Origin of the sequence: Vibrio sp. 10N.261.52.C2, from assembly GCF_041471425.1 — a bacterium.
Classification (GTDB): Bacteria; Pseudomonadota; Gammaproteobacteria; order Enterobacterales; family Vibrionaceae; genus Vibrio; species Vibrio crassostreae_C.
Window position 1 is genome coordinate 151,784 of sequence record NZ_JBFROH010000032.1, and the last position, 115,343, is coordinate 267,126.

The 115,343-nt window shown below is 44.3% G+C and carries 90 protein-coding genes, 1 tRNA gene and 2 riboswitches (1 of these 93 cut by a window edge); of the genes, 52 read left to right on the forward strand and 39 right to left on the reverse strand.

Annotation, left to right across the window (positions count from 1 at the left end; genetic code table 11):
• Positions 1 to 73: 73 nt before the first annotated feature.
• On the reverse strand, positions 74 to 1,318 hold the full coding sequence (locus AB4307_RS13175; protein ID WP_136973539.1) for a carbohydrate porin: 1,245 nt from the start codon (positions 1,316 to 1,318) through the stop codon (positions 74 to 76).
• An 831-nt stretch (positions 1,319 to 2,149) separates the two neighbouring features.
• Between AB4307_RS13175 and AB4307_RS13180 the strand changes: the two genes are divergently transcribed.
• The gene (locus AB4307_RS13180; RefSeq protein WP_102321133.1) at positions 2,150 to 4,267 is read left to right on the forward strand and encodes an alpha-galactosidase; all 2,118 of its coding nucleotides are present in this window, start codon (positions 2,150 to 2,152) and stop codon (positions 4,265 to 4,267) included.
• A 475-nt stretch (positions 4,268 to 4,742) separates the two neighbouring features.
• Positions 4,743 to 6,116: a melibiose:sodium transporter MelB gene (melB, locus tag AB4307_RS13185; RefSeq protein ID WP_102394332.1), complete on the forward strand. Its 1,374-nt coding sequence runs from the start codon at positions 4,743 to 4,745 to the stop codon at positions 6,114 to 6,116.
• 170 nt (positions 6,117 to 6,286) lie between these two features.
• Here the strand turns inward: melB and AB4307_RS13190 are convergent.
• Positions 6,287 to 6,362 (reverse strand) — tRNA-Asn (locus tag AB4307_RS13190).
• 508 nt (positions 6,363 to 6,870) lie between these two features.
• Here AB4307_RS13190 and uvrB point away from each other — a divergent pair.
• From uvrB to luxU, 3 genes are all read left to right on the forward strand, one after another.
• A complete protein-coding gene (gene uvrB, locus AB4307_RS13195) occupies positions 6,871 to 8,901 on the forward strand; it encodes an excinuclease ABC subunit UvrB (RefSeq protein ID WP_372126065.1) in 2,031 nt (676 codons plus the stop codon).
• Positions 8,902 to 9,203: 302 nt separating this feature from the next.
• Positions 9,204 to 10,592: a quorum-sensing sigma-54 dependent transcriptional regulator LuxO gene (gene luxO / locus AB4307_RS13200; RefSeq protein WP_004734031.1), complete on the forward strand. Its 1,389-nt coding sequence runs from the start codon at positions 9,204 to 9,206 to the stop codon at positions 10,590 to 10,592.
• A gap of 24 nt (positions 10,593 to 10,616) precedes the next feature.
• Positions 10,617 to 10,961: a quorum-sensing phosphorelay protein LuxU gene (luxU, locus tag AB4307_RS13205; protein ID WP_372126067.1), complete on the forward strand. Its 345-nt coding sequence runs from the start codon at positions 10,617 to 10,619 to the stop codon at positions 10,959 to 10,961.
• Between the two features lie 74 nt (positions 10,962 to 11,035).
• Here the strand turns inward: luxU and AB4307_RS13210 are convergent, their stop codons facing one another.
• The gene (locus AB4307_RS13210; RefSeq protein ID WP_017062178.1) at positions 11,036 to 11,923 is read right to left on the reverse strand and encodes a YvcK family protein; all 888 of its coding nucleotides are present in this window, start codon (positions 11,921 to 11,923) and stop codon (positions 11,036 to 11,038) included.
• A 195-nt stretch (positions 11,924 to 12,118) separates the two neighbouring features.
• Positions 12,119 to 12,271, forward strand: a riboswitch (molybdenum cofactor riboswitch).
• Here AB4307_RS13210 and moaA point away from each other — a divergent pair.
• The 11 genes from moaA (at position 12,260) to AB4307_RS13265 (ending at position 22,384) form a co-directional block, all read left to right on the forward strand.
• On the forward strand, positions 12,260 to 13,249 hold the full coding sequence (gene moaA, locus AB4307_RS13215) for a GTP 3',8-cyclase MoaA (RefSeq protein WP_009848642.1): 990 nt from the start codon (positions 12,260 to 12,262) through the stop codon (positions 13,247 to 13,249). Its footprint overlaps the riboswitch before it by 12 nt.
• 86 nt (positions 13,250 to 13,335) lie before the next feature.
• The gene (moaB, locus tag AB4307_RS13220) at positions 13,336 to 13,848 is read left to right on the forward strand and encodes a molybdenum cofactor biosynthesis protein B (RefSeq protein WP_004734027.1); all 513 of its coding nucleotides are present in this window, start codon (positions 13,336 to 13,338) and stop codon (positions 13,846 to 13,848) included.
• Between the two features lie 12 nt (positions 13,849 to 13,860).
• Positions 13,861 to 14,340 (forward strand): cyclic pyranopterin monophosphate synthase MoaC, encoded by a 480-nt coding sequence (gene moaC / locus AB4307_RS13225; protein WP_004734026.1) that lies wholly within the window; start codon positions 13,861 to 13,863, stop codon positions 14,338 to 14,340.
• Complete coding sequence (moaD, locus tag AB4307_RS13230; protein WP_017063465.1) at positions 14,337 to 14,582, forward strand: molybdopterin synthase sulfur carrier subunit; 246 nt, start codon at positions 14,337 to 14,339, stop codon at positions 14,580 to 14,582. The genes moaC and moaD overlap by 4 nt, the downstream gene beginning before the upstream one ends.
• 2 nt (positions 14,583 to 14,584) lie before the next feature.
• Positions 14,585 to 15,040 carry a molybdopterin synthase catalytic subunit MoaE gene (moaE, locus tag AB4307_RS13235; protein WP_017062176.1) on the forward strand — a complete coding sequence of 152 codons (456 nt, stop codon included), beginning with the start codon at positions 14,585 to 14,587 and terminating at the stop codon, positions 15,038 to 15,040.
• 652 nt (positions 15,041 to 15,692) lie between these two features.
• Positions 15,693 to 17,324 (forward strand): ABC transporter substrate-binding protein, encoded by a 1,632-nt coding sequence (locus AB4307_RS13240; protein WP_016767672.1) that lies wholly within the window; start codon positions 15,693 to 15,695, stop codon positions 17,322 to 17,324.
• A gap of 103 nt (positions 17,325 to 17,427) precedes the next feature.
• Positions 17,428 to 18,348: an oligopeptide ABC transporter permease OppB gene (oppB, locus tag AB4307_RS13245; RefSeq protein WP_017067676.1), complete on the forward strand. Its 921-nt coding sequence runs from the start codon at positions 17,428 to 17,430 to the stop codon at positions 18,346 to 18,348.
• Positions 18,349 to 18,363: 15 nt separating this feature from the next.
• A complete protein-coding gene (oppC, locus tag AB4307_RS13250) occupies positions 18,364 to 19,266 on the forward strand; it encodes an oligopeptide ABC transporter permease OppC (RefSeq protein WP_019823598.1) in 903 nt (300 codons plus the stop codon).
• Positions 19,267 to 19,308: 42 nt separating this feature from the next.
• Positions 19,309 to 20,280: an ABC transporter ATP-binding protein gene (locus AB4307_RS13255; RefSeq protein ID WP_012603544.1), complete on the forward strand. Its 972-nt coding sequence runs from the start codon at positions 19,309 to 19,311 to the stop codon at positions 20,278 to 20,280.
• Positions 20,277 to 21,263 carry a murein tripeptide/oligopeptide ABC transporter ATP binding protein OppF gene (gene oppF / locus AB4307_RS13260; protein WP_372132049.1) on the forward strand — a complete coding sequence of 329 codons (987 nt, stop codon included), beginning with the start codon at positions 20,277 to 20,279 and terminating at the stop codon, positions 21,261 to 21,263. Before AB4307_RS13255 ends, oppF begins: the two co-directional genes overlap by 4 nt.
• Before the next feature lie 182 nt (positions 21,264 to 21,445).
• Positions 21,446 to 22,384, forward strand: coding sequence for a glutathione S-transferase family protein (locus tag AB4307_RS13265; RefSeq protein WP_372132051.1), 939 nt, complete (start codon positions 21,446 to 21,448; stop codon positions 22,382 to 22,384).
• An 82-nt stretch (positions 22,385 to 22,466) separates the two neighbouring features.
• Here the strand turns inward: AB4307_RS13265 and pta are convergent, their stop codons facing one another.
• A complete protein-coding gene (gene pta, locus AB4307_RS13270) occupies positions 22,467 to 24,632 on the reverse strand; it encodes a phosphate acetyltransferase (RefSeq protein WP_017062170.1) in 2,166 nt (721 codons plus the stop codon).
• Positions 24,633 to 24,779: 147 nt separating this feature from the next.
• Positions 24,780 to 25,976, reverse strand: coding sequence for an acetate kinase (locus AB4307_RS13275; protein ID WP_017062169.1), 1,197 nt, complete (start codon positions 25,974 to 25,976; stop codon positions 24,780 to 24,782).
• A gap of 341 nt (positions 25,977 to 26,317) precedes the next feature.
• Between AB4307_RS13275 and yfbV the strand changes: the two genes are divergently transcribed.
• The 3 genes from yfbV (at position 26,318) to AB4307_RS13290 (ending at position 29,756) form a co-directional block, all read left to right on the forward strand.
• Entirely contained in the window at positions 26,318 to 26,770 is a 453-nt protein-coding gene (gene yfbV, locus AB4307_RS13280; protein ID WP_017062168.1) for a terminus macrodomain insulation protein YfbV, read from the forward strand.
• Positions 26,771 to 27,072: 302 nt separating this feature from the next.
• Positions 27,073 to 28,038, forward strand: a complete 966-nt coding sequence (locus tag AB4307_RS13285; RefSeq protein ID WP_372132053.1) for an ABC transporter substrate-binding protein — start codon at positions 27,073 to 27,075, stop codon at positions 28,036 to 28,038.
• A gap of 251 nt (positions 28,039 to 28,289) precedes the next feature.
• Positions 28,290 to 29,756 carry a GGDEF domain-containing protein gene (locus AB4307_RS13290; RefSeq protein WP_372109818.1) on the forward strand — a complete coding sequence of 489 codons (1,467 nt, stop codon included), beginning with the start codon at positions 28,290 to 28,292 and terminating at the stop codon, positions 29,754 to 29,756.
• Between the two features lie 138 nt (positions 29,757 to 29,894).
• Here AB4307_RS13290 and dusC read toward each other — a convergent pair whose 3' ends face one another.
• Complete coding sequence (gene dusC, locus AB4307_RS13295; protein WP_017069187.1) at positions 29,895 to 30,851, reverse strand: tRNA dihydrouridine(16) synthase DusC; 957 nt, start codon at positions 30,849 to 30,851, stop codon at positions 29,895 to 29,897.
• Positions 30,852 to 31,026: 175 nt separating this feature from the next.
• Here dusC and AB4307_RS13300 point away from each other — a divergent pair, with 175 nt between their 5' ends.
• Positions 31,027 to 31,647: a YecA/YgfB family protein gene (locus AB4307_RS13300; RefSeq protein ID WP_017062164.1), complete on the forward strand. Its 621-nt coding sequence runs from the start codon at positions 31,027 to 31,029 to the stop codon at positions 31,645 to 31,647.
• A 121-nt stretch (positions 31,648 to 31,768) separates the two neighbouring features.
• Here the strand turns inward: AB4307_RS13300 and dsbB are convergent, their stop codons facing one another.
• Entirely contained in the window at positions 31,769 to 32,284 is a 516-nt protein-coding gene (gene dsbB / locus AB4307_RS13305; protein WP_029235613.1) for a disulfide bond formation protein DsbB, read from the reverse strand.
• A gap of 427 nt (positions 32,285 to 32,711) precedes the next feature.
• Entirely contained in the window at positions 32,712 to 34,304 is a 1,593-nt protein-coding gene (gene nhaB, locus AB4307_RS13310) for a Na(+)/H(+) antiporter NhaB (RefSeq protein WP_136973544.1), read from the reverse strand.
• Positions 34,305 to 34,944: 640 nt separating this feature from the next.
• Here nhaB and fadR point away from each other — a divergent pair.
• A complete protein-coding gene (fadR, locus tag AB4307_RS13315; RefSeq protein WP_017062161.1) occupies positions 34,945 to 35,784 on the forward strand; it encodes a fatty acid metabolism transcriptional regulator FadR in 840 nt (279 codons plus the stop codon).
• Between the two features lie 194 nt (positions 35,785 to 35,978).
• Here fadR and AB4307_RS13320 read toward each other — a convergent pair whose 3' ends face one another.
• Positions 35,979 to 36,458, reverse strand: coding sequence for a YehS family protein (locus AB4307_RS13320; RefSeq protein ID WP_016783812.1), 480 nt, complete (start codon positions 36,456 to 36,458; stop codon positions 35,979 to 35,981).
• 221 nt (positions 36,459 to 36,679) lie between these two features.
• Complete coding sequence (gene metG / locus AB4307_RS13325) at positions 36,680 to 38,740, reverse strand: methionine--tRNA ligase (RefSeq protein ID WP_017062160.1); 2,061 nt, start codon at positions 38,738 to 38,740, stop codon at positions 36,680 to 36,682.
• Between the two features lie 157 nt (positions 38,741 to 38,897).
• Here metG and apbC point away from each other — a divergent pair, with 157 nt between their 5' ends.
• From apbC to AB4307_RS13340, 3 genes are all read left to right on the forward strand, one after another.
• Complete coding sequence (gene apbC / locus AB4307_RS13330; protein WP_009848619.1) at positions 38,898 to 39,974, forward strand: iron-sulfur cluster carrier protein ApbC; 1,077 nt, start codon at positions 38,898 to 38,900, stop codon at positions 39,972 to 39,974.
• Positions 39,975 to 40,250: 276 nt separating this feature from the next.
• Entirely contained in the window at positions 40,251 to 40,892 is a 642-nt protein-coding gene (udk, locus tag AB4307_RS13335; protein ID WP_004734002.1) for a uridine kinase, read from the forward strand.
• Between the two features lie 106 nt (positions 40,893 to 40,998).
• Entirely contained in the window at positions 40,999 to 43,137 is a 2,139-nt protein-coding gene (locus AB4307_RS13340; RefSeq protein WP_102427874.1) for an AsmA family protein, read from the forward strand.
• A gap of 223 nt (positions 43,138 to 43,360) precedes the next feature.
• Here the strand turns inward: AB4307_RS13340 and cobO are convergent, their stop codons facing one another.
• A complete protein-coding gene (gene cobO, locus AB4307_RS13345) occupies positions 43,361 to 43,966 on the reverse strand; it encodes a cob(I)yrinic acid a,c-diamide adenosyltransferase (RefSeq protein WP_372132055.1) in 606 nt (201 codons plus the stop codon).
• A gap of 84 nt (positions 43,967 to 44,050) precedes the next feature.
• On the opposite strand from cobO, the gene AB4307_RS13350 reads away from it, so the two are divergent.
• On the forward strand, positions 44,051 to 44,500 hold the full coding sequence (locus tag AB4307_RS13350; protein WP_017067202.1) for a low molecular weight protein-tyrosine-phosphatase: 450 nt from the start codon (positions 44,051 to 44,053) through the stop codon (positions 44,498 to 44,500).
• 114 nt (positions 44,501 to 44,614) lie between these two features.
• Here the strand turns inward: AB4307_RS13350 and AB4307_RS13355 are convergent, their stop codons facing one another.
• Positions 44,615 to 46,162 (reverse strand): SulP family inorganic anion transporter, encoded by a 1,548-nt coding sequence (locus AB4307_RS13355; protein ID WP_017062156.1) that lies wholly within the window; start codon positions 46,160 to 46,162, stop codon positions 44,615 to 44,617.
• 258 nt (positions 46,163 to 46,420) lie between these two features.
• The gene (gene rne / locus AB4307_RS13360; protein ID WP_372132057.1) at positions 46,421 to 49,588 is read right to left on the reverse strand and encodes a ribonuclease E; all 3,168 of its coding nucleotides are present in this window, start codon (positions 49,586 to 49,588) and stop codon (positions 46,421 to 46,423) included.
• A 618-nt stretch (positions 49,589 to 50,206) separates the two neighbouring features.
• Here rne and rluC point away from each other — a divergent pair.
• Complete coding sequence (gene rluC / locus AB4307_RS13365; protein ID WP_017054981.1) at positions 50,207 to 51,151, forward strand: 23S rRNA pseudouridine(955/2504/2580) synthase RluC; 945 nt, start codon at positions 50,207 to 50,209, stop codon at positions 51,149 to 51,151.
• Positions 51,152 to 51,444: 293 nt separating this feature from the next.
• On the opposite strand, the gene AB4307_RS13370 is transcribed toward rluC, so the two are convergent.
• Positions 51,445 to 52,026: a Maf family protein gene (locus tag AB4307_RS13370; RefSeq protein ID WP_372132059.1), complete on the reverse strand. Its 582-nt coding sequence runs from the start codon at positions 52,024 to 52,026 to the stop codon at positions 51,445 to 51,447.
• Between the two features lie 149 nt (positions 52,027 to 52,175).
• On the opposite strand from AB4307_RS13370, the gene yceD reads away from it, so the two are divergent.
• From yceD to AB4307_RS13445, 15 genes are all read left to right on the forward strand, one after another.
• Positions 52,176 to 52,703, forward strand: a complete 528-nt coding sequence (yceD, locus tag AB4307_RS13375) for a 23S rRNA accumulation protein YceD (protein ID WP_017062153.1) — start codon at positions 52,176 to 52,178, stop codon at positions 52,701 to 52,703.
• Positions 52,704 to 52,738: 35 nt separating this feature from the next.
• Positions 52,739 to 52,909 (forward strand): 50S ribosomal protein L32, encoded by a 171-nt coding sequence (gene rpmF, locus AB4307_RS13380; protein WP_004737376.1) that lies wholly within the window; start codon positions 52,739 to 52,741, stop codon positions 52,907 to 52,909.
• Positions 52,910 to 52,918: 9 nt separating this feature from the next.
• On the forward strand, positions 52,919 to 53,944 hold the full coding sequence (gene plsX, locus AB4307_RS13385) for a phosphate acyltransferase PlsX (protein WP_017062152.1): 1,026 nt from the start codon (positions 52,919 to 52,921) through the stop codon (positions 53,942 to 53,944).
• A 5-nt stretch (positions 53,945 to 53,949) separates the two neighbouring features.
• Positions 53,950 to 54,900 carry a beta-ketoacyl-ACP synthase III gene (locus AB4307_RS13390; RefSeq protein WP_017054985.1) on the forward strand — a complete coding sequence of 317 codons (951 nt, stop codon included), beginning with the start codon at positions 53,950 to 53,952 and terminating at the stop codon, positions 54,898 to 54,900.
• Positions 54,901 to 54,980: 80 nt separating this feature from the next.
• Positions 54,981 to 55,904 (forward strand): ACP S-malonyltransferase, encoded by a 924-nt coding sequence (gene fabD / locus AB4307_RS13395; protein ID WP_017063479.1) that lies wholly within the window; start codon positions 54,981 to 54,983, stop codon positions 55,902 to 55,904.
• A gap of 25 nt (positions 55,905 to 55,929) precedes the next feature.
• Positions 55,930 to 56,664: a 3-oxoacyl-ACP reductase FabG gene (fabG, locus tag AB4307_RS13400; RefSeq protein ID WP_029235138.1), complete on the forward strand. Its 735-nt coding sequence runs from the start codon at positions 55,930 to 55,932 to the stop codon at positions 56,662 to 56,664.
• Between the two features lie 166 nt (positions 56,665 to 56,830).
• Entirely contained in the window at positions 56,831 to 57,064 is a 234-nt protein-coding gene (gene acpP / locus AB4307_RS13405; protein ID WP_004737381.1) for an acyl carrier protein, read from the forward strand.
• A gap of 93 nt (positions 57,065 to 57,157) precedes the next feature.
• Positions 57,158 to 58,402, forward strand: coding sequence for a beta-ketoacyl-ACP synthase II (gene fabF, locus AB4307_RS13410; protein ID WP_010437291.1), 1,245 nt, complete (start codon positions 57,158 to 57,160; stop codon positions 58,400 to 58,402).
• A gap of 104 nt (positions 58,403 to 58,506) precedes the next feature.
• Positions 58,507 to 59,385, forward strand: a complete 879-nt coding sequence (gene pabC / locus AB4307_RS13415; protein ID WP_065583975.1) for an aminodeoxychorismate lyase — start codon at positions 58,507 to 58,509, stop codon at positions 59,383 to 59,385.
• Positions 59,382 to 60,398: an endolytic transglycosylase MltG gene (mltG, locus tag AB4307_RS13420; protein WP_017062149.1), complete on the forward strand. Its 1,017-nt coding sequence runs from the start codon at positions 59,382 to 59,384 to the stop codon at positions 60,396 to 60,398. The genes pabC and mltG overlap by 4 nt, the downstream gene beginning before the upstream one ends.
• 10 nt (positions 60,399 to 60,408) lie before the next feature.
• On the forward strand, positions 60,409 to 61,041 hold the full coding sequence (gene tmk, locus AB4307_RS13425) for a dTMP kinase (protein ID WP_017062148.1): 633 nt from the start codon (positions 60,409 to 60,411) through the stop codon (positions 61,039 to 61,041).
• Positions 61,042 to 61,047: 6 nt separating this feature from the next.
• On the forward strand, positions 61,048 to 62,013 hold the full coding sequence (locus AB4307_RS13430; protein ID WP_017062147.1) for a DNA polymerase III subunit delta': 966 nt from the start codon (positions 61,048 to 61,050) through the stop codon (positions 62,011 to 62,013).
• The gene (locus AB4307_RS13435) at positions 62,004 to 62,771 is read left to right on the forward strand and encodes a TatD family hydrolase (RefSeq protein WP_017067206.1); all 768 of its coding nucleotides are present in this window, start codon (positions 62,004 to 62,006) and stop codon (positions 62,769 to 62,771) included. The genes AB4307_RS13430 and AB4307_RS13435 overlap by 10 nt, the downstream gene beginning before the upstream one ends.
• 445 nt (positions 62,772 to 63,216) lie before the next feature.
• The gene (gene ptsG / locus AB4307_RS13440) at positions 63,217 to 64,647 is read left to right on the forward strand and encodes a PTS glucose transporter subunit IIBC (protein ID WP_017062145.1); all 1,431 of its coding nucleotides are present in this window, start codon (positions 63,217 to 63,219) and stop codon (positions 64,645 to 64,647) included.
• A 229-nt stretch (positions 64,648 to 64,876) separates the two neighbouring features.
• A complete protein-coding gene (locus tag AB4307_RS13445; protein ID WP_102398088.1) occupies positions 64,877 to 65,281 on the forward strand; it encodes a hypothetical protein in 405 nt (134 codons plus the stop codon).
• A 92-nt stretch (positions 65,282 to 65,373) separates the two neighbouring features.
• Here AB4307_RS13445 and AB4307_RS13450 read toward each other — a convergent pair whose 3' ends face one another.
• Positions 65,374 to 65,967: an outer membrane beta-barrel protein gene (locus AB4307_RS13450; RefSeq protein WP_017067207.1), complete on the reverse strand. Its 594-nt coding sequence runs from the start codon at positions 65,965 to 65,967 to the stop codon at positions 65,374 to 65,376.
• Positions 65,968 to 66,112: 145 nt separating this feature from the next.
• Between AB4307_RS13450 and cydH the strand changes: the two genes are divergently transcribed.
• Together cydH and AB4307_RS13460 are read left to right on the forward strand one after the other, a co-directional pair.
• Positions 66,113 to 66,202, forward strand: a complete 90-nt coding sequence (gene cydH, locus AB4307_RS13455; protein WP_100214626.1) for a cytochrome bd-I oxidase subunit CydH — start codon at positions 66,113 to 66,115, stop codon at positions 66,200 to 66,202.
• 41 nt (positions 66,203 to 66,243) lie between these two features.
• Positions 66,244 to 67,458, forward strand: a complete 1,215-nt coding sequence (locus tag AB4307_RS13460; protein ID WP_136982864.1) for a patatin-like phospholipase family protein — start codon at positions 66,244 to 66,246, stop codon at positions 67,456 to 67,458.
• Positions 67,459 to 67,618: 160 nt separating this feature from the next.
• Here AB4307_RS13460 and pyk read toward each other — a convergent pair whose 3' ends face one another.
• Positions 67,619 to 69,067, reverse strand: coding sequence for a pyruvate kinase (gene pyk / locus AB4307_RS13465; RefSeq protein WP_017062141.1), 1,449 nt, complete (start codon positions 69,065 to 69,067; stop codon positions 67,619 to 67,621).
• 319 nt (positions 69,068 to 69,386) lie between these two features.
• On the opposite strand from pyk, the gene mlc reads away from it, so the two are divergent.
• The gene (mlc, locus tag AB4307_RS13470; protein ID WP_017062140.1) at positions 69,387 to 70,604 is read left to right on the forward strand and encodes a sugar metabolism global transcriptional regulator Mlc; all 1,218 of its coding nucleotides are present in this window, start codon (positions 69,387 to 69,389) and stop codon (positions 70,602 to 70,604) included.
• Between the two features lie 168 nt (positions 70,605 to 70,772).
• Positions 70,773 to 71,714 (forward strand): chemotaxis protein CheV, encoded by a 942-nt coding sequence (locus AB4307_RS13475; protein ID WP_017062139.1) that lies wholly within the window; start codon positions 70,773 to 70,775, stop codon positions 71,712 to 71,714.
• 333 nt (positions 71,715 to 72,047) lie between these two features.
• On the opposite strand, the gene AB4307_RS13480 is transcribed toward AB4307_RS13475, so the two are convergent.
• The 4 genes from AB4307_RS13480 to AB4307_RS13495 form a co-directional block, all read right to left on the reverse strand.
• On the reverse strand, positions 72,048 to 75,140 hold the full coding sequence (locus tag AB4307_RS13480) for an error-prone DNA polymerase (protein WP_372132061.1): 3,093 nt from the start codon (positions 75,138 to 75,140) through the stop codon (positions 72,048 to 72,050).
• Positions 75,141 to 75,253: 113 nt separating this feature from the next.
• Positions 75,254 to 76,723 carry a Y-family DNA polymerase gene (locus tag AB4307_RS13485; RefSeq protein WP_372132063.1) on the reverse strand — a complete coding sequence of 490 codons (1,470 nt, stop codon included), beginning with the start codon at positions 76,721 to 76,723 and terminating at the stop codon, positions 75,254 to 75,256.
• A gap of 3 nt (positions 76,724 to 76,726) precedes the next feature.
• A complete protein-coding gene (gene imuA, locus AB4307_RS13490) occupies positions 76,727 to 77,434 on the reverse strand; it encodes a translesion DNA synthesis-associated protein ImuA (protein ID WP_017063488.1) in 708 nt (235 codons plus the stop codon).
• Positions 77,435 to 77,751: 317 nt separating this feature from the next.
• The gene (locus tag AB4307_RS13495) at positions 77,752 to 78,492 is read right to left on the reverse strand and encodes a YciK family oxidoreductase (RefSeq protein WP_017062135.1); all 741 of its coding nucleotides are present in this window, start codon (positions 78,490 to 78,492) and stop codon (positions 77,752 to 77,754) included.
• Positions 78,493 to 78,635: 143 nt separating this feature from the next.
• Here AB4307_RS13495 and sohB point away from each other — a divergent pair, with 143 nt between their 5' ends.
• The gene (gene sohB / locus AB4307_RS13500) at positions 78,636 to 79,697 is read left to right on the forward strand and encodes a protease SohB (RefSeq protein WP_009849001.1); all 1,062 of its coding nucleotides are present in this window, start codon (positions 78,636 to 78,638) and stop codon (positions 79,695 to 79,697) included.
• Between the two features lie 185 nt (positions 79,698 to 79,882).
• Here the strand turns inward: sohB and AB4307_RS13505 are convergent, their stop codons facing one another.
• The 8 genes from AB4307_RS13505 to AB4307_RS13540 form a co-directional block, all read right to left on the reverse strand.
• Positions 79,883 to 81,445 (reverse strand): SpoVR family protein, encoded by a 1,563-nt coding sequence (locus AB4307_RS13505; protein WP_017062134.1) that lies wholly within the window; start codon positions 81,443 to 81,445, stop codon positions 79,883 to 79,885.
• 11 nt (positions 81,446 to 81,456) lie between these two features.
• Entirely contained in the window at positions 81,457 to 82,728 is a 1,272-nt protein-coding gene (locus AB4307_RS13510; RefSeq protein ID WP_372132065.1) for a YeaH/YhbH family protein, read from the reverse strand.
• A gap of 127 nt (positions 82,729 to 82,855) precedes the next feature.
• A complete protein-coding gene (locus AB4307_RS13515; protein WP_017062132.1) occupies positions 82,856 to 84,790 on the reverse strand; it encodes a PrkA family serine protein kinase in 1,935 nt (644 codons plus the stop codon).
• A gap of 560 nt (positions 84,791 to 85,350) precedes the next feature.
• Entirely contained in the window at positions 85,351 to 85,851 is a 501-nt protein-coding gene (locus tag AB4307_RS13520; protein WP_017066932.1) for a YfbU family protein, read from the reverse strand.
• Positions 85,852 to 86,071: 220 nt separating this feature from the next.
• Complete coding sequence (gene pflA, locus AB4307_RS13525) at positions 86,072 to 86,812, reverse strand: pyruvate formate lyase 1-activating protein (RefSeq protein WP_010437353.1); 741 nt, start codon at positions 86,810 to 86,812, stop codon at positions 86,072 to 86,074.
• A 164-nt stretch (positions 86,813 to 86,976) separates the two neighbouring features.
• Complete coding sequence (locus tag AB4307_RS13530) at positions 86,977 to 87,966, reverse strand: lipid A deacylase LpxR family protein (protein ID WP_372132067.1); 990 nt, start codon at positions 87,964 to 87,966, stop codon at positions 86,977 to 86,979.
• A gap of 200 nt (positions 87,967 to 88,166) precedes the next feature.
• Positions 88,167 to 90,443 (reverse strand): formate C-acetyltransferase, encoded by a 2,277-nt coding sequence (gene pflB, locus AB4307_RS13535; protein ID WP_017066931.1) that lies wholly within the window; start codon positions 90,441 to 90,443, stop codon positions 88,167 to 88,169.
• Positions 90,444 to 90,750: 307 nt separating this feature from the next.
• Positions 90,751 to 92,292, reverse strand: a complete 1,542-nt coding sequence (locus AB4307_RS13540; protein WP_016767646.1) for a DUF3360 family protein — start codon at positions 92,290 to 92,292, stop codon at positions 90,751 to 90,753.
• A 799-nt stretch (positions 92,293 to 93,091) separates the two neighbouring features.
• Between AB4307_RS13540 and AB4307_RS13545 the strand changes: the two genes are divergently transcribed.
• The 4 genes from AB4307_RS13545 to AB4307_RS13560 all read left to right on the forward strand — a co-directional run bounded on the left by AB4307_RS13545 (position 93,092) and on the right by AB4307_RS13560 (position 96,270).
• On the forward strand, positions 93,092 to 93,862 hold the full coding sequence (locus tag AB4307_RS13545) for an ABC transporter ATP-binding protein (RefSeq protein WP_004736532.1): 771 nt from the start codon (positions 93,092 to 93,094) through the stop codon (positions 93,860 to 93,862).
• 137 nt (positions 93,863 to 93,999) lie between these two features.
• Complete coding sequence (gene aotJ / locus AB4307_RS13550; protein ID WP_017062125.1) at positions 94,000 to 94,770, forward strand: L-arginine-binding protein AotJ; 771 nt, start codon at positions 94,000 to 94,002, stop codon at positions 94,768 to 94,770.
• A 79-nt stretch (positions 94,771 to 94,849) separates the two neighbouring features.
• Positions 94,850 to 95,590: an ABC transporter permease gene (locus AB4307_RS13555; protein WP_017062124.1), complete on the forward strand. Its 741-nt coding sequence runs from the start codon at positions 94,850 to 94,852 to the stop codon at positions 95,588 to 95,590.
• Positions 95,591 to 95,592: 2 nt separating this feature from the next.
• Positions 95,593 to 96,270: an ABC transporter permease gene (locus AB4307_RS13560; RefSeq protein ID WP_017062123.1), complete on the forward strand. Its 678-nt coding sequence runs from the start codon at positions 95,593 to 95,595 to the stop codon at positions 96,268 to 96,270.
• A 163-nt stretch (positions 96,271 to 96,433) separates the two neighbouring features.
• Here the strand turns inward: AB4307_RS13560 and AB4307_RS13565 are convergent, their stop codons facing one another.
• From AB4307_RS13565 to emrD, 6 genes are all read right to left on the reverse strand, one after another.
• Positions 96,434 to 99,304 carry a hypothetical protein gene (locus AB4307_RS13565; RefSeq protein ID WP_372132069.1) on the reverse strand — a complete coding sequence of 957 codons (2,871 nt, stop codon included), beginning with the start codon at positions 99,302 to 99,304 and terminating at the stop codon, positions 96,434 to 96,436.
• 30 nt (positions 99,305 to 99,334) lie between these two features.
• Positions 99,335 to 99,417, reverse strand: a riboswitch (cyclic di-GMP riboswitch).
• Positions 99,418 to 99,426: 9 nt separating this feature from the next.
• Entirely contained in the window at positions 99,427 to 100,767 is a 1,341-nt protein-coding gene (locus AB4307_RS13570) for an HlyD family type I secretion periplasmic adaptor subunit (RefSeq protein WP_017070029.1), read from the reverse strand.
• Entirely contained in the window at positions 100,760 to 102,445 is a 1,686-nt protein-coding gene (locus tag AB4307_RS13575; RefSeq protein ID WP_372132071.1) for a type I secretion system permease/ATPase, read from the reverse strand. The genes AB4307_RS13570 and AB4307_RS13575 overlap by 8 nt, the downstream gene beginning before the upstream one ends.
• 156 nt (positions 102,446 to 102,601) lie before the next feature.
• A complete protein-coding gene (xthA, locus tag AB4307_RS13580; protein ID WP_010437369.1) occupies positions 102,602 to 103,408 on the reverse strand; it encodes an exodeoxyribonuclease III in 807 nt (268 codons plus the stop codon).
• Between the two features lie 169 nt (positions 103,409 to 103,577).
• Positions 103,578 to 105,668, reverse strand: coding sequence for a S9 family peptidase (locus AB4307_RS13585; RefSeq protein WP_372132083.1), 2,091 nt, complete (start codon positions 105,666 to 105,668; stop codon positions 103,578 to 103,580).
• A 333-nt stretch (positions 105,669 to 106,001) separates the two neighbouring features.
• The gene (gene emrD, locus AB4307_RS13590; protein ID WP_017065927.1) at positions 106,002 to 107,207 is read right to left on the reverse strand and encodes a multidrug efflux MFS transporter EmrD; all 1,206 of its coding nucleotides are present in this window, start codon (positions 107,205 to 107,207) and stop codon (positions 106,002 to 106,004) included.
• 499 nt (positions 107,208 to 107,706) lie between these two features.
• Here emrD and AB4307_RS13595 point away from each other — a divergent pair, with 499 nt between their 5' ends.
• Complete coding sequence (locus AB4307_RS13595) at positions 107,707 to 109,824, forward strand: methyl-accepting chemotaxis protein (protein ID WP_050643783.1); 2,118 nt, start codon at positions 107,707 to 107,709, stop codon at positions 109,822 to 109,824.
• Between the two features lie 112 nt (positions 109,825 to 109,936).
• Here the strand turns inward: AB4307_RS13595 and AB4307_RS13600 are convergent, their stop codons facing one another.
• From AB4307_RS13600 to dinG, 5 genes are all read right to left on the reverse strand, one after another.
• Positions 109,937 to 111,070 (reverse strand): ribosomal protein uL16 3-hydroxylase, encoded by a 1,134-nt coding sequence (locus AB4307_RS13600; RefSeq protein WP_102319680.1) that lies wholly within the window; start codon positions 111,068 to 111,070, stop codon positions 109,937 to 109,939.
• Positions 111,071 to 111,099: 29 nt separating this feature from the next.
• On the reverse strand, positions 111,100 to 111,270 hold the full coding sequence (gene rsmS / locus AB4307_RS13605) for a pleiotropic regulatory protein RsmS (protein ID WP_017055021.1): 171 nt from the start codon (positions 111,268 to 111,270) through the stop codon (positions 111,100 to 111,102).
• Positions 111,260 to 111,808: a primosomal replication protein gene (priC, locus tag AB4307_RS13610; protein WP_372097852.1), complete on the reverse strand. Its 549-nt coding sequence runs from the start codon at positions 111,806 to 111,808 to the stop codon at positions 111,260 to 111,262. The genes rsmS and priC overlap by 11 nt, the downstream gene beginning before the upstream one ends.
• Before the next feature lie 22 nt (positions 111,809 to 111,830).
• Entirely contained in the window at positions 111,831 to 112,610 is a 780-nt protein-coding gene (locus AB4307_RS13615) for a sulfite exporter TauE/SafE family protein (RefSeq protein WP_017062114.1), read from the reverse strand.
• 128 nt (positions 112,611 to 112,738) lie between these two features.
• Positions 112,739 to 114,814, reverse strand: a complete 2,076-nt coding sequence (gene dinG, locus AB4307_RS13620) for an ATP-dependent DNA helicase DinG (RefSeq protein ID WP_372132073.1) — start codon at positions 114,812 to 114,814, stop codon at positions 112,739 to 112,741.
• A 513-nt stretch (positions 114,815 to 115,327) separates the two neighbouring features.
• Between dinG and AB4307_RS13625 the strand changes: the two genes are divergently transcribed.
• Positions 115,328 to 115,343, forward strand: the 5' end (the start) of a protein-coding gene (locus tag AB4307_RS13625) for a porin (RefSeq protein WP_372082689.1). The gene runs 950 nt beyond the window's last position; 16 of the gene's 966 nt are visible here — the first part of the coding sequence; the start codon lies at positions 115,328 to 115,330; its stop codon lies off the right edge, out of view.

The following is a 115,343-nucleotide window of genomic DNA, read 5'->3' on the forward strand; positions in this document are numbered from 1 at the left end:
CTTTCCCCGTTAAATTGCTATTCCAGTGTTGAGCGTCAATTCGTTGATTGAACAGACGCTCGGGTGTGGTGGTTTACCACCAAGTTTCTACGTTGAAACCAAAGGTAATTTCATCGACGGTCTCTGCATTGATGCTCGTCGCCGTGCCATACACTTCGTTACCACGGTCCCATTCGTTGTTGGATTCAGAGTACGTCGCAAAAATACGAATAGATGGACGAGCCCATACCCCTTTTCCAGCTTGGAACATTTGAGCCACGGTCACTTTATACATATCGTTGGTGCCCGAGCCGTTTTGAGCTTCTACCGTTTCGTAACCCACCTCTAATGCTGTCGACATGTAATCTGTCCAAGCATATTGAGGACGAGCTCCGACACTGAACCACTTCTCACCATCGTTGTTATCTAGGTTTTTGTCTTGATAAGCGATGGAGTACATCACTTGAACATCTTCACTGATATTCAAGTCACCGTGGTTAAATAGGCGCCAGCTAGAACCATCGTGTTCCACACCCGTGCTGTATTTTCTGTTTGATCCACCTTCAGCACTCATTAATCCACCTGCCAACGCATCGGTACCATATTGGAAGGCCAAGGTGTTTGAACCGTAGTTCCAAGCTTGACGGTAAAGAGCAGAGAGCATTGCGCCAGAAGTAGTAATGTCTTTATCGTCGTAGCTTGAGTTCTGCGTGGTTACGTAGTTTAGGCCGAGTGTTAGGTCTGCTGTTTCACTTAGCTCAATGCCACTTAAGCGGGCATCGATGTTATGAAGGCTGCGTCCATCGTCACTTGAAGAGTTTGGTGCCATCCAAGCTAAGTGAGCATCAGCAAAGCCGAGATCCCAATCTTCAATACCAAGACCGGTGCTGGATGTATCCCAGTACTTCACATCTATCATGTGGACTTCGTGGCGACGGTAAAAACGTTCACCGGCCCAAATTTTTGCGTTGGGTTGGCCGTCGATAAGCCCATGGCCTGCTGACCAAAGCTGAATCGTACTCACGTCTCCCCAGCTATCTCCACTGCCTAGATAAATCGTGGTGTCAAAATAGGCGTCATTGTCACGCCATACATCGGCTTTCACTCCCGCTTCCCACCAATTTAGTTCATTACCTAAACGGTAGTTACCGTAACCTTGGCCCGCTCGAATAACGTCGTTGCGTTCTCCTTTGCCGTCGTTATGTTGGTCATTATCGGTGTAGATGTTTCCCCATTTTGCATAACCAAAATACGTTACGTTCTCCACTGCAGCGAAGCTGACTAATGGGGCGAGGGACAGAGTGAATCCTAATGCTTTGACTAGCATTTTTTGTTTCATGAAGTGTCTCCATTATTTTTTATTTATGGATATTTTTATGTTTGAGTCCTAACTCGAGCGAGAGTGTAAATAAACTCTGGAAACGTTTTCATGATGAAGTTGGCATTTTTATGCTATTGATGGGTTTGTGATTATTTTGTGTGATTTTGATCTGATTATTGGGCTTGTATAGGTGTTTTTACGCTAGGTTTTGTGATTTTAAAGTGGAATCGTTTTCTTTACTCAGTGCTATGTGGTGGTTTAGAGGGAGTGATTATGCTGTTGGTTGTCTTGGAATTTGAGGTGAAGCGGGTTTGAGGTACTTTGAGTGTCGGGTTGTTCGAGGGCTTTGAGGAAAAGCAGCCCAGTTAATGATAACTGGGCTCGTGAGACAAGGAAGTAAGTATCAAAGCAAATGCAGCAGCAAGGCTACAAGCATCGTGTTCTGTACCGTCAAGCTGGAATGTAAAAGTTAGGACCCAGAGAGACACTTCATAGATGTACTCGAAGATCTAAGAATACGAGTGTGATGTGATCAGTTCAAGAGGAAATGTATTTTAGCCTATGTGTTAATGGGAACTTTGATTTAATATACTGAATTTAAAAGATTAAATTGCCATTAATTATCGTTTTATATTGCTTTATTTAGAGTGGAAAGTTCAATTCTACCTAGAGGTAGGCAATATGAGATGGAATGGTGGTCAATCTAAATCTTTGAATTAGGAGCTATTTACCAAAGTTATCAGTCTTGAATATTTACTGGAAACGTTTTCATGATTTCGAGTTTGATCACAGAAACTCTGGGCTTAATAATTATGATACGGGGTAATTAAACGCGTTAAGGTTAAAAAAATGACGAATAAATCCCTAATTGATATTACCGGTCAACACTCGCAACTGATTGTAGAACTTGGCGATTTTGCCGAAATTCTTCATTGGGGAGCTCCCGTTCGTGGTGATTTAGCTAGCTTCCGTGTTTCTCTTGAAAGACCGGTTCCATACGGCCGCCTTGATAATGATGTTGCTATGTCTCTGAGCCCAGAGCTCGGGCGCGGTGTTTTCAGCAGTCCGGCATTAGAAGGGCACCGAGACGGATTGGACTGGGCGCCTGTTTTCTCTATTACGGATGTTCAACAAACACCATCTAGCCTAATCATTGAGAGTGAAGATATACGTGCAGGCTTACGTTTAACAACCGAGTTATGCCTCGATAAACATGATGTTGTGAAATCTCGTCACACCTTAACCAACGTTAAAGCCGGCCTTTATCAGGTGAACCGTCTCGCCAATACTTTGCCATTACCAGCAAGAGCTAATGAGTTGATGACGTACTACGGCCGCTGGGTACATGAGTTCCAAACGGTGCGTCAACCCTTACAGCAAGGGGGCTATCAGCAAGAAAATCGTCGCGGAAGAACGTCTCATGAACATTATCCAGCGATGGTTGTCGGTACCGCTAACTTTAATGAAATGGCAGGTGATGTGTGGGGGATTCACTTCGCTTGGAGTGGTAACCACAGACTGCGCGCGGATGTAAAAGCAGACGGTCGTCGCTACGTGCAAGCGGAAGTTATTTATCTACCGGGTGAGATTACATTGGATGAAGGTGAAAGCTTAACGACACCTTGGTTATATGCCAGTTTCAGTTCGGAAGGCTTAAATGGAATGAGCCATCAGTTCCACTCCCATGTGCGTTGTTCCATCTTGCCGGAGTCTTTCGCACAAAAGCCTCGACCTATCCATCTTAATACTTGGGAAGGCATCTATTTTGACCATGATCCTGATTATATTATGTCGATGGCTAGCCAAGCCGCGGATATGGGAGTAGAGCGTTTTATCATTGACGATGGCTGGTTCAAAGGGCGCTGCGGAGACAAGGCTGCGCTAGGGGATTGGTTCTTAGATGAAGAAAAATACCCAAATGGTTTAGATCCGATAGTTGAGCACGTTAATCAGTTGGGTATGGAGTTTGGATTGTGGTTCGAACCTGAGATGATCAATAAGGATTCTGACTTATACCGAGCCCATCCAGACTGGTTGCTTGCGGTTGACGGCTATGACCAACCAACGGGTCGTAATCAATATGTTATCGATCTTCAGAATCAACAAGCATTCGACTTTTTGTTTGAGCGTCTTGACCACTTCTTAAGTCAGTACAACATTGCTTACATTAAGTGGGATATGAACCGAGAAGTTGTACAACCTGCGCATCTAGGCAGGGCTGCGGCTCATCAACAAACCGCTCGTTATTATGAGTTGGTCGATAAAGTCCGAGAGAAGCACCCAATGGTTGATATTGAATCGTGTGCGGCTGGTGGTGGTCGTATCGATTTTGAGGTTCTTAAGCGTACGCAACGTTTTTGGGCGTCTGATAACAATGACGCGCTGGAAAGACAAACGATTCAGCGTGGGATGAGTTACTTCTTCCCCCCTGAGGTAATGGGAAGCCATATTGGTGCGAGCCACTGCCACAGCACTCGTCGTCGTCATAGTATTGAGTTTCGTGGTCTAACAGCACTGTTTGGTCATATGGGGATTGAATTAGATCCTGTGAAAGAAGTGCAAGAAGAGAAGCAGGGCTTTGAACACTACATCAAGCTACATAAGATGCTGCGCCCGTTACTGCATAGCGGGAGAACTTGGCGAGTTCCAACGGACGATAGTGCCCATCAAATCCATGCGGTCGTCTCCGAAGATGTGTCAGAAGCTGTGGTGATGATTGCACAGCTTGCGATGCCAACCAATTCATTGAGTGGTCATTTGCGTATACCTGGGCTAGATCCACAAAGTTTATACAAGGTATCTGTGATTGATAAACCGTCAAATTACGATGATATTGTGAATTATCAACCGCCATGGACAGAGTCTTGCTGTGAATTATCAGGTGCTTGGTGTGCCGAGGTGGGGCTGACGATGCCAATACTTGACGCAGAAACAGCGATGCTGATTAAGTTTGAACGTATCGAGTAAGTTTTAGCATAGGCTTTATATTTGATGAACCGCGTAGGTGAAATTACGCGGTTTTTTATTGCCTTTAATAAGCCGTCATGAACTATCAAATCAATTTGATGTGCCCGTATAGATTGGAGAACTGTAGGTATTCCCAGCGTGATACTGTACTTATGTAATCGTTCTCATGCGTTACTTCACACAATGAACTGTTTTGAGCACTTTAATTAGCGATATTCTCTATCAATTCGAGGGTTTTATTGTTCGATCTCTCACTTTGGATATTTGACTGAAAACGTTTCCATGGAGTGGTTGTTGATCACAGTATCTGTTCGTTGGAATGGTTACATTAGCATCGGACTTGATACTTGAGTGTTTTAAGAAGCGACCACAGAGTGGCTCTAAAACAGAACTTGAGTGGATAAATTATTATAAATAAAAGGTAAGCGTTTCAACGTCTGTTAGGAGATGAAGTTACGCGCCTGAAGGAAATACTATGTCTGATCAAATTACTCTACAAACCAAATTATCGTATGGACTTGGGGCTTTAGGTAAAGACTTTGCCTGTGCTCCAATCTACATCTTCTTAATGTTTTACTTCACCGATGTTGCTGGGCTGTCAGCGGCATTTGTGGGTACTATCTTTTTGGCCGCGCGCATTGTCGACGCGGTGACCGACCCAATGATGGGCGTTATCGTTGATAACACACGCTCTAAGTTTGGTAAATTCCGTCCTTGGATAGTGATTGGAACCCTGTTAAATGCTGTAGTGCTTGTTGGTCTTTTTAGTACGCATATGTTTGAAGGCACTACGTTATACATTTATGCAGCGGCTGCTTATATTCTGTGGGGCCTTACGTACACTATTATGGACATTCCATATTGGTCTTTGATTCCTGCACTATCGAGCTCTCGTCAAGAACGTGAAAAGTTGGTTGTTTGGCCACGATTATTTGCTAGCTTGGCGTGGTTTATTACGGGTACTTACGGGCTACATATTGTCGGTAAACTGGGTGACGGCGACCAAGGACAAGGTTTCTTCAACGTTGCTATGTTGATTGCTGTGCTGTTCGTGATGAGTGCATTCTTGATTGCTCGCAACGTAAAAGAAAAATCGGCACCAGCAAATGCGAAACCAGCTGAGCGTTTCAGCTTTAAAGATGTAATGGTTATCATTGGTAAGAATGACCAACTAAAAGCACTTATTGGTACCGTATTGTCGTTCCAAATAGCAAACTTGTTGGTGGGTGGTTTTGCGATTTACTACTTCTCTTACGCTTTAGGCAACGCTGACTTGTTCCCCGTTTATATGATGGTGGCAGGTATCGCTGAAGTTGCAGGCGTATTCTTGTTCCCTCGTATTGCATCAGTGTTACCACGCAAACACCTATGGGTTATCGCTTGTGGCTTCCCAGTGCTGTCTTGTACCACTCTACTTATCATGGGCTTTATCGCTCCAGGTAACGCGATTCTAATCGGTATCGCAGGTGCTGCTATCAAGTTTGGTGTGGGTATCGCTAACGCACTGCAAACTGTAATGCTTGCCGATGTTGTTGATTACGGTGAACACAAAACGGGTCGTCGCAGTGAGAGTGTTATCTTCTCTGTTCAAACTATGCTTGTTAAGTTTGCAGGCGCGGCTGGTGGTTTTATTGTTGGTATGGGCTTGTCTGTGGTGGGTTATGTACCAAACGTGGAACAGTCTGACAGCACTATCATGGGACTGCAGTTTATGATGGTAGGTTTACCAGCGATTCTAATGACGGTAAGTGCTCTTGTTTATAAGCGCTACTACCACCTGCATGAAGGATTTGATCAAGACCAAGCCGGTAAAGAGACTCAGACAAATGTTGTTACAGCAGAAGCATAACCGCTAAACGACGTCTAATCTAGAATAAAGCTCAGTTTAGTCACTAAGCCCAAACGCCTCCTTGTGAGGCGTTTTTTTATGGATGTGAGTTAATCAAAGCTGTGCCTGTAGGGATTTTGTTTCGACTAAAACGCAAAAAGCCGCATCGAATGATGCGGCTTCTTTAAATTTGGCTCCCCTTGCAAGACTTGAACTTGCGACATACGGATTAACAGTCCGCCGTTCTACCAACTGAACTAAAGGGGAATTGCTTGTTAGCGACGCGAATTCTAATAATTGTCCGGATTTCTGTCAATAAAAAATATCAGAAAAAAGTAAGATAAAAAACTTTACTTTCTTGAACGCCTTATAGGATTTAGCTTTGCTTTAGTTATCCACCAAAATTGTGGATAAGTGTGTGTGTGAAACTTTAACAACAATAATCGGGATAAATCGAAAAATGTAAAAACCTTATCTAACGTAATGTATTTAAAAGATTTATAGCAAAATGTCGCAATTGTATAACTTTTGTAGATTATAAAACGAACAGTAAAACAAGCGGTATTTTTAGGTTTTTTGGGGAAAAGTAGTGGATTAAAATTCGAGTAATTTAGCTGGGGAAACTTTGCAGGGCACGGATAATACCAAGTTCTAAAAATAAAAGCTATAACTGATCTCTGATCTTAAGATGCATTTCTCTAGATAATTGTTGCAACGACACTCCTCCTAGAGTGACAATGACCTGATTAAAAAAACAGTATGGAAATGGCGACCTATGAGTAAACTCTTTGACTTGGTATCGGACTACAGCCCGTCCGGTGATCAGCCGACAGCGATAACCAAATTACTAGACGGATTAGATTCTGGTTTGGCACATCAAACTCTACTAGGGGTAACGGGCTCAGGTAAAACCTTTACCCTTGCCAACGTCATTTCCCAATCTCAAAGACCTGCGATTCTGTTAGCGCCTAACAAGACATTGGCGGCTCAACTTTACGGTGAGATGAAATCTTTCTTTCCAAACAATGCCGTTGAGTATTTCGTTTCTTACTACGATTACTACCAACCTGAAGCCTACGTTCCAACCACGGACACGTTCATCGAGAAAGATGCGTCTGTGAACGCTCATATCGAACAAATGAGGCTTTCGGCAACCAAAGCCTTATTAGAACGAAAAGACGCCATCATTGTGGCTTCTGTGTCGGCTATCTACGGTCTGGGTGATCCTAAGTCTTATTTGAAGATGATGCTTCATTTGAGTCGTGGCGAGGTGATGGATCAGCGAGACATCCTGCGTCGATTGGCTGAGCTGCAATATTCAAGAAACGATGTCGCCTTTGAACGTGGTCAGTTCCGTGTTCGTGGTGAGGTGATTGATATCTTTCCGGCTGAATCTGACCAAGATGCGGTTCGAATTGAGATGTTCGATGACGAAGTGGACTGCATTAGTATTTTTGATCCTCTGACTGGTGCGGTGAAACAAAGAGACTTGCCGCGCTTTACGGTTTATCCAAAAACTCACTATGTAACGCCAAGAGAAAAAATCCTTGAGGCGATTGAGAACATCAAGGACGAACTGCGCGATCGTGCTCAATACTTAAAAGACAACAATAAGCTTTTGGAAGAGCAGCGTATCTCTCAAAGAACTCAGTTTGATATTGAGATGATGACCGAGCTTGGCTTCTGTTCCGGTATCGAAAACTATTCACGATACTTGAGCGGCCGTGCGGAAGGGGAAGCGCCGCCAACGTTATTTGACTACCTGCCTGATGATGGTTTGCTGATCATCGATGAGTCACACGTGACTGTGCCGCAAATTGGTGCGATGTATAAAGGTGACCGTTCTCGTAAAGAAACCTTGGTCGAGTTTGGTTTTAGACTGCCTTCTGCATTGGATAACCGTCCAATGAAGTTTGAAGAATTTGAGTCTATAGCCCCACAAACGATTTTTGTGTCGGCAACACCAGGTAATTACGAGATTGAAAAATCAGATGGCGAGATTGCTGATCAAGTGGTACGTCCTACTGGTCTGTTAGACCCAATCATCGAAGTAAGACCTGTCGCGACGCAGGTGGATGACTTGCTGTCTGAAATCAGAATCCGTTCAGTGAAAGAAGAGCGTGTTTTGGTTACCACGTTGACCAAGAGAATGGCAGAAGACTTAACCGAATACCTAAATGAGCACGGCGTTAAAGTGCGTTACTTGCACTCGGATATCGATACCGTTGAGCGTGTAGAGATCATCCGAGACCTACGTTTGGGCAAGTTCGATGTGTTAGTGGGCATTAACTTACTTCGTGAAGGTTTGGATATGCCTGAAGTGTCGCTGGTGGCGATTCTTGATGCAGATAAAGAGGGCTTCTTGCGTTCTGAGCGTTCTCTGATTCAAACCATTGGTCGTGCTGCTCGTAACTTGGAAGGTCGAGCAATCCTTTATGGTGATTCGATTACTAAGTCGATGAGAAAAGCGATTGATGAAACCGATCGTCGTCGCGAGAAACAGCAAGCCTACAACGAAGAGCAAGGCATCACTCCGCAAGCGTTGAAACGCAATATCAAAGACATTATGGAACTGGGTGATCTAACCAAGTCGAAGCAGCAGCGCCAATCGAAACAAGTTCCACTATCTAAGGTGGCAGAGCCTTCTGAAAGTTATGCAGTACTTACGCCGCAACAGCTTGATAAAGAGATCAGCAAGCTAGAATCTGCGATGTATCAGCATGCTCAGAATCTGGAATTTGAATTGGCCGCACAGAAGCGTGATGAAATTGATCAGTTAAGAAAGCAGTTTATTACCAACAGCTAATCTCACTTTTCGCTCGAGAATTGATCCCCCTCAACACAAGAATTGAGAGTGTTTCAGACAAAAAAACAGCCAGTAGTAAATGTTCTACTGGCTTACGTTTGTGAACAATCGGTCCACTAACAACGTCAGTTGGCTAGGTGACCCGAAGGTCATTTATACCGTTGCATCGTTCGTGCCAGATAGATAAAACATTGATTGTTTGAAGCAAGTAAAAAAACACACTACAAATACTGTGGCTAATTTGCATAATGCAAAGCGGAATGCGACTATAATAAGAAATGCAAATTATAAATGGCTAGGATATGCAATCAAAAACGCTAGATAACAAATCGAAGTATTTGTTGATGGTAGAGGATACCGCTTCGGTAGCAGCTTTATATCGCTCGTATCTTACACCGCTCGAAATTGATATCAACATTGTCGGCACTGGCCGCGATGCAATCGAGAGTTTGAATCATCGAATCCCAGACCTTATTTTATTAGATCTACGTCTGCCTGATATGACGGGTATGGACGTACTATTTGCTGTAAAACAAAAATACCCTGAAGTTCCAGTTATCTTCATGACGGCTCACGGCTCTATCGATACCGCTGTAGAAGCGATGCGTCATGGCTCTCAAGATTTCCTTATCAAACCGTGTGAAGCCGACCGACTCCGTATTACGGTGAATAATGCGATCCGCAAAGCCACCAAACTTAAAAATAGCTCGGAACACCCGGGAAACCAGAACTACCAAGGTTTTATCGGCAGCAGCCAAACCATGCAGCAGGTTTACCGAACTATCGATTCTGCTGCATCGAGTAAGGCGAGCATTTTCATTACTGGTGAAAGTGGTACCGGTAAAGAGGTATGTGCAGAAGCCATTCATGCGGCGAGTAAGCGTGGCGATAAGCCGTTCATCGCGATTAACTGTGCCGCTATCCCTAAAGACCTGATTGAAAGTGAGCTGTTTGGCCACGTTAAAGGTGCCTTTACCGGTGCTGCGACCGATCGCCAAGGTGCTGCTGAGCTTGCTGATGGTGGAACACTGTTCCTTGATGAACTGTGCGAAATGGACTTAGAGCTGCAAACCAAGCTGCTGCGCTTTATCCAAACCGGTACTTTCCAAAAAGTCGGCTCTTCGAAGATGAAGAGTGTCGACGTTCGTTTTGTGTGTGCGACCAACCGTGACCCTTGGAAAGAAGTACAAGAAGGTCGCTTTAGAGAAGATTTATACTATCGTTTATACGTGATTCCATTGCACTTGCCGCCATTGCGTGAGCGTGGTGAAGATGTCATCGAGATCGCGTATTCTCTGCTAGGCTATATGTCGGTCGAGGAGGGGAAGGCGTTTGTACGTTTTGCTCAGGAAGTACTTGATCGCTTTAATCAATATGAGTGGCCGGGTAACGTTCGTCAGCTACAAAACGTGTTGCGGAACGTGGTGGTTTTGAATAACGGCAAAGAGATTACTCTCAACATGCTTCCACCACCGTTGAACCAACCGATTGAAAACAGTCTGCGATTGAAAGAGAAGCAGAATGAAGACATCACGGTAAAAGATATTTTCCCATTGTGGATCACTGAGAAAACGGCTATCGAGCAGGCCATTAAAGCGTGTGATGGCAACATCCCTCGTGCGGCAGGTTTCTTAGATGTCAGTCCATCGACGATATACCGTAAGTTGCAAACGTGGAATGCGAAGCAGTAATCAACAAACAATAAGAAAATAATAATGACGAAAGTATTAAATCAGCAAAAAGTTGATGAGCTTGGCGGCGAAATAGGCCAAGAGAATGTCCCGGTTTTACTGGAAATCTTTTTAGGTGAGTTGAAAGGCTACTACGAACACCTAGAGATAAATAAAGAGTCGGATACCTCTAAGTACTTGGCTGATATCAGTCATGCGCTTAAGAGCAGCGCAGCAAGCTTTGGTGCGGATTCTTTGTGTAGTTTTGCTATTAGCTTAGACGCAAAAGTGAAGCAAGCGTTGCCTGTAACCGAGATTGATTTTCAAGATATGCAAGACCTCCTGTTATCGACGTACACTGAATATCAGCAGTTGATGACGGACCTTTAAAACAGCGAGTTATTACTGAGATTAAAAAAGGAGCAGCATGCTCCTTTTTTGTTGTTTGTCGCTTGAACCTATGGCTACGCCAACTGGGCTTCAATGGCTTGTTGAAGCTTCACACGGTCGTGTCGCCAATCTCGGTTTGCCGATGCAAGATCTGTGGTCACACAATTCCATTGCACTTCTAGTTCCGGGTGAGGTTCATTGCCTAACACGATGTCTATTTTCCTTGCCTTACAGGTACGTTCACACCACTCCAATTGCTCTTGAAGCGTCATTTTCCCTGCGGGACCGTGCTCTGGTGAAAGGTTTTCAACGAAGATAACTTTTGCCTTGGTGTTCTCAGAGATTGCTTTGCCAATCTCTGGAAGGAGAAGAGGGGGCATCACACTGGTTAAAAAGCTTCCAGGGCCAAGGACAATGCAGTCTGCTTGCTCAACGGCAGCAACGGCTTCTTTGGTTGCTGGCACTTCTGGAGACAAGTCCATCATGCGCAGCTTTTCCGTCATGTCATCAACGTTGGTTTCGCCGGTAACCCAGCGGCCGTCCATTGATAGAGCCGTGAGGTCTGAAGGATGCTCAGTCATCGGCACGATATTGACATCGACCTTGAGCATATTTCGAATCAGGTTAATTGCTTCCAATGGGCGAACGGAAAGGTTGTCTAACGCCGTCAGCATTAGGTTACCCAAGTTATGACCGTCTAGCTCACCTTGACCACGAAAGCGGTATTCGAACATCATCGAACTGATTGAAGGCTCTGTGATTAATTGGTTGATACAGTTGCGTGTATCTCCCCATGCGATGCCACCTTGGCAATCTCTAATACGTCCGGTGGAACCGCCGTTATCTGTCGTTGCAACAATGCCAGTTGCGTTGTTACCAAAGTCTTTTAATGCAGCTAACATGCGACCTAAGCCATGGCCACCGCCGATTGCTACGACTTTCTTTGAAGAGTAAATATTCATTTATTGTTCTTGTTAGGTTATTACCAACTATAATTTAGGTTAAATGCTTCTCGCTATATACTCAACAAGAGTTATTTTGAGCGTTTGATACGTTTTTTTTTGCCGATGTGACCCGTTTTTTACCATCAGAGCTAGATTCACGTACAAATATTAAGTATTTTATTACTCAGCTACTGCGCGTGTGAATATAACGCTCAGTTGCCATAACTCCGAGCTCTCGCATGCTAAGTCGCACAGTGGTATTTGCTGTACCGATACGCATTAAGAGCCAGTGACATGTTGTCACAAGGGCTTAATTGGAAATGATTATGCCTCCCGTGTTTGGAAAGGTGTTCCGTGGCGCAACAATTTGAAGATAGATTCCATCGCAAGTTTTATTACTTGCGCTTGTCGGTTACAGACGTCTGTAACTTTAAATGTACTTACTGCTTGCCAGATGGTTACAAACCGTCAGGGCAAAAAAACTCGTCTTTTTTAAGTGTTCCCGAGATCAAACGCGTTGTTAAAGCGTTTGCAGATTGTGGTACCTCAAAGATCCGCATTACAGGCGGAGAGCCGAGTCTGCGTAAAGACTTTCCTGAAATCATACATACCGTTGCTTCTACTCCAGGCATCGAAAAAGTAGCCACCACAACGAATGGCTACCGCATGGAGAAACAAGTAGGGCAATGGCGTGATGCTGGTTTAACCCATATAAACGTGAGCGTGGATAGTTTAGATTCGCGCATGTTCCATCAGATCACTGGTGAGAATAAGTTTACTGAGGTTATGCGAGGCATTGATAAAGCGTTTGAGGTTGGCTTTGAACAAGTCAAAGTCAACGTCGTATTAATGAAAGACCTCAATAGTCAGGAATTACCAGCCTTCCTTAATTGGATCAAAGACAAACCTATTCAATTACGTTTTATCGAGCTGATGAAAACCGGCGAGATGGACGAGTTGTTCGATAAACATCATGTGTCTGGCGTTGCGATTCGCAACCAGCTTATTGCTAATGGTTGGCTGTTAAAAGTCAAAGCCGTTAACGATGGCCCGGCGCAAGTGTTTGTCCACCCAGACTACAAGGGTGAAATCGGTTTGATCATGCCTTACGAGAAAGACTTTTGTGAGAGTTGTAACCGACTGCGCGTTTCTGCGACCGGTAAACTTCACTTATGTCTGTTTGGCGACCATGGTGTTGAACTGAGAGATCTGATTCAAGAAGATCAACAAGAGCAAGAACTCATTGATCGAATTCAGGCTCAGCTTCAAACCAAGTCCGTTAGCCACTTCTTACACGATGGCAACAGCGGCATGACTCCAAACTTGGCGTCAATCGGCGGTTAACCCGCTACACACTCTAAAGCATTTTATCGCTCAGCTTCTTCAGGCTGGGCGAATCAGTCTAATGAAAAATTTATATAGGTGAACAAATGGGTCACGCAGAAAGCAAATTCCAAGCAGCAAACATCGCAGTACTAACGGTTTCAGATACTCGTACAGAAGAAAACGACACTTCAGGCGGTTACCTAGCAGAGCATGCTAAAGAAGCGGGTCACAACGTGGTTGATAAGCAAATCGTTATTGATGACATGTACAAGATCCGTGCGATCGTATCTAAATGGATCGCTGATGAAAGCGTACAAGCTATCATGATCACGGGTGGTACTGGTTTCACTTCTCGTGACAGCACGCCTGAAGCGCTTAAGCCACTGTTCGACAAAGAAGTAGAAGGCTTTGGTGAGCTATTCCGTCAAGTATCTTACGAAGAGATCGGTACTTCGACAATTCAATCTCGTGCGATTGCGGGTTTTGCTAACCACACGGTTATCTTTGCGATGCCAGGTTCTACAGGCGCTTGCCGCACCGGTTGGACTAAGATCATCAAGCAACAGATGGATGCTAGCCACCGTCCTTGTAACTTCATGCCACACCTTTCTGTATAAGGCGGTTTGAGTATGAGCCAATTTACACACATTAACGCGTCTGGCGAAGCAAACATGGTCGATGTATCGGCTAAAGCGGAAACAGTACGTGAAGCGAGAGCGGAAGCCTTCGTTCAAATGTCGGCAGAAACGCTAGAGCTGATTGTCTCTGGTAGCCACCATAAAGGTGATGTTTTCGCAACGGCACGTATTGCGGGTATTCAAGCGGCGAAGAAGACGTGGGATCTGATTCCCCTGTGTCACCCTCTGCTATTAACTAAAGTAGAAGTGCAGCTTGAAGCTATCGAGTCTGAAAACAAGGTTCGCATCGAATCTGTTTGTAAGCTTGCGGGTAAGACGGGCGTAGAGATGGAAGCGCTAACGGCTGCTTCTGTGGCTGCGTTAACGATTTACGATATGTGTAAAGCTGTTCAGAAAGACATTGTTATCGAAAACGTGCGCCTGCTAGAGAAGACAGGTGGTAAATCTGGTCACTTTAAGGTGGAGTCATGATTACAGTACTTTTCTTTGCTCAAACTCGTGAACTTGTTGGTGTGGACAGCGTTGAAGTTGATGCACAATTTAAGACGATTGAAGCGATTCGTAGTCATCTTGTGACACAAGAAGGCAAATGGGATATCGCATTGGAAGAGGGGAAGCTTCTGGCTGCACTTAACCAATCAATCGTACCTCTGACAGCTGAAGTGAAAGACGGCGACGAAGTGGCTTTCTTCCCACCAGTGACTGGAGGCTAAGCATGGATCCAAGAGTATTAGTGACAGCTGAGGACTTCTCGGTAGGCGACGAATACGACTACTTGGCTCAAGGTACAGCTGCCGGAGCGATTGTGACGTTCGTTGGTAAAGTTCGCGACATGAACCTTGGCGACAATGTGATTGGTTTGTCTCTGGAGCACTATCCGGGTATGACAGAAAAATCACTGAGCGAGATCTGTGACCAAGCTGAGGCTCGCTGGCCTATTCAGAAGATGCGTGTTATCCACCGTGTAGGTGACTTAGATATCGGCGACCAGATTGTTTACGTTGGTGTATCCAGTGCACACCGTGGTGCTGCATTTGAAGCCTGTGAATTCGTTATGGACTTCCTGAAAACCAAGGCTCCCTTTTGGAAAAAGGAACGCACGACCGAAACGACGCGTTGGGTTGATTCTCGTGATTCAGACACGAAAGCAGCGGAACGCTGGGAGAAGTAATTTCTCTTAAAGTGATGTTGCTTCAGCATTTACTCATTTGTATATGAGACAGTTAAAAACCGACCACTTAGGTCGGTTTTTTTGTACCTGCTATAAATCTATTTATAGATAATCATTGATTTGATAAATGATAATTCATTGTGGTTGCATATAAATTCAGCGCGTAATTTTGTCTTAATTGGTGCATTGGATAACCCGGTTTGGTGCAGAGCATTATGCTGTCTTGTATAAAGTGATTATCCTCACAAATAGTGTAGACGGTTTAGGTGATATGTGATGTGCAATTAGATTTCATGTGGCATTAATGTTAATTTGCGCTCAGTGTTCTAGCATAAGATGCTAAAAAAAAGTATCAACACAGATACATCAACACTAAAGGCTGTTTTTTAATTAATCCCTCTACGCAAGTCACTACTGATTTGGGGTTTTTTAGATATTTACACTGATACCTTAAGTATTTCGGAGAATTATCCGATTTTTTGCGACTTGTTTGTGGCAAATTACTTCAATGGTTGATAGTGTGTGCCTCAATCTTTGTAAGGTTTTAGATTTTTATGCTTAAAATTTGAGCTAAATAAATCTAAATCACTGCCGTTCAGTGAACCAAGCAAAGAAGTCATGGATGCAATACGGAAAACTTGGAGTTTATTAAATGTACAAGAATAAAATCACTCAGGCCCTTCTTCTAGGTGCTGGTTTGGCAGTGGCTGCCACTTCTACTCTTTCTATCGCTGCTGAAGTTCCAGCAGGCACTGAACTAGCAAAAGTTCAGGAACTGGTTCGCGGTAATGGTACTGAAGTAGCAACACTCGACCCTCACAAATCTCAAGGTGTACCAGAATCTCACGTAATTCGTGACCTTCTAGAAGGTTTAGTGAACCAAGATGGCGACGGCAATACTATCCCAGGAGTAGCTGAAAGCTGGGAAACGACAGACAACAAAACATTCACTTTCCACCTACGTAAAGACGCAAAATGGTCTAACGGCGATCCTGTAACGGCAAATGACTTCGTTTACAGCTTCCAACGTGCGGTTGATCCTTTAACTGCTTCTCCATACGCTTGGTACATGGAATATACCAAGATGGCGAATGCGAAAGACATCGTTGCGGGTAAGAAAGACAAGAGTGAACTAGGCGTTAAAGCTTTAGATGACTACACGTTAGAAGTGACTTTAGATACAGCTGTCCCATATTTCGTAATGATGATGGGTCACACAACAGTGAAGCCAGTACATAAAGCAACTGTTGAAAAATTCGGTGACCAGTGGACTAAGCCTGAAAACTTTGTTGGTAATGGTGCATTTGTTCCAAATCAATGGGTAGTTAACGAGCGTCTTGAACTAGTACGCAACGAAAATTATTGGGATAACGAACATACAGTTCTTAACAAAGTAACATTCTTACCAATCGAAAACCAAGTAGCGGAAATGAACCGCTTCCTCTCTGGCGAACTAGATTTCACATATGAAGTTCCTAACGAGCACTTCCGTCGCTTACAGAAAGAATACCCAGAAGATGTAAACATTAAGGGTAACCTGTGTACTTATTACTACCAATTTAATGCACAGAAAGCACCTTTCGACGACGTACGTGTTCGTAAAGCAATGTCTTATGCGATGGATCGTGACATCGTGACGAAAGCGATTCTTGGTCAAGGTCAAAAACCAGCTTACTTCTTGACTCCTGAAATTACTGCTGGTTTTGACCCGGTAACTCCAGAGTATGGTCAACTTTCTCAAAAAGAGCGTATTGCTGAAGCGAAGCGTCTTCTTGAAGAAGCGGGCTACACGAAGAGCAACCCACTTGAATTTAACCTGCTTTACAACACGTCTGAAAACCACAAGAAGCTTGCTGTAGCAATCGCATCAATGTGGAAGAAAGAGCTTGGTATTAACGCGAAACTCGAAAACCAAGAGTGGAAATCATATCTAGACAGTAAAGATACTGGTAACTTTGACGTTGCTCGTGCAGGTTGGTGTGGTGACTACAATGAAGCATCTTCATTCCTAACATTGATGGTTAGCCAAAATACAACTGCTGGTCAGCACTATAAGAGCGCAGACTATGACAAGATTATCGATAAAGCACTAAGCTCTACTTCAGAAGAAGAGCGTACTAAGCTATACATCGAAGCAGAAAAATTGCTAGCTAAAGACATGCCAATTGCTCCAGTCTACCAGTACGTTACAACACGTCTTGTATCACCTCAGCTAGGTGGTTACCCAGAAGGTAACGCCGAAGATAAGATCTATTCAAAAGATCTTTATATCAAAGCAAAATAACCTCCTATAAAAATAAAATATAACTAACTTAGACCTGTGTGCGAGAAATCGCACGCAGTGTCTATTTAATTTTTAATTGTCACAGACTGAAAAGAGTGAGTTTATGCTTAAATTCATTATGAAAAGGATATTCGAAGCGATTCCAACCATGTTGGTGTTGATCACTATATCTTTCTTTCTCATGCGTTTTGCACCGGGTAACCCGTTTTCGAGCGAACGCCCATTACCGCCAGAAGTTATGGCTAACATCGAAGCTAAATACGGCTTAGATAAACCTGTATTTGAACAGTACACCACGTACTTGACTAACATCGTTCAAGGTGACTTTGGTCCATCATTCAAATATCAAGATTACACCGTAAATGAGCTGATCGCAGTCGCACTTCCAGTATCTGCGAAGGTAGGTTTTATTGCCTTTATCTTTACCCTGATTATGGGAGTATCGGTCGGAACGATTGCCGCCTTGAAGCACAACACCTGGATTGACTACACCATAATGTCGACCGCTATGCTCGGGGTAGTAATGCCATCCTTCGTGTTGGCTCCAGCGCTTATTTACCTGTTCTCTCTGCACTGGAACATATTCCCAGCAGGTGGTTGGCACGGCGGTACTTATATGTACATCGTCCTGCCAGTTATCGCGATGTCTCTTCTTTACGTAGCCACATTTGCTCGTATTACTCGCGGTAGCATGATTGAAACGCTAAACAGTAACTTTATCCGAACTGCTCGTGCAAAAGGCCTAAGTTACCGTTACATCGTTCTAAAACATGCACTGAAGCCAGCACTGCTGCCTGTCGTTTCTTATATGGGACCTGCGTTTGTAGGTATCATTACAGGTTCTGTTGTTGTTGAAACCATCTTCGGCCTACCAGGTATCGGCAAGCTGTTTGTTAACGCCGCGTTTAACCGTGACTACTCGCTAGTAATGGGTGTAACCATCTTGATTGGTTTCCTATTCATCTTGTTCAACGCAATCGTTGATATTTTGCTAGCGCTAATTGACCCGAAAATTCGCTACTAACAGGGACGCATGGTTATGTTGAAGAAAAAAGAAAATTTAGAAGCGATCGAAAAGTTCTCTGAGAGCTTAGAGATTGAAGGTCGCAGTTTGTGGCAGGATGCCCGCATTCGTTTTATGCGAAACAAAGCGGCAATGGTAAGCCTGTTTATTCTTACGCTTATGGTACTGGCGGTTATCTTCTTACCGATGCTTGCTCAGTACACTTATGATGATACTGACTGGTACGCAATGCATGCAGCGCCAAGCGCGGACCACTGGTTTGGTACTGATAGCTTAGGCCGTGATTTGTACGTTCGTACTCTTATCGGTGGTCGTATCTCATTGATGGTTGGTGTGATGGGCGCATTCGTAGCGGTACTGATTGGTACGCTTTACGGTGCAGCTTCAGGTTTCATCGGCGGTCGTACTGACCGAGTGATGATGCGTATCCTAGAGATCTTGTACGCGGTACCATTTATGTTCCTAGTAATCGTCCTGGTAACGTTCTTTGGTCGTAACATCATCCTAATCTTCGTTGCTATTGGTGCGATTGCTTGGCTAGATATGGCGCGTATTGTACGTGGTCAAACGCTGAGCTTGCGTAGTAAAGAGTTCATTGAAGCCGCACACGTATGTGGTGTAAGCAAATGGAAGATCATTACACGTCACATCGTACCGAACGTACTGGGTATCGTAGCGGTTTATTCTACGCTGCTTATTCCAAGCATGATCCTTACAGAATCATTCTTATCTTTCCTTGGTCTTGGTGTTCAAGAGCCTATGACAAGCTGGGGCGCATTGCTTCAAGAAGGCTCGCAAACAATGGAAGTTGCAATCTGGCAATTAACATTCCCTGCGGCATTCATGGTAGTTACGCTGTTCTGCTTTAACTACGTAGGTGATGGTCTGCGCGACGCGCTTGATCCAAAAGACAGATAACGAAATAGCAATTAAAGGCTATAAAAGATTAAGGAAGCAATAATGAGCTTATTAGATGTCAAAGATCTGCGCGTCGAATTTACCACGCAAGATGGTATCGTAACCGCAGTAAACGACTTGAACTTCTCACTTAACCAAGGCGAAACGCTGGGTATTGTTGGTGAGTCGGGTTCAGGTAAATCACAAACGGTATTTGCACTGATGGGGCTGCTGGCTAAAAACGGCATCATCTCAGGCAGTGCAAAGTTTGAAGGCAATGAAATCCTCAACCTGCCTGAAAAAGCGCTGAACAAGGTTCGTGCTGAACAGATCGCAATGATCTTCCAAGATCCAATGACGTCACTGAACCCTTACATGAAAGTAAGTGATCAGTTGATGGAAGTACTTATGCTGCACAAAGGCATGGGTAAAGCAGAGGCGTTTGAAGAATCAGTACGCATGCTTGAAGCGGTTAAAATCCCTGAAGCACGTAAGCGTATCACCATGTACCCACACGAATTTTCTGGCGGTATGCGTCAGCGTGTGATGATCGCAATGGCACTGCTGTGTCGTCCTAAATTACTTATCGCTGATGAACCAACAACGGCACTGGATGTAACCATTCAAGCGCAAATCATGGAATTGCTGAACGAACTTAAAGATGAGTTCAATACGGCAATCATCATGATCACCCATGACTTGGGTGTTGTTGCTGGCTCATGTGACAAAGTACTTGTGATGTACGCGGGTCGTACAATGGAGTACGGCACGGTTGATGAAATCTTCTACGAGCCAAGCCACCCATATGCGGAAGGCCTGCTTAAAGCGATTCCTCGTTTGGATACCGAAGGTGAAATTCTACCGACGATTCCAGGTAACCCACCTAACTTACTTCGCCTACCAACAGGTTGTCCTTACCAAGACCGTTGTCACCGTGTAATGGACCGTTGTAAGCAAGAAGCACCGATTTTGCAGCCATTTGCTAAAGACCGTCAGCGTGCTTGTTTTTCAGATTGGGAGACTTGGACAAAATGAGTAAAGAATTACTATTAGATATTAAAGACCTGAAAGTTCACTTTAGCATTGCAGCTAAGTCTGCTTGGCCTTGGGCAAAACCATCAAACCTTAAAGCGGTTGATGGGGTTGATGTTCACCTTTACGAAGGAGAGACTCTGGGTGTAGTAGGTGAGTCTGGTTGTGGTAAGTCGACTTTTGCCCGTGCGATTATCGGCTTGGTTGAAGCGACTGAAGGTCAAGTGATGTGGTTAGGTCAAGACCTAATTAAGATGCAGGAAGTGAAGCGTCGTGAGACTCGTAAAGAGATTCAGATGATCTTCCAAGACCCGCTAGCATCGCTTAACCCACGTATGTCAGTAGGAGATATTATTGCTGAGCCTCTAGAGACTTTCTTCCCTGAACTTTCTAAACAAGAAGTGAAGGACAGAGTTAAAGAGATGATGGCAAAGGTTGGTCTACTACCCAACGTAATCAACCGTTACCCTCATGAATTCTCTGGTGGTCAGTGTCAGCGTATTGGTATTGCACGTGCGCTTATCTTGAAACCTAAGATGATCATCTGTGATGAACCTGTTTCTGCACTGGATGTATCTATCCAAGCTCAAGTAGTTAACCTTCTGAAGGAGCTACAAAAAGAGCTAGGTTTGTCTTTGGTATTCATCGCGCACGATTTGTCGGTTGTTAAACACATCTCTGATCGCGTATTGGTGATGTACCTAGGGAATGCGGTAGAACTTGGCGAATCAGATGCATTGTTCTCTGATCCTAAGCACCCATACACCAAAGCGTTGATGTCTGCAGTTCCAATTCCTGACCCTCGTCTAGAGCGCAACAAAACGATTCAGATGTTGGAAGGCGATTTACCTTCACCAATCAATCCACCATCAGGTTGTGTGTTCCGTACGCGTTGCCCACAAGCAACAGAGGCGTGTGCGCAAACTAAGCCAACCATTCAAGGCGATGATGTACACGCAGTATCTTGCTTGCACGTACAAGTCTAGAGCCTATTTAAACCGGTTCAGCCTGTGACAGGCTTAAGCGCAACTTGTTTATGAGTTGCGCTTTTTTTGTGTCTGAACAAGCCTCCTTCAAATAATTCGAACAACTAGGCCAACTTCTTCTAGTTTTGAAAAAGTTGGCTTTTTTTATACTAGAGAAAAGCTTGGATGACAGAGGTTTGGATATGGGTAAGTTAGTTGAAGGTGTTTGGCACGATGTGTGGTACGACACCAAAGAAAGCGGTGGTAAATTTGTTCGTGAAGATGCGGGCTTTCGTCACTGGGTAGAGAATAAACCGGGCGCGCAGTTTCAGCCGGAAAGCGGCCGCTATCACTTATACGTATCGTTAGCTTGTCCTTGGGCGCACCGAACCCTTATCTTCCGTGAACTGAAAGACCTGACCGATCACATTGACGTGACAGTAGTTTGCCCAGACATGATGAGTGAAGGTTGGCAAATGGGGTTACCTGAGCCTCTATTCGGTCATACCCGAATGCATCAAATTTACACTCAAGCCAAACCGGATTACTCGGGCAGAGTAACGGTGCCTGTGTTGTGGGATAAGAAAACCAACACAATTGTGAGCAACGAGTCGTCTGAAATCATCCGCATGTTCAATTCAGAATTTAATGAGTTAACAGGCAACACCGATGATTACTACCCGTGGGAGTTGTCCAAGAAGATTGATGAGTGGAATGATTATATCTACCCAAACATCAACAACGGCGTATACCGAACCGGCTTTGCGACAACACAAGAAGCCTACGAAGAGGCGTATGAAGCGTTATTTGAAGCGTTAGATAAAGTGGATGCGCATCTTAGTGAGAAACGTTATTTAGCGGGAGAGCAGATTACTGAAGCGGATTGGCGGTTGTTCACGACCTTGGTTCGATTCGATGCTGTGTATGTGGGTCACTTCAAGTGTAACAAGCAACGAATTGCGGATTACAAACATATCCAAGGTTATCTAAAAGAGCTCTATCAAATAGAGGGTATTAAAGAGACGACGGATTTCTACCACATCAAGCGCCACTACTATTACAGCCATACGGGCATCAACCCGACTCAAGTGGTGCCTAAAGGGCCTGATCTGGATTTAGATTCGCCTCACGGACGTGGTTAGAATCATTAATTAATCCGCTTTTCTTCAGGCGTAAAAAAACCCTAGATAAACATCTAGGGTTTTTGCTTTCTGAAAAAGAAAATTAGTTAACTACTTTTTCTTCAGCTTGCGCAGCTTGGTCTGCTTGGATAGCCGTTAGAGCTACTGTGTAAACGATATCGTCTACTAGAGCGCCACGAGACAAGTCATTTACTGGCTTGCGCATACCTTGAAGCATTGGACCGATAGATACTAGATCTGCTGAACGCTGTACAGCTTTGTAAGTCGTGTTACCCGTGTTTAAGTCTGGGAATACGAATACTGTCGCTTTACCTGCAACTGGAGAGTTAGGCGCTTTAGAAGCGGCTACGTTTTCCATGATTGCTGCATCGTACTGTAGAGGACCGTCGATCACTAGATCAGGACGCTTCTCTTGAGCAAGTTTCGTTGCTTCACGTACTTTATCTACGTCTGCACCCTTACCAGATTCACCAGTAGAGTAAGAGATCATAGCAACGCGTGGGTCGATACCGAATGCCGCAGCAGAATCTGCAGATTGGATAGCGATTTCAGCAAGCTGTTCAGCTGTTGGATCTGGGTTGATCGCACAGTCACCGTATACAAGAACTTGATCAGGCAGAAGCATGAAGAAGATCGAAGATACGATAGAAGCATCAGGAGCAGTCTTGATGATCTGGAACGGAGGAACGATAGTGTTCGCCGTTGTGTGAACAGCACCAGAAACTAGGCCGTCAACTTCGCCAGCTTCAAGCATCATAGTACCTAGGAATACTGAATCTTCTAGCTTCTCACGAGCAACAACTTCAGTCATACCTTTAGCGCCACGAAGTTCTACTAGACGAGCTACGTAGTTTTCGCGAACTGATGCAGAATCGATGATCTCAACGCCAGCGCCAAGCTCAACACCTTGCTGCGCTGCAACGCGACGGATTTCTTCAGGGTTACCTAGAAGTACACACGTTGCGATACCGCGCTCAGCACAGATAGCCGCAGCTTTAACTGTACGTGGCTCATCACCTTCAGGAAGAACGATGCGCTTAGCCGCTTTACGAGCAAATTCAGTTAGCTGGTAACGGAATGCTGGTGGGCTTAGACGACGGATGCCTTGAGTACCTTCAGATAGAGAATCAATCCAAGGGCCATCAATGTGGCTTGCAACGTGATCGTTAACGAACTCGATACGCTCTTTATCGTCTGCAGGAACTTCTAGGTTGAAGCTCTGTAGGTTTAGAGATGTCTGCCAAGTGTTACCTTGAGCCTTGAAGATCGGTAGACCTGAAGCGAATGCTGGTGCACAAAGGTTAGCAATGCTTTCTGGAATGTCGTAACCGCCAGTAAGCAGGATTGCGCCAATCTCAACACCGTTTTTCGCAGCAAGAGCCGCAGCAACGATAACGTCAGGACGGTCTGCAGAAGTTACTAGCAGTGAGCCTGGTTTGAAGTGCTCAATCATGTGCGGTAGAGAACGTGCACAGAAAGTGATGCTCTTAATACGACGAGTTGAGATTTCACCTTCGTTAACGATTTCAGCGTTAAGGTGCTTAGCCATATCAACCGCACGAGTTGCGATTAGATCGATGCTCCATGGCACGCAGCCAAGAACACGGATAGGGCTAGAGTTGAAGATTTGCATTACTTCAAGGTTCGCTTGCTGAGCACTGTCTGCATCATCAAAGATTTCAGATAGGTCAGGGCGAGTACGGCCAGCCTCATCAACAGGAGCGTTAAGCTTGTTGATGATTACGCCTTTGATGTTTTTGTTCTTAGTACCGCCGAAGTTAGAACATGCTACTTCTATACGCTCTTTAAGCTGCGTAGGGTTGTCAGTACCAGGAGTCGCAACGAATACGATCTCCGCGCCAAGTGTTTTTGCGATTTCCGCGTTCACTTGGTTAGCAAATGGGTGCTTACGAGTAGGTACTAGACCTTCGATTAGCGTAACTTCTGCGTCTTTGTTGATCTTGTTGTATTGCTCAACAACAGACTCAAGAAGCTCGTCCATTTTTTCGCTACCGATCAAAGCTTCAGCTTTAGTCATTGCGATTGGCTCACCAATCTTAATGTCGCTGTTTGCGCTGATGATAGTAGACGTTAGATCTGGTTGGTTACCACCGCTGCGAGGCTGAGCGATTGGCTTGTAGAAAGAAACACTTACGCCCTTACGCTCCATAGCGCGAAGAACACCCATGCTAACACTAGTAAGACCAACACCAGCGCTTGTAGGGATAAGCATAATAGTACGTGACATTGACGAACACCTTTGACTATTGGAAATAAAAAAAGCTCAACTGCTATTCCCACCGATATTTAAATTGGGGTAGGAATAGAAGTTGAGCCCCATTTTCTTGATATGAAAAACTGACTAGCTTCGAATGAAGCTAGTCAGGAAAATCAATTAAAGACCTGCTAGTTTCGCAGTGTCTTCAGCAATTACTAGCTCTTCGTTAGTAGAGATAACCATTGCAGGGATACGGCTGTTAGCTGTAGTGATAGTACCTTCGCCGCCGAAACGAGCTTTAAGGTTAGCTTCACCGTCAACTTCGATACCGAAGATGCCTAGGCGGTTAAGAACCATTTCACGGATTGGGCCTGAGTTCTCGCCGATGCCGCCAGTGAAAGTGATTGCGTCTAGACGACCTTCTAGAGTTGCAGTGTAACCAGCTACGTACTTAGCTAGACGGTGACAGAACACGTCCATTGCACGAGTTGCTTCTTCTTTCTCACCGTAGTTGTCTTCAACGAAACGACAGTCAGAAGTCACTTCAGTTAGACCAGCAAGACCAGACTCTTTAGTTAGCATGTTGTTGATTTCTTCAACAGAGTAACCAAGTGCGTCGTGTAGGTGGAAGATGATTGCAGGGTCTAGGTCACCACAACGAGTACCCATTACAAGACCTTCAAGAGGAGTAAGACCCATAGAAGTGTCTACAGATTTACCGTTCTTGATTGCACATACAGAAGCGCCGTTACCTAGGTGACAGTTGATGATGTTAACTTCTTCAACTGGCTTGTTTAGTAGGCCTGCAACTTCACGAGTGATGAATAGGTGAGAAGTACCGTGCATGCCGTAACGACGGATGCCGTGCTCTTTGTACAGGTTGTACGGTAGAGCGTATAGGTAAGACTCAGAAGGCATTGTTTGGTGGAACGCAGTGTCAAAAACAGCAACGTTTTGTAGACCAGGGAAGTTCTGTTGAGCCGCTTCGATACCGATAAGGTGAGCAGGGTTGTGAAGAGGTGCGAAAGTCGCAGCGTCTTGAATACCCTTAAGAACTTCATCAGTGATAAGTGCAGAAGAAGTGAACTGCTCGCCACCGTGTACGATACGGTGACCGATAGCGCCAAGGTTAGCTTTAAGCTCAGGCTTAGAAGCAAGAATAGTTTCTACCATGAAAGATAGTGCTTCTACGTGAGCTGCGCCCGCGCCTAGTTGTGCTTCATGCTTGCCATCAAGTTTCCACTTCATACGAGCTTCTGGAAGACCTAGACACTCAGCAAGACCAGTTAGGTGCTCTGCACCTGTTTCTGCATCAACAACAGCGAATTTAAGAGAAGAACTACCACAGTTTAAAACTAAAACTAGCTTAGACATTAATGACTACCTGTTTATTTTTCTGATCGAAATCAGTTAAGGATGAAAATTAATCTCAAGAATAGTCGAAGCACATAGGCTTGCGTACTAACCTTGGTCAAAAAAACGTTAATTTCCGTATAAAGTGAAAGCGCTCTTTATCAAAAAGAGGCTTGTGCATTCCTTGCAGAAGTCTTCTCAAAGTTGCTTAAATTGTAAATAAGGGCAACAATGAGATTGAGGTCTGCAAATAATAGCGATATTGTGCAAATATAACAAAAAAATTTGAAAGAATATTATTTTTCGTCAAATTTTTGTGTTTTTAGTTGATGATTTCAACTTTTTTTTAATGGGAGACTCATATGAGCAATAGAGTTGGTTTAGCTAGCAGTTTAAAAGATGGCCAAAAGTACATGGATCTCTGGCCTGTTCGAAAAGAGTTAAACGCTATTTTCCCTGAGCAACGCATTATTAAAGCGACCCGTTTTGGCGTGAAAGTGATGCCTGCGATTGCCGCTATCAGTGTTCTTACACAAATGGTCTTTAATAATTACCAAGCGATGCCACAGGCTGTGGTTATGGCTTTGTTTGCGATCAGCTTGCCGCTACAAGGTATGTGGTGGTTGGGCAATCGCTCAAATACACAACTTCCGCCGGCGCTAGTATCGTGGTACCGCGAACTGCATGAAAAGATCACTGAAACGGGTTTTGCGTTAGAGCCTATGAAGCCGCGCCCTCGCTATAAAGAATTGGCAATCATTTTAAATCGTGCCTTTCGTCAGTTAGATAAATCCTCAATGGAGCGTTGGTTCTAAAGAATCCCAGCTCTCCCTCTTGTCTGAGAACAACTATTCATCTTCTATAGCTTGTTCTCAGATTTGCTCCTCTTTTTGTTACCTCGCTTACTTTCCGTTTAGCTTACCTGTCCTTATTCACTTGGTTTCTTACCTTCCTCCGAAGTCAATATAACCTTTCTCACATAACTCGAGCCTTGTTGTATTTTTGTTAAATATCACTTCAAGTTATCAATGGTTACTGGTAATAATGTCAATAGTGATTTTGATGTTGTTCTCTTTGAGCGAGTAATGACGGGTAGAGCTTGATTCAGGGAGCGATAATGAGTTCTGTAAGAAAGGTATTGGCAGCGGTTTTAAGTTGCTTGATGTTGCTATGGACTGGCAATGCAATGGCAAACGTGACAAAAGTGTCGGTTTCACAAGTTGTTGACCATCCAGATCTGAATGCGACACGTTTAGGGCTTCTTGAAGGATTGAGAGCCAATGGTTATGAACCCGGTAAGAACTTAGAATTCTCCTATGAAATGGCGAATGGTAACCCGGCTCAGGCAGCCAAGATTGCCAGAGAGCTCGTCAGTGAAAATCCACATGTACTTGTTGGTATCGCGACACCGACTTCACAAGCCTTAGTGTCGGCGACTCGCTCGATTCCTATCGTGTTTACCGCGGTTACGGATCCTATCGGCGCTAGGCTCGTTAAACAATTAGAAAAGCCGGGGCGTAATGTCACGGGGCTTTCTGACTTATCTCCGATCACTCAGCATGTGTCATTAATCAAAGAACTGCTCCCTGAAGCTAATTCAATCGGTGTAGTTTACAACCCAGCAGAAGCAAATGCCGTTGCGTTAGTTGGGTTATTGAGAAAGGCAACTCGAGATTTCGGTTATACACTTCACACCGAAAAAGCGCTGACTGTTGACGATGTCGAAGCAAAAGCAGAATCCATTGCTAAGAAGTCCGATGTTATCTATGCCTTGACCGATAATACGGTTGCAAGCGGCATGGAGGGTCTTATCAAAGCGGCTAACCATGCAGATACGCCAGTCGTCGCAGGCGCCACATCTTATGTCGGAAAGGGAGCGATTGCTGGTTTAGGTCTAGATTATTATGATGTTGGGGTTCAGACCGCGGATTATGTCGCAGCCATTCTGGAAGGACAGAAGCCCGGGAAGTTGAGTGTCAAAACTGCGCAGAGCTCTCAGCTGGTGGTCAACCTAGATGCTGCTCGTGAGCTTGGCGTGACAGTGCCTCAATCTGTGATTGAGCGTGCGGTCATTAGCCGGTGAATTGAGTTTGGTGTTAGGTGAGCTAATAGGCCATAAGTCATATTATTAACAGCATTGAAATGGGCTCAGATAACAAACTCACCTGCTCTATATGTTGGCGCTTCTCTATTTTATTCATTTGTAAGCGGTTATTTGACCGTTAGGTGTGTCGTTAATATCAATTTACATTATTTTACGTCGAGCGAATTGCCGATTAATGTAATAATATTAATGGGGAAAATGAAAATAGCTGAACGCTAAGAGCACATTATATGAAAGTAAATAGGCACTTTAGCCTAACCTTTGTTTTCGGGTTTCCCGCTGTGATCGCCGCGATGTTACTTGGCCTAATAGGAAAGAATCATTTTGACGCGGTAGAAAAAGATATCAGTAGTGAGTTTCATCGTATTGAAGATGTGTTCAAAAGAACCACAAAAGTGGCGACAGCCCTAGACTACAGCTTCTCCAACTATTATAAATCAGGAAACCCTCTCTTTCTTGATCACAACAAACATGTTGTGGATGGTCTTTGCCAAATTTGGCCTATTGATGTATTGCTACTTGCCGACGGTAAAACCTCAGACATTCCCTCTGTCGATATCGACTATATGCTAATCGGTCAAGAGTCTCTTTGTTCTGAAAGCAGTGATAGTTATAAGAGCGCGTCAGAAAAAATAGCGTTAGCTCCTATTCTTTCATTTTTATCCCAGCTTGATGAATACCATGCCGGCGTGCACTTTATTGATACGAGCGGCTATGTGATCTCTTCACCTGAAGGTTTTGCCAAAGGGCTGAGCAAAGAGTTACTCGCGACCATAAAGAGTCGTCCTTATTGGCAGAAAACTGCCAACAACCCTGACCAACTCACCCTTTCAGGCCCTGGTTATCGTTTTGATTCCCTTGACCGTATAATCAGTATGACGATCCCTGTATTCCATAAAGGCGTTCACCAAGGGATGCTGTCGGTGGATATTAATGCTGACAAGCTGCTCGCAAACTCGAATGAGCATCTTGCAGGTCGGATCGATATCATTGATACCACTTTAGCGACTCCGGTAGATTCTGCTGCTTTTTATCACGAGATCAAACTGGATGGTGTCTCGTCTCACCATGCGATGTATTACAAATTAGACATCGCGAAAGAGGTTGAGCACTTTTTCGTCTACGAGAAAGACAGCCTTATTGTTGCCATCATTGTGTATCTGTTCTCAGTAACCATCTTCTTCTACGTCAATTCCAATATTGAACGTGGTTACTTCAAAGATCTCGCAGCCAAAGACCCTATGACAGGGTTATTGAATCGTCGTGGCTTAGAAGCGTTCTGGCGCAGTGTAGAGCACGATCAACTGTTTGCATTAACCGTCTTCGATATTGATGATTTTAAGTCAATTAACGACACCTACGGCCACGATAAGGGGGATGATGTGATTCGTTATATGTCGCGTCAGATCAGCAACAGTATTCGAAGCAGTGACGTTGCAGCACGGTTTGGCGGTGAAGAGTTTGTCGTTTATATGAAAGGCGAAGATCGTGAAACTTTGATGAGAACATTAGAGCGAGTGAAGAATGCGATTTGTTCCACTTCAGCCGACATTATTCCAAATGGATTTACGGTGTCTGGCGGTGTCTGCATTGTTGAAACTGAGCAAAGTAAACTTAACTTCGATGAGATATTTAAGTACGCCGATGAAAAGCTGTACGTGGCTAAGACGACGGGTAAAGACCGTCTTAAATTTTAACCACGTTATTGAATCGATGCTTTGTATGCAAATGAAAATGAAAATGAAAGAGGGAAGAGCGAACGTGTCTACCAAGCAAAGCTTATTTGCACCGGTAAACACGTTTGTAGCGTTGGGTATTTAACCCTAAACATAATCTTAAACAGGTTGGCGGCGTTCTTCTTGATAACGCTGAAGGCGTTCTACAATCGGTGGCGCCTTTTTGAAAGTACGAATTTCTTTAAACAGTTCGTTCGCTTCAGGGTAGCCTTTACTTAGATAAACAAACCACTGCTTCACTCTATTGGGGTAGTACATGCCTTTGTCCCCTTTAATTTGAAACTCTGAATAGCGCAGCAAAAGTTCAATGACTTTATCCCACGGCATTTTCTGGTGGTTGTGCTTAACGACGTTACCAAGGTTTGGAATATTGAAAGCACCACGGCAGACCATTAATGAATCGACGCCTGTTGCTTCTATGCAATCTTGACCATCTTGATAGTTCCAGATCTCCCCATTAGCAATCAACGGCAGAGATGTTTTTTCTCTTATTTGATTGATGAAGTCCCATTTGATTTCGCTGGCTTTATAGCCGCCAACTTTGGTTCTTGCATGCACGGTGAGTTCGTCAGCTTTGGCTTGTTCGATGGCATCGACGATTTCAAAGCACTCTTCCGGATGCTCCCAACCTAATCGAATCTTTGCGGACACAGGAATGTGTGCCGGTACCGCTTCTCGACAGGCGTTCACCACTTGATAGATGAGCTCTGGCTCTTTTAGCAATGAAGCGCCACCATTACTTTTGTTGACCGCTTTTGCTGGGCAACCAAAATTAAGATCGATCCCTTTCGCGCCTAAGCTAGCAGCTTGAAAAGCATTCTCGGCCATCCAATTTGGGTGTTGCCCTAGAAGTTGGAGATGGATTGGCACACCAGCCATGGTCTGAGAGCCTTGATGTAGCTCAGGGCAAATACGGTGGAACACATGCGGGGGAAGAAGTTGATCTACGACGCGCACAAACTCTGTCACACAGAGATCGTAATCATTAATCTCTGTGAGAATTTCACGCATTAGGTGGTCTAGAACGCCCTCCATAGGGCCAAGTATTACGCGCATGTTGCTTTACCAAAACTGAATGAACCGAAAAATTCGAGGCGTGATTGTACGGTGTGCTTACAGAATTGTCACTATGAGTGTGGTGCATGTCTTAATGATGGTTTCGTCTCTTAATAGCGACATCTTTGGGAGGATGGCGTTATAATATCGAAAATGCCCAATATCCAGAGCTTTCATGACATATCAATTATTAAGCCTACCAGAATCAATCACTGACATTACTCCGCAGTTTATGGAAGGTGCAATCCTTGCCTCTAACTTAGCGACCAAACCACTCGATCCAGAAGAGTGGCTGGTTATCGTTGCGCCTGAAGCGGGTAAAGAGCTGGTAACAACGGTAACAGAACAGATTAATCGCCAGCACAACCTGATTCAGCGTAATGAATACCTATTAACAGACGTACTGGCTGAAGGTGACTTTAACGAACAGTTCGCTGATTTTTCTGAAGGCTTCATGATGGTTTGGCCAACAGTGGAAGAGCAGTGGCAGAGCGTGACAGTCGCGGATGGTACTCTGCGCATGTTGCAAGCGCTCTTAACCACCTTGATGCTTGCGATTGATGAAGAGCAAACTCAACAACAAATGATCGCTGCAGGGCTTACTAACCCACCATCGCTTGCCGATTTAGTGGGTCAAGTCGATCTGATGATCTCAGAAGTGGCAATGGCAGCGGATGAAGCTATGTTGGGCAATAAGTCCCAGAGCGTGAACCCGTTTAAAGACATTGGTCGAAACGACCTTTGCCCTTGTGAAAGCGGCAAGAAGTTTAAACAATGCTGCGGTAAAAGCAGCTAATCACGGCTTGTTGAGCAACTAAGTTTGTGTGAATAACAGACTCTCTTAATATGTTCAAAAGCTTAAGTAATAAAAAAGTCGACCTCGTGGTCGACTTTTTTGTTGTCCAAGTGTCAACGGCTTACTGCAAGTCCTTTTTCGACTTCACAAATTGAGAAATAACCACAATACCGAAAGCAACCAAGTTACCTGCAAAGATAATTACTAGCCACTGAGGCATAGAAAGATCGAAGAACTGCCACACAACCTTGCTGCAATCGCCGTAAGCCTCAAACATCCACGGAGCCCATTGGTTTAAAGGCGCCCAGCTAGGGAAGGTTACGAATAAGTCGCAGGTTGCGAAAGGGGACGGATTGAACTGGTAATCGACGTGCTCTAAAGCAAGCATCAAACCTTTGTATGCGCCAAATCCCCAGCTAGCAAGGCCTAACCAGCGTGATATTGGGTTATTCGGGGCAATCGCACCAATCATGGCGGCAACACCGATAGCGAGCATAGCAACGCGCTCATAGATACACATCACGCAAGGACCAAGCATCATCACGTGTTGGAAGAAGAGAGCGCACGCTTCAAAAAAGACAATAAAAGCCAGCAGTAAAAGCCAAGATAAACGTCCCTTAGAGAAGTCTTTGATCATTGCTAAAAAGTTCACGAATTGAATCCTGTCTATAAAATAAAAAAGCCCTGATTACTCAGAGCTTTTTATCTTGGATAAGTTTCCTAATCAACTAATATTTTTGATTAGCTAGGGCGTGTTGACCTTTCGCGATTAAATTTTGTTCGAGATAAAAGCGTTTTAATCGCGGCGAGGGGGAAGTAGCCTAGTCATTCTAAGCAAATCCCCCTCAACAAAGAGTAAAACGCTTTTTGCGGGGGCGCCCAGCTCGAACCCTTCGGGCAGTGTTTGCTGGTCATTTCTACTACGTTATCGGCTTCTCATGTAGGCTAGCTACACATCAAAGCCTCTGCCTTGTATAAATACCCAGCAACTCGCTGCAAAAATCAGCTCGAAAGGTCAACACGCCCTCGACACACTTATTGTGGTTTGCGACACAATGTTTAGCTTAATGACCACCAGAGATAACTGGAGCAACGACTTCACCAGTGCGTTGAATGATCCAACCTGCATCATAGAACCATGCTGTCATTGGCTCTACGAAGAACACAATGCCTGCTAGGCCAACCAGTGCCAATACGATGGTGTATGGCAACGCCATGATAACCATGCGACCGTAAGACAATCTAATTAACGGAGCAAGTGCTGATGTTAATAGGAATAGGAATGCAGCCTGGCCGTTTGGCGTTGCAACAGAAGGTAGGTTAGTACCAGTGTTGATAGCAACAGCAAGTAGGTCGAACTGATCACGAGTGATGATGCCTTCAACCAGTGCAGTTTTCACTTCGTTAATGTAAACCGTACCGACGAACACGTTATCTGAAACCATCGATAAAATACCGTTGGCAATATAGAAGAGTGCGAGCTGTGCGCCTTTATCTTCAACGTGAAGTACTGCATCGATGACTGGCTTAAATAGAGCTTGGTCGATGATCACAGCAACAACAGCGAAGAAAACGGCAAGAAGTGCAGTAAATGGCAGCGCTTCTTCAAAGGCTTTACCCATAGAGTGTTCTTCAATAACACCCGTAAATGCTGTAGCTAAGATGATCACAGACAGGCCAATCAAACCTACTTCAGCAACGTGAAGTGCAAGGCCGACGATAAGCCAAACTGCGATTGCACTTTGAACCCATAGTTTTGCTACGTCTTGCTTTGTGCGGTTTGCACGTTCTTTGTTGTCAAACTCAACTAAGATTTGGCGAACATTCATTGGTAGTTGAGCACCGTAACCAAACACTTTGAATTTCTCGACAAGTGCACAAGTTAAAATACCGCAGAAGAAAACAGGTAGTGTTACTGGCAGCATACGGATGATAAATTCACCGAACTCCCAACCTGCTTGCTTAGCAATTACCAAGTTTTGTGGTTCTCCTACCATGGTCATTACACCACCCAGTGCTGTACCCACACCAGCGTGCATTAGCAGTGAACGTAGGAAAGCACGGTAGTTTTCTAGGTCATCACGAGTTAGCTCTGAGATCTCTTCATCATGAGTATGATCGTGCGAAGACGTTGTGCCCTTGCCTGATGCAACCTTGTGGTAGATAGAGTAGAAGCCGACCGCAACGCTAATAACTACGGCGATTACTGTTAGTGCATCTAGGAATGCTGATAAGAAAGCGGCAGCAACACAGAAGGCAACGGAGAGTAAAATTTTAGATTGGATGCCAAGCAAGATCTTCGTGAAAATGAACAAAAGCAGTTCTTTCATGAAGTAAATGCCAGCAACCATGAATACGAGCAAGAGTAATACAGGAAGGTTTGCTTGCAGCTCGTGATAAACCATTTCTGGTTTGGTCATGCCAATGGCGACTGCTTGAATAGCTAATAGACCACCCGGTTGAAGTGGGTAGCATTTGAGAGCCATAGCTAGAGTGAAAATAAACTCAACCACCAATAGCCAGCCCGCAACAAATGGGTCAACTAGGAAGAAAACAAACGGGTTGATGATTAAAAAGGAAATGATGGCAAGTTTATACCAATCAGGAGCTTTACCAAGGAAGTTCTTGATAAAAGCGTTTCCGAGAGACATCGGCATGTTAATACTCTTTTATGTTGATTATGAATAGACAAGCAATACAACATTTTGAGAATCGAGCTATAGAAATTGTTAAAAACTATAACTAACAGTGACTTAGAAAAACTACATTCCATGTAATGTTCTGTGGTCTTGCCAAGTCACTCCCTTAGAAACTCAAGCACTGCTTATTTTTGAGCGCAACTTTACTCTTAGATAACATTTAGTCAACAGGAAAAGCCCTGTAGCCCTAAAAATACCTCTTTTTTGTTGAGAAACGCGATCAAAGTAGCGCAAGCATACCACTTAAAATGTGATAAAAACCGACTAGAATCAATATTTCAGCGAAATGATTGAAAATTACAGAATAACGACGGCTTATATATGATTATTACAACTTAATATTGCAAATTAATAGCTTTAAAAATATGACCAATCCCATTGATTTTAAAGAAAAATTGTTGTGTTAACGGTTTGTTTAAATGGTGGTTTAGAGTCGCTTGCTTTACAAACCTGAGGTGCAAACGTGTGCTGAACTTTAGAGTTATAACTCTAACGGTGTTTAGGGTGAGTAAAATTTTTGAGGGTGTTTCCGCTAGGTGTGAACTAGTGGTATGATGAGTAAATTAGAACAGAATAATTAAATTGGATTGAAGTGTAGATGGTCATTAAGGCGAAGAGCCCGGCAGGATTTGCAGAGAAGTATATCATTGAAAGTATTTGGAATGGCCGTTTCCCTCCAGGTTCTATCTTGCCCGCAGAGCGTGAGCTTTCTGAGCTGATTGGTGTTACACGTACTACGCTTCGTGAAGTACTACAACGTCTTGCTCGTGATGGTTGGTTGACAATCCAACATGGCAAACCAACTAAAGTTAACCAGTTTATGGAAACCTCAGGTCTTCATATCCTTGATACGCTAATGACGTTGGACGTTGATAACGCAAGCAAAATGGTAGAAGACCTGCTTGCTGCTCGTACTAATATCAGCCCGATCTTTATGCGTTATGCATTCAAAGCAAACAAAGAAGCTTCAGAGCGTACTATCAGTAACGTGATTGAATCTTGTGAAGCGCTACTTGCGGCACCAACTTGGGATGAGTTCCTAGAATCGTCGCCATACGCTGACAAGATCAAACAAGCGGTAAAAGAAGATTCAGAAAAAGATGAAGCGAAACGTCAGACGATCTTAATCGCGAAGACTTTCAACTTCTATGATTACATGCTTTTCCAACGTTTGGCATTCCACTCAGGCAACCAGATTTACGGCCTGATCTTTAACGGTGTGCGTAAACTTTATGACCGTATCGGTAGCTACTACTTCTCTAACCCAGAAGCACGACGTTTAGCGATGGACTTTTATAAAGAGTTGTTCATTATCTGTGAAAGTGGCGAGCGCGAAACTTTGCCATTAGTGATTCGTAACTACGGTATCGCAAGTGCACAAGTTTGGAATGAAATGAAAACGACATTGCCGACGAACTTCACTGAAGACGACAGCTAAGCCATAGGTTTACTATTGTTGTTCCTGTTTAGTCAGTGACGTAAAGAAAACGAAAAAGCGGCGAGATAATTCAATTATCTCGCCGCTTTTTATTTATCTGTCGTTACTAGAAAATTATCAGTGGGTCAGTTACTTACCTATGACGAGTAATTTATCTATGTGTAGCAACTTAAAATTTATCTAGGAGTAGTAACTTAACCCGTAAACTCTTCTGAGTCTGGACGGTTGGTAAATTGCACACCGTTTAGAAAATCGCAAAGTAGTTGGTCTTCACACACTTTGTAGTTTTTGTTTTCTGGCTTGCGGAAGTAAGCGCCGATTTCGTACTTGCTCAAGCTAATGCCAACCACTTCTAGTACGTCCAAAACATCTTCTGCTTTCATGTTCAATGCGATACGAAGCTTCATGAAGATCATGTTGTTCGTCAGTGCAACTTCAGGTTTAGGTTGCTCGCCTTCTTTTTTGCCACGCTTAAGGTTGATGAAACCATTTAGGAATACCGCTAACTCTTTATCTTTCATCTTAGAGCATGACTTGTCGTTGTCATCTTTTAGCCAGTTAATCACTTGGTCATGAGCAACAGTCACATCAGCTTGTTCGATAGCTTTGATGATTTGTGCATTTTTAAGGTTTAGTGCGTGTTGAATACGACGCAAGATTTCGTTGTTAGTCACTGGGGATTCCTAAAAAGGGTTTTAGAGTAAAGAGGTGTTGGTTTAGCCTATTTTTGTCGACGAACCAATTTCTACTCTACATAGCATAGTTGACGGCGACTCTAACAGAGAACGCTAATTTTCGGTAGATATAAAAAATCCCCAATGCTGATTAACTCTTTCAAGTCAAAAATGCATTAGGGATTTAGTGATGGGTGCTTGTTATCTGACTGGAGTCAGAATTACATTACACGCATACCAGGTTGAGCACCTTCGTGTGGCTCAAGGATCCATAGGTCGCTGCCGCCAGGGCCCGCTGCTAGGATCATGCCTTCAGACATACCAAACTTCATCTTACGAGGTTTTAGGTTTGCTACCATTACAGTTAGCTTGCCTTCTAGCTCTTCAGGTTTGTATGCTGATTTGATACCAGAGAATACTTGGCGAGTCTCACCACCGATGTCTAGTTGGAACTTCAGTAGTTTGTTCGCTTTTGGTACTTCTTCACAAGAGATGATACGAGCGATACGCATGTCTACTGCTGCAAAGGCATCGAACTCAATCTCGTCTGCGATTGGCTCTTTGTCTAGCTCAGTTTGGCTTGCTTGCTCTTTTTCAGCTTCTGCTTTTTCTTTCGCTGCTGCTTCAGCGGCTGCATCTTCTTTAGAAGACTCAACCATTGCTTCCACTTTCTTAGGGTCAATGCGGTTGAATAGCGCTTTGAACTTAGTGATCTCGTGATCAGTTAGCGGAGTAGCAATCGCTTCCCACGTTAGCTCTTCGTTTAGGAAAGCTTCAGTGCGAGCTGCAAGCTCTGGCATCACTGGTTTCAGGTAAGCCATCAGTACGCGGAATAGGTTAATACCTACAGAAGAAACTTGTTGAAGCTCAGCTTCTTTGCCTTCTTCTTTTGCAAGAACCCAAGGTGCTTTTTCGTCGATGTACTGGTTAGCTTTATCCGCTAGTGCAGTGATTTCACGGATAGCACGGCTGAATTCACGAGTTTCGTATAGCTCACCGATACGCTCAGCAGCAGCAACGAATTCGTTGTATAGCTCAGGCTCTGCAAATTCAGCAGCTAGCTTGCCTTCAAAACGCTTAGTAATGAAGCCAGCGTTACGAGAAGCTAGGTTAACAATCTTGTTTACTACGTCAGCGTTTACACGTTGAGTGAAGTCTTCAAGGTTAAGATCTAAGTCATCGATGCGGCTGTTTAGTTTCGCAGCGTAGTAGTAACGTAGACACTCAGGGTCTAGGTGGTTTAGGTACGTGCTTGCTTTGATGAATGTGCCTTTCGACTTAGACATCTTCGCACCGTTCACTGTTACGTAGCCGTGTACGAATACGTTGTTTGGCTTACGGAAACCTGCGCCGTCTAGCATTGCTGGCCAGAATAGGCTGTGGAAGTAAACAATGTCTTTACCGATGAAGTGGTAAAGCTCAGTTGTGCTGTCTTTCTTCCAGTATTCATCGAAGTTTAGATCGTCACGTTTGTCACATAGGTTCTTGAAAGAAGCCATGTAGCCAACAGGTGCGTCTAGCCATACGTAGAAGAACTTGTCTTTTTCGCCTGGGATTTCAAAGCCGAAGTAAGGTGCATCACGTGAGATATCCCACTGTTGCAGACCAGACTCAAACCATTCCTGCATTTTGTTTGCAGTTTCATTCTGTAGAGAGCCAGAACGAGTCCACTCTTTAAGCATGCTTTCGAACTGAGGTAGGTCGAAGAAGAAGTGCTCAGAGTCTTTCATTACTGGAGTTGCGCCAGAAACCGCTGATTTAGGATTAATTAGCTCAGTTGGGCTGTATGTCTCACCACAGTTATCACAGTTATCACCATACTGGTCTTCTGACTTACACTTAGGGCAAGTACCTTTTACGAAGCGGTCTGGTAGGAACATCTCTTTCTCAGGATCGAAAAGCTGAGAAATAGTGCGGCTAGAAATGAAGCCGTTCTTTTTAAGTTCTAAGTAGATGTGAGAAGCCAGTTCACGGTTCTCTTCGCTGTGTGTGCTGTGGTAGTTATCAAAGCTGATATCAAAGCCAGCGAAGTCTTTTTGGTGCTCTTCACTAACAGCAGCGATCATCTCTTCTGGCGTGATACCCATCTGTTGAGCTTTAAGCATAATTGGCGTGCCGTGAGCATCGTCAGCACAGATGAAGTTTACAGTGTTGCCACGTAGACGCTGGTATCGAACCCAGATATCAGCTTGGATATGCTCAAGCATATGGCCAAGGTGAATAGAGCCGTTAGCGTACGGAAGCGCACAAGTTACCAAAAGTTGTCTTGGATCAGTTGCCATACTTAATAATTCGCTTTTTTGATAGGTATAAATTTGAGAGGTAATACTACTTTATAACGTGTGATACGCCAAGGTATCAGACTAAGGATTCCCCTAGTTTTTTAGGGGTTCAGTCTTCATCTCGTGGGTGATAGCATAAATAAAAAAAGGAGTCCCAATGCGTAACTTTACTTCTAAGCAAGATTTCTGTTCATGGTTGAATGAGTTCGAGTCACCAATCCTCATCCCAGAGTGGGCGCTACACCAAAATATTGTATCGGTTGATCCGCGTGGATCATTTGTTATCACCTTACCTTTTGCCGCTAATCAGCTTGCGGTTGAATTGGAACAGTGGATTCACTCTCAGATTGAACAACAGCTTGTTAGCGCTTTTCAGTTTGAAGTGAAGGTGAAGCCGTCTGCGTTAGAAACCACGGTTGCGACACCATTGAAGGGGGTGAAGAACATCATCGCCGTGACATCTGCAAAGGGTGGGGTGGGTAAATCGACCACTTCAGTCAACCTTGCTTTGGCTTTATCTAAGTCTGGTTCAAAAGTGGGTTTGTTGGATGCGGATATCTATGGTCCTTCTGTACCTATGATGCTTGGCCAATTAGATGCGAAACCAGAAGTCCAGAATAACAAGTGGATGATGCCAATCGAAGCGCACGGTATTTTCACTCACTCTATCGGTTATCTTGTGTCGAAAGATGACGCTGCGATTTGGCGCGGTCCAATGGCGGCCAAGGCTTTAGGTCAGCTTGTTAACGAAACCGTATGGCCAGAGTTGGATTATCTAGTTATTGATATGCCACCGGGCACGGGCGATATTCAGCTGACGTTATCGCAACAGATCCCAGTGACCGGGGCTGTAGTGGTGACCACTCCTCAAGATTTGGCGCTAGCGGATGCACGTAAAGGCGTAGCGATGTTTGATAAGGTGAGTGTGCCAGTCGCAGGCTTAGTTGAAAACATGAGCTATCATATTTGTAGTCACTGTGGTGAGAAAGAGCATATCTTTGGTGCTGGTGGTGCCGAAGCTATGTCAGAAGAGTTTTACCTCGATATTTTGGCACAGATCCCTCTTCATATTGATGTGCGAGAAGATATCGATGCAGGTTGCCCGACGGTGATTCGTCGTCCAGATAGTGAACATACACGTCACTACTTAGAGCTTGCAGAGAATGTGGCTGCGAAGATGTTCTGGACCGGCAAGGCGAGACCAGAAGCGATTAACTTCTCTATGGTTGAATAACGAATCTATGGTTGAATAGCGCAAGTTAATCACAAAGTCGTTTAAATATAGTTTGGATTAGATAAACAGCGGTGGATTTAAGTCAATATCCATTGGGCTTGTGCAAATAGTTGTAGGCAAGTTATTTGAAAGCAAACGATTGCATTCATTAAATGCATTGATATCATCAATTTGACTGCAATTAGCTAAAATGGCGACTAGAATCTATGTGCTTTAGCCCCTATAATCAGGCGGTTTATCTCTTCCCACCACCAAACCATATCGGGTGCAAAATTAATGTCTGATAATAATCAATGTGTCATCGTAGGTATCGCTGGCGCTTCAGCTTCAGGAAAAAGTCTGATTGCTAGTACAATTTATAATGAATTGCGCGAAAAAGTAGGCGACCATCAAATTGGTGTTATCACGGAAGATTGCTATTACAGCGACCAAAGCCACTTGAGTATGGAAGAGCGTGTTAAAACTAACTACGATCACCCAAATGCACTAGATCATGATCTTTTATGTGAACATCTACAGCAGCTAATGAGTGGCAACGCCGTAGAAGTTCCTGAATACAGCTACACAGAGCACACACGTACTTCTGAAACGACTACACTTACTCCAAAGAAAGTGATCATTTTAGAGGGTATTCTGCTTCTAACAGACCCGCGTCTTCGTAAACTAATGCACGCAAGTGTGTTTATGGATACACCATTAGACATCTGTCTATTACGCCGTGTTAAGCGTGATGTAGAAGAGCGTGGTCGTACAATGGACACTGTACTTAAGCAATACCAAGAAACAGTACGTCCAATGTTCATGCAGTTTATCGAGCCTTCAAAACAACATGCAGACATCATCGTTCCTCGTGGTGGTAAAAACCGTATTGCGATTGATGTGCTAAAAGCGCACATTGCGAAGTTGTTGAAGTCTTAATCGAATAAAATTTTGCCTAAGTGACTCACTTAGCTTTATTTTTTACCGAATCAGTGGCACTTTTATAGTGCCACTTTCTTTTGGAATCTAAGCAAGGAATATGCGGATGAAGAAACTACTCATTTTCATAGCTGTACCAGTGTTTGTTGTCGTTGCAGCAATTCTGGCACTAGTGCTGTTAGTGAATCCCAACCAATTTAAGCCATTAATTGTCGAACAAGCCCAAAAACACACAGGCCTAGAGCTAGTGATCGAGGGTGATATCAGCTGGCAATTCTTCCCATCCATTGGCTTTGAACTTGGTCAAACTGAATTACGCAACCCTGAAGGTTTTACGCAACCTAACCTATTTAAGGTTGATACCGTTGGCGTTGACGTTTCGGTTACTCCGCTATTTAGCAACCAACTAGAGATCGGCAACATTACTCTAGATGGTGCAGAATTCTATTTAGAAACGCTTAAAGATGGTCGCAAGAACATTGATGCACTAACGCAAGCGTCAGCGCCTCAAGAATCTGAGCCTGCAGCAGGCACAAGTTCTGAATCAGCGCCTGCCCCTCAAGAGCAAACTACCACAGACGCATCGGGTTGGACGATCAACCTTGCAGGCGTAACTGTATCAAACGCATTGTTTGAAATGGACGACAAGCAAGCGGGTTCATTCACTAAGCTATACGATGTGTCTTTGAATCTTTCTGAGTTTGCCGTTGATACATGGACAACCGCGACATTTGCGGCTTCTGGTGAGAACAATCAACAGAAGTTCTCTGCACAAGGCAGTGCAGAATTCAAATTAGCTGAAGGCTTTGCAAGTTACGCACTTCGTAATATCGACTTAAACGCTAAGTTCAATGATCCAGCGACGTCGATTGAGTCAGCAAAAATTGGCTTGAATACGTTTGAGTTCGATAAGGTAAACCAACTGACTTACGCTGTAATCGGTAATGCAGCTGGCCTTGACCTTGATCTTAAAGGTGGCGGTGAACTTACTGTTGATAGCGCGATTTCAAAAGTAACGCTGAACAAGTTAACGTTAGACTCAACATTCAAAGGCGACACGCTTCCTCAGTCTCCAATGAAAGTCGACATGCTGTCTGACTTAAGCTTCGATCTTAACAAGAGCCACCTGAGCTTTGTGTTAGAGAAGCTACAAGCTAACGCTATTGCATTAGACGGTAAAGCAGACGTAATCCTATCTGAAATACCAAAGGTTCGTTTCTCTCTTCATAGCCCGAATATTGATTTAGATGAATTCTTAGGCTTAGGCAATACAACAGAAACAGCGAGCACAGCGCCTTCTGGTTCTGCTGGTGGTTCAACGTCAAGTTCTGGTAGTTCAGATCCAGCTAAAGAAGTGGAACCTGATCTGTCGGCTCTGAAAACGTTAGACGTGAAAGGTGACATCACGATTGATAAGTTCAAGGCGAACAACGCGAAGATGCAGAATGTTAAAACCGCATTTTCGGTTAACCGTGGTATCGCAGAGCTAACCTCATTCACCTCGAATCTTTACCAAGGTTCTATTTCTGCTACTGCAAAGTTAGACGCTCGTAAAACACCAGCGACTTACACGGCTAAGAAGAAAATCAAAGGCGTGAAAGTACAACCGTTACTGGTTGATGTTGCAGATAACGATATGCTGGAAGGTACCGGTAATATTGATGTCAACGTGAAAGGTAAGAGTCTAACTCCGACGGGTATCAAGAAAAACCTAGTCGGTACTATCGCGATTAACTTTGAAGATGGTGCAGTTAACGGCATCAACGTAGCTCAACTGATTCGAGAAAACTACGCTAAGATCAAGGGCGAGAAAGTTGAAAGCACAAATGAAGCTCAAAAAACGGACTTCAGTGCAATGAAAGCGACGCTGAAAGTGGATAAAGGTTGGGTTTCAACTAACGACTTATCAGCACAGTCGCCACTGTTACGTGTGACAGGTCAAGGTAAAGCAAACTTCATCAATGAAACGGTCGACTTCCTTGTGCGTACATCAATTGTGGGTTCACTTGAAGGTCAGGGCGGTAAGAGCATCGACGACCTGAAAGATGTGACTATCCCAATTAAGGTAACAGGTCAGTGGGCAGCCCCGAAATTTGCACTTGTTTTTGATGATGTATTGAAACAGAAAGCACAGAAAGAAATTGATCGTGGTTTAGAAAAGTTAGACGAAAAGTACGGTGACAAGATCAAAGATGAGAAAACAAGAGACGCAGTAAACGGTCTACTAAAAGGTTTGTTTAACTAGTCTTCATCTCATTTAAAAATGAACAAAGCGCCACTCCTGTTGTAGGAATGGCGCTTTTTATTTTTGGCTCGATAATACTCAAGAGAGATTCCCTATGACACTCGTCCCTCGCTCTAGGGAATGACGATAGGCCGTCGTCCTTTGTTCAAGAGCGTAACGGCCTAGTGGTCGTCATCCTCGAGAGGGAAGAATGACCGAGTCGGGGACCTCTGGTTGAAGGTGATTACCAGTCAACGCCTTGTAGCGCTTTAACACCAGATTCAAAAGCGTGTTTCACATTGCGAACTTCAGATACTGTATCTGCTATCTCAGTAAGAGTACGGTGCGCGCCACGACCTGTAATGATGACAGACTGCATCTTCGGGCGGTTATTCAACGCCTCAACCACTTCATCGAGTTCGATGTAACCGTAGCTAACCATGTAAGTCAGTTCATCAAACAGAATCACATCGATCGACTCATCAGCCAGCATGCGTTGGCACTCTTTCCATACACGCTGCGCAGCTTCAATATCTTGCGCTTTGTTCTGAGTTTCCCAAGTAAAGCCTGTGCCCATGACTTGGAACTCGACATCAAGCTTTTGCAGAACGTTTTTTTCGCCGTTATCCCAGGTACCTTTAACAAACTGAGCAACGGCGCATTTCTTACCATGACCAACTGCACGTGTAATCGTACCAAAACCGGATGTTGATTTACCTTTACCGTTACCCGTGATGACCAGCAATAGGCCTTTTACTTCTTGTGCTGCAGCGACACGTGCATCGACTTGTTTTTTTACTTTCTGTTGTCTTGCTTTGTGGCGTTGTTCTTTGTTGTCTTCAGTCGACATAACAAATCCTTTTAAGTTGTGATTGCGTCTATCATAGCCTAACTTAACGATAGCAAAAACCATCGGAAGAACAGGTGATTAGGGATGAAAAAGATACTCGTAGTTTGTATGGGGAATATTTGCCGCTCGCCAACAGGTGAAGCGGTGCTAAGGAAGAAAGCGCAACAGCTGGATATTGATGTTGTGGTCGACTCTGCGGGGACGATTGGTTTTCATCAAGGCAACCCGCCAGACTCGCGATCCAAATCTGCAGGAGAGAAGCGAGGCTACAGCTTTAAGGGGATTACTTCTCGTAAAGTGGTAGATAATGACTTCGAAGAATTTGACCTGATACTCGCGGCCGATAGGGCGAATTTAGACGACTTAATGAGCCAATGCCCAGTTCACCTCCAATACAAGCTCGCATTATTTTTGAGCTTTGGAGAGTCACAATATCAAGAGATCCCCGATCCGTATTATGGTGAGGGAAATGGTTTTGAATTGGTGTTGGATTTAATCGAAGAGTCTAGCGAAGCGATACTGCGTTCGATGTAGTGTAGGAACAATGTACGTCGTTTTGTTATCAGCGTAAGGGCTGACCGATAGGTATAAAAAAGGCCGACATTGAATGTCGGCCTCTCTAAATCTAACTTAAAGCTACAGCTAAGATTACTTAGACATTACTTTGTAGATTGGGTCTTCTGCAACGTTCGCTTCAACTAAGCTACCTGCTTTGTGCAGCATAGCAACACAGTCTTGGCTTAGGTGGCGAAGGTGAAGTGTTTTACCTAGCGCCGCGTAACGGTCAGCAATCGTGTCGATCGCTTCAATTGCAGAGTGGTCAGTCACGCGTGAGTTTGCGAAATCAACGATTACATCTTGTGGATCGTTGTATGCGTCAAACAACTCTAGGAAGTTAGCCGTTGAACCAAAGAAGATTGGGCCGTTAACTTTGTACTCTTTTGAGCCTTCAGCGTTTACTGATGTATCTGCGTAGATGTGTTTAGCATGTTGCCAAGCAAACATTAGCGCAGAAGCGACAACACCAACACCTACTGCCACAGCAAGATCAGTCAGTACTGTTACTACGGTAACAAGAACGATAACGAAGAAGTCTTGTTTAGGAACGCGACGCGCAAGCTTGAAGGTTGCCCATTCAAATGTGCCGATAACAACCATGAACATTACGCCCACAAGTGCTGCTAGAGGAATCATTTCAATCAGTGCAGAACCGAACAGGATGAACATCAGTAGTGCAACTGCGGCGACGATACCTGAAAGACGACCACGACCACCTGAGTTTACGTTGATCATCGATTGACCGATCATCGCACAACCACCCATCGCACCGAATACAGAACACGTTACGTTAGCCATACCTTGACCAACACATTCACGGTTAGATTGACCACGAGTGTTTGTCATTTCGTCTAGTACTGTCAGTGTCAGCAGAGATTCAATCAGGCCGATAGCCGCAAGGATAATTGCGTAAGGCAGGATGATCTGTAGTGTATCTAAAGAAAACGGAACAGCAGGAATTGAGAATGTTGGAAGAGAGCCCGCTAGCGTAGCAGCTTCGTCACCAGACATTGTACGTAGGAAGTCGACAACAGTGCGAGTTTCAAGGTCAAGACCCACAACCAAAGCCGTTACTGTAACAATAGCAACTAATGAAGATGGTACTGCTGTTGTTAGCTTAGGTAGGAAGTGGATGATAGCCATTGTAAGGGCTACTAGACCTAGCATTAGTGTCATTTGACCGCTTGGTAACCAAGTCAACGCACCTGTTACGTCTGGCGCTTTAAATTGACCAAGTTGAGCTAGGAAGATAACAATGGCCAAACCGTTCACGAAACCAATCATTACTGGGTGTGGAACGATACGGATAAATTTACCTAGTTTAAATACACCTGCTGCAATTTGCAGAAGGCCAGCCAGCATAACGGCTGCGAATAGGTATTGAACACCATGGGTTGCCACTAGGCTCACCATTACAACGGCCATTGCGCCGGTTGCGCCAGAAATCATACCTGGACGGCCGCCAAAGACAGAAGTGATTAAACCTACGATGAATGCTGCATAAAGACCAACCATTGGGTCAACGCCAGCAACAAAGGCGAATGCTACAGCTTCAGGTACCAGAGCCAGGGCTACTGTAAGACCTGAAAGCACGTCATTCTTTACAGAGTGCTTTGAAAATTGTGGGAATTCGAACATGTTTGCTCAGCTATGCTTAAGATGGATTTACCGACACGGGTGTATTGCGTAGCCAAACAGTGATGGAAAAGAGCGGCAATAGCGAAGTGTCGAAAAGATAAGTGCGCGAATGCTACCCAAAAATGTGATTAAGTTCAAGGTTGAACCTAACTTTGAGTAATATATCTGTTAATTTTTATTCGATTAGTAGATATGAAAAAGGCTGCTTTAATAAGCAGCCTTTGATTCTATTTACTCGCGATTACCTATCAGTAATCACTAGTAGTTTGGCTTAGTCATCGCCGCGCCAGCTTTGTTCGACGCTGCCTGACTGCCTGCACCTTTCGATACAAAACGTTCAGTGCGGAACGGAGCTGCAATCACTTCAATCTCTTTGATCTCTTGAGGACCAGGAGCTTTAGTCATTGGTGAACCGGCTTGCTTCTTAGCAACAGCTGCCTTTGGTGCCGCTTTAGGAGCTTCTGCTTTAACAACAGGTGCTTCTTCAACTTTTGCACTTTCAGCTTTAGGCGCTTCAGCTTCAACAACTGGTGTTGCTTCTGCTTGCACAGCTTCTGCTACAACAGGCGCTTCAACTTTCGTCGCTTCTGCAATCACTGGAGCTTCAACTTTCGCGGTTTCAACAACCACTGGTGCTTCTTCAACGACTGCAGGAGCTTCAACTATAGCAGGAGTCTCAGCTACTTGAGCTTCAACAGCAGCATCTTCACGACGGATGATAACTTTACCCATTGCAAGCTCTGGACATGCGAAGCCGCCAGTCATTGCTACGTTGCTTTGTGGCGCCGTCTCTAGAGCAACATTCTGCTCTTGAACAGATGTTTGAGCTTCAGCTGCTACTTGAACTTCAGCCACTTCAGGCTTTGCCTGCTTGTGGTGAGGTTTTGGAATGAAGCGAGGCATCACTTTACCCATAGCCATCTCTGGAGAAGCTACACCACCTTTACGTAGGCGGAATGGGTTAGGGCGACGATCACGACCGCGACGACGACGTTGACCACTTGCACGTAGGTGACGTGGAGAACGACGGTTACGACGTTGTTTCGGCTCTTCCTGTTCAGTTTGCTCTGCATTCGCTTGAGTTGCTTCTACTTGTTCCGCAACTTTTTGCTCTTGAGCTACTGACTGTTCTTTTGAAACAGATAGTTCTTTAGCAGCAACCTGCTCTTTTGAAGCGTTATCTTCAGCTTGAGCTTGTTGGTCTTTAACACGAACTTGCTTGTTCAGTTTACGACGCTGACGACGCTCTTTAATCTTAGCTGCTTTCGCTTCAGGTTTAGCCTTAGGCGCTTCCGGTTTACCAGCTTGTGCTTCTGCTGCTAGCTGTAGACCTTCTTCTGCTAATTTAGATGGTGCTTGCTCTTCGCGTTGCTTCTGCTCATCACGTGGCTTGTTGCGACGGTCTTGCTTAGGCTTGCGAGGCTGACGAGTTTGCTGTGGAGCTGCTTCTTTTTGCTCTTCAGGCTTCTCATCACGAGCTGGCTTACGGCGGCGTTTGTTGTCACGGTTTTCGTTACGATTGTCACCACGTTCACCACGGTCGTTACGCTGTTCGCCACGCTCACCACGTTGGTTACGACGACGGTTATCGTTACGATCACGGCGTTGACGGTTGCCGTTGTTACGATTGTTTTTAGGTTTTTCTTCTTCTTTCTTCTCTTCTTCTTTTTTCTCTTCTTGAGTTGAAGAGCCAAATAAGAAGCTACCGATAGCTTTGAAGAAACGACCAATTAGGCCTGGTTCTTGAGTCGCTGCTGGTTCAGCTTTCTTCTCTTCTACAGCTTTAGGTGCTGGAGCAGGAGTTGGTGCTGATTGAGCAGGAGCTGCGAAGCCTTTCAGAGCAGGTTCTTCGATCTTCTTAGGACGAATAGTCTGTTCAGCAGGCTCTTTGCTTTCCGCTTCTTTTAGAGCTTCTAGCTTGTTAGGCAGCAAGTAAGATAGTAGATCGAACTCTTCACCTTCACGAACACGGATAACCTCAAAATGCGGCGTTTCCATGTCTGAGTTAGGAACAACAGTGATCTTAACTTCTTGGTTCTTCTCGATGTGGTTTACTGAGCGACGTTTTTCGTTCAGAAGGTAAGAAGCGATTGGAACAGGCACAACAGCAAGTACTTGTGCTGTGTTGTCTTTTAGAGCTTCTTCTTCAATCAAACGTAGAACAGAAAGTGCTAGAGATTCGTTATCACGAACAACACCAGTACCTGTACAACGAGGACAAATGTGGTGGCTTGCTTCTGCTAGTGATGGGCTCAAACGTTGACGAGACATCTCTAGAAGACCAAAGCGAGAAATACGACCAATCTGAACACGTGCGCGATCTAAACGAACGGCATCACGTAGACGGCTTTCTACTTCGCGTTGGTGGCGAACCGGGGTCATATCGATAAAGTCGATTACAACAAGACCACCTAGGTCACGTAGACGTAATTGACGTGCAATTTCATCGGCAGCTTCTAGGTTAGTGTTAAGTGCTGTTTCTTCAATATCGCCGCCCTTTGTTGCACGAGCAGAGTTGATATCGATAGAAGTCAGTGCTTCTGTTGGGTCGATTACGATAGAACCACCAGATGGAAGACGAACTTCACGTTGGAAAGCCGATTCGATCTGGCTTTCAATCTGGTAATGGCTGAATAGTGGCACTTCACCATCGTATTTCTTAACGCGATTCATGAAATCTGGGCGTATTAATTGAATGTGCGCTTGTGCACGTTCAAAAATAGTATTGCTGTCGATTAGAATCTCGCCAATATCACGACGTAGGTAGTCACGAATTGCGCGAACAATAACGTTACTCTCTTGGTGAATTAGGAAAGGAGCTGCATTTGAATCAGAAGCTTGCTTGATAGCGCCCCAATGGTTCAATAGAACATTCAGGTCCCACTCTAGCTCTTCTGCGCTTTTGCCAACACCCGCTGTACGCACGATTAAGCCCATACCTTGAGGAAGCTCAAGAGTGCTTAATGCTGCTTTCAGTTGAGTGCGTTCATCACCTTCGATACGACGAGAAATACCGCCAGCACGAGGGTTATTAGGCATAAGAACTAAGTAACTACCAGCCAAAGAGATGAAAGTTGTCAGTGCAGCACCTTTGCTACCACGTTCTTCTTTCTCTACTTGTACGATTACTTCTTGGCCTTCTTTTAGCACTTCTTTAATGCTAGGACGGCCTTGGTATGTATAACCTTCAGGGAAGTATTCGCGGGCAATTTCTTTAAGAGGGAGGAAACCGTGACGTTCTGCGCCGTAATCAACGAATGCCGCTTCTAGGCTTGGTTCAATACGGGTAATACGTCCTTTGTAGATATTCGCTTTCTTTGACTCGTGACCTGGACTTTCGATATCTAGATCGAACAGTCGTTGGCCATCAACCAAAGCGACACGCAACTCTTCTTTTTGAGTTGCGTTAATTAACATTCTTTTCATTTAGAAGTTCTCATTGTCTTTTCTTATTTTCATCATTGTTCTTATCGCTTTATTTCGTTTCTCATGGTGCCAGATCCCATGGCTTTATCGGTGCAGCCTCCCGGCTGGAGAGGGATGCTCTGGGGCACGTCAGTCATCATAGGGAGTTAGCCTATGATCCGCGATGTGGCGGTGAATACTCAACATGAGTGTACGTGAGTAGAGCGATAAGGAACTCAGTTGACCGTGTCTTACGCCGATTGCAGCACTGTCTAATCTGAGTTATCTACTCATTTACTTGCTTATGAATGGTTAGCTGTTTAAATAATAGTCAAACCATTGATAGCAGCTGTGAACTATAGCAGCGGTCGGTAAACACAGCAATCTGCTTTGTCGGAATGCTGTAAAAAAAACAGTTTTTGTTTGGGTTTTGATAGCTCTAACTCACTGTCTATAAATAATTTATCAATTGATATTTTAATTTGCAGGAATCTTGATGCTTTTTTGTTCGAAGAATCAAAGAAATATAGAACTTCAATGACCATTTTGGGATAGATCGGTAAGGATTAGGGATAAATAAGTTCGGAATAGGGCTAAGAAAATCTCAATTATCAAAAGTGACAGTGATACAATAGCGCAATGAGCGAAATTAGAACCCAAGTCCAATTCGTCGACATTGACGAAGATATGGCTGGTCAGCGTATTGATAACTTCTTACGCAACCAATTAAAAAACATCCCGAAAAGCATGATTTACCGAATCGTGCGTAAAGGCGAAGTCCGCGTAAATAAAAAACGCATCAAGGCTGAGTACAAACTAAAAGCTGGCGATTTAGTTCGTATCCCTCCGGTTACTATTGAAGAGAAAACAGAAGAGAACGTGCCGAGCACGAAACTCAACAAGGTTTCAGAATTAGAACAGTGCATCATTTATGAAGATGATCACATGCTAATTCTTAACAAACCGTCTGGCACTGCTGTTCATGGTGGTAGCGGATTAAAATTTGGCGCGATTGAAGCATTACGTGCTCTTCGCCCTGATGCTCGTTTTCTTGAATTAGTGCACCGTATCGATAGAGATACGTCTGGCATTTTGCTTGTTGCTAAGAAGCGCTCGGCGCTAAGACACCTTCAAGCACAGTTCCGTGAAAAAACGGTTCAAAAATACTACTTCGCTTTAGTTATGGGCGAATGGAAGAACAGCTGCAAAGTCGTCAACGCACCTTTGTTGAAAAATGAAGTGAACAGCATTGTTCGAGTTAACCCGAATGGTAAAGCTTCTGAAACCCGTTTTAAGGTTTTAGAAAAATTCCAAGAGGCGACGTTGATTCAAGCTAGCCCAATCACAGGCCGTACACACCAAATTCGTGTGCACGCTCAGTATACTGGTCACCCAATTGCTTGGGATGATCGCTACGGTGATCGTCGTTTTGATGCTTACACGGGTAAGGTTGGTCTTGATCGTCTGTTCCTACATGCAGCAAACATCAAGTTCACACACCCAGGTAGTGAAGAGAAGATGGATATCTCGGCGCCAATGGAAAGAAGGCTAGAGAAAGCCCTAACTGGTTTACGTAAGCTTTAAGAAGATACGAGATACGAGATACGAGATACGAGATACGAGATACGAAGGTATAGAGTGCCTCTAAATTTGTTCTTCAGTATCCATAAATGAGAAAGGTTGACGAATATCGTCAACCTTTTTTGTTTTCATCTGTTGTAGAAGATCCCCAAGTCGCTCGTTCCTCGCTCTTGAGGATGACGACTTTTTAAAATCACGCTCTATATCATTAGTTGGTTAGATAAAATTGCGTGTTCCGCCATTCCCTAGACTGACGAAGGAAGGAGTAGGGATCTCTAACAAAGAGAGCGTATCCGTTATAGTACACCCATTCCTTGCGCTTCTAACATATCGACTAGATCGATCAGCGGTAAGCCGATCAAAGTATTTGGGTCTTTCCCTTCCATCTGTTTAAACAACGCGATGCCTAACCCTTCACACATAAAGCTACCTGCGCAGTAATAAGGCTGCTCTTTCTCAACATAACTCATGATCTGTTGCTTAGTTAAATCGCGGAAATGCACTACAAAGGTGTCGAGACGCGTGTCAGCTTCATTGGTTTCGTTGTTCCAAACCGAAAGCCCAGTATAAAAAGTAATGTTCTTGCCGCTTTGACGAGATAACTGCTCGATCGCTTTTTCTCGAGTGTGAGGCTTACCAATGATCTCTCCATCAATTACGCAAACCTGATCAGAACCAATGACTAAGCTAGGTTGCTCCACAACACAAGACTTAGCTTTGGTCTCAGCAAGGCGCATCACCAACTGTTGTGGTGTCTCTTCTGGAAGCGGCGTTTCATCGCAGTCTGGCTTGGCTGTAATGAAGCTTAACTGTAGTTTTTTGAGGATCTCTTGCCTAAATGGTGATGTAGAGGCTAAAACTAGTTGGTAATTTCTCATTTTAATTTACAATTCAAGGAAGCATTTATCTCAGGATAACGTAACTTGTCCTGCTATTCATAATGCTCTGAATAGGAAAGGCAGGAAAGTACATTTTTTTTGCCATTTCCTTTGACTAAACACGATTTGGAAGATAAGATTCGCGCCCTATGCAAAAGGAAAAAATACCGCGTACAGTTGATCCGGCAAGAACGGCTCAAAAACGACTCGATATGGATGGTATCATCCAGGTCAGTCTTTTGAAGCGTTTAACTGAAGCAACTGAAGGCGTAAAACGTGACGCGCAAGTCTCAATGTCATTTGGGCTTGATGAACAACGATTAGTCGTTATCTCTGGTAAAGCTAACGTCGAAGTCGATTTAGAGTGTCAACGTTGTAATGAGGTTTTCGCACATGAGTGCGATGTCCAATTTACTTATACTCCTGTTTACAGTGAGAAAAGTGAAGAGGAAGCACCGGAAGAGTACGATTTGGTAGATCTGAACGAGTACGGTGAGTTAGACCTGATTCAATTAGTTGAAGACGAGTTCATCCTTGGATTGCCACAAATAGCAATGCACGACGATGCGAAATGTAGCGTTAACTCAAATAACTTGGTGTTTGGTGAACTTCCTGAAGAAATTGAGGAAGACAAAAAGCCGAATCCATTTGATGTTTTAAAAAGCTTAAAGAAGTAATTGCTTCTTTAAGAATTTACATAGGAGTAGGGTCAATGGCCGTACAAAAGAGCAAGAAATCACGTTCAATGCGTGGCATGCGTCGTTCACACGATGCGCTAACTACAGCTGCACTTTCTGTAGACGCAACTTCAGGTGAAACTCACCTACGTCACAACGTGACTGCCGAAGGTTTCTACCGCGGCAAAAAGGTTATCAACAAGTAAGGTTGACCTTTGCAAAATCTAACCGTTGCGCTTGATGCAATGGGCGGGGACTTCGGTCCTCGTGTAACAGTGCCTGCCGCCGTGCAGGCACTGTCGTATTTCCCAGAGCTAAAAGTCATTCTAATAGGTGATCGAAACGCGATCACATCTCAATTATCTTCATTAGGTCGAATGCCTGATTCTCGTTTGAGTATCCAGCATTGTGATCGAGTCATTTCCAATTCTGAAAAACCTTCACTAGCCTTACGTAATAGTCAGGGTAGCTCTATGCGTGCCGCTATCGATCTGGTTGCCGAATCACAGGCTGATGCTTGTGTGAGTGGTGGTAACACTGGCGCATTGATGGCTTTATCCCGTTTCAGACTCAAGCTTCTTCCCGGTATTGATAGGCCTGCATTGGTTTCAGCTTTGCCTACTGCATCCGGAAATCGCACATGGATGCTTGATTTAGGGGCGAACGTTTCTAGTGACGCAGATTCACTGTTTCAGTTTGCTGTCATGGGCAGTGCATTAGCAGAACAACATTTAGGTCGCGCACCACGTGTCGCTATCTTGAATATCGGTGCAGAAGAAATTAAAGGCAATGACCTTGTAAAACGATGCGCTGAAATGTTGTCTAATACTCAGTCTGTGAACTTCATAGGCTATATTGAAGGTAATCAATTACTTCAAGATGCTGCTGATGTCGTCGTATGTGATGGTTTTGTGGGCAATGTTTGCTTAAAAACGTGCGAAGGTACGGCTCAGCTCTTTATTGATAAGCTAAAAACGCGCATGATGGCTTCAACAATAAAGGGTTGGATAGCCAGAATGCTGTTTTCTGAGCTATTTACTGAATTAAAAACCTTGAACCCCGACCAGTATAACGGCGCAAGTTTGTTAGGATTGCGCGGCATTGTCATTAAAAGTCATGGAAGTGCTGATGTGTCTGCAGTCGTCAACGCGATTGGTGAAGCAGTACACGAGGTCAAACGACAAGTCCCCAGCCGCATTAGCGATCGTTTGGAAGCGGTTTTACTCGAGAGGCATTATTAGTCTTCATGTATAGCAAAATTTTAGGTACTGGCAGCTACTTGCCATCTCAGGTGCGTACTAACGCAGACTTAGAGAAAATGGTAGAGACTAGCGATGAGTGGATCGTTGCTAGAACTGGTATTAAAGAGCGTCGTATTTCAGCGGAAAACGAAACCGTTGCTGATATGGCGTTTTACGCTGCTGAAAATGCCATTGAAATGGCAGGTATCGACAAAGAAGAGATTGATTTAATCATCGTTGCGACAACCAGCAGTAGCCACACATTCCCGTCTTCGGCATGTCAGGTACAAGGCAAGCTTGGTATCAAAGGCTGCCCTGCGTTTGATTTGGCTGCAGCGTGTTCTGGTTTTGTCTACGCACTGTCTGTTGCTGATCAACACATCAAGACTGGCATGTGTAAGAACGTTTTGGTAATTGGTGCTGATGCACTGTCAAAAACCTGTGATCCGACTGACCGCTCTACTATCATCCTATTTGGTGATGCAGCAGGCGCGGTGGTTGTAGGCGCAAGCGAAGAGCCAGGTATTTTGTCTACTCATATTTACTCTGATGGTAAATACGGTGAGCTTCTAAGCCTAGAAGTACCAGAGCGCGGCGGTGATGCAGACAAATGGCTGCACATGGCGGGCAACGAAGTATTTAAAGTGGCGGTAACTCAGCTTTCTAAGCTAGTTAAAGACACCTTAGCGGCGAACAATATGGATAAGTCAGAGCTTGATTGGTTAGTTCCACACCAAGCGAACTACCGTATTATCTCGGCAACCGCTAAAAAGCTGACGATGTCGCTTGATCAAGTAGTGATTACTCTTGATAAGCACGGCAACACGTCAGCAGCTACCGTACCAACGGCCCTAGATGAGGCTGTTCGCGACGGGCGAATTAAACGTGGTCAAACGCTTCTACTTGAAGCATTTGGCGGCGGCTTCACTTGGGGTTCTGCGTTAGTTAAATTCTAACCCTAAGCGATAATCAACAAACAAGGCACATAACTTATGTGCCTTATTCAATTTTTTGCTTTGCTTAAAGGAAAATTACAATGAGCAAATTTGCTATCGTATTCCCAGGCCAAGGCTCTCAAGCTATCGGTATGCTTGCTGACCTAGGCGAACAGTATGATGTTGTTAAAAAGACATTTGCTGAAGCTTCAGAAGCACTTGGTTACGATCTATGGGCATTGGTTCAAGATGGTCCTGTAGAAAATCTAAATGAAACTTTTCGCACTCAACCGGCTCTATTAACAGCGTCTGTTGCAATTTGGCGTGTATGGCAAGAGCTTGGCCTAGAGCAACCTGTAAATCTAGCAGGTCACAGCCTAGGTGAATATTCTGCTCTTGTATGTGCCGGCGTTATCGACTTTAAAGAAGCGATCAAGCTGGTTGAACTACGTGGTCAACTGATGCAAGAAGCGGTTCCTGCAGGTGTTGGTGCAATGTACGCAATCATCGGTCTAGACGATGAAGCGATTGCTAAAGCGTGTGAAGAAGCTGCGCAAGACGAAGTTGTGTCTCCAGTTAACTTTAACTCTCCTGGCCAAGTTGTTATCGCGGGTAACAAAGCTGCAGTAGAGCGTGCTGGTGCACTTTGTAAAGAAGCGGGCGCTAAGCGTGCACTTCCGTTACCTGTTTCTGTGCCGTCTCACTGTGCACTGATGAAGCCAGCAGCAGATAAGCTAGCAGTGGCTCTAGAAGCTCTAGAGTTCAACACGCCAGCATTGCCTGTTATCAATAACGTTGATGTTATTGCTGAAACAGACCCTGCAAAAATTAAAGACGCACTTGTTCGTCAGCTATACAGCCCAGTTCGTTGGACTGAAGGTGTACAAGCGATGAATGAGCAAGGCGTTGAGAAGCTACTTGAATTAGGCCCTGGTAAAGTTCTTACTGGTCTAACAAAACGAATCGTAAAAACTATGACAGCTGCTGCAGTTAATGATACTGCATCACTAGAAGCTGCTAAGTAAATAACCACTTAATAGAGAAGTTATGATGAATTTAGAAGGCAAAGTTGCACTAGTTACAGGCGCAAGCCGTGGCATCGGTCGTGCAATCGCTGAACTTTTAGTTGAGCGTGGTGCTAAAGTTATCGGTACTGCGACATCTGAAGGCGGCGCAGCTGCAATCAGCGAGTACCTTGGTGAGAACGGTAAAGGTCTTGCTCTTAATGTAACGGATACTGACTCAATTGCTGCTACACTGAAAACCATCAACGATGAATTCGGTGCGATTGACATTCTAGTTAACAACGCAGGTATCACTCGTGATAACCTACTGATGCGTATGAAAGACGACGAATGGAATGACATCATCGATACTAACCTAACTCCTATCTTCCGCATGTCTAAAGCTGTATTGCGTGGCATGATGAAGAAGCGTCAAGGTCGTATAGTAAACGTTGGTTCTGTAGTAGGTACAATGGGTAACGCTGGTCAAGCTAACTACGCAGCTGCAAAAGCAGGCGTAATTGGTTTTACTAAATCAATGGCTCGTGAAGTTGCGTCTCGTGGCGTTACAGTGAACACTGTAGCTCCTGGTTTCATCGAAACTGACATGACTAAAGCGCTAAATGATGACCAACGTGCAGCAACTTTGGCGAATGTACCAGCAGGTCGACTAGGTGACCCTCGCGAAATCGCTGAAGCTGTGGTATTTTTGGCGTCACCTGCGGCAGCTTATATCACAGGTGAAACACTTCACGTCAATGGCGGTATGTACATGGTGTAAATTATGTGCAACATTTGTGCATGATTTAAGTCAAGATCATACGTAATTTCGGTTAAAATCGTGAAAATTGTGGTTTGACCAGAAAAGTTGACCTTGCAACTTTCAATAGATTGAATAAACTACGGAAAACATCGCATAAAGCGAACTCTGTAAAGGAAAAGAAAAAATGAGCAACCTCGAAGAACGCGTAAAGAAAATCATTGTTGAACAGCTAGGTGTAGACGAAGCTGAAGTTAAAAACGAAGCTTCTTTCGTTGATGACCTAGGTGCAGATTCTCTAGACACAGTAGAGCTAGTAATGGCTCTAGAAGAAGAATTCGACACTGAAATCCCAGATGAAGAAGCTGAGAAAATTACTACTGTTCAAGCAGCTATCGATTACGTAACTAGCGCTCAGTAATAATCTCTCCCAGGCGGTCACCTCGACCGCCTGTGTTTTATCTAACTCATCTATCCTCATCTTAAATCACCTCAATCCCCGGAGTGTAAAATCGTGTCCAAGCGTCGTGTAGTTGTCACTGGCATGGGTATGTTGTCACCGGTAGGCAACACTGTAGAATCTTCTTGGAAAGCCCTGCTAGCTGGTCAAAGTGGTATCGTTAATATCGATCATTTTGATGCAACCAATTTCTCAACTCGTTTTGCAGGTCTAGTTAAAGACTTTAACTGCGAAGAGTATATGACTAAAAAAGATGCTCGTAAGATGGACTTGTTCATCCAGTACGGCGTCGCAGCAGGTATTCAAGCTTTAGATGATTCAGCCCTAACTATTACTGAAGAAAACGCTCCACGTGTGGGTGTTGCTATCGGTTCTGGTATTGGTGGTCTTGGTTTGATCGAAGCCGGTCACCAAGCTCTAACTGAAAAAGGCCCTCGTAAGATCAGCCCGTTCTTCGTACCGTCGACGATCGTGAATATGATTGCTGGTCACATGTCTATCATGCGTGGCCTACGCGGTCCAAACATCGCGATTTCTACTGCATGTACGACTGGCCTACATAACATCGGTCACGCGGCTCGTATGATTGCATACGGCGATGCAGACGCAATGCTAGCGGGTGGTGCTGAAAAAGCATCAACTCCACTAGGTATGGGCGGTTTTGGTGCGGCTAAAGCACTTTCTACTCGTAACGATGAGCCTCAAAAAGCTTCTCGTCCATGGGACAAAGGCCGTGATGGCTTCGTTCTTGGCGACGGTGCAGGCATGATGGTTCTTGAAGAGTACGAACATGCGAAAGCTCGTGGCGCTAAGATTTACTGTGAGCTAGTTGGCTTCGGTATGTCGGGTGACGCTTACCACATGACATCTCCAAGTGAAGATGGCTCTGGTGGCGCACTAGCAATGGAAGCGGCTATGCGTGATGCTGGCATTACTGGTGAACAAATCGGTTATGTAAACGCACACGGTACTTCGACTCCTGCAGGTGACGTAGCGGAAGTTAAGGGCATCAAGCGTGCTCTTGGCGAAGCAGGCAGCAAGCAAGTATTGGTTTCTTCTACGAAATCAATGACAGGCCACCTTCTAGGTGCTGCTGGTTCTGCTGAAGCTATTATCACGGCAATGTCTCTGGTTGACCAAATTGTTCCACCAACAATCAACCTAGATGATCCTGAAGAAGGCTTAGATATTGACTTAGTACCTCACACTGCGCGTGAAGTTAGCAACATGGAATATGCTGCATGTAACTCATTCGGTTTCGGTGGTACAAACGGCTGTTTGATCTTCAAAAAGATTTAATCATCTTATTAAAGACGTAAACACTCGTAGATAGTCACAATTAGACTTGTTTTTAAACGGCTTGATGCTTTAGCATTGAGCCGTTTCTTTTTATGGGGAAAAACATGTTTTGGGTTGATGGAGAAAGCCAGCAAACTATCGATATTTTGGATCGCTCGTTTCAGTACGGAGACGGCTGTTTTACGACAATGCTCGTGAGTGATGGTGAGATACAACATCTTCACGATCATCAGCACCGTGTCGACGAGTGCCTTAAAGCGCTACGCATTTCTGCTCTTGATTGGGATGTTGTTAGTCTTTGGCTCGATACTGCGCTTCAACACATCCAACATAACGCTCTTCATGGCACAAAGAGCCTTGATGGTTCAAAGAAGCTCCATAACGCCAACAAGCCTCATAATCAAAAAGCAGGGATCAAGCTGCACGTTAGTCGTGGAGCGGGTGGGCGTGGCTACAGTACCAAGAATATCGCCAAGCCGACAATCACCATCAGTACCTTTGATTACCCAAGCCATTATTCAGCGTGGCAAGACTCCGGTGTTGAACTCGGTATCTGCCATCAAGCGCTAGGTTTGAGCCCACTACTGGCTGGCCATAAGCACAATAATCGCCTTGAGCAGATTTTGATGAAAGATGAAATGGATCAAGCTAATGAAGTGGATGGTGTGGTTCTTGATATATCGGGCAATGTGATTGAAACCACCATGGCCAATCTGTTCTGGCGCAAAGGTCAGTCGATATACACACCTCAACTCACTCAAAGTGGTGTCGCGGGGGTTATGCGTAAGCAAGTGTTAACCGCGCTGAATCAGGCTGAACTTTCCGTTACAATTAGTGACTACTGCTTATCTCAACTCATGCAAGCTGATGAGGTTTTCATGACAAACTCCATTTTAGGGGTTGCCCCAGTTACCCGTATTAGTGATACCCAATTTAACATTGGAACCGTTACTCGTAGCCTTCAAGGACAACTAAACTCGTGATCAAAAAGTTATTTATTTTTATTATCTTGTGCTTAATTGCAGCCGGTGCTGCTGGTTTTTATGTTTACAACCAAGCGCAAGATAACCTGAAACAAGTTATTCAATTAGAAAAACCACAAGTCGTGACTGTTGCTTCAGGTAGCAGCTTTAACCGCGTTCTAGCCCAGTTGATTAACGAGGGGCTGTTTGAGGCTTCTCCTTACGAGAAATTAATCCGTAAGTTACATCCTGAGCTTGTAGACGTAAAAGCGGGTACTTTCCTGCTTGAACCGGGTTTAACCTTAGAGCAAGCGCTACAGGTGCTTGTAGAAGGGAAAGAACACCAGTTTACTATTACCTTTGTTGAAGGCAGTCGTTTTGACGAATGGCTTGTTCAGCTAAAAGACAACGAATTCATTCAACAGACATTGGATGGCGTTTCTGAAAAAGAGATCGCTGAAAAGTTGGGTATTGAAAACGAAAAGCTAGAAGGTCTCTTCTTAGCAGAAACGTATCACTACACCTACGGCACCACTGATTTAGATTTGTTGAAGCGCGCGCATCGAGACCTAATGAGCGTGGTGAATGAAGAGTGGGAAAATCGAGCGGATAAGCTGCCTCTTAAATCGCCATACGAAGCGTTAATTCTTGCATCTATCATTGAGAAAGAGACCGCTGTTGCGTCAGAACGTGAGCGTGTTTCTTCTGTGTTTGTTAACCGTCTAAACAAGCGTATGCGTTTGCAAACTGACCCAACGGTTATCTATGGCATGGGTGACAGCTACGATGGCAACATCCGTAAGAAAGACTTACGCACGCCAACGCCTTACAACACCTATACAATGAGTGGCTTGCCACCGACACCTATCGCTATGGCAGGCAAAGCGTCTATCAACGCGGCGTTGAATCCAGAGAAGAGCAACTACTTGTATTTCGTTGCGAGTGGAACAGGTGGGCACGTATTTTCAAAGAGTTTGACTGAGCATAACCGTGCAGTGCGAGCTTACTTAAAGCAATTAAGAAAAAACAGATAAAGAAATAATTATGAATCAGTCGAAATTTATCGTGGTTGAAGGCCTTGAAGGCGCTGGCAAAAGCACAGCAATCAATGCCATCGTTGAGACATTAAAAGCATCGGGTGTTGAAGATATTGTTAATACTCGCGAGCCGGGTGGTACTGTCTTAGCTGAAAAGATGCGTTCATTGGTTAAAGAAGAGCACGAAGGCGAGAAGCTTCAAGACATGACTGAATTGCTGTTGATGTATGCAGCACGTGTTCAATTAGTCGAGAACGTCATCAAGCCGGCACTCGCCAATGGTCAATGGGTATTGGGTGATCGTCATGATATGTCTTCACAGGCATACCAAGGTGGTGGTCGCCAGATCGCGCGCACGACTATGGAATCACTGAAAGCAACCACGCTAGGCGGCTTTAAACCCGATCTAACGCTATATTTGGACCTAGACCCTAGAGTAGGGCTAGAGCGTGCTAGAGGCCGTGGTGAGCTTGATAGAATTGAAAAGATGGACATCTCATTTTTCGACCGCACGCGTGAGCGCTATCTAGAAATTGCAGAACAAGATGATTCTGTACTTGTGATTAACGCGCAGCAAGAAATTGAGCAAGTAGCCGCTGATATTAAAGTCGCGCTAACTGCTTGGCTCGACAAACAGTAGGTAGTCATGGCTGAAGTGTATTCTTGGCTCACACCGGTATGGAGTGAGTGGAAAAAAAGTCTCGATGCGGAGCGTTTTCCTAACTCTGTGATTGTTAATGCACCGGAAGGGCTCGGCGTTGATGCTTTGATTAGCCAACTTACCGACGCATTGATGTGCACGAACTATGAAAGCGAGTCGTGCGGGTTTTGCCACAGCTGTGAGTTAATGAAGTCGGGCAGTCATCCTGATTTTCATGTGATCTCACCCGAGAAAGAAGGTAAGTCGATCACGGTTGATCAAGTGCGTGCCAGTAACCGCTGGGCTCAAGAGTCTTCTCAGTTAGGTGGTTTGCGCGTTATTTTGCTTAACCCTGCTGAAGCAATGAACGAATCGGCTTCCAACGCACTATTGAAAACTCTGGAAGAGCCATCAAGCAAGTGCATCTTCATTCTGTCTACTCGTAACAGTAATCGCTTAATGCCGACTATTATTAGCCGTTGTCAGCAATTCAATGTGGTTAGTCCGCAGTTAGAGACAGCATCAGCGTGGTTAGATGGTGAAGTGGGCAAAGCGGTACCGCAGTATATTTTAGCACTCAATGACAACGCGCCTTTAAAAGCAAAAGCGATGTTTGAGCAAGGTGGCGTTGAAGCTTCAACAAAAGCGCTCGATGGCTTTGTGAATGTGATAAAAGGCACTCAACCTGACATGCTAAAGTTCTCTACAGAGCTTAGCAAAGACCCTTTGATTCAACTTGGCTGGCTTTGGCATCTATTGTCAGATGTACAGAAGCTGCATTTTGGTTTGGCGAATCAGGCTTTCACTCCGAGTGCGAAAGCACTGTGTGAGGCGATGTCTTATCAAAGTGCTTATGCAGCATCGAATAAACTGCTGACATTGATTGAGCAGTTAAAGCAACACCCTGGGCTCAATACGGAGCTACTCATAATGAATTGGCTGATAGCCACTTGCGAGGAAACATGTTCGTAGATTCCCACTGTCATTTAGACAAACTGGATTACCAAGATTTACACACCAGCGTAGAAGATGTGGTTAACAAGGCGAAGGCTGCTAACGTAGACCAATTGCTTTCTGTCGGTGTGACACTCGATTCGTTTGAAAATATGCTCGAGATGATCTCGCCGTTTGATAACGTTAAAGCCTCTTGTGGCGTTCACCCTCTCGATGTTGAAAGTGATTTCAGCCTAGAGACAATGCGTGAATACGCGAGCAACCCTAAGGTTGTGGCGATTGGAGAGACAGGTTTAGATTATCACTACCAACCAGAGACGGCGGAGCTGCAACAGCTACGATTTAAGCAGCATGTTGAGTTAGCCGTTGAGCTGAATAAACCTTTGATCATTCACACTCGTAACGCACGTGAAGACACATTAGCTATTTTACGTGATGGCGGAGCTGAGAAGTGTGGTGGTGTGATTCACTGCTTTACCGAAGATCAAGCGTTCGCTGAAGCAGCAATGGAACTAGGTTTCTATATCTCAATTTCAGGCATTGTGACCTTTAAGCAGGCTACAGAACTTAAAGAAGTTGTTAAGAACCTACCGCTAGACAGGTTGCTGATCGAGACAGATTCTCCATATTTGGCGCCCATTCCATATCGTGGGAAGCAGAATCAGCCTGCATATGTCGTCGAAGTGGCGGCCTACATTGGGCAATTAAAAGGTGTGTCGATGAAAGAGGTTGCCGAACAAACGACCAAAAATTACCAAAAACTTTTTTTGCGATAAAAATCTAAGTAAACAAATAAAAGGGAGCGAAAGCTCCCTTTTTGTGTTTTTGATCACTAAAAATACGTTTTTTTTTAATGTTTACGAATTATGTTGAACTTGAGAGCGCTAATTATAACATTTGTAATTTTGTTACTAAAAATAACATTCGCTCCTATTTTATTTACTCAGTAAAATAATAGGACTATTGAAAAATACTTATATATTTCAATTGATTAAATGCTTGTAAAGGATTGCATTTCTAGATTTGACATGTGATCCAAGACGTGTTTTGAAACTAAATTTCGTAAGTGACTAGAAAGTTAGTTCCCCATCAATATATATTTAGCGGCAGAAAATATAATGCAATACATGGTTACATTTTCGCAGGGTGCTAACATATAGGCTACGGGGGTGTGCCGTTAGAACCCAATATAATTATTTTATCTTTATCAGGAGCATAAACATGTTTAAGAACCTTTTTGCTAGCCTGCAGAAAGTTGGTAAGTCTCTGATGCTTCCAGTATCAGTTTTACCAGTTGCGGGTATTTTGCTAGGTGTCGGTGCAGCAGATCTTCCTTTCATTCCAGAAATCGTTTCAAACTTAATGGAACAAGCTGGTGGTTCAGTATTCGGTCAAATGGCACTACTGTTCGCAGTAGGTGTTGCACTTGGCTTTACTAACAACGATGGTGTAGCGGGTCTAGCTGCTATCGTTGGTTACGGCATCATGACTGCTACACTTGGCGTAATGGCTGGTGTAATGGGCGTTGATAAAATCGATACTGGTGTACTAGGTGGTATCCTAGTCGGTGGTGTTGCTGCTTGGGCATTCAACCGTTTCTTCCGTATTCAACTACCAGAGTACCTTGGCTTCTTCGCTGGTAAGCGTGCTGTGCCAATCATCACAGGTTTCTCTGCGATTGGTCTAGCAATCCTACTATCTGTAGTATGGCCACCAGTTGGCGGCGCTATCTCTGCGTTCTCTGATTGGGCTGCTCACCAAAACCCACAAGTGGCGTTTGGTATCTACGGTATCGTTGAGCGTTCTCTAATTCCATTTGGTCTTCACCACGTTTGGAACGTACCTTTCTTCTTTGAAGCTGGTACTTGTGTAAACGCTGCTGGCGAAACTCAAAACGGTGTTCTTACTTGTTACTTAGTTGCTGATGACGCATCTCGTGCAGCGGGCAATGGCTTCGGTCAGCTAGCTGGTGGTTACATGTTCAAGATGTTCGGTCTACCTGCTGCTGCAATCGCGATTGCACACTCAGCTAAGCCTGAAAACCGCGCTAAAGTAATGGGCATCATGGCTTCTGCTGCGTTGACTTCATTCCTAACGGGTATCACTGAACCAATCGAATTCTCTTTCCTATTCGTTGCTCCAGTACTGTACGCAATCCACGCTCTACTAGCTGGTTCTGCATACGTTCTTGCGAACACTCTAGGTTTTGTACACGGTACATCTTTCTCACACGGTCTAATCGACTTCCTAGTTCTATCTGGCAACGCGTCTAAGATGGGCCTAATGGTTGTATGTGGTATTGCTTACGCTGCAATTTACTACATCGTATTCCGCACTGTGATTAAAGCTCTAGACCTTAAAACTCCAGGCCGTGAAGACGAGACTGAAGAAGAGTCAGTTGCGACTGGTTCTGAACTTGCTGGTGAGCTAGTTGCTGCATTCGGTGGTAAAGCGAACATCACTGGTCTTGACGCTTGTATTACTCGTCTACGTGTTGCAGTAGCTGATACAGCTCTTGTTGACCAAGACAAGCTGAAGAAACTAGGCGCTGCAGGTGTTGTAGTAGTAGCGGGTGGCGTACAAGCTATCTTCGGTACTAAGTCTGACAACCTTAAGACAGACATGGATGAGTGGATCCGTAACAACGGTTAATTCTCTGATTCAATAAATTGAAAGGAGGCCGAAAGGCCTCCTTTTTTGTTTTCTGCTCTATGAAAGATCTATTGTGCTTAATCTCCATTAACTCAGATACTTATCATTCAACTCGATCAGTTGATGGTTGCTCTTAAATTTTTCGTGTCTTTTATCTTTTACCCAGCGATGACACCTTTTGCTGAGATTCCAGTAGACTTCCGTTTTTTAAATACAGTCTGAGAATATTATGAAACATCGTTGCTTGATCGGCCTTATGTGCTGCAGCGGAGCCTCGTTTGCTCAAGCTTCTGAAGCTCCAGCTTTGGAAGTTGGACTCGCCATTGACCAAGACCTGAGTGTCGTTGTGGAATTTGATCAGAAATACCGTGCTACGATTGGCAATGACGGCGCTGCCTTTGATTACATTTTGAAGCGTGGTCAGTTCGAGACTGAAGCTCCGTTGAGCTGGTACGTCGGTGCTGGTGCTTGGGCTGAATGGAATGACGACTTTGGCTTACGCTTGCCGTTAGGCGTGAAAGTGAATTTCTACGAAGGTTGGAATGCTTACGCTCAAGTTCACCCTGAACTCGATATGTATAAAGGTGTTGAGTTGCAAGTGGGCGGCGCTTTAGGTGTTACCTATAAGTTCTAACCTGAACTAAAACCGTTTTAATAATGAAAAAACCAGCATTTAGCTGGTTTTTTAGTTTGGGCCGATCTTATATTTTTGCTTCATTGAGCCGCTTAGAAAGTAAAACTCAGTCCGACATTGGCTTGGAATTGGTTCATCCAGTCGGTATCAAAGCGAATGATGCACTCTTGCCCGTTATTTGGGATATTACAAACACCGGAGGTATCGTTGTCGACAACCGTGCCTAACCAACGTACTTGTGTGTTCAACGCTAGTCGGTCACTAAATTTGTACTCTAAGCCACCAAAGATAGAAGTTGAGAATCCATACTTATCTTTTGCCCAGTCTACATCGACGTAAGAAGCACCCAGGCCTAGCCCTAGATAACCCGACAACACAGGCGAAGCAGGGTAGTAGATGCTGCTTTGAAGGTGCAGGTATTGGATGGAGGAGCTTAGGTTAAGCGTTTCTAATTCCGAGCTCTGATTGGAGTAGAAGAAGCCGATGCGTCCTTTTTCAAGTGGCGTTTCAATGGCAAAGGTGTAATTTTCAGAGCCTTTCATGTCATAGGTTTTACCGTCCTGGTCTTCGACACTGCCACCGCCGGTATAACCTACCATAGGTGTAATGATGATCTCCGGCGAAGCATACGCGCTTGAAACGGAGAGAAGCGTAATCAGTGCCATCATATTTGCTTTGTTATTCATGAGTATATCCTTATCCATACACTTACTAATTGTGATGGTTACATCAATATTGTGCGACTAATTTCGACGATTCTTGAAGATACTTCACACACCTGATAGTACTTAAATAGAGACTCGACAAATTAATAATAAACCAGAGGTGTCTATGGACCATAATCTGAAAAATGCCCTACAAATTACCGTGTTTATCTACATGATCATTCTTTCATTTGGCTTTATTGCGATTGGTAGTTAATACCATCTATTGCGAGGCTGAGTTTTGATACTCAGGGAATAATGAATAGTGGGATTATAACCAATATTGATACAGCAATAGACTTGGATTATTACGCTAAGTTTATTGCTGGAAAAACAGCACTGGTCGCTCAAGGTGGCGGACAGAGAAGTATTTTTACTTCTGGAGTGCTGGATGCCTTTCTTCTCTCAAATTTTGACCCCTTCGACGAATTTTTTGGTACCTCAGCAGGTGCTCTCAACTTATGTGCTTATCTGTGCCGTGATAAAGGCCTTGGACGTTCTTTTGTTCTCGACCTCACAACCTCACCAGAGTTCTTCAATCTCTTTTCCTATATACGACACAGAAAGAACCTAGGATTAGAATGGGCGCTAGAACAAATCATGGCTTACCCATATAAGCTCGATCTGGATTTAGGGCGACAAACGCTAGGCGATCGCCACTTCTATGCGGCTGTAACGGATTCCAAAGACTTACGAGACCACTACTTCCCATTATTGGGCGAAGATTGGTACAAGGTGATGATTGCGACCTGTGCTATTCCTCGCTTGTACAATGACGAAGTCTTTATTGGTGACAGTGCTTATGTGGACGGTGGTGTATCGGCGTGTATCCCAGTTCAGGAAGCGTGGCGAAGACAAGCTCGTTCTATTGTGGTGATTCGTACTGAGCCAGTGGTGGAGGAAGGTAATACCCATTTGGTTGAAGCACCAGTTAAGGGATCTTCAGTCAAAGCGCCTAAACCTATATCTGCAGAAGAACTGGAGTGGTTCCGCGAATCTTTCGACAGTGTTCAAGGCCATTGGCAACAGAAAGTGGAACAGTGGAAAACCGACTGGACCTCTTTCTTCCAACAACAAATTATGCGCTCAAAAGAGCAGAAGCGTGACCGTGGGCATTTAGACCTGCTGAACGGTGGTCGCTGGCTATTTGGTGCAGATGATATTTATCGCTTAAGTCATTTAATCGGAGATAAGTTTGATTCAGGGTTGGCTGACATGCTGATGGTGCATTATCAGACCTACTCATTGACTCAGGATTTTTTGAATTCGCCACCAGACGACGCGTTTGTGGTTCAGATAGCACCTAGTCAAACGCTTAAATCGAGCTCATTAATGAGTCATAAAGATGATTTACTGCATGATTACGAATTGGGTTTAGAAGCCGGTTACCGATTTGTGGAGACCTATACCTCAACGGAAAACGCTCGCAATTCTCATATGCCACAGTTAGCCACCATTGCTGCTGGTAAATAATTCTCGAAGTTGATGAGCTAGCATGCTGTTAGCTCGTTATGCTGTTTAAGTAGATCTTCAGTGAATTGTGTTCTGAAATGAAAAAGGGTTATTGAACTTGGTTCGATAACCCTTTTAAGCTTTTGAGATTAGGCAAATCGTTTCGCCTTAAGGTCAAATATTAGGTGACAGGCAAGATTCTCATACAGTTGGTCGACCCTGCTACATCCATAATGTCGCCTTGAGTGACGATCACTAGGTCACCAAACTTAAGGTGTCCTTTCTCTTTCAGGCAAGTGAGTGTAGATAGTGCAATGTCAAAGCTGTCTTCGGCTTCTGTTTCGAAGTAGATAGGTGTTACACCTCGGTATAAGGTACAGCGATTAAGTGTTCCTTCGTTACGAGACAGCGCGTAGATCGGCATGTCGGCACTTAGGCGAGACATCATCAGTGCCGTGCGGCCTGACTCGGTGAGAGTGACAACGCCTTTAATGCCTTCCATATGGTTCGCAGAGTAGATGGTCGCCATCGAAACGGTTTCTTCGGCAGTAACAAAGGTGCGATCAATACGGTAATTGGATTGGTTATTAATGCCTGCCATTTTTTCCGCACCAATACAGACTTCAGCCATCGATTTTACGGTCTCGACAGGGTAGTCACCAGCTGCAGTTTCACCAGACAGCATCACAGCATCGGTGCCATCGAGTACGGCGTTGGCAACGTCCATAACTTCGGCACGGGTTGGCATTGGCGCAGAAATCATTGATTCCATCATCTGAGTTGCAGTGATGACTGTTCGGTTAAGCGCTCTGGCACGGCGTATAAGCTGTTTTTGCACTCCGACTAACTCAGGGTCGCCAATTTCCACTCCGAGGTCACCACGAGCCACCATAACGACATCTGAAGCCATTATGATGTCATCCATGTTCTCAACAGTAGCTACTGTCTCTGCTCGCTCCACTTTTGCGACGAGGTGAGCTTCTAAACCAGCTTCTCGTGCAAGCTGACGAGCATAGTGCATGTCTTCACCATTACGAGGGAAAGACACCGCTAGGTAATCCACTTTGATTTGTGCGGCGGTGACGATGTCGCGCTTGTCTTTTTCTGTTAGCGCTTCTGCGGAAAGGCCACCACCTTTTTTGTTGATGCCTTTGTTATTTGAGAGTGGGCCGCCAATGATGACTTCGGTATGAACGCGACAGCCTTCCACTTTGGTTACTTTGAGTTGAACACGACCATCGTCAAGCAACAGAATATCGCCGGCGGACACATCGTTAGGCAGTTCTTTGTAATCAAGGCCAACGGCTTCTTGATTACCTTCACCTAAACCTAGGCTGCTGTCGAGAGTGAACAGGTCGCCTACGGCAAGTTGGATTTTGCCATCTTTGAATGTCGACACACGAATCTTGGGACCTTGTAAGTCTCCGAGAATGGCGATTTGAGTGCCGTGTCTTTTTGCTATTGCTCTGACTTTTTCTGCGCGTTGTATATGGTCGTCGCTGGTGCCGTGAGAGAAGTTCATACGAACGATATTGGCACCGGCTTTGATGATCTCTTCAAGCACGTTACCTTTATCAGTAGAAGGGCCTAGCGTTGTGACGATTTTCGTTTTTCTTAATTCGGCTGTCATGAATACTCCTAGAGTGAGGCCAAGTAATCTTTTAAAAGACTGAATTAAGTATATGCATTAATTGATAATTTATTGGGAGCTAGGAGGATATTTCTTGATTTGCTTTTAATTATTGAATTTAGGGCTCAAACGCGATGTTTTATTCTGAAAATTAAGTCGCAAATTATCGATGTGGGTGTTAATTTTCCTCGAACTATTTGACTCGATACACAAAGATTCATGTATATACGTGATACTGGTCACGGCGATATACCAAGTGACTTCACAATTACTTCGCAAAGTAAAAAAATTACCTCGTTGATGATTTCTGGAGCGTAAAATGTACATGGCTCAACCGGGCCATATTGATCATATCAAACAGGTCAATGCTGGTCGTGTATATAAACTAATTGACCTTAAAGGTCCTATTTCTCGTATCGATCTGTCCAAGCAAAGTGAGTTGGCTCCGGCGAGTATTACTAAAATTACCCGTGAACTCATTGAAGCTCACCTTATTCACGAAACGACGGTTCAAGAAGCCACGACTCGTGGGCGTCCTGCTGTCGGTCTGCAAACCAATAACGAAGGTTGGCAATTTTTGTCGATGCGTCTTGGTCGCGGATACTTGACGATCGCGCTCCATGAATTGGGCGGCGACGTGCTTATCGATACCAAGATTGATATCCATGAACGTGATCAAGACGATGTGCTTGCGCGTCTTCTCCATGAAATCGATGAGTTCTTCCAAACCTATGCCGAGCAACTCGACAGGGTGACGAGTATCGCTATCACACTGCCAGGTCTGGTGAATTCAGAGCAAGGTATTGTGTTGCAGATGCCGCACTATAACGTTGAAAACTTAGCGTTGGGGCCGGAGATCTACAAAGAAACCGGTTTGCCAGTTTTTATTGCCAATGATACCCGAGCGTGGGCATTAGCAGAAAAGCTGTTTGGTAACTCACAAGACAACGACAACTCTGTTCTTATCTCGATTCACCACGGTTTAGGTGCCGGGATCATTCTTGATGGTCGCGTTCTGCAAGGACGTCACGGTAACATCGGTGAGTTGGGGCATATCCAGATCGATAAAGAAGGCAAGCTTTGCCACTGTGGTAATCGAGGCTGTTTAGAAACGGTGGCGAGTTCTCAGGCAATCCGTGAGCAAGTCAAAGAGCGATTGGTAAATGGTGAAGAATCAACGCTAACGGTGTTTGAAGACGTCACTATTGAACAGATCTGTGCTGCCGCTGCTAATGGGGATCCGCTGGCTGTCGAAGTGATTGAACAGTTAGGCCGTTATCTAGGTTCTGCGATTGCGATTGTGATTAACCTGTTCAACCCAGAGAAAATCTTGGTGGGTGGTGTTATCAATCAGGCGAAGAGCGTGTTATACCCGGCGATTCAAAAGTGTATCGAAGAGCAGAGTCTATCGGTTTACCATAAAGACTTAGAGCTGGTGGAATCTCGTTTTTATAAGCAGGCAACCATGCCAGGTGCTGCGCTCATCAAGCAGGCCTTATACGATGGCCAACTGTTAATGAAAGTTATTGAAGGTTAACCCCTTTTTCTCGTCTTGTAGCCTTACCTTGAACCTTTCCATGTACTTAAGCTTTGTATAACATCATTTGTTGTACTTAGTTTAAGCATTCTGTGCATTGGCGCTTTGCTTTAACCTATTGAAGTAGGCTATTGTAGCCACAGTTATTATTTGTCACTAAGGTGTTGTATGTCTGGCGTTTTAAATTCGGTTGATCAGAGAACCAAACTGGTCGGTGAAAACCGTCTGGAACTCTTGTTATTCAGCTTAAATAGTCGTCAACTATTTGCGATTAACGTATTTAAAGTGAAAGAAGTCCTCAAAGTGCCAGTACTCACTCGCTTACCGGGCTCTCATCATCATATTACGGGTGTTGCGTCTTTACGTGGTGAATCGGTGCCTGTTATCGATTTACGCAGTGCCATTGGCTTTCCGCCATCTCGTGCGGAGTCTCAAGAGAGCAACCTGATTATTACGGAATACAACCGAACCGTACAAGGTTTCTTGGTTGGGCAAGTTCGTAATATCGTGAACACGACATGGACAGAAATCCAGCCGCCGCCAAAGACAACAGGCCGTGCAAACTACCTAACCGCTATTACGCATATTCAAGAAGAAGAGCAGCACAAGATCGTCGAGATCATCGATGTTGAGAAAGTGTTGGCTGAGATCATTGATTACGATGTCTCGATCTCTGAAGGCGTTTTAGATGAACAATTAGCTCAGGAGATGATAGGACGCAATGTGCTTATCGTTGATGACTCTTCAACAGCGCGTAATCAGATCAAAGGCACCTTGTCGCAGTTGGGTTTGAACATTATTGAGTGTTGTGATGGCTTAGAAGCACTGACCTTACTTAAGGGCTGGTGTGATGAAGGCAAAGACATCAATCAAGAAATATTGTTGATGATCACCGATGCTGAAATGCCTGAAATGGACGGCTACAAGCTGACACACGAAGTACGTACTGACCCAAGAATGCATGACCTATTCATCACGCTAAATACTTCATTAAGTGGAAGTTTTAATGAAGCTATGGTTGAGAAAGTAGGGTGTAACCGCTTTATTTCTAAGTTCCAGCCAGACCTCTTGGTTGAAGTGACTCAAGAGCGAATGCGTCAGATTTTATAATTAACGCTGCTGTACGGTTTGTTTTGAGTGACCTTATAGAAAACGTTTGCTAATATTCACACAGCATATTTTTCTTAACGAAATATGCTCAACTGCTAGCGTAACTTTTCACACACAATTTAAGGTAGTTCCTCTTAATGATATGGTTAACGTCTAAAGTCGTCATGACTTTGAGCTTATTACTGTATAGGGAATTTAAGAAAAGACGTACGGAAGCTGAAGTTGAGTCATAACTCAACAACTGGAATTGAAGGGAAGCGGATGCTTCCCTTTTTCGTTTTTCTTTCTCTCGTTTCTTTAGCCAATGACCGGTTGAGACCAGTTGGTACTTCGCTAATGAAAATCTCGAGATTTGGTGTTCAAGCCAACAATTTCATCAGTTATATCGATAAGTTTCCCCGCAATCACATGCACGACTTCGCCTTCCTTCTCTAAGACTCCTTGTACCTTTAAAGCCTTCGCTGTCAGATAAGCTTGCTGCTGCGCGCGTGCAGTGGCTCCCCATACCACAACGTTGATATTGCCTGTGTTATCTTCTAATGTGACAAAGGTGACACCGGCTGCGGTACCGGGAGATTGTTTTCCTGTGACTAATCCGACAACGGTGACCATAGATTTGTGTCTTTGCTGTATTAAATCTTTCATGTGTGTGAATCGACCTAGTCGTCCCGCTTCTTCGAGCAAAGTGATGGGGTGCTTGTTCAATGAAATTCCGACACTGGTGAAGTCTTCGAGTAGATCTTGCATCTCGTTGGGCTTGTGCAGTACATGTTCGTCATACCCTGCCTCAGCATCGTCATAGGCTTGGCTAAACAGAGGTAAATCCGACGCCGAGTCCATGATCGCCCAGCGAGTCTGGAAGCGGTCTCCAGAAACGTTATGTAGCGCATTGGCCGATGCCAGTAGCTCGATATCTTTCTTATTCATCGATAACTGTTTCACCTGACTAGGGTGGCGATAACCGGATGGTGGACGATTGGCGAGCACGCTTTGAATTCCATGCTCGCTGAATCCTTTGATTTGTCGCAGCCCTAAGCGAATCGCTAGACCATTCTGATGAGGGGCAACCGTGTGGTCGTTTTGAGAAGCGTTCACACATACCGGAAGTATCACCACATTGTGTCGTTGTGCGTCTTGTACCAACTGTGAAGGGCTATAAAACCCCATCGGTTGGCTATTCAACAGAGAAGCGTAGAAGCACTCTGGGTAGTAGCATTTCAGCCAAGCGGAGCAATACGCTAACACCGCAAACGAAGCGGAGTGGCTTTCAGGAAAACCGTACTCGCCAAAGCCGCATATCTGTTTAAAGATCTGCTCAGCAAACTCTGTCTCATAGCCGCGCTTTTGCATTCCTTCGATGAGTTTGTTTTTAAACTTAAAGACGTTGCCATTTTTCTTCCAAGCGGCCATTGCCCGTCTGAGTTGATCTGCTTCTCCGCCTGTGAACCCTGCAGCGACCATCGCGAGTTTGATCACTTGCTCTTGGAATATCGGTACACCTAAGGTGCGCGACAGTACTGATTCCACGTCTTTAGATGGATAACTGATTGGCTCAATGCCATCTCGACGCTTGAGAAACGGATGCACCATATCACCCTGAATAGGGCCTGGGCGTACGATAGCGATTTGAATCACCAAGTCGTAATAAGTCTTCGGTTTAAGCCTTGGCAGCATGCTCATTTGTGCGCGTGACTCAATTTGGAATATCCCGACTGTGTCTGCTCGCTGAATCATGCCGTAAACCTGAGGATCGTCCTTAAGGCGAGTGATCTCAGCAATGGTCAGTGATCGCCCGTGAATACGTTTGATCAGGTCGAAACATTTACGAATCGCAGAGAGCATACCCAACGCGAGCACATCAACTTTCAGCAAGCCTAAGGTTTCTAGATCATCCTTATCCCATTGGATAATGGTTCGATCGTGCATCGCTGCATTTTCGACGGGAACCAGCTCATACAAAGGCCCTGAGGATATGACAAAGCCACCGACATGTTGAGATAAGTGACGTGGGAAGCCGATAATCTCATTAACCAAGTGGATAAACTGCTGCCCCTTCAAAGAATCAGGTTGTAGCCCTAATTGAGTGAGCTGAGCCTGCCAACCTAAGCTTTTGTCCCTGCGATTGGTGTTCTTGATGAAGTAGTCGAGCTGAGTTTCTTGTAGCCCTAATGCTTTCCCCACATCTCTCACCGCACTTTTGAAGCGATAAGAGATGACTGTTGCAGCAAGTGCAGCCCGTTCTCTACCGTATTTTTTATAGATGTATTGGATGACTTCTTCACGACGTTCGTGTTCAAAATCGACATCAATATCAGGCGGCTCATCGCGCTCTTTACTGATGAAACGCTCAAACAGCACCGAGATCTGTCTTGGGTCGACAGAGGTGATTTCTAAGCAGTAACAGACCACGGAATTGGCCGCTGAACCTCGACCTTGGTAAAGAATGCCTTGGCTTTTGGCAAACATCACGATGTCGTGAATGGTGAGAAAAAAGAAAGGGTAGTCAAGCTCGTCAATTAATCCCAATTCTTTATCTATGATTTGTTGGATGTCGTTAGGTACACCTTGTGGGAAGCGAGCTCGTTTTCCTTTTTCGACCAACATGCGCAGATAACTCATGGGTGTCTCCCCTTGAGGAATCAGCTCACTGGGATATTCGTATCGCAAGCTATTTAAATCAAATTCACACAGCTCAGCGATACGGTTGCTCTCTTCTAGCCACTCCGCTTTGAAGATATGAGAGAGCTTATTGATACTCCGTAAACAGCGCTCGGCATTAGCGAGTAAGTGACTGCCCACTTCGGTAATGGGCTTTTGGTACTTTATCGCAGTGAGTGAGTGCTGTAAGGATAAGCGGTTAGCATTGTGCATTAGCACGCCACCACAAGCTGTTATCGGCAGTTGATGATGTTGTGACAGCTCAACGCAGTAATCTGTGTACTGCTGGTCGGTTTGCTTTAGGTGTCTTTGTAAGCCGATCCAAAGCCGACCTGAAGGGTGCTGAGATAGCCATTGCCCCCAGTGCGCGTCTTCATTTTTCTGTTGAGGAAGCCAAAGAATAAAGCAGTGCTTAGCCGACATGATATCCCACTCAGAGAGCTGATAATGTCCCTTACTGCTACGACGTCTCGCGTTGGTAATTATACGGCACAGCTCGGCGTAGGCTTGTCTGTTTGGGCATATCAAGATCACTTGGCACTCTTCATTTAACCAAAACATGCTCCCGACAATTTGCTTGAGTGACAGTTTATGTTGCTTGATTGCAGAGTGAACCTTAACGATGCCCGCGACTGAGCACTCATCAGTAACCGCGAGTGCTTTGTAACGTAAGAAGTCGGCCTGTAAAACAAGCTCTTCCGCATGCGAAGCTCCCTCTAGAAAGGAGTAATTACTTTGACAGAAAAGCTCTGAGTATTGCTGAGACATAATGTGATCTCACTTAACTATTGCGAGTGAACATGATTGAAAAGGGACGCTGAAATTGAATAAGTAGAACGGAGGAGCTAACAAAGTTTCTTGCTGACTTACGTTCTTACCGACTAGCTAAATAAGCCGTGCAAAAACCACTGTTTATCTGGCGTTTTAAATATCCAGAGCCACCGACCGTTTTCGCTGTGAGCAATAAAGTAGTCACGAATGACCTTCTCTCCGTCCCACCAGCCAGACACAATGCGCTCTGGGCCTTGAGATAAGGTGACGCTTTCGGTTAAGGCTTCGGGCTCTGGCAGTAAAATACTGGGCCTGAGCCGCTGTTGAACGACGCTGAGAGCTGTGGTTTGTTGCTCGCTCCTTGAGGGCGCTTGCCTTTTTGTCACAGACTTACTCAGTGTTGGGAGCGAATACTGATTGGCCTTTTCTGGCCTTGGGTCGTGCTGTATTTTTGGTGTTTGAATACAGGCTTGTCCAAGCTTTGCTTGCAGTAGTGAGAGCAAATCTAACGCGGCAAGTGTTCCGGTATTACCATCAAAAAGATCATGGTAGGTCATTTGGGGTTCTCCATGACGAACCAAGCTGAGGGTCAGTCCTTGAACCGGTGCGGTGAGCTTGAGTGACTCTAAGGTGAGATGAGTAAGGTTCGCCCATTTTTCAGCAAGGTAATCACCTTGTGCCGAATAAAAAGAGACAGGGTGATCGTCTTTATCTCTTAGGTGTAAAGTCAGAGTTAACTCGAAAGCCACTCGATCGCGTAGCTTCAAAAAACATTCGAGTTGATTCAGTAATTTCAGCAACGGCTTTTCGATAAATAGGATGTTTTCAATATCAAACAATAGCTCCAAATATTGCTGGAAATTCTCTGGTGGATGATAGAAATCAATCGGGTGCTTGAACTGGCCGTTAAGGCGACCGACATAATTCACCAAGTCGATATCAAAGCGGCGTGCGACCTCTTGCAAAGGCAGCTTTAATAAGTCTTCAACGGTATTGATACCGACACGGTTCAGGCGTTCCACTTGCTTGGTCGGTAGCTCACTGGAAATTAATGCTTGTTGATTGACCCAAGTTTTCATCTGCTCAATATTGTTTGTTGCTTGGTTGATCGCTTGCTTACCCAAAAGGATCGCAGAAAGCGGCGAATAACCCGTAGCGAAGCTGAACTGGATATTGAGCGTTTCTAAGTGGCTTTTGAGCTCATGCCAGTAGTTATCTAGCCCGTCGTAAAGTGACAGCATGTTAGAGGCTTTAATCAACAAACCATTAGGTGGCAATAACGCCATGTCGGAAGTGACCAGATACGCCCATTGAGCGATCTCTTTAAGCTTACTTTTCTCCAGTTCAATACTGTAAGGGTGGACGTGTAAGTTGTGGCACAAAGCTGCTGCAGACCCTAAGCCCATACCAAGCGAAATTCCCGATTGCAGCGCAGCTGGGTTTGCTTGCAGTACATGGTGATCTTTTTCATCCACGATGATAATAGGTTGTTCGCGTGAGTCTTCGCTCGAACCCAATTCATTAGAGTTAAACAAGGTATCCAACTGCAGAGATGGAAAGTGCAGATAAAGCCACAACATACGTTAGCCTTGCTTCGCAATAGGAAAAGCCAGCACAGTGTTACCAGACAAAGCGCGGTCTGAATTGTCTTCATAAACGACTTTCTCTGTGAGTAACGGCCAGTAGTGTGTCATGTCTAGAATAAAGCTGCCATACGACCAGCTGCCTTTTCTCTTAGTCACTTCAACCTTTAATCCCTGCGCGTGAGAAGAGAGTTTCATGCTTAAGGAAACGGGCAGGGATAATTGATTATGGCTGGTGGCTTTAAAGTGAAACTGCAGGCACTTACCGGTTTCACTGGCTGCTTGTAGGCGCTTTGTTTGGTGTATTTCTAGATCGGCTCCCCATAGCAATACAGAGTGACAAGCGCCGCTTTTGAGGCACTGCTCAGCTGCCCACAACGCATCGAGATCGCGTTGAGGCTGGATAACGAGAATGTTTTCTAATTCAATGCCTTGGCTGTTAAAAAACTCAGCACAGATCTTCCCTGGCGGGTTAATGAATATGGCCAGTTTTTGCGAGTTTTGTTGAGATAAATAGGGCGTCAGTAGGCGAAGCTCGCCGATCCCTTGTTGTGATTCAACTTCAATAACGCCGTGCGTCGGGAAGCCGCCATCAAGCTGTTTATCCAGTTGAGGATAGCCTGTTGAAGTGGTGCTTCCTTGCGTTGTTGATTGTAACCCTTTCCAGATTAGCTGGCGGTCTTGTAAGTTTTTTATTAGTTCATGCATAATTAAATACCTGTATATTTATACAGTATATTTAACAATGGAAAAGATGCAAAGCAAAATGACGAAAATTAGGGGAATAATACCAATCACAGTAAGTAAGTGATCATAAATAGCGCAGGAAAAATGCTTGAGAACAAGGCAGAAATTTTCGATAAGTAGTTATTCTACAATCAAAATTTCTAACGCCGTTATCGAGTGTTTTAACAAGCTAGGATGACCAGTTATTTACTACGATTGGTATCAGTGTTAGTTGATTGATTTAGATAAAAAAAAGCCGCTATGGAAGCGACTTTTTACTATTGGTCAATGATATCAAGTTACTTAGGTTGAGCATCGATACATTGGCCATTAATGTCTGTCACACTTGGGTTCATTAAGTGTAGGTACAGTGGGATGATGTCGAGTGGCGTTTTTAGCTTATTCGCATCTTCTCCTGGGTACGCTTTTGCACGCATACGTGTTTGAGTGCCGCCTGGATTGATTGCGTTAACACGGATGTTCGTGTCTTCAAGCTCGTCCGCTAGGATCTGCATCATACCTTCGGTAGCAAACTTAGAAATTGCGTAAGTGCCCCAGAATGCACGACCAGAGTGACCAACCGTTGAAGAGGTAAATACGATACGACCTGCTTCTGCTTTTTTAAGTGCAGGTAGCAGAGCTTGAGTCATCAAGAACTCAGACTTCACATTGATCTGCATAACATCATCAAAGGTTTCTTCATCAATCTGCTCAAACGGGCTCAGAGTGCCAAGAACGCCAGCATTATGAAGTAGACCGTCTAAACGACCGAACTGTGATTGAATGGTTTCAGCCATATCAACGTAGTTCTGCTTTGTCGCACCTTTTAAATCCAATGGGATAATCGCAGGTTGTGGGTAACCAGCGCTTTCGATTTCATCGTAAATGAATTCAAGGTTTTTAACATTGCGGCCTAACAGAATGACAGTTGCACCATGTTGAGCGAAGCTTAGTGCTGCTTGGCGACCAATGCCAGCACCGGCACCTGTAACCAAAATTACTTTATCTTTGAGGGCATCTGTAGAGATTGGGTAATCCACTGTGCTTATCCTTCTTTCTTTTATTATGTTCGTCATTCCATTGATGTTTAATCACACAGATAACCGCAGGAATGATGAGAAATTCTTGGTAATCGTGACAAGATGGTTACAATACACTAATTCATACAATAGGGGATATGACATTGGAATTTTTGTTGGACTACGGCTTGTTTTTAGCCAAGATTGCGACCGTTGTAATCGCCATCATCGCAATTTTAGTGATTGCTAAATCTGTGGGTGGGAAATCAAGCGCGATTAAAGGTGAGCTGGAAATCACGAACCTATCTGAACATCATAAACAGACGATTGAACAACTAGAGCACCATCTACATGATGATGCTTTCATCAAAGCCCGTGATAAAGCAGAAAAGAAAGCGGAAAAAGAGAAAGTAAAATCACGCGGTAAAGAAGTGAAGAAAGCAGCGAAAGAGGGTGAGCTTGATAGTAAGCGTGAACCACATCTATTCGTTCTTGATTTTAACGGCAGCATTGATGCGAAAGAAGTGGCTTCATTACGTGAAGAGGTAACGGCGGTTCTGGCTGTGGCTCGTGAAGGTGATGAAGTATTGCTGAAACTTGAGTCTGGCGGTGGCATGGTTCACGGCTATGGTTTAGCGTCTTCTCAACTTGATCGTATCAAAGCGGCAGGTTTGCCTCTGACTATCTCGGTAGACAAAGTGGCGGCAAGCGGCGGTTACATGATGGCATGTATCGCAGACAAAATTGTATCTGCACCGTTTGCTATTGTTGGCTCTATTGGTGTTATCGCTCAACTGCCAAACTTCAACAAACTACTTAAAAAGCACGATATTGAGTTCGAGCAGCTAACGGCGGGTGAGTACAAACGCACGCTTACTATGTTTGGTGAGAACAGCGATAAAGCACGTGAGAAGTTTAAAGAAGAGCTAGAAGAGACACATGGCCTATTCAAAGACTTCATCCGTGACCATCGTCCTGCGTTAGATCTTGAAAAAGTAGCAACGGGTGAACACTGGTTTGGTACACAAGCACATGAACTTGGACTGGTGGATGAGATCAGCACTTCTGATGACTTAGTCGTAGCGGCATGTAAGGACAAAACGGTTCTAGCGATCCACTACGTACAGAAGAAAAAGCTTTCAGACAAACTAGCGGGCGTGGCAGGTAAATCTGCAGACAGCGTGTTGATGAAGCTGATTGAACGCGGTCAAAAGCCGATTGTTTAAGCTTATTGAGTTCTAGTTCTAGGCTTGGTGCCTTACGTTCATTTACAGACGTTTGAGCCTTAAAAAGAAAGCGCATAAGTCATCAGACTTATGCGTTTTTTTATTGCTCCACTTCCGAGCGGGTGACCACTATGTTGTAGGGGGAGCGGAGTTTTATACCAAACACTGACTTACTGTGATTGATATTAAATCTTGGCTCCATAATCATTACGTTTTGGACAAGTAGTCAGAATCTCTCTATGACCCGTATCTTTGAGCTCTTCCAAAATCACATCAAAGCCCCACAAGCGATAGAGATGCTTCATCACTTCGTCGTAGCCTTTATCAAGCGGGATGCGGTCGTGAGGCACATATTGCAGTGTCATTGAGCGGTCACCACGAACATCGACATTAAACACCTGAATGTTTGGTTCAAGGTTACTTAGGTTGTATTGCGCCGCAAGCTTCTCACGAATCAGGCGATAGCCCGGATCATCATGAATAGCACTCACCTCAATGGTATTTTTACGGTCGTCGTCGAGTACAGAGAACAGCTTAAAGTCTCGAATGATTTTTGGAGAAAGGTATTGGCTGATGAAACTTTCATCTTTGAAGTTGTGCATCGCAAAGTGCACCGCTTCTAACCAATCACTTCCGGCTAACTCAGGGAACCACTCTCTATCTTCATCGGTTGGCTCTTCACAGATGCGTCGGATGTCTCTAAACATCGCAAAGCCAAGCGCATAAGGGTTTATTCCGCTGAAATAAGGGCTGTTGTAGGCGGGTTGTGCGACGACACTGGTATGGCTGTGTAGGAATTCTAAGATGAACTTATCACTCACCAAGCCTTCGTCGTAAAGGTGGTTAAGAATGGTGTAATGCCAGAAGGTTGCCCAGCCTTCGTTCATCACTTGAGTTTGTTTTTGAGGGTAGAAGTATTGGCTCACTTTGCGAACGATGCGAACACACTCTCGTTGCCAAGGTTCAAGCAGTGGTGCGTTCTTCTCGATAAAGTAGAGAATGTTTTCTTGAGGCTCGCTAGGAAAGCGGATCTTGGTCTCTTCTTCCTTACTTTTATTTTGAGGAACGGTTCGCCATAGCTCATTCACTTGAGATTGCAGATAAGCTTCGCGTTCTTCTTGTCTTGCTGTCTCTTCTGCAATGGAAATCTTCTCAGGGCGTTTGTATCGGTCTACGCCGTAATTCATCAGTGCGTGACAAGAATCAAGGAGCTGCTCGACTTCAGCAACACCATATTTCTCTTCACAACCACTGATGTACTTCTTAGCAAACAACAAGTAATCGATGATGGAACTGGCATCGGTCCATGTTTGGAACAGGTAGTTGCCTTTAAAGAAAGAGTTGTGGCCATAACAAGCGTGAGCCATTACCAGCGCCTGCATTGTGACCGTGTTCTCTTCCATCAGGTAAGCGATACAAGGATCGGAGTTGATTACGATTTCGTATGCCAAGCCCATTTGGCCATGCTTGTAGTTTTGCTCGGTTTGAATGAATTTCTTACCAAAAGACCAGTGGTTGTAATTGATAGGCATACCAATGCTCGAGTAGGCATCCATCATCTGTTCTGAAGTAATCACTTCAATCTGGTTTGGGTAAGTATCTAAACGGTAATGCTGCGCAACACGTTTGATTTCTACGTGGTATTTCTCCAAGAGGTTGAACGTCCAATCTGGACCATCAGGCAGCATCTTGTCGTTTTTCTTTTTTGCAGCTTTGTTTTTCTCTGCAACGTTTGATTTCGCTGTCATGGCAAACTCCCTTACGCTGTCTCTTTCTGGAACAGTTCTCTAAACACAGGAAAAATATCATCCACCGTTTTAATGTTTTTCATGGCGAAGTTGTCAAAGCTACTCTCGAGTTTTTCGTATTCGTGCCAAAGTGTTTGATGAGAGCGGCGTGTTATTTCGATGTAAGAGTAATATTGGCAAGTTGGCAGAAGCGTATTGACCAGTAACTCTTTACAGCGAGGAGAGTCATCAGCCCAGTTATCGCCATCAGAGGCTTGTGCTGCATAGATGTTCCACTCATTAGCAGGGTAGCGGTCTGCGACAATTTCCTTCATCAGTTTCAGTGCGCTTGAAACAATGGTGCCACCCGTTTCTTGTGAGTAGAAAAACTCATGTTCGTCGACCTCTTTAGCCTGAGTATGGTGACGAATAAACACAACATCGACGTTTTCGTAGGTGCGATTTAAGAACAGATACAGAAGAACATAAAAGCGCTTCGCAATATCTTTTGTGGCCTGATCCATAGAGCCCGATACATCCATTAGACAGAACATCACGGCTTGGCTAGATGGAATAGGGCGCTTCTCGTAGTTTTTAAAACGTAAGTCGAAGGTGTCAATGAACGGCACGCTTTCAATCTTTTTACGTAACTCGGCAATCTCTTCTTTGAGGCGACCTTCCTCAAAAGGTTGTGCCGGCTCCGTCATTTTAACTTGGTCAAGCTGTTCCATCAGTAGGTTAAGCTCGCGCTTTTTACCTGCTGTCATCGCGGTTCTACGAGCCAGAGATTGCTGTAGTGAACGAACGATAGCGATGTTGGATGGAATCCCCGCGCTTTGGTAACCAGAGCGGTGAGTTTTCCATTCGGTGATTTTGTTGATCTGATTTTTCTCTAGATTAGGTAGAGCTAAATCTTCAAAGAGAATATCAAGATACTCATCTTTTGAAATTTGGAAGGTAAATTCATCTTGGCCTTCGCCATCAGGGCTTGCGTCGCCTTGGCCTGAGCCACCACCTTGACCACCACCTTTAGGGCGTTCGATTTTATCGCCAGTGATGAACTGATCATTACCTGGGTGAACGCGCTCTCTTACGCCGCCTTGACCTTGGTGAAAGTTCGGCTCTTTGATGTCTTTATGGGGAATAGTGACGTCTTCACCTGTTTCTGTATTGGTGATTGAGCGTCGGTTAACTGCATCGGCCACAGATTCTTTGATTTGCTCTTTATGGCGTCGTAAGAAACGCTGTCTATTCACAGCACTCTTATTTTTGCCATTGAGCCTCCGATCGATAAATTGTGCCATAAGAACTCCCTCTCAGCTGATGTCGCGATCCTACTTTTTATTCGGGTATAAGAGTTATTGATTTACTAAGGTATAAAAGTTATTGGTTTATACGAGCTGCTCAGTTGAGCAGCTCAATACCGTTTAGTTATGAGGATTTACGAACTCTTAGGTACCACTCAGATAGCAGTCTCACTTGCTTCTCGGTGTAGCCTTTTTCCATCATACGAGCAACGAAGTCGTCATGTTTTTTCTGATCATCCGTTGAGGTCTTAGCATTGAACGAAATAACAGGAAGTAGCTCTTCTGTGTTAGAGAACATTTTCTTCTCAATCACAGTGCGCAGTTTCTCGTAGCTCGTCCACACTGGGTTTTGACCGTTATTGTTGGCTTTGGCACGAAGCACAAAGTTCACAATCTCATTTCGGAAGTCTTTAGGGTTACTGATACCGGCTGTCTTCTCGATTTTCTCTAGTTCACCATTCAGAGAAGCACGGTCAAATAGTTGGCCTGTTTCTGGGTCGCGGTACTCTTGGTCTTGAATCCAGAAATCTGCGTAGGTGACATAGCGGTCGAAGATATTCTGACCGTACTCAGAGTAAGACTCTAGATAAGCGGTTTGAATTTCTTTACCGATGAACTCTACGTAGCGTGGCACTAGGTATCCTTTCAAGAACTCTAGGTACTTCTCGGCGGTCTCTTGAGGGAACTGCTCCCGTTCGATTTGCTGCTCAATAACGTAGAACAGGTGCACTGGGTTCGCGGCCACTTCGGCTTGGTCGAAGTTAAACACACGAGACAGGATCTTAAAGGCGAAACGCGTTGATAGCCCAGACATGCCTTCGTCAACGCCAGCATAATCTCGGTACTCTTGGTAGCTCTTCGCTTTTGGATCGGTGTCTTTTAGAGTCTCACCATCGTAAACACGCATCTTAGAGAATAGAGATGAGTTTTCAGGCTCTTTTAGTCTCGAAAGAATGCTGAATTGCGATAGCAGATCGAGTGTGCTTGGTGAGCAAGGCGCTTGGGATAGCTCACTGTGCTCAAGCAGTTTCTTGTAGATCTTAACTTCTTCAGACACACGCAGACAGTAAGGGACTTTTACAATGTACACACGGTCGAGGAATGCTTCGTTGTTTTTGTTGTTACGGAAGGTCTGCCACTCAGATTCGTTCGAGTGAGCGAGAATCATACCGTCAAATGGCAGTGCAGAAAGCCCTTCGGTACCGTTGAAGTTACCTTCTTGTGTTGCCGTAAGTAGAGGGTGTAATACTTTGATTGGCGCTTTGAACATCTCCACGAATTCCATCACACCTTGGTTGGCTTTACAAAGCGCACCAGAGTAGCTGTAGGCATCAGGATCATCTTGAGAGAAGTGTTCAAGTTTACGAATATCAACTTTACCAACCAGAGACGAGATATCTTGGTTGTTTTCATCACCTGGCTCCGTTTTCGCGATCGCAACTTGATCGAGAATAGAAGGGCGCAGTTTGATGACTTTGAATTTGGAAATATCACCGCCAAAATCGTGTAGACGTTTCGCTGCCCACGGAGACATAATTGAGCGAAGATAGCGTTTCTCAATGCCATATTCGTTCTTCAATAAGTCGCCGTCTTCGTTAACGTCGAATAGACAGAATGGGTGATCGTTTACTGGGCTTCGTTCACCGTCAGCAGACAATACATAGATTGGTAGTTTCTGCATCAGGGCTTTGAGTTTTTCAGCGAGAGAAGATTTACCACCGCCCACAGGGCCAAGTAGGTAAAGGATTTGTTTACGTTCTTCTAAACCTTGCGCAGCATGTTTTAAGTAAGAAACAATCTGTTCAATCGCATCTTCCATACCGTAGAAATCTTTAAATTCGCTGTAGCGTGAGATGACACGGTTCGAGAAAATACGACTCAGTTGAGGGTCTTGAGCAGTGTCAATAACCTCTGGTTCGCCAATGGCTAGTAATAAGCGCTCGGCAGCATTAGCGTAAGCACTTTTATCGTCTTTACACAGCCCTAAGAACTCTTGCAATGTCAGCTCTTCTTCCTTGGCTGCTTCATAACGTGATTGATAGTGGTCAAAGATACTCATAGTCACATTCCCCTTGTTAACCAGTCAAAACTGACGAGCGATTGAAAAATAGGCTCTCCCTACATTTTAAGGTTAGACCCGCTTCCACAATTTTGCTTAACAATTATGTATTTATTTACAATTTTGCGTGTGAAAAACGTGGCGAGCGCAATAGGCAACTTGAGGCGCGTAGAATCAAATTATTTTCCATTCGAGGGGATCTGGTCGTTTGTTTTGAGATTTTAGGTTGCTTAATAATACCCGTGCTGGATTTATGTATGTTAGATACATAGCCGAGCCTTATTGATAATCTTGCATGATGAACGGTCTAATGCGCTTGGCTATCAGAAAATAACAAGAGAATGTGAGAATGGTTTATCAAAAAAGTCGTTATTGATTCTCATTATGTTTGAAATGGTAAATTGATACTCTAGAAGGTTACTGCGTTATTTGACGCTGCTTGCGTTTTCTAGTTGCTTTGGTTTTTCTCTTTGTGTGCGAACATTAAAAAAAGGGTTACTCATGATGAGTAACCCTTTTTCTTGAAACTTTTTAAAAGTTATCGCTGATCTATTAACGAATTAAGCGCTAAAGATTTGAGATAGCTCTGTCGCACATAGGTGGTACTGACGAGGGCAGTTGCGCCATGTTGTTAGCATGCGACGGTACTTCTCTAGCATTGGCATCTGGCTATTGAAGTGGTGATCGGCTTTGTCGAATTGAGGGTAAAGACCTTCAGAATCAACAAGGAAACGCACGTAGTGTACGATCTGCGCTTCAGAAGCGATATCAAAACCTAAGAACTGCAGGCGACGTTGGTCTACTTCAGCACGCTCTTGCTCTGCAAGCATTTTGTTCGACTCTTGCATTGCATGGTACATCTCCATGATGTCGATAATTTCGCGACATTCTGCTTCAGTCAAACAACCAAACTCTTTGTTAAGCTCACGCATTTGGAGTTCGTAACCACGTTCTACAATCGTTTGTAGACGTTGGTATTTAGCGGAGTTCTCAGGATCCATTTGAGACATTAGGTAGTATTGATTTGATAGAATTAGACGCTGAGCATTGGTCATTTCCATGGGAGGAGCCTCACTAAAAAACTAAATGTTGTATTCTTTTGTTGCAGTAAGAGTAACAGCATTCCTACGAGTGGAAACATGATCTCAACACGGATTTAATATGATTTTTTGAATTGATAAACAAAAGTTGTAAAGAAAAGTGAAAGGATTGTTTGGCTCGAAAAGAAAACGCCCCAATCGAAATTGAGGCGCTTGAAATCACTATGAACGTCAGTCTAGATTAGTATTTTACGTTTGAATGGTACTGGCTAAGAACAGCAACAATCTCGTCCATTTTCTCTTTGCTTGGCGGGTTTGTACCTTCAAGAGGGTAGTCAAAACCAAGTGCTTCCCACTTATGTGCACCAAGCTTATGGTATGGAAGCAGTTCTACTTTCTCGATGTTATCCATGTCTTTGATGAATTCGCCTAGCAGATGAGCATCTTCAGGTGTGTCCGTGTAGCCAGGGACAATCACATAACGAATCCACGTCTTCTTACCGATTTTGTGTAAGTAGCGTGCGAAATCCAGAGTACGTCTGTTTGATACACCAATGAAATCGTGGTGAATCTCATCTCGCATGTGCTTAAGATCCAACATAACTAGATCAGAGGCTTCTAGGACTTCATCAACCACTTCAGTGTGCTTACGAATGTAGCCATTAGTATCAAGACAAGTGTGGATGCCTTCAGCTTGAGCTGCGCGGAAAAAGTCACGAACAAACTCAGGTTGTAGCATCGCTTCACCACCAGAACAGGTGATACCACCGCCCGATGCTTTCATGAAATGACGGTATGATTTTGCTTCGTTGATGATCTCTTCGACCGTTACTTCCTTTCCGTCATGAAGATCCCATGTATCACGGTTATGACAGTACATACAACGCATTAAGCAGCCTTGAAGAAACACAATAAAGCGGATACCAGGGCCATCGACAGTACCACAAGATTCGAATGAGTGAATGCGACCAGTTGTAGACATGAGCTATTCTCGTAGAGGAATTTATACCGTTTATTTTATTACAAAAACGGTACATAAAATAGGGTCAAATGGTAACGAGACCTTTAAAAATAAAGGCAACCACCTGTGAAGATGATTGCCTTTATTAAACTTGAAAAGTAAAGGACGAAAGCCCTTACTGGTGGCTAGAAGAAAGCAAACATTGTGATACCGCCAGTGGTGTACACTGACTCTTTCGCTTCTTCGTAATCCGGTGTTTTTGCGGTTAGCGCTAAAGAGGCACCAACGTATTGGTTATACCAAGCCACACCAAGCACAGCAGTAGCCTGAATGTTCTCTAAAGTCACATCGTATTGTTCTGGATTCGGCCAATTATCTTCGATTTCAGAACGATCGCCTTCGATAGTCAGGTCGTTGAATCGGTAGCGACCTTCAAGGCCGGCATAGGTAAACCAACCAGCGTTTGATGCGCCGATCATGCCAGGTTTGAATGGGTTTTCTGTGGTGATGTTAGCTGCACCAAAGTTACCGCCTAAGTCCGTACCCCAACGGAACATAAAACCAGTCGAGATATCACTTCTAAAGTTACCGACGTTGATTTCAGAAACGTTAGAGATTTCGTAGTCAGTATTCGCAAGAGCTTGATTACGCATTAGGTTGAAATGGCTTAGGTAACCAACGCTTCCCGCCCATTCATCATCGACTTGGTATTCCCAACCCATCGGCTCATCCGACTTAGTGATTGAGTGAACCAGCTTTTGAGCATCTTCAGACAGTGCACGTTCGCCCGTAGTACCAAACGTGATATTAAAACGCTGGGCTTGCTGTGGGTTTAAGCTGATGTAATTGAATTCAGTGTGAAGGTAACCTGCGTATGGGCGATCATTAGGCGATGGCGTTTCTAACTCAATGTCAGAAGGCGTATACATCTTGTGGCCAATGGTGATTTCCCACTTGTCTAGAGAGCTTGCGCCCCAGTAGGAAAGACTCAATGGTTTTACCCAGTTATATGGCGTAATACTTGATGATGTGTAACCCAGAAATAAGCCGTTGGTATAGTCTTGGTCGACACCAAAAATACCATCATTATCTAAAGCAAAAGTTAACGTAGAACGCTCAGAGGCTAAAGATGAGAAAGAGAGAAGAATCAGGGGTAAACAACGCAGGTATTTCATGGAGCAGTTACTCTTAAATTATGAACCGCGATATTACCGTAATTTGACAGAATTTGTGGAAAAAAAGTGAATGGCAGGGTGCTTTTTTGCTCAACCTAACATTTCGCGGGATAGGTGAGTGTAGTGCGATTTATTTCAGATATAAAAAAGCCCCGCACATTGGCGAGGCTAATATTATTTACTGTCTATTGAGCGTGAGCTTATAGAGACTCAGTAAATGTACGTGCGATTACGTCAGCTTGTTGCTCTGCAGTTAGAGAGTTAAAGCGAACAGCGTAACCAGATACACGGATTGTTAGCTGAGGGTATTTCTCAGGGTGCTTAACTGCGTCTTCAAGAGTTTCGCGGTTAAGAACGTTAACGTTAAGGTGTTGACCACCTTCAATGCCAGCTTCGTGGTGGAAGTAACCATCCATTAGGCCTGCAAGGTTAGCACGTTGGCTGTCTTGTTCTTTACCTAGTGCGTTTGGCACGATAGAGAACGTGTAAGAGATACCATCTTGTGCGTCAGCAAATGGTAGTTTACCTACAGACGTTAGTGATGCTACAGCACCTTTCTCATCACGACCGTGCATTGGGTTTGCACCAGGAGCGAAAGGAGCGCCAGCACGACGACCGTCTGGAGTGTTACCAGTTTTCTTACCGTATACAACGTTAGACGTGATAGTAAGAACTGACTGTGTAGGGATAGAGTTACGGTAAGTCTTAAGCTTACGGATCTTGTTCATGAACGTAGAAACTAGTTCACAAGCAATATCATCTACACGAGAGTCGTTGTTACCGTATTTAGGGTAATCGCCTTCGATTTCGAAGTCAGTTGCGATGCCATCTTCGTCACGGATTGGTTTAACAGTCGCGAACTTGATTGCAGATAGTGAGTCAGCTGCAACAGATAGACCAGCGATACCACAAGCCATAGTACGACGAACGTCACGGTCATGAAGAGCCATTAGAGACGCTTCGTAGCTGTACTTGTCGTGCATGTAGTGAATGCTGTTTAGTGCAGTCACGTATTGCTTAGCTAACCAGTCCATGAATGTATCTAGGCGACCCATTACGTCATCGTAGTTAAGAACTTCGTCAGTGATCTTGTCTGAAACAGGACCAACTTGCATCTTAAGTTTCTCGTCCACACCGCCGTTGATTGCGTAAAGCATTGTTTTCGCAAGGTTAGCACGAGCACCGAAGAACTGCATTTGCTTACCAACGATCATTGGAGATACACAACAAGCGATAGCGTAATCATCAGACTCTAGGTCAGGACGCATTAGGTCATCATTTTCGTACTGGATAGAAGAAGTATCGATAGATACCTTCGCACAGAAACGCTTGAAGCCGTCAGGTAGTTGCTCAGACCAAAGAACAGTGATGTTTGGCTCTGGAGAAGGACCCATAGTGTATAGAGAGTTTAGGAAACGGAAGTTCGAACGCGTTACTAGCGTACGACCGTCGATACCCATACCACCCATAGACTCTGTTGCCCAGATTGGGTCGCCAGAGAACAGCTCATCGTACTCAGGAGTACGTAGGAAACGAACCATACGCAGTTTCATTACGAAGTGGTCGATCATTTCTTGTGCTTGTTCTTCAGTGATCTTGCCAGCAGCGATATCACGCTCGATGTAGATGTCTAGGAAAGTCGAAGTACGACCTAGAGACATTGCAGCACCGTTTTGAGATTTAACAGCAGCTAGGTAGCCGAAGTAAGTCCACTGGATAGCTTCTTGAGCTGTTTGAGCTGGCTCAGAGATATCGAAACCGTATTTCTCAGCCATTTGCTTGATTTGACCTAGAGCACGATGTTGCTCAGAGATCTCTTCACGCAGTTGCATTGTTTCTGCTAGGTTTTCACCGTTTTCGAATTGCTCTTGAAGAGAAGCAAATTGAGCTTGCTTGTCTTTCATTAGGAAATCAATACCGTAAAGTGCAACACGACGGTAGTCACCAATGATACGACCACGGCCGTAAGCATCAGGAAGACCAGTCAGAACACCAGACTTACGACATTTTAGGATATCAGGAGTGTAGATATCGAAAACGCCAGCATTGTGTGTTTTGCGGTATTCTGAGTAGATTTTTGAAACCATTGGGTCAAGAGTTTCACCGTATGCTTTACAAGAACCTTCAACCATACGCACACCACCGTTAGGGATGATTGCACGTTTTAGTGGCTTCTCAGTTTGTAGACCAACGATAGTCTCAAGATCTTTCTCAATGTAACCTGCATCGTGAGCAGTAATGGTAGAGATAACAGAAGTATCGAAATCTACAGGTGCTTTAGTTGCGTTTTCCTGTTTGATACCTTCCATTACCGAAGACCAAAGCTTGTTAGTTGCTTCAGTACCCTCAGAAACTAGGAAAGACTCGTCGCCTTCATACGGCGTGTAGTTCTTTTGAATGAAATCACGAACGTTTACTTCGCTTTGCCACTCACCTGCAGCAAAATCTTCCCAAGCTTTAGCAAATTGCTCTGCCATGACATACCTACCTTTTTAGTAGAAAAAATACGTACATTAACACTGTTGAGCCAGCGCCCCTCGTAAGGGTAGTACACTCTTATTAATAACAATATATATGAGCATATAAGCGTCATATGGTTATATATATTGTCACTACCTTTTATATGTTGTCTTTACTCTATGAATTCAAGACTACGCTAAAAAATTTCTGTAAACCTTAAACTAAATCAATAAATGCCAAAAAAAGTTGAAAAAATTTGAGTGGCAGGGGTTGCCACCCAAACTTTTTTTTAATCCTAATACTACTTTTGTGTAGTAAGGACCATTATAGCCAAGCTTTTAGGCCATATTGACTTTCTAGCATACCAACTGCAAGCATTGCTACCAGACAGATAACTAAAACGCCAACTGGGATAACAATCTTATCTACAAATGATAGACGCTTCGCACGCTCTTTATCACCAATTAGACCGTTATTATCTAGAAGCATAGTCAGTGCCCATGCTAATACTGGGTTAACAACCGCTGAACCGAAGATACAGATACCAGCTGCTTGAGAGTCTTTTGAATCTTTAACCATCTGCATACCCGCTTCAAGTAGAGGTAGAGATACACCTACAAGTAGCGCAACACGCATCACTGGTGGCCATACTGCTACGTCCATTGGGAAGCCAAGAATCGCAACAATAATACATAGAGAGCCAAGCAAGATTGCGCCGCCAGGAATTGGACGTTTCGCGATTGCTGCTGGGATCATGTAAGTACCCCAAGAAGATGTGATGTTACCACCACCTACTGCAGTACCGACCATTTGACGAACAGAACACATCGTCATTGTGTCATCTACGTCCATCAGAACTTTTTCAGAACGTTTAGGGTAGTTCAGCTCTTGGAAGATACGGTGACCTAGGAAGTCTGGTGACCACATTGCTACTGCAAGAATAGCGAACGGTAGCGAAGCGATGAAGTGCTCAACATTTGGCAAGCCAAGCATCCAACCTTCAGAAGTCGAACCCCACCAGTAAACTGGGTTTAGGTTTGGAATGCCCATTTCAGTTTCGAACACGATATCGAAACCAGCGCCTAATGCTAATGCAATAGCAAGGCCTGTAAACGCACAAACTGGAATAGCTAACCAACGCTTGTTCACTTTTGCTAAGAAAGCGTAGATAGCAATAGTAATAGCAAGAACGATAAGACCCACGTAACCCATGCTACCCGCTTCAACAGTAGAAGATTGAAGACCAACCGCCCATGCTTGAATTGAGTTGATTTGGCTCATGGTACCGGTTAAGCCTAAGAATATGAGCAAGCCACCTGCTGTACCTTCAGAAGTTAGGTTAACAAGTTTAGATCCGCCTTTTAGGAAACTTAGGATGAGACCGAACACACCGATCAGGATGGCCAATGCAAGAGGGTGAGCACCAGCGAGAGCGATGGTACCGATAAGAGGGATCATTGGGCCGTGGTTGCCGGCAAGGTTTGCTTTAGGGTTAAAGAAACCAGAAGCAAGGATACAAAACAGTAGTGCAGGAATAAGCATTTCTACACGAGCGACTTCAATTGCGAAGTCTTTACCTAGGTTTACGTGATCCCAAGCTTGAGTTAGGCCATCAGCCCACGACATCATTACTGCAGAGTACATCGCAATGATACCAATAGTACCAGCAAGTGCAGGAACAAGATCTTCAAGTTCAAAGCGGAAGTCACGACCTGGAAGGTTTAAACCGAAGCGGCGAGGCTTCATGATTTGAAGTTCGTGATCTAGATAATCTGAGCGGCTCTCAAATTCAGAAGCAGGACGGTGTAGCTCTTTATAGCTTTTCTCTTCTACTTCAGAGTTCGCATTATTGACAACGTCTGACATAGATTCCTCATATTTTTTGTTAGTAATTCTAAAATTGAATTCTATAAGTTCGCGTAATTGCGTAATTGCGTTATTTCTTAGTTATAACTCATTAACATTATGTTGCACGGTTTTGCTGTGCTTTATGCAGCTAAGTTAAAAGAAATGTTTGGCATTTTTAATGCCTTATTCTTTGCTGAGGAGTCTAACAAGCTTACCCTTTAGGGTGATTGATCTTGATCACTTTATGAGTATATGTGAAAGAAAGCTACAAAACGCAGCGATTCATTAACTTCCCATTGATGAATCGTGTAATTAGTTTTCACAAATTGACGTTTACCTATCTTCTTCGAGCCTTTGTCGTCATGGCTCGAGTTCAATACTCAATTCTTACTGAGTTATTTCACTATTACTTGCTTCCCAACTGTTCCGAGTGAAATGCTTACAATGTAATAACCTAAAAATAATTGTGCTTTAAGGTGAGGGCAGTGTGCTGAATGTGTGCGCTATATTTTGTCGACAGTAATGTTTATAAGTTCACAAAACGTGTTTTTCTTGTGAGACATCCAGCTACGAGAATCTCATTTTGATTAACTTTATTTAAACAATGTAAGGGGTGTAATTGCAGCTTATTGATAGAACTCATTCATTAAATTGAGGCGAAAACGCTACCTTTTGCATAATAAGTCAGAGTGAATCGCTATTTATTCCAATTTATCAGGTTAATAATTTGTTGCATGTTGTTTCGTGTGGTGCTAGTTTGTATCGCATGAAAAGGTCGGAGTACCTTGCATTTTCACAAACTTGGGAGAGAAAGCGCATGAAAGATGTACCAGCGCTGGACATAAAGGATCTACACAAAACGTTTGGTCAAAATGAAGTTTTAAAGGGAATTTCACTTTCTGCGCATAAAGGCGATGTTGTATCGATTATCGGATCTTCAGGGTCGGGTAAAAGTACTTTCCTTAGATGTATCAACCTTTTAGAGACACCAACTGCAGGCGAGATTTGGGTTAATGGCGAATTAATTCAAATGAAAAACAACCGCCAAGGCGTATCTGTTCCTGCCAACGAAAAACAAGTACAGCGTATCCGTTCACGCTTAGCGATGGTTTTTCAAGGCTTCAATCTTTGGTCTCACCTGACCGTTCTCGAAAATGTTATCGAAGCACCCGTTCACGTATTAGGTGTACCTAAAGCTCAAGCGATTGAAAATGCAGAACTACTACTTAAAAAAGTAGGCTTGTATGAGCGCAAAGATTACTACCCAGGTCATTTATCCGGTGGACAACAACAACGAGCGGCAATTGCTCGAGCGTTAGCGGTTGATCCGGAAGTGATGCTGTTTGATGAGCCAACATCAGCACTTGACCCTGAGTTAGTAGGGGAAGTACTCGGTGTAATGCGAGATCTAGCAGAAGAAGGAAGAACCATGCTTGTGGTAACACATGAAATGGCTTTTGCTCGTGACGTATCAAACCATGTGATGTTCCTGCACCAAGGTCTAGTGGAAGAACAGGGCGATCCAGCTAAACTGTTTACGGAACCTGAATCTGAACGTTTACAACAATTTATCTCATCGATTTACTAATCAGAATTGAAACGCCGTTGCCAACGGTAAACAGCGACGGTGTGAACAATAAAACACAACAAGTAAGTTAATAAGCAACAACAAACACAATATTAAAACTAGCAAAACATAAAAACCTAAATCACAGGAGTAGGGATATGAAAAAGTGGTTATTAGTCGCGGCACTTGCTGCAACTGCTGCAACGGGCGTAGCTCAAGCAAAAGAATGGAAAACAGTACGCTTTGGTATTGAAGGTGCTTACCCTCCATTTAGCTGGACAGAAGCTGACGGGTCACTGAAAGGCTTCGATGTCGATATGGCTAACGCACTTTGTACTGAAATGCAGGTGCAGTGTAAGATCGTTGCACAAGACTGGGATGGTATCATTCCTTCTCTACTTGCTCGTAAATATGATGCGATCATCGCGGCAATGTCTATCACGGAAGAGCGTAAGAAAAAAATCGACTTCACTGGTAAATACGCACTTATCCCAAACAAGTTCATCGCTAAGAAAGGTGCAGGCCTTAACTTTGATGATCTAAGCGGTCAAAAGATTGCAGTTCAACGTGCAACAACTCACGATAAATACCTAACAGACAACTACGGCGATACAGTAGAGATCGTTCGTTACGGTTCATTCGACGAAGCTTACCTTGATCTAGCAAACGGTCGTGTTGCTGCTGTACTAGGTGATGCATCTGCTCTAGAAGAAGGCGTGCTGAACAAAGCTGGTGGTGAAGACTACGAGTTTGTTGGCCCCTCTCTAACGGATCCTAAGTGGTTCGGTGAAGGTATGGGTATTGCTGTTCGTAAGCAAGACAAAGATCTGACTAAGCAATTAGATGCGGCAATCCTTTCACTACGTGAAAAAGGCATCTACCAAGATATCGCGGCTAAATACTTCAACTACGACGTATACGGTCAGTAATCTTTAGCGTCAATTCTTAAGGGAGAGGTTCTCCTCTCCCTGTCTTACCAACTTTTTCGCAGTTCTGTTGGAATCCATTATGTTTGATTTACAAGGATATGAAGCGTCGATCCTGAAAGGGGCGGTGCTCACAATCGAAGTTGCCTTGCTGTCGCTAATTTTAGCTATGGTTCTTGGTATGCTAGGTGCCTTAGCAAAACTCGCGCCTTATCGCTGGGCTCGTGCTATTGCAACCCTCTACACAACCGTCATTCGAGGCATTCCAGATCTCGTACTGATGATGCTGATTTTCTTTGGTGGACAAATCCTTTTAAACAACAGTTTGTATTCCATCAACGAGTGGCTCAACGAGTGGTTTGCATCCAGTGATCCTAACCACGAATGGACCGCTTACTTACCTGATTATATTGATGTCAGCCCATTTGTTGCTGGTGTCTTAACCATAGGCTTTATTTTCGGTGCCTATATGGCAGAAACGTTCCGTGGTGCCATCATGGCTGTCGACAGCGGTGAAATGGAAGCGGCAAAAGCTTATGGTATGAGCCCTGTAAAGGCGTTTCACCGCATACTGCTACCGCAGATGATTCGTCACGCATTACCGGGTTTTGGGAATAACTGGCTGGTATTACTTAAAACCACTGCGCTGGTTTCGATTATTGGCCTAGAAGACATGGTACGTGTTAGTGCACTGGCGGCGGGTTCAACCAAAATGCCATTCACTTTCTACATGACTGTGGCGATTATCTTCTTATTCTTCACCAGTGTTTCAACGGGCTTACTTAAGCTGGTTGAACGTAAATTCAGTATCCACGCGAGGTAGTTATGGACTTTTCATTGATAATTGAAAGCCTGCCGATTTACCTTGGTGGTTTATGGACAACGGCTTGGATGGTTTGCGTTGCTTTGATCATTGGCTTATTCGTCGCCATACCACTAGCTATCGCTCGTAACAGTCCAAATATGCTGATTAATGCTCCGGCTTGGTCATTCATCTATTTCTTCCGTGGTACGCCATTACTGGTTCAGCTGTACCTGATTTACTACGGTATGGACCAATTCTTCCCAGTGAAAGACACATTATGGGAAAACGCATGGTTCTGTGCTTTGGTGGCATTCATTCTTAACACGTCAGCTTATACCGCAGAGATCATTCGTGGTGCGATTAACGGCTTACCTAAAGGTGAAGTCGAAGCAGCAAAAGCTTACGGCATGAGTACACCGAAGACTTACCGTCGTATCATTTTACCAAGTGCTCTGCGTCGCGCATTGCCGGCTTACAGTAACGAAGTCATCTTCATGCTTCACGGCTCTGCGGTAGCGGGTATCGTAACCATTATGGACTTAACCGGTGCAGCACGTTTGGTTAACTCACGTTACTACGCTCCATTCGAGTCTTTCCTAACGGCAGGTCTGTTCTACATGGCACTAACGTTCATCATCATCGCGATTTTCAAATTCGCAGAGAAGCGTTTCCTTGCTTATCTAAGACCCCTTAGCTAATTGCACGGTATTCACACAGTTAACAAAACGGCGCTCATTGAGCGCCGTTCTTATTTAGGGTTTGTATAGGAATTAGTTGAGTAGCTCTTTGAAGCAAAAAGGACTTATTACACAAGCAATAAGTCCTTTAACTTTGTTTCTAATTTACTAGTTCAAAAAGCAATTAAACTTCATTAACGCCAATGAAATCACCATCAAAGGATGCATCAGTGTAGATGATGACTTCTTTGCCTCCTTTGGTGAAGCTATAAGCGGTAATCGTTTCAGTTCCATCGAGTCCAAGTTTATCTTGCATATCTTGGTCTAGCGTCACTGATGTTGCGGTTTGGTATTGGAATCCTTGAAGATGACTTGCGTCGATATCTTCAATTCCTAAAGCAAAGAATTCAGCAACTTGGTCGTCGTTCTTTGCTCTATTACCATCAAGGTCATGGTTTTGATTGAAGGTTTTACCTAGAGAAATAGTCAGTTTGTCATTAGCTGAGTCTCCCCCTATGACTGCTTCAAACCCATTGATGTTTGACCCCTTCGACATGTCGATATCGACACCACCAGGGTCATTGGCGACCAGTACATCGAACCCTTTACCACCATGAATTAGAGTATCCTCTGCATCAAAGGCTACTGTATCGTTGCCTTTACCAGCACGGATTTCGTCTGCACCACCACCACCAATGATGATGTCATCGCCTTTACCGCCTTTGATATGGTCGATTCCGTCTCCGCCATCAAGCCAATCATCGCCTTTACCACCAAACAATTGCTCTGGTTGGTCGTCGATTTCAACGGTGGTTACCACATCATCGAAGTCACCATCACCGCCAGGGTTGTCATTCCAGAACTGATTTCCGAGTTCTGTACCCGGATTGAAGTTGTTAATGCCGCTAACATCTAAGGTAAGGTTGCCGTTACTACCGACTAAATCTTGTACGCCCAGCAAGAAGGGGTGGTCACTATTGTTAGAGCTGGTCGCTTGTTGAGTGTTTAAGTCAATTGCGATACTTTCGCCTGAGACGAAACCGTCATTCCCGCCATCTGGGATAATGAAGAACCCGAGCGTATCAACGCAATCATCACAGTGCCCCAAATCGAGACTAAAGCTGTTGCCAGCTTCAGAGTTTGGAAGGTGATCTTTCACATTCCCCCAAATGACTTCAGCGTTTACATTGCCTTCACTGTCTTTTGTGAAGTAACCAAACGAATTTTCGAAGCCCGCTTCGGTGCCTTCCATAGTGACGTCAATAGTCCCTCTGAAGCTACTTACATCGTAGTAACCCGTCTCAGGATCGAGTTCAGGTATGCCACCTTTGGCGTTGTCACCACCAAGAATGACATCGTCCCCACGACCACCGCGCAATATATCGGTTCCGTCACCCGTTAGGCCATCGGTGGTAACAGAAGTGACGTAGTAGTCACTTGAATCGGCATTAGCGTTTCCGTTTTTGTCAAATGCAGGACCAACGGCAGTAAACTGAAGTTCATCAAAGGCTTTAAAGCCAGTGTCATCAGGACCGATGTTTAGATAACCGTTGTTGTTATTGCCATCCGCTAAATCGCTCGCAATGAAATCGCCCTCAGCGACCAGAATACCTTCCCGATATGCTGCCCAATGGCCTGCCTCATCTACGCCATTGTCGCCTTCATTTAAGTAGAGGTTGGAAATGCCGACTTTAGCAATCATTGTATGTTCGTCTAAGCTGACGGAAAACATCTCTGATGCACCTTCACCGGTAACGCCGTCGTAGCTGAAGCCAATTTGAGCAAGCACGCCAGCCTCTGCTGCGCCATCTACCCCATAACCTGTACCGCCAGAGCTTGCATTACCTGTATCAACGGTGCCGACAGAACCATCAGCGTTGTAGGCGGTTGAATTTGCTGATAGGTCGACGGATGTCGTTGGATCTGCTAATTCAAACTCGCCGGTTCCTTCGTTAAACGACAGCGCTTCAAAGTTATCGCCGATAATTACGTCATTCCCTTTACCGCCTCGAATCAAATCGTTCCCAGCAGCGCCTTCATTTGCAGCGTCTGGTCCGTTATCACCAATGAGCACATCGTTATGCAGTACTTGCTTCAATGACACATTGTCAATCAGAGCCCCAAAGGTATCTTCTGCACCGTCGGCAATAAAATTGAGTGAGTAATTTCCTGAAGAGAGATCGACATCTTCGCTAAACAGATCCCAATCATCATCTACGCCGTCAATGTCTTGGAAAGACTTTTCGAATACAACGTCGGTGCCTGCCATTATTTGAACTGTGAAAGGAGCAGTGGTGCTATCGCCTCCTTTATTACGAAAAGCGTAGGAAAAATCGAGTTGATATATACCGTCGTCATCGACCGTAAATGTTTGGGAGACGGTTGAATTTGAATTCGCGCCATGCGAGTCTAATTCTAGGAAGTGACCACTGGCGATATCAGTCCCGTAACCATCAGCTGGGACACCGCCATGCAGTTGTTCTTGAATCTCGATACTGCCAAACTCGGCGTTCCATGCACCGGCGCTTGGCGCTGTTCCCCACGTATTGCCAAGGTCAAAAGCTTCAAAGTCACCATCGCTGATTAGGTTTTCGCCAAATTCTGCACCAGCGCCTCTGTCACCATAAATAATGTCATTGTTCGCACCGCCTTCAACGTAATCATCACCGGCACCTGCAACCACAATGTCGTCAACACACTCTTCTCCTAGCGCTTCTAAATCTTTATCGCGTGCCGCGCTTAAATCGCGGTTAACGCCGGCTTCATCACCAGCATTGAGCGAATGATTCCAAGCTTCAACCACATCGTTTCCGGCTCCAGCTTTAATTGTGTCCGATCCACGTCCAGCAGCGATAAAGTCATCGCCGCTGCCGGCATGCACAATGTCGTCGCCTTTACCGGCTCGTACTTCGAGGTTATCGCCGCTGAGGTTAGAAAGGTCATTGTTGACATCTCTAGATTCTGGGGTGGGGAGGTTAGGACCATCTACTAGTATATTGGTATCATTGCTACCATTACTTTTCAGTCCTGCTGCTGTATTGGTTACTTCTGCCATCGTTTTTTCCTCACATATCATTCGATACATAGAGGCAGCCCAGCCATCTCGCTTCATCCTTGAGATCTGCGGCTTTCCGTCCTCACCTCACGATGAGTTTGGCTTTTTCTTCTCGCGCTTGGTTAAATTTCTCTCATTGCCTTATAGGCGCTCACAGAGAGTGGATTGAGTAGATACTCGAGCGGTGTTTGTTGCTCAAGTAAAATCATCACTTCTGCGGGCATGCCCGGATACAATGAGATGTTTTCTAATGCTTCTAGCTCAGACTTATCTAACGATACTCTCGCTAAGTAAGCAGAAGATCCTGTGGCTTGATCACTAATGCGGTCAGCCGAAATATGGACTAACTTTCCACGAATCGGTGGTGTTTTACGGAAACTGTATGCGGTCAGTCTTACTTGGGTATCCAACCCAATTCGTAAGGCTTCAATGTCTTCTGGCTTGACTAACGCTTCTACAATCAACTCGTCATTTTGCGGAACCAATTCCATTAAGGTTTCACCGGGTGGAACAATGGCATTTTCGGAGACCACATTAAGTCCAACCACCACACCACTTTGAGGTGCTCTTATTTCAACCCGGGTAAGAATATCTTGAGCATTGACCATAGCTTCTCTGGTTTCATTCAGCTTTCGTTCTAAATCTTGTATCTCTTCGCCGAGCGTTTTGGCGTAAGTATAATCCGCGTTGATCAGCTCTAATTTCGCTTCGGCGATGGTGCGCTTGGCGTGTCCGATTCTAGCTTTGAGGTCAGCAACGTTACCTTGTAATTGAGAGCGTTCTCGCTGTAAATCCAATAAGCGAGATTTGGATGTGTTACCGGAAACAAGCAAATCTTGGTGCATTTGTACCTGTTCTTCTAAATACTTCAGGCTTCGATTTCCGGCTAAGAATCGTTGTTGGAAGCCTTGCAGATCAAGTTTTGATTGCTCGACTTTTTGCTGTAACACATCGGATTCACCGGATTTTAACGATTGTCTTTTGCTGAAAAGTTTACTCTGCGTATCAAGTAAGCTTGATACGTTTGGGTCACTCATAAGGGAGAGTAATCTCATATCAAATTGAATTTCTTGATGACTCGCTAACTCTGATTGTAAGCGGTTCAGCCGCGCTAAATCACTTTGCCACTGAGCTCTTAGCCTTAGAAGCGATGCTTGAGCTTGTGTGTGACTTAACGTGATGAGCAGTTCGTCTTTTTGAACATGGTCGCCGTCAGAAACATGGACGATTTCTACAATCCCGCCTTCTAAGTGCTGAATGGGTTTTCGCTTTGATTCTACGATAATCACGCCTGGCGCAATGGCAGCAGAAGAAAGCGGGGCTAGGTATGCCCAAGCAGCAAAGCCACCAAGAGTAGTCACAAGAACTAACCAGATGAACACCTGTATTTTGAATGTAGAAAAGATCAGTTTTCTACCATCGTCGAAGTGAATACCTTTATCGTCATGATGAATACTAGCCATTCGACACCTCCGAGGAAGCGACATTGAAGAGCGACCGAACCACTTTACTCGCTTCGCCTGCTTGTGTTATCTGGCCGTTTTTCAATTCAACAACCCAATCGACATGTCTGAGTAAGCTTGGGTTATGCGTTACCATCACGACAGAAATGGATTTCTCTTTCGCCAATTGTAATAGCGAAACAAGAAACTCTTCGCCTTCTTTGTCGAGATGGGAATCAGGCTCATCAAGCACGAGTAGCTTAGGTGAGAAAACCAATGCTCTTGCGATGGCAAGTTTCTGGGCTTGTCCACCAGATAACTGATGACCAAAAGAACCTATAATCGTTTCATATCCATTCGGTAAGGCGACAACAGCGTCATGCACACCGGCTTGAATAGCGGATCTGACGATTTGGCTATCCGTAACGTTGGAATCAAATCGGGCGATATTTTGTTTGACAGTGCCATGCAAAAAGTCGATGTGCTGAGGAACATAACCGACGGTGTGTTTGAACTGATTCTGATTCCACAACTCGACATTGAGTCCATCGATAGAAATGCCACCTTTTGAGGGTGATATGCCGTTAGTGATCATTTTGCAGATGGAAGACTTGCCTGACCCGCTAGGGCCTATCAATGCAACTCGGTTTCCAGATTCCAGTCTTAGCTTCAAACCATTAAGAGTCGGCTTGTTAAGGTTTTCAGAGGCGAACCATGTGACGTTGTCGATGACCAGATCACCTTTAATGGTTTCTAACTCGGTTCGCTCGGTATGTTTAGTATGAGAAGCAAATTCCTTAGCTAAGCGTTTGTTTGCATCCAAACCAGTTTTCCATGCTTGAATACCACTAGAGAGCATCTCAATTGGCTGAAGTGCTCTCGCCATTAGGATCGATCCCGCAATCATTCCACCAGCAGACATGGCATTTTGAATGACTAGACTTGCTCCGACAGCCATGATGATGAGTTGAAGGACCATACGTATGTAACGAGAAAATGCACTCAGTGAGCAGGTGGATTGATCTAAATGGCTTCGAGACCAGCTCTTTTCCGCCAATATTTCTTGGTAGGTCTGACTTAGACCTTGTTGTTGATGTTGGCTAAAAATCGTGGCGTGTTTTTGAAAGCACTCGTCGTTTTTTCTTTGTGTTGCGAGCTGGCTTAAATAAGTGGTCTTAAAGTGCTTAGATTTAACCCAATGAGAAAGTAATGTTGTCATGAGAATAAAAACAACGGCACCCACACCGACTAACCCTATATATGGATGAATCGCAAACATAATGATAAGAAACAGGGGAGTGAACGGCAGATCAAACATGACAAAGTAGGCTGGAGAAGAGAGTAGGCTCTTTACCTCGCTGATATCATTGAACAGATGCTTTTCTTTTGATTTCGATGAGAAGGAGGTTTGCTCAAAGAGCTGCTGAGACGCGATAAATTCAAATTTGATCGCTTTCTTTTGTGCATACTTGGCTCTAGACGCGTCAAGGAACGCTTGGGCTGTAAGTAGGAACACAGCAATGAAAGCCAAGAATAGAAGCGTATCTAAACTTTGGCTTGAGAGGACTCGATCAAACACTTGAAGGCTGAATAAGGGAACGACTAACATCAATACGCTGATCGCTCCGCTGACCACCATCATCGGAAGTAAACTACGCAGATTAATTGGATTTATACCGGCCCAAGGCTTTGCGTCCATACAAAACTCTCTCCATTGGTTGTCCAAATAGTATAGATGGGCAGAGGCGAGAATGTGAACTATCTCAAGCTTTTTGAGTGGATTTGAGCTAAGTAAAAAAAATGCACAAGCTAAACAAAAGCTTGTGCATTTTTGATTTGAAATTTAATTTGGATTTTATTTAAACGTTGACCAAATCGGAGCGTGATCTGACGGTTTTTCAATGCCGCGTAGCTCGTAATCGATGCCAGCTTCAGTACACTTATCAGCAAGCTTTTGAGTCGCTAGGACTACATCAATACGCAGGCCGCGGTTGTCTACGAAGCCTTTTGAGCGGTAATCAAACCACGAGTATTGATCATTCACTTCAGGGTGCAGCAAGCGGAAGCTGTCTACAAAGCCCCAATCCATCAATGTTTTCAACCATTCGCGCTCTTCTGGTTGGAAAGAACATTTACCAGTTTTTAACCAACGTTTCGCATTAGGTTCACCAATGCCGATGTCTGCGTCGATAGGGCTGATATTAATGTCGCCCATCACTATCACTTGCTCATCTTTGTTGTGATAATCGTTTAAGTAAGTCATTAAGTCTTTATAGAACTGGCGTTTGTACGGGTATTTTGTTTCATGCTTGATGTTATCCCCTTGAGGGAAGTAGCCATTTAGCACGGTAACCTTTTCACCATTTTCATCTTCAAACGTCGCCATGATCATGCGTTTTTGATGGTCTTCATTATCTGTTGGGAAACCCTTCTGCACAGAGATAGGCTCTTGCTTACACAACATTGCCACACCGTAGTGGGCTTTTTGACCGTGGAAGTAAACCTTATAGCCCATTGCTTCAACATCAGCAATTGGGAAGGCTTCATCGTGCACTTTTATCTCTTGCAGACCAATCACGTCGGGTTGGTGTTTGTCGATAATAGCTTGCAGTTGGTGAAGGCGGGCTCTAAGACCGTTGATGTTGAAGCTAATTACTTTCATTTGTTTTTATACCTCTCGTAAACCTTTGTCACTACTTGTTTTTAAAGGTTTTTGATTTGGTGGATTTCATGGTTCATCGTATTTAACCATGCTTAATAATTTCTGTCGCCACTTTGTAGAGACAAAATGGCGACATTAAATGATGTGAATACTTACAGTTACGTAGAATCTATTGAGTCTTAAGTAAATCCAAAAAGAACGCGTATTCAAGTGCGTCTTCTTTTAATCGTTTAAATCGGCCAGAAGCGCCACCGTGACCGGCTTCCATATCGGTTTTGAACAGCAATACGTTGTTGTCTGTTTTCATTTCACGCAGCTTCGCAACCCATTTCATTGGCTCAAAGTACTGCACCTGTGAGTCATGCAGGCCTGTCGTTACCAACATGTTCGGGTAGTTTTGTACCTTAATGTTGTCGTACGGTGAGTACCCCAGCATGTAATCGTAGTAGGCTTTATCGTTCGGGTTACCCCATTCGTCATACTCATTGGTGGTTAGAGGGATCGATTCATCGAGCATGGTTGTCACAATGTCTACAAACGGAACATGTGCACCAATACCACGGTACAGTTCTGGTGCTTGGTTGATGATTGCTCCCATCAATAGACCGCCAGCAGACCCCCCAACGGCGAACACTTTATCTTTCGCGCCGTAGCCTTCTTCAACAAGCTCTTTGGTTACATCAATAAAGTCGTTGAACGTGTTTTGTTTGGTCAGTTTTTTGCCATCTTCATACCAAGGGCGACCAAGCATTTCTGAACCGCGGACATGTGCGATGGCATAAACAAAACCTCTATCCAGTAGGCTTAGGCGAGTTGAGCTGAAGGTAGGTTCAATCGTAGAGCCGTAAGACCCATAGCCGTATTGGTAGATTGGGTTAGTGCCGTCTTTCTTAAATAAGTCTTTACGATAAACCAAAGAGACAGGAACTTGCTTACCATCGCGAGCCGTAACCATGATTCGCTCTGATTGGTAGTTATCCGCTTCGAAATCACCTAATACGGGTGTTTGCTTCATGAGCTCGAATTCACCTGTACTTAGGTCGAAATCATAGTAAGTACCTGGCGTGGTTAAGCTGCTGTAATAGATACGAACTTTTGCGTTATCTAATTCATAGTTACTCGTTAGGTAAGCGGCAAATGCGGTGTCGTTAAATTCAAGTGGAAACTCGTGGCCTGTTGAGAGTTGGCGAACTTTCACTGTAGACAAGCCATCCGCGCGTTGCTCGTAGACAAGATGGTCATCAAACAACTCGAAATCTACAAGCTGAGTATTATCGTCCGCTGGGATGACATCGACCCATTTTGAGCGATCATGCATCTCTTCGGTTGTGACTTTCATTAAACGGAAGTTGACCGCTTGGTAGTTGGTGTAGATGTAATACAAATCACCTAGCTTAGCGATGCTGTACTCTATGCCGCTCTCTTTTGGGTAGAAAGCCTCAGCTGTAGCCTTTGGGTTGTTGGCATCGATGACTGAGACACCGCTGGTTTCTGTGCTCGAATGCCAAATGTAGACCTGTTCTCCATCTTTGCTTTTACTCAAAGAGGTGTAGTAAGCGCTATCGGCTTCTTCGTAGATTAACTGATCGCTTGCCTGAGCTGTGCCTAACACGTGGCGGTAAACTTGATAACCCAGCAATGTTTGTGGATCTTTTTTGATGTAGTAGAAGGCTTGGTTGTCGTTTTGCCACGCGATAGCACTTGAAGCGCCTTCAATTTCATCTTTTAGGTATTCACCTGTTGTGAGGTCTTTGATCTTGATGGTGTAAATGCGGCGGCTTAGCGTATCTTCGCCATAGGCCAACAAGTTTTCGTCTGGGCTGATCGTTAAGCCACCAATACTGAAGAATTCATGCTCTTTTGCTAGCTCGTTTACATCTAAGATGACTTGCTTGTCTGTGCCTAAAAAGTTTTTTTCACGCAGGTGAACTGGGTATTCGTTGTCGCCTGTGACCTTATTCGAGTAGTAGTAACTGCCTTTGCGAACCGGTACCGAATTGTCGTCTTTCGCGATTCGGCCTTTAATCTCTTCAAATAATTGTTTTTGTGCTGCTTCTGTATGTTTCAACACCGTATCTGCGTACTGATTCTCTTGCTCAAGTTGTTGCAATATCTCTGGATCTTGGCGTGCATCATCGCGCATCCAATAGTAATCATCGATTCGGGTTTCACCATGAATCGTCATTGCGTGAGGGACTTTCTTAGCAACGGGTGCTTGGGTTTGTTGAGCGACGAGTTGTGATTGAGAGTAGTGGTTCATGGTTGAGATTCCTTGATTGCTGCATCCGGCGAAAAGCGCTATTGATACGGCTAATGTGGTTAAAGCGATACGCATCTATATATCCTTAGTGTGCACCTTACTCTTTTTGATGCCAGCATCCTTTGTTGGTTGGGTATCTTCCAGTGATATTATTTATAATTGGATTCTGGATATGCACCTTCATCGTAAGTGTCTGTTATTGTTTTCAAAAAATCAAAGTAATGTTAAATGAAATTACTGATACGTGAGAGTGGAAGGAATAAATGTGCAACAAAAAGGGACACACTTTTCAGTATGTCCCTTTCCTTTGTTTAGCAAGATTCGAGTTTTACGTTAAATAGCCAATGGCATTTCGTTTGAGTGGTCAGGTTTACGATTAACCCAACGTAAACCAAGCATAGCGATGAATGACATAGCAATCATCAGGCAACCGAGTGGCAGTTGGTCTTGAGCTGGGAAGAACGATGCCAATAGTGTTGCGATGCCAGCACCTAGATTTTGCATACCACCTAAAATCGCACCTCCAGTACCAGCGTGGTACGGGAATGGCGAAAGTGCCCCTGTTGTTGCTGCTGGGAATAATATGCCAGCGCCCAAGAAGTAAATTGTGGCACCGCCAATCAAAGTTAATGCTGTTGTTTGACCAAACAGACCCGGTATCAATACCACTGTTGAGCCTACCAATATCGCAACCAGACCAACATTCAATGCACGGCGCTCAGAGCGACGTTGTGCGATGTAACTAGATAAGCCTGCACCGACTAAGTAACCTGGAATAGGCAAGACAAACAGCAAGCTTACTGTGGTTGCCGGTAAGCCAAGTACGCCACCAAGCAACACACCTGCCGCTGCTTCAAATACGGCTACACCAGCAAAGGTTGCGACTAATACCAATAAGAAACCTTGGAAACGTTTATCAGACAGAACGAACTTGTAGCTGTTGGCAACCGATTCATGCTTGCGTCGTTCTTTCGGCAGTGTTTCCATCATGCTCGTCATCATAGTGATCACAACAGCAATACCAAACAGCGCAAGGAATAAGTAGCTAGAACGCCAGCCGAAAACTTCTGTTAGGTAACCACCCAGTACAGGAGCCATCAATGGTGAGAAAATCACACACATGCTAATCAAGCTGTTTGCACGGTGCAGCTCTGCGCCTTCAAAACAGTCGCGAGTCAATGTACGAGACATCGCACCACCACAACCGATGCCCAAACCTTGGATAAAGCTGCCCGCTAAGAACCATTCATATTCGTGAGCGAACAATGCCACCAAAGTACCGATGATGTAGATGATCAAACCAATCACGATGATCGGTTTACGACCTAGGCGATCTGAAAGTGGGCCGTAAACAAATTGCGACAGACCATAAGGGATCAAGTAACACGCCATCACTGCCTGCAGTGAAGATGCCGAAACTAAGAACTCACCTGCCATATGACCGATAGAAGGCACGTACATCGTTTGAGTCATTTGACCTACGGCAGTCAGAATAGCGATTAAAAAGGTAAGTTTCGCTAATGGAAACGAGGCGGACATTTGCGTATCTCTCCAAAAATTAAGACGTAAAAAGCCTTAGCGCTCCATTAAAGGAGAGCCAAATGAATAAAGTGTTCAGGGAATCTAGGCGCGAGATATTAGAGCTTGATTGCGGGCTTAGCAATCAAAAAGTGTGAAGTTGAGTAAGATAAAAATCTATGACTTGGATTATAAAAACTAATCCGAAATTGCTGCATTTTAAAGAGGGAGAGGGTGGAGTGGGCTTCCTTTAAATATCGATGTTCTGGCTATGTCCAAAGCGCTAAAACCTAAGCAACACAGCCAATGATTATATGAGTACATCATTTTAAATCACAGAAAAAAGGAAGAAAACACGCTCTATTAACATTTGTATAAACTTTCGTTTTATATGTAAGCAATTTGTGCTGTAATTATCCGCTAAGCTATTCGTCTAACTTGTTTACATTTTGTACAGCAATTCGTTGTCGATGTGATAGTTATGGTTATGGAAGTCTTTTGGCTTAAATAAGGATATTAAATGCGCTCTCTATCGGTACAGTGGAAAATAACCCTCTTAGCAGGTTGTTGTTTAATCATTACGTCACTGTCTCTTATTGGTTTCTCGATCTACAACGCGACGAGCAATCAACAAGTCATCAAATCTCAAAGTTCAGAATCAGTTATCAATAAAACTCAGCAGTTGCTGGCGTCTGTTTCTCAGCTTAATGCTCAAGAAACTCAACGTTATGTAGACGAAGCTATTTACCGCGCAGAAATGCTTGCGGCCAGTGCTCAGTTTCTAAAAAACAATGCAGACGAAAACTTTACACCAAGTGAAGAGCTTCGTACCGCCTTGGATGAAATGGTTCGTCGCTCGGTTTTAAACTTCGACTCTATTCAAGGAGCGTATCTAGTTTTCAAGCCTGACTTGCTCGATAGTGAAGATGCGAATTATGTCGATGCTGATTATGTTGGTTCTAACGAAAAAGGTCGTTTTGCTCCTTACTGGAAGGTGGCAGATAACGGTGAAAATGTTCTAGCGAACGTTCTTTCAGAATCTATCTTGAATGATGACAGCAATAGCGAACGTTTTTACTGTCCTTTGTCTTCAGGGCAAACGTGTATTAGTACGCCGAGAGTCGTGAACAGCGGTGGTGTAGCACTACTTACGTCCTCTATTTCAGTCCCTATTTTGGTTGACGACGTTGCTATTGGTTTTCTTGGTATTGATCTAAGACTTGATGGTTTAACGAGTGTGATTACTCAATCTGACCAGAGCTTGTTTAACGGTGCGGGTAAAGCTTACGTGGTTAGTCTAGATGGTTCGGTCATCGCTTCTGATGATTCAAGCATTGCAGTCGGTTCAACTTTCCAAAGTGGCAATACAAACAGTGATTTAATGACCGACTTTATCTTTGGTGGTGAAGTGACAACGCAATGGAGCGAGAACGGTGAGTGGTTACTTGCCTTTGCACCTGTTGTTGCAGCTAACCAAACTTGGGGTGTGTTGTTCGAGATTCCAAGAGAGAGCGTCGTCGCTGATGCCAACAAATTGGATTCCATCATTAGTACTAAGCTAAGTGAAGGCATCAAGACGGAAGTAATTGCAGGTACCGTATTCATTTTGTTCGGCTTAGCCATCATCGCATTTGCTTCCCTTTCAATTGTGAAGCCTATTCGACAAGTGGTTGAGCGACTTAATGATATTGCTTCTGGTGAAGGTGATTTGACACAGCGTTTGGAAGTGAAATCTCAAGACGAAATTGGTCAGCTATCTAAAGGGTTCAACTTATTCTTAGACAAGTTACAACACACGATCAAAGAAGTTATTCACACCACTGAACAAGTGGCGAGTACGACAAGCCAGGCTAAAGCATCGGCATCAAGCACCAGAGAAAGCAGTGAATCTCAATTTAAAGAAGTCGATCTTGTGGCGACAGCGGCCGAAGAGATGACTCAAACTGCGGGCTTAGTGGTACAAAATGCAGAAGTGGCCGTTGATGCAGCGTGCGAAGCGAATCGTTCTGCTCAACAAGGGCAACAAGTCATCGAACTTTCAGCCGGTGAAATGAGAAAGCTGGTGGAGCGTATGTCGAGTGCTGTTCCTATTGTTGAAGAATTGGCAAAAAATAACGGAAACATCACAGAGATCTTAAGTGTGATTGAAGGGATCTCTGAGCAAACTAACTTACTGGCATTGAATGCGGCGATTGAAGCGGCTCGTGCTGGCGAACAAGGTCGTGGCTTTGCGGTTGTTGCGGATGAGGTAAGAAACCTCGCAAGTCGCACCCAGTCATCGGTTGGTGAGATCAGAGCGGTGATCGACAAGGTTCATGCTGGAACTCAAGATGTCGTTGAAGCAATACAAGAAGGCAATATCCTAGCTAACGATACAGCATTACACGTTCAGAAAGCAGTTGAAGATCTGGGGTCGATCTTTACTTCTATTGAGGCGATCAGTGATATGAACAGTCAGATCGTTCGAGCAGCCGAAGAGCAACAATCGGTTTCCGGTGAAGTAAATCAAAGCGTGGTTAATATTCGCGATTTGAGTGCGAAGATCTTGGAGCAAGCCGCGGCTTCTGAGCAAGTCGGCAATGAAATTGACCAACTGTCTCAACAACAACAGAAGTTGGTCAATCAGTTCAAGGTATAAGCATTAAGCCTTAACCAGTTCTTGAATAGAAAAAGGGACAAATGAAGATTTCATTTGTCCCTTTTTTAATTGTTTATTTAGAGGCTAGGCAATAACCAGCGGTTGACGCTGCTTACTCTTCGATAAACCAGTAGCCTTTGTTGACCAATTCAGTCACGACAGTTATGCCCGAAGGAGATAGGGCAGTAGCCGAGGTAATCATGGTCTCATCGCAAAGTATGTTGAGTAACGAAGAATCCGCTTCATCAACCTTAACCACTTCGCCATTGATGTAAGCAGTGTTGCTTTCATTTTCGTGGTAGAGCGCCTTTAAGCCTGATACTCGGTGAATCTCACCTTCAGACTCTAAGTGTTGAGCGATCTCTTCTTGAGTCCATAGTGGCTCTGGAGCAACGATATCAAGCTGGTGGCGTGATTGGCTTAGCAGACAACCCATGAATTCACTGATGGTTTCAGGTTGCTCTAGTGCAGATTTCAACATGTCTGTGAGATTGCTTAAATCCGATGAACGAATTTTTCCGTAGCCATCTTGCGTTTTGAATTCTGGATCGTGAAGATGAACGTCACCCATATCATGTGCAAGTACAAAATCGGCAAAGTTGCTGATCAGTTCTTGTTCTTTAGGCGAGCGGTAGCCAATAGAGTAGCTCATTGACGGCTCTAACGTGTTCCCTTCATGTGGGAAACCTGGTGGGATATAAAGGATATCGCCCGGCTCTAAAGTTTCATCGATGATTGGGTCAAAACCTTCAATTTGACGAAGTGCAGAAGCTTGGACAGTCTCTTTATATTGGCCAACATCTTTAGCGCCAACCTTCCATTGACGTTTGCCTTGACCTTGAATGATGAAGACATCGTATTGATCAATATGTGGGCCTACGCCGCCTTCAGGTGCTGAGTAGCAGATCATGAGATCGTCGAATAACCAGTTTGGTAACGCTTGGAACGCCTCAGTCAGTTGATTTGCGCCTTGGTGCCAGTGGTTCGCTGCTTGAACGATCAGCTGCCAATGAGTTTCGGTTAACTCGCCAAATTTTTCTTCAGAGAATGGACCGTGTTCTGCAGTCCACTGATTGTCGAGGTTAGAGACAAAGCGAGAATCCACTTCTTCTTCCATCGATAAACCAGCAAGTTCTTCCGGCGAAATTGGGTCGACGAAGTTTTGGAAGCCACCCTTTAAGATGGTTGGTTTTTTATGCCAGTAGTTTTCAAGAAACTCGGGCATAGAAAAGCTAAGTTGGTACATGTGAATCCTGTATATTTTTATGCTAGATGCTAGATGCTAGATGCTAGTTTGGCTTGTAAATCTTGCTGGACAATTTTGATTGCTTCTAACGCGACTTTTGGATCGATTTCGTTGCTTTCGAGCAGATAGATCAGGTCGACAGCTAATTTAACTTCTTCTGGTGCGTTATCCAGTGGTGATGGTGTGTTATCAGTGTTCATTTCGCTTAGGGTTCTCTAAGTTAATCAGTCTCTCAATATTTTTCATTGAGTCTTCACAGCGTTCTAATCGCTCTTTTGCTAACTGCCAAGCCTCTTCCGCTTTTTTCTTACTGTGGCGAGGCGCAGAATCAAACGCTAACTTTCTTACTCGGACTAAATCGATCAATCGCTTTTGCCAGTCTTGGTGCTGAGCGAGTTCGTTGTATAGGTCGTTAAGGGTTTTCCCTGACTTACTTTTTCGGTCCAAGCGTAAATCGTGGTTGGCTAACTCTCTTTGGATTGCTGCAATCTGATTTGTCAGCTTTTCTGTCAGGTAGTTGGCTCTGGATGCGGTCAGTTGATTTGTGGTTTGTTCACGTACAATGGTGCGGTACGTTGCCTGAGTTTCAAGTGCATAGGGAAGCAAAACAGAGGCGCCACATTTAAATAAGGCTCGGTCAAACAAGGCTTGATGATAAGCTCCTCGAGATTTATCAACCTGCGAGCAATGGCCAATCAAGGTATCAATGACACTTTTTAGCTTTGAAAATTGATTCATCTCACTCCCCGTTGGCTATTGCCTATAAGTTCACAAACCAAGCTTCATATGCCAGTTTAATTGCAAGTACGCTTACTACGGTAACAAACACAGGTCGTATAAATGTAGCACCGAAACGAATAGCAGAGTGAGCGCCAACGAACGCTCCAGCCATCAAACAAAGGCCCATGGTTAAACCTAGAACCCAATCAATATGACCAAGAATCGCGAAGGTCACCAAAGAGGTAAAGTTACTGGTAAAGTTCATGGCTTTGGATAGACCAGAGGCAAGTAAGATGTTTAAGCGATAAAGCGCCATAGAGCTTACCGTCCAAAACGCGCCAGTTCCTGGGCCAGCAACCCCATCATAAAAGCCAAGAATGAATCCTTGGTACTTTTGTTTTCTCTTAAGCACAGGGCATGGCTTAGGAGACACATTATGGCTCACATCTGGAGTCTTATGAAAAATGGTATAGACCGCTGCGGCAAGAATGACTAACGGCAATACCTTCTCTAACCACTCGGTGCTAATGGCATCAACAGTGAGTGTGCCGATGGTCGCACCTATTAAAGTAGATATGAATGCATTGACCCAACACTCAGGCTTGAACAGCTTTTTACGGTAGTAAGTGAATGCAGCTGTAGATGAAGCGAAGGTTGCTGCAAGCTTGTTAGTACCCAATGCGATGTGTGGCGGTAAACCAAGTGACAGTAAAGCTGGAACGGTTAACATCCCTCCGCCACCTGCGACAGCATCAATAAAGCCTGCTGCAAATGCAACCAGAGCAAGTATGACCAACATGGTTGGCTCAATCATTTCCATAAATAGCTAGTGTTCTCGTTATCGGCTGATAGGGCAGCCACATGAAAAATCTATGGATTAGTCATGTTGGGTTGTGAATGCAAGGGCCTAGCGATGAAGGCCCATAACTACCTCAAGGGCAGGGGATATTAGTATTTTATTGTTCTTTTAAAAGGCGGTAGTGAATCGAGTAGGGACTTTCCGTATCGCTTCGTTACTATGCGTCTATCAAGGATCGTGACTTTACCAGAATCTCTTTCCTTACGCAGTAGTCTACCCACAGATTGAATAAGCTTTTTACTCGCATCTGGAACAGTAATCTGCATAAAAGGGTTACCACCGCGTGATTCAATATATTCTGAATGTGCTTGCTCTACGGGAGAGGTAGGAACACCAAAAGGAATCTTGGTAATAACGAGGTTTTCAAGAAGCTCACCCGGTAGATCAAGACCTTCAGAAAAGCTGCCAGTTCCAAAAAGAACGCTGGTTTTACCTTGGTCTATTAGCTTTTTATGTTTTTTTAGAATTTCAGTTCGTGAAGTATCGCCTTGAACCTGCAATGCCCACGACTTTTTAACGAAATCTGTTGTTAAAGCCTCTGCAACTTTGTTCATTTGCCAGTAAGAAGAGAATAGAACGAGATTGGCTTTTTTGTCTTCTATTACCTTAGGCAAAATTTCAATAAGATATTCGGTAAACTTAGGTGCTTGTGGTTCGTACTTCATTGCCGGAACGATCAGCTCAGCTTGATTCTGGTAATCAAACGGTGATGCCAAAGCCAAAAACTGTACGCCATCTTCTGCTTTTTGGCTGATACCGGCTTGATGACAGAAAAAGCTGAAAGAGTTGAGCGCCCTCATGGTCGCAGATACTAATACGGCACCCACACAGCGGCTCCAGATTTGTTGATCCAGTTGCCAACCCACCTCTAGTGGCGAAACATTCACAACGAAATCGCCTTCGCTTTCTTTGTTAAGTTCGAGCCAACGAGCCAAAGGAGCGCCTTTTTTTCTCTTCGGTTCAGCCATTAAGCGCCAAACTTGAGCAAGGTTCTCTGTTCTTTGTATATAGAAGCCAATTTCTGCCAGTGCCGGCTCTGCAAGCTTTGCTGAAAGCTCGCCGTCTTTAACTCGTTCCGCAATCAGGTCTGCAATCTTCGCAACTGCTTGGCTCGCCTTTTGTGTGAGTTGCTTGAGGTCTTTTGATTCATTCTCAAGCCACTCAGGTAAGTCGCCATGTTCGAAGCGATACAAGCCGTCTTCAAAGTGGTTAGCGTCAAACTGTTTACTCATTTGAGTCAGGGTAGGGATCAGCTGTTGCACTGAGTCTTGCAGCTCATTTCGAAATCGATGGACACGTTTCTCGTCAGCGAGGCCTGAAAGCTTAGTGATTGATTGATTCAAACGCTCCAACCACGATGCTGCGCCTTTTAAGCTCGCAGCCGCAGAAGAGTGATCTCTGGCTACATGCGGTAAATGGTGAGCTTCATCGAATATATAGATGCTATTTTCTGGCTCAGGCAGTATCACACCGCCGCCTAAGTCAGCATCTGCCATCACTAAACTGTGATTGGCGATAATCACGTCTGCTTTATCTAGCTCTGAGCGCGCTTTTTGGAAAGGGCAGTCTCTATGAGTAGGCATACTGTTATTACAGCTGTGCTTATCACTAACAATCATCTGCCAAATCATGTTGTCGATGGGTTTTGGCCACGAATCGCGGTCACCATCCCATTTACCTTGGGTTAGGCTTCGATACATGGTTTGAAGTTGCTCGATATCTTTCTTCTTTGGCTTAGATTCGAACATGGCTATTTGTCCGCCATCAACCCCGCAGGCAGCGGCTAGCTTTTCGGAGCAACAATAACGCTGTCTACCCTTCGCTAATATGAAAGAAAACTCTCGATCAGTCAGTCTTCTATATAGAGGGAGATCCTTATTGACGAGCTGTTCTTGTAGCGCAACCGTCGCCGTCGATATGACTATTTTTCGATTATTGAGCACAGCGACAGGAATAGTAGCCATTAAATAAGCCAGTGATTTCCCGATCCCTGTCCCGGCTTCTGCAACGATCGTGCGATTACTTTTGTGGTATTGACCACAAAGTGTCTTCGCTATTTCTGCAACAAGGTAATTTTGAGCACGTCGAGGTACAAAGTTGTCCAACTGATCTTGGAGGTTTTGATAACTGGTGCGAATAGATTTTTGAATTTTAGTAGTTAGCATACTGTGACCTACGTAACGGAGCGAGGATAGTAGCACATATCACTAGTCGGTACATTTACGGTGAAATAGCTTGCTTTTGAATCAAAGGTAGATCTTGTTCACAAAAAAAAACTGAACCATCAGGAACTTAACTATTTTATTTATGTTGCGAAATATAAATATTAAAAAAGACTTGCTTGTAGGTGTTAAATCCTGAGATGTGGCGTTTTTACAAGTTGTTTGTGGTGTTAAATGCTGTTTTGTTCTTTTTTTGGATTATTATATTTCCTGATAAAACTAAGGATAAGCTGCTCGTAAAACAATGAAAAAAAATGTAAGTGGTTGATTTTGATTGCTTTGTGTTTTTTTTAGGTTTGTTTTTAGTTTATTTGACACGCAGGATAATCTTTTGCAATCTAGACCTCGAAATTTAGTGACGGTGATTAACCAACAAAGAGTGGTAATGACCAGTCATAAAAATAAAAGGGAACCGGGCAAGGATCTCCCATTCTTAGAAAAGGCAGTGGATTTATTATGAAAAAGACTCTAT

Excerpts from the sequence above, each read along its gene's own strand:
- dinG (WP_372132073.1), bottom strand. The coding sequence starts at position 114,814 with ATGCTAACTACTAAAATTCAAAAATCTATTCGCACCAGTTATCAAAAC.
- rpmF (WP_004737376.1), top strand. The coding sequence starts at position 52,739 with ATGGCCGTACAAAAGAGCAAGAAATCACGTTCAATGCGTGGCATGCGT.
- fabG (WP_029235138.1), top strand. The coding sequence starts at position 55,930 with ATGAATTTAGAAGGCAAAGTTGCACTAGTTACAGGCGCAAGCCGTGGC.
- AB4307_RS13475 (WP_017062139.1), top strand. The coding sequence starts at position 70,773 with ATGTCTGGCGTTTTAAATTCGGTTGATCAGAGAACCAAACTGGTCGGT.
- AB4307_RS13435 (WP_017067206.1), top strand. The coding sequence starts at position 62,004 with ATGTTCGTAGATTCCCACTGTCATTTAGACAAACTGGATTACCAAGAT.
- AB4307_RS13275 (WP_017062169.1), bottom strand. The coding sequence starts at position 25,976 with ATGTCTAAGCTAGTTTTAGTTTTAAACTGTGGTAGTTCTTCTCTTAAA.
- AB4307_RS13600 (WP_102319680.1), bottom strand. The coding sequence starts at position 111,070 with ATGTACCAACTTAGCTTTTCTATGCCCGAGTTTCTTGAAAACTACTGG.
- moaB (WP_004734027.1), top strand. The coding sequence starts at position 13,336 with ATGGGTCACGCAGAAAGCAAATTCCAAGCAGCAAACATCGCAGTACTA.
- mlc (WP_017062140.1), top strand. The coding sequence starts at position 69,387 with ATGTACATGGCTCAACCGGGCCATATTGATCATATCAAACAGGTCAAT.
- AB4307_RS13240 (WP_016767672.1), top strand. The coding sequence starts at position 15,693 with ATGTACAAGAATAAAATCACTCAGGCCCTTCTTCTAGGTGCTGGTTTG.
- AB4307_RS13460 (WP_136982864.1), top strand. The coding sequence starts at position 66,244 with ATGAATAGTGGGATTATAACCAATATTGATACAGCAATAGACTTGGAT.
- moaC (WP_004734026.1), top strand. The coding sequence starts at position 13,861 with ATGAGCCAATTTACACACATTAACGCGTCTGGCGAAGCAAACATGGTC.
- AB4307_RS13340 (WP_102427874.1), top strand. The coding sequence starts at position 40,999 with ATGAAGAAACTACTCATTTTCATAGCTGTACCAGTGTTTGTTGTCGTT.
- xthA (WP_010437369.1), bottom strand. The coding sequence starts at position 103,408 with ATGAAAGTAATTAGCTTCAACATCAACGGTCTTAGAGCCCGCCTTCAC.
- rne (WP_372132057.1), bottom strand. The coding sequence starts at position 49,588 with ATGAAAAGAATGTTAATTAACGCAACTCAAAAAGAAGAGTTGCGTGTC.
- AB4307_RS13355 (WP_017062156.1), bottom strand. The coding sequence starts at position 46,162 with ATGTTCGAATTCCCACAATTTTCAAAGCACTCTGTAAAGAATGACGTG.
- AB4307_RS13595 (WP_050643783.1), top strand. The coding sequence starts at position 107,707 with ATGCGCTCTCTATCGGTACAGTGGAAAATAACCCTCTTAGCAGGTTGT.
- cydH (WP_100214626.1), top strand. The coding sequence starts at position 66,113 with ATGGACCATAATCTGAAAAATGCCCTACAAATTACCGTGTTTATCTAC.
- fadR (WP_017062161.1), top strand. The coding sequence starts at position 34,945 with ATGGTCATTAAGGCGAAGAGCCCGGCAGGATTTGCAGAGAAGTATATC.
- rsmS (WP_017055021.1), bottom strand. The coding sequence starts at position 111,270 with ATGAACACTGATAACACACCATCACCACTGGATAACGCACCAGAAGAA.
- moaE (WP_017062176.1), top strand. The coding sequence starts at position 14,585 with ATGGATCCAAGAGTATTAGTGACAGCTGAGGACTTCTCGGTAGGCGAC.
- AB4307_RS13480 (WP_372132061.1), bottom strand. The coding sequence starts at position 75,140 with ATGTCTCAGCAATACTCAGAGCTTTTCTGTCAAAGTAATTACTCCTTT.
- oppC (WP_019823598.1), top strand. The coding sequence starts at position 18,364 with ATGTTGAAGAAAAAAGAAAATTTAGAAGCGATCGAAAAGTTCTCTGAG.
- metG (WP_017062160.1), bottom strand. The coding sequence starts at position 38,740 with ATGGCAACTGATCCAAGACAACTTTTGGTAACTTGTGCGCTTCCGTAC.
- AB4307_RS13390 (WP_017054985.1), top strand. The coding sequence starts at position 53,950 with ATGTATAGCAAAATTTTAGGTACTGGCAGCTACTTGCCATCTCAGGTG.
- AB4307_RS13555 (WP_017062124.1), top strand. The coding sequence starts at position 94,850 with ATGTTTGATTTACAAGGATATGAAGCGTCGATCCTGAAAGGGGCGGTG.
- nhaB (WP_136973544.1), bottom strand. The coding sequence starts at position 34,304 with ATGCCGATGTCTCTCGGAAACGCTTTTATCAAGAACTTCCTTGGTAAA.
- uvrB (WP_372126065.1), top strand. The coding sequence starts at position 6,871 with ATGAGTAAACTCTTTGACTTGGTATCGGACTACAGCCCGTCCGGTGAT.
- AB4307_RS13350 (WP_017067202.1), top strand. The coding sequence starts at position 44,051 with ATGAAAAAGATACTCGTAGTTTGTATGGGGAATATTTGCCGCTCGCCA.
- luxU (WP_372126067.1), top strand. The coding sequence starts at position 10,617 with ATGACGAAAGTATTAAATCAGCAAAAAGTTGATGAGCTTGGCGGCGAA.
- AB4307_RS13285 (WP_372132053.1), top strand. The coding sequence starts at position 27,073 with ATGAGTTCTGTAAGAAAGGTATTGGCAGCGGTTTTAAGTTGCTTGATG.
- AB4307_RS13505 (WP_017062134.1), bottom strand. The coding sequence starts at position 81,445 with ATGACAGCGAAATCAAACGTTGCAGAGAAAAACAAAGCTGCAAAAAAG.
- melB (WP_102394332.1), top strand. The coding sequence starts at position 4,743 with ATGTCTGATCAAATTACTCTACAAACCAAATTATCGTATGGACTTGGG.
- AB4307_RS13430 (WP_017062147.1), top strand. The coding sequence starts at position 61,048 with ATGGCTGAAGTGTATTCTTGGCTCACACCGGTATGGAGTGAGTGGAAA.
- AB4307_RS13515 (WP_017062132.1), bottom strand. The coding sequence starts at position 84,790 with ATGAGTATCTTTGACCACTATCAATCACGTTATGAAGCAGCCAAGGAA.
- pabC (WP_065583975.1), top strand. The coding sequence starts at position 58,507 with ATGTTTTGGGTTGATGGAGAAAGCCAGCAAACTATCGATATTTTGGAT.
- AB4307_RS13510 (WP_372132065.1), bottom strand. The coding sequence starts at position 82,728 with ATGGCACAATTTATCGATCGGAGGCTCAATGGCAAAAATAAGAGTGCT.
- acpP (WP_004737381.1), top strand. The coding sequence starts at position 56,831 with ATGAGCAACCTCGAAGAACGCGTAAAGAAAATCATTGTTGAACAGCTA.
- cobO (WP_372132055.1), bottom strand. The coding sequence starts at position 43,966 with ATGTCGACTGAAGACAACAAAGAACAACGCCACAAAGCAAGACAACAG.
- pflB (WP_017066931.1), bottom strand. The coding sequence starts at position 90,443 with ATGGCAGAGCAATTTGCTAAAGCTTGGGAAGATTTTGCTGCAGGTGAG.
- emrD (WP_017065927.1), bottom strand. The coding sequence starts at position 107,207 with ATGTCCGCCTCGTTTCCATTAGCGAAACTTACCTTTTTAATCGCTATT.
- AB4307_RS13180 (WP_102321133.1), top strand. The coding sequence starts at position 2,150 with ATGACGAATAAATCCCTAATTGATATTACCGGTCAACACTCGCAACTG.
- ptsG (WP_017062145.1), top strand. The coding sequence starts at position 63,217 with ATGTTTAAGAACCTTTTTGCTAGCCTGCAGAAAGTTGGTAAGTCTCTG.
- AB4307_RS13370 (WP_372132059.1), bottom strand. The coding sequence starts at position 52,026 with ATGAGAAATTACCAACTAGTTTTAGCCTCTACATCACCATTTAGGCAA.
- AB4307_RS13290 (WP_372109818.1), top strand. The coding sequence starts at position 28,290 with ATGAAAGTAAATAGGCACTTTAGCCTAACCTTTGTTTTCGGGTTTCCC.
- yceD (WP_017062153.1), top strand. The coding sequence starts at position 52,176 with ATGCAAAAGGAAAAAATACCGCGTACAGTTGATCCGGCAAGAACGGCT.
- apbC (WP_009848619.1), top strand. The coding sequence starts at position 38,898 with ATGCGTAACTTTACTTCTAAGCAAGATTTCTGTTCATGGTTGAATGAG.
- oppF (WP_372132049.1), top strand. The coding sequence starts at position 20,277 with ATGAGTAAAGAATTACTATTAGATATTAAAGACCTGAAAGTTCACTTT.
- oppB (WP_017067676.1), top strand. The coding sequence starts at position 17,428 with ATGCTTAAATTCATTATGAAAAGGATATTCGAAGCGATTCCAACCATG.
- AB4307_RS13540 (WP_016767646.1), bottom strand. The coding sequence starts at position 92,292 with ATGTCAGACGTTGTCAATAATGCGAACTCTGAAGTAGAAGAGAAAAGC.
- AB4307_RS13585 (WP_372132083.1), bottom strand. The coding sequence starts at position 105,668 with ATGAACCACTACTCTCAATCACAACTCGTCGCTCAACAAACCCAAGCA.
- AB4307_RS13560 (WP_017062123.1), top strand. The coding sequence starts at position 95,593 with ATGGACTTTTCATTGATAATTGAAAGCCTGCCGATTTACCTTGGTGGT.
- dusC (WP_017069187.1), bottom strand. The coding sequence starts at position 30,851 with ATGCGCGTAATACTTGGCCCTATGGAGGGCGTTCTAGACCACCTAATG.
- AB4307_RS13210 (WP_017062178.1), bottom strand. The coding sequence starts at position 11,923 with ATGAATATTTACTCTTCAAAGAAAGTCGTAGCAATCGGCGGTGGCCAT.
- AB4307_RS13175 (WP_136973539.1), bottom strand. The coding sequence starts at position 1,318 with ATGAAACAAAAAATGCTAGTCAAAGCATTAGGATTCACTCTGTCCCTC.
- AB4307_RS13570 (WP_017070029.1), bottom strand. The coding sequence starts at position 100,767 with ATGGCTAGTATTCATCATGACGATAAAGGTATTCACTTCGACGATGGT.
- AB4307_RS13450 (WP_017067207.1), bottom strand. The coding sequence starts at position 65,967 with ATGAATAACAAAGCAAATATGATGGCACTGATTACGCTTCTCTCCGTT.
- AB4307_RS13565 (WP_372132069.1), bottom strand. The coding sequence starts at position 99,304 with ATGGCAGAAGTAACCAATACAGCAGCAGGACTGAAAAGTAATGGTAGC.
- moaD (WP_017063465.1), top strand. The coding sequence starts at position 14,337 with ATGATTACAGTACTTTTCTTTGCTCAAACTCGTGAACTTGTTGGTGTG.
- aotJ (WP_017062125.1), top strand. The coding sequence starts at position 94,000 with ATGAAAAAGTGGTTATTAGTCGCGGCACTTGCTGCAACTGCTGCAACG.
- AB4307_RS13545 (WP_004736532.1), top strand. The coding sequence starts at position 93,092 with ATGAAAGATGTACCAGCGCTGGACATAAAGGATCTACACAAAACGTTT.
- imuA (WP_017063488.1), bottom strand. The coding sequence starts at position 77,434 with ATGCATGAACTAATAAAAAACTTACAAGACCGCCAGCTAATCTGGAAA.
- yfbV (WP_017062168.1), top strand. The coding sequence starts at position 26,318 with ATGAGCAATAGAGTTGGTTTAGCTAGCAGTTTAAAAGATGGCCAAAAG.
- rluC (WP_017054981.1), top strand. The coding sequence starts at position 50,207 with ATGAGCGAAATTAGAACCCAAGTCCAATTCGTCGACATTGACGAAGAT.
- pta (WP_017062170.1), bottom strand. The coding sequence starts at position 24,632 with ATGTCACGTACTATTATGCTTATCCCTACAAGCGCTGGTGTTGGTCTT.
- fabD (WP_017063479.1), top strand. The coding sequence starts at position 54,981 with ATGAGCAAATTTGCTATCGTATTCCCAGGCCAAGGCTCTCAAGCTATC.
- pyk (WP_017062141.1), bottom strand. The coding sequence starts at position 69,067 with ATGACAGCCGAATTAAGAAAAACGAAAATCGTCACAACGCTAGGCCCT.
- AB4307_RS13615 (WP_017062114.1), bottom strand. The coding sequence starts at position 112,610 with ATGGAAATGATTGAGCCAACCATGTTGGTCATACTTGCTCTGGTTGCA.
- AB4307_RS13530 (WP_372132067.1), bottom strand. The coding sequence starts at position 87,966 with ATGAAATACCTGCGTTGTTTACCCCTGATTCTTCTCTCTTTCTCATCT.
- AB4307_RS13445 (WP_102398088.1), top strand. The coding sequence starts at position 64,877 with ATGAAACATCGTTGCTTGATCGGCCTTATGTGCTGCAGCGGAGCCTCG.
- luxO (WP_004734031.1), top strand. The coding sequence starts at position 9,204 with ATGCAATCAAAAACGCTAGATAACAAATCGAAGTATTTGTTGATGGTA.
- AB4307_RS13300 (WP_017062164.1), top strand. The coding sequence starts at position 31,027 with ATGACATATCAATTATTAAGCCTACCAGAATCAATCACTGACATTACT.
- priC (WP_372097852.1), bottom strand. The coding sequence starts at position 111,808 with ATGAATCAATTTTCAAAGCTAAAAAGTGTCATTGATACCTTGATTGGC.
- AB4307_RS13575 (WP_372132071.1), bottom strand. The coding sequence starts at position 102,445 with ATGGACGCAAAGCCTTGGGCCGGTATAAATCCAATTAATCTGCGTAGT.
- AB4307_RS13485 (WP_372132063.1), bottom strand. The coding sequence starts at position 76,723 with ATGTTGTGGCTTTATCTGCACTTTCCATCTCTGCAGTTGGATACCTTG.
- AB4307_RS13265 (WP_372132051.1), top strand. The coding sequence starts at position 21,446 with ATGGGTAAGTTAGTTGAAGGTGTTTGGCACGATGTGTGGTACGACACC.
- AB4307_RS13520 (WP_017066932.1), bottom strand. The coding sequence starts at position 85,851 with ATGGAAATGACCAATGCTCAGCGTCTAATTCTATCAAATCAATACTAC.
- pflA (WP_010437353.1), bottom strand. The coding sequence starts at position 86,812 with ATGTCTACAACTGGTCGCATTCACTCATTCGAATCTTGTGGTACTGTC.
- tmk (WP_017062148.1), top strand. The coding sequence starts at position 60,409 with ATGAATCAGTCGAAATTTATCGTGGTTGAAGGCCTTGAAGGCGCTGGC.
- AB4307_RS13255 (WP_012603544.1), top strand. The coding sequence starts at position 19,309 with ATGAGCTTATTAGATGTCAAAGATCTGCGCGTCGAATTTACCACGCAA.
- dsbB (WP_029235613.1), bottom strand. The coding sequence starts at position 32,284 with ATGATCAAAGACTTCTCTAAGGGACGTTTATCTTGGCTTTTACTGCTG.
- udk (WP_004734002.1), top strand. The coding sequence starts at position 40,251 with ATGTCTGATAATAATCAATGTGTCATCGTAGGTATCGCTGGCGCTTCA.